Source organism: Ralstonia sp. UNC404CL21Col (genome assembly GCF_000620465.1).
GTDB classification, from domain to species: domain Bacteria; phylum Pseudomonadota; class Gammaproteobacteria; order Burkholderiales; family Burkholderiaceae; genus Ralstonia; species Ralstonia flatus.
In genome coordinates this window covers 1,531,369-1,645,825 of sequence record NZ_JIBE01000003.1, presented here as the reverse complement: position 1 = coordinate 1,645,825, position 114,457 = coordinate 1,531,369, and the positions used below count along the sequence as shown (strand labels likewise).

At 65.8% G+C, this 114,457-nt stretch carries 99 protein-coding genes, 1 tRNA gene, 1 pseudogene and 2 riboswitches (1 of these 103 cut by a window edge); of the genes and pseudogenes, 46 read left to right on the top strand and 55 right to left on the bottom strand.

What is annotated here, in order from left to right; genetic code table 11:
• Positions 1-123 precede the first annotated feature (123 nt).
• From N511_RS0107740 to N511_RS0107725, 4 genes are all read left to right on the top strand, one after another.
• Positions 124-2,940: a sensor histidine kinase gene (locus N511_RS0107740; protein ID WP_027678774.1), complete on the top strand. Its 2,817-nt coding sequence runs from the start codon at positions 124-126 to the stop codon at positions 2,938-2,940.
• Between the two features lie 137 nt (positions 2,941-3,077).
• Positions 3,078-3,884 carry a MetQ/NlpA family ABC transporter substrate-binding protein gene (locus tag N511_RS0107735; protein WP_027678773.1) on the top strand — a complete coding sequence of 269 codons (807 nt, stop codon included), beginning with the start codon at positions 3,078-3,080 and terminating at the stop codon, positions 3,882-3,884.
• Positions 3,885-4,826: 942 nt separating this feature from the next.
• Positions 4,827-6,041: an EAL domain-containing response regulator gene (locus N511_RS0107730; protein WP_027678772.1), complete on the top strand. Its 1,215-nt coding sequence runs from the start codon at positions 4,827-4,829 to the stop codon at positions 6,039-6,041.
• A 242-nt stretch (positions 6,042-6,283) separates the two neighbouring features.
• On the top strand, positions 6,284-6,931 hold the full coding sequence (locus N511_RS0107725) for a response regulator transcription factor (RefSeq protein WP_027678771.1): 648 nt from the start codon (positions 6,284-6,286) through the stop codon (positions 6,929-6,931).
• A gap of 9 nt (positions 6,932-6,940) precedes the next feature.
• Here N511_RS0107725 and N511_RS0107720 read toward each other — a convergent pair whose 3' ends face one another.
• Positions 6,941-7,720 carry an aquaporin gene (locus N511_RS0107720; RefSeq protein ID WP_051530838.1) on the bottom strand — a complete coding sequence of 260 codons (780 nt, stop codon included), beginning with the start codon at positions 7,718-7,720 and terminating at the stop codon, positions 6,941-6,943.
• Between the two features lie 122 nt (positions 7,721-7,842).
• Positions 7,843-9,309, bottom strand: coding sequence for an MFS transporter (locus N511_RS0107715; RefSeq protein WP_027678769.1), 1,467 nt, complete (start codon positions 9,307-9,309; stop codon positions 7,843-7,845).
• A 76-nt stretch (positions 9,310-9,385) separates the two neighbouring features.
• On the opposite strand from N511_RS0107715, the gene N511_RS0107710 reads away from it, so the two are divergent.
• Positions 9,386-10,279 (top strand): helix-turn-helix transcriptional regulator, encoded by an 894-nt coding sequence (locus N511_RS0107710; RefSeq protein ID WP_231479588.1) that lies wholly within the window; start codon positions 9,386-9,388, stop codon positions 10,277-10,279.
• A 19-nt stretch (positions 10,280-10,298) separates the two neighbouring features.
• Here the strand turns inward: N511_RS0107710 and N511_RS0107705 are convergent, their stop codons facing one another.
• Both N511_RS0107705 and N511_RS0107700 read right to left on the bottom strand, forming a co-directional pair.
• Positions 10,299-10,898, bottom strand: coding sequence for a hydrolase (locus tag N511_RS0107705; RefSeq protein WP_027678767.1), 600 nt, complete (start codon positions 10,896-10,898; stop codon positions 10,299-10,301).
• A gap of 23 nt (positions 10,899-10,921) precedes the next feature.
• Complete coding sequence (locus N511_RS0107700) at positions 10,922-11,356, bottom strand: PaaI family thioesterase (RefSeq protein WP_027678766.1); 435 nt, start codon at positions 11,354-11,356, stop codon at positions 10,922-10,924.
• Positions 11,357-11,644: 288 nt separating this feature from the next.
• Here N511_RS0107700 and N511_RS0107695 point away from each other — a divergent pair, with 288 nt between their 5' ends.
• Positions 11,645-12,772, top strand: a complete 1,128-nt coding sequence (locus N511_RS0107695; protein WP_027678765.1) for a porin — start codon at positions 11,645-11,647, stop codon at positions 12,770-12,772.
• Positions 12,773-12,789: 17 nt separating this feature from the next.
• On the opposite strand, the gene N511_RS0107690 is transcribed toward N511_RS0107695, so the two are convergent.
• Positions 12,790-13,839 (bottom strand): ABC transporter substrate-binding protein, encoded by a 1,050-nt coding sequence (locus N511_RS0107690; protein ID WP_027678764.1) that lies wholly within the window; start codon positions 13,837-13,839, stop codon positions 12,790-12,792.
• 147 nt (positions 13,840-13,986) lie between these two features.
• On the opposite strand from N511_RS0107690, the gene N511_RS0107685 reads away from it, so the two are divergent.
• Together N511_RS0107685 and N511_RS0107680 are read left to right on the top strand one after the other, a co-directional pair.
• The gene (locus N511_RS0107685; RefSeq protein WP_027678763.1) at positions 13,987-14,667 is read left to right on the top strand and encodes a response regulator; all 681 of its coding nucleotides are present in this window, start codon (positions 13,987-13,989) and stop codon (positions 14,665-14,667) included.
• Positions 14,645-16,120 (top strand): sensor histidine kinase, encoded by a 1,476-nt coding sequence (locus tag N511_RS0107680; RefSeq protein WP_027678762.1) that lies wholly within the window; start codon positions 14,645-14,647, stop codon positions 16,118-16,120. Before N511_RS0107685 ends, N511_RS0107680 begins: the two co-directional genes overlap by 23 nt.
• Positions 16,121-16,132: 12 nt before the next feature.
• Here N511_RS0107680 and N511_RS0107675 read toward each other — a convergent pair whose 3' ends face one another.
• The 6 genes from N511_RS0107675 to N511_RS0107650 all read right to left on the bottom strand — a co-directional run bounded on the left by N511_RS0107675 (position 16,133) and on the right by N511_RS0107650 (position 21,137).
• Positions 16,133-17,791, bottom strand: a complete 1,659-nt coding sequence (locus N511_RS0107675) for an S-layer protein (protein WP_027678761.1) — start codon at positions 17,789-17,791, stop codon at positions 16,133-16,135.
• Between the two features lie 248 nt (positions 17,792-18,039).
• Positions 18,040-18,246: a hypothetical protein gene (locus N511_RS23805; RefSeq protein ID WP_037026360.1), complete on the bottom strand. Its 207-nt coding sequence runs from the start codon at positions 18,244-18,246 to the stop codon at positions 18,040-18,042.
• Between the two features lie 35 nt (positions 18,247-18,281).
• Positions 18,282-18,821 (bottom strand): DUF4142 domain-containing protein, encoded by a 540-nt coding sequence (locus N511_RS0107665; RefSeq protein WP_027678760.1) that lies wholly within the window; start codon positions 18,819-18,821, stop codon positions 18,282-18,284.
• 26 nt (positions 18,822-18,847) lie between these two features.
• Complete coding sequence (locus N511_RS0107660) at positions 18,848-19,234, bottom strand: DUF2795 domain-containing protein (protein ID WP_027678759.1); 387 nt, start codon at positions 19,232-19,234, stop codon at positions 18,848-18,850.
• 234 nt (positions 19,235-19,468) lie between these two features.
• On the bottom strand, positions 19,469-20,338 hold the full coding sequence (gene dinD / locus N511_RS0107655) for a DNA damage-inducible protein D (RefSeq protein ID WP_027678758.1): 870 nt from the start codon (positions 20,336-20,338) through the stop codon (positions 19,469-19,471).
• 325 nt (positions 20,339-20,663) lie between these two features.
• Entirely contained in the window at positions 20,664-21,137 is a 474-nt protein-coding gene (locus N511_RS0107650; protein WP_027678757.1) for an RrF2 family transcriptional regulator, read from the bottom strand.
• 225 nt (positions 21,138-21,362) lie between these two features.
• On the opposite strand from N511_RS0107650, the gene N511_RS0107645 reads away from it, so the two are divergent.
• The 5 genes from N511_RS0107645 to N511_RS0107625 all read left to right on the top strand — a co-directional run bounded on the left by N511_RS0107645 (position 21,363) and on the right by N511_RS0107625 (position 26,343).
• A complete protein-coding gene (locus N511_RS0107645) occupies positions 21,363-22,568 on the top strand; it encodes a globin domain-containing protein (protein ID WP_027678756.1) in 1,206 nt (401 codons plus the stop codon).
• Positions 22,569-22,588: 20 nt separating this feature from the next.
• Entirely contained in the window at positions 22,589-23,803 is a 1,215-nt protein-coding gene (locus N511_RS0107640) for an NnrS family protein (protein ID WP_027678755.1), read from the top strand.
• Between the two features lie 78 nt (positions 23,804-23,881).
• A complete protein-coding gene (pdxR, locus tag N511_RS0107635) occupies positions 23,882-25,339 on the top strand; it encodes a MocR-like pyridoxine biosynthesis transcription factor PdxR (protein WP_027678754.1) in 1,458 nt (485 codons plus the stop codon).
• An 86-nt stretch (positions 25,340-25,425) separates the two neighbouring features.
• Entirely contained in the window at positions 25,426-25,863 is a 438-nt protein-coding gene (locus N511_RS0107630; protein WP_027678753.1) for a carboxymuconolactone decarboxylase family protein, read from the top strand.
• Between the two features lie 48 nt (positions 25,864-25,911).
• Positions 25,912-26,343: a hypothetical protein gene (locus N511_RS0107625; protein WP_027678752.1), complete on the top strand. Its 432-nt coding sequence runs from the start codon at positions 25,912-25,914 to the stop codon at positions 26,341-26,343.
• Between the two features lie 4 nt (positions 26,344-26,347).
• On the opposite strand, the gene N511_RS0107620 is transcribed toward N511_RS0107625, so the two are convergent.
• Positions 26,348-27,667, bottom strand: a complete 1,320-nt coding sequence (locus N511_RS0107620; RefSeq protein ID WP_027678751.1) for an MFS transporter — start codon at positions 27,665-27,667, stop codon at positions 26,348-26,350.
• Between the two features lie 168 nt (positions 27,668-27,835).
• Positions 27,836-28,720 carry a LysR family transcriptional regulator gene (locus tag N511_RS0107615; protein WP_027678750.1) on the bottom strand — a complete coding sequence of 295 codons (885 nt, stop codon included), beginning with the start codon at positions 28,718-28,720 and terminating at the stop codon, positions 27,836-27,838.
• A 114-nt stretch (positions 28,721-28,834) separates the two neighbouring features.
• Between N511_RS0107615 and argC the strand changes: the two genes are divergently transcribed.
• Both argC and N511_RS0107605 read left to right on the top strand, forming a co-directional pair.
• Positions 28,835-29,767, top strand: a complete 933-nt coding sequence (argC, locus tag N511_RS0107610; protein ID WP_027678749.1) for an N-acetyl-gamma-glutamyl-phosphate reductase — start codon at positions 28,835-28,837, stop codon at positions 29,765-29,767.
• A 138-nt stretch (positions 29,768-29,905) separates the two neighbouring features.
• Positions 29,906-30,742 (top strand): bifunctional allantoicase/(S)-ureidoglycine aminohydrolase, encoded by an 837-nt coding sequence (locus N511_RS0107605; protein ID WP_027678748.1) that lies wholly within the window; start codon positions 29,906-29,908, stop codon positions 30,740-30,742.
• A gap of 84 nt (positions 30,743-30,826) precedes the next feature.
• On the opposite strand, the gene tam is transcribed toward N511_RS0107605, so the two are convergent.
• A complete protein-coding gene (gene tam, locus N511_RS0107600; RefSeq protein ID WP_027678747.1) occupies positions 30,827-31,606 on the bottom strand; it encodes a trans-aconitate 2-methyltransferase in 780 nt (259 codons plus the stop codon).
• Between the two features lie 102 nt (positions 31,607-31,708).
• On the opposite strand from tam, the gene N511_RS0107595 reads away from it, so the two are divergent.
• Positions 31,709-32,605, top strand: a complete 897-nt coding sequence (locus N511_RS0107595; RefSeq protein ID WP_027678746.1) for a LysR family transcriptional regulator — start codon at positions 31,709-31,711, stop codon at positions 32,603-32,605.
• Positions 32,606-32,659: 54 nt separating this feature from the next.
• Here N511_RS0107595 and N511_RS0107590 read toward each other — a convergent pair whose 3' ends face one another.
• Both N511_RS0107590 and N511_RS0107585 read right to left on the bottom strand, forming a co-directional pair.
• Positions 32,660-32,968 carry a hypothetical protein gene (locus tag N511_RS0107590; protein WP_027678745.1) on the bottom strand — a complete coding sequence of 103 codons (309 nt, stop codon included), beginning with the start codon at positions 32,966-32,968 and terminating at the stop codon, positions 32,660-32,662.
• 219 nt (positions 32,969-33,187) lie between these two features.
• The gene (locus N511_RS0107585; protein WP_027678744.1) at positions 33,188-34,315 is read right to left on the bottom strand and encodes a nickel/cobalt efflux protein RcnA; all 1,128 of its coding nucleotides are present in this window, start codon (positions 34,313-34,315) and stop codon (positions 33,188-33,190) included.
• A 96-nt stretch (positions 34,316-34,411) separates the two neighbouring features.
• Between N511_RS0107585 and N511_RS0107580 the strand changes: the two genes are divergently transcribed.
• Positions 34,412-34,684: a metal/formaldehyde-sensitive transcriptional repressor gene (locus tag N511_RS0107580; RefSeq protein WP_027678743.1), complete on the top strand. Its 273-nt coding sequence runs from the start codon at positions 34,412-34,414 to the stop codon at positions 34,682-34,684.
• 373 nt (positions 34,685-35,057) lie between these two features.
• Complete coding sequence (locus N511_RS0107575; RefSeq protein ID WP_027678742.1) at positions 35,058-35,921, top strand: DMT family transporter; 864 nt, start codon at positions 35,058-35,060, stop codon at positions 35,919-35,921.
• A 71-nt stretch (positions 35,922-35,992) separates the two neighbouring features.
• Here N511_RS0107575 and N511_RS0107570 read toward each other — a convergent pair whose 3' ends face one another.
• The 5 genes from N511_RS0107570 to N511_RS0107550 all read right to left on the bottom strand — a co-directional run bounded on the left by N511_RS0107570 (position 35,993) and on the right by N511_RS0107550 (position 39,992).
• Positions 35,993-36,382, bottom strand: coding sequence for a hypothetical protein (locus N511_RS0107570; protein WP_027678741.1), 390 nt, complete (start codon positions 36,380-36,382; stop codon positions 35,993-35,995).
• Between the two features lie 73 nt (positions 36,383-36,455).
• Complete coding sequence (locus N511_RS0107565) at positions 36,456-37,775, bottom strand: NAD(P)/FAD-dependent oxidoreductase (protein ID WP_027678740.1); 1,320 nt, start codon at positions 37,773-37,775, stop codon at positions 36,456-36,458.
• The gene (locus tag N511_RS0107560) at positions 37,772-38,533 is read right to left on the bottom strand and encodes an amino acid ABC transporter ATP-binding protein (RefSeq protein WP_027678739.1); all 762 of its coding nucleotides are present in this window, start codon (positions 38,531-38,533) and stop codon (positions 37,772-37,774) included. Before N511_RS0107560 ends, N511_RS0107565 begins: the two co-directional genes overlap by 4 nt.
• Positions 38,534-38,535: 2 nt before the next feature.
• Positions 38,536-39,207 carry an ectoine/hydroxyectoine ABC transporter permease subunit EhuD gene (ehuD, locus tag N511_RS0107555; RefSeq protein WP_027678738.1) on the bottom strand — a complete coding sequence of 224 codons (672 nt, stop codon included), beginning with the start codon at positions 39,205-39,207 and terminating at the stop codon, positions 38,536-38,538.
• A gap of 20 nt (positions 39,208-39,227) precedes the next feature.
• The gene (locus tag N511_RS0107550; RefSeq protein ID WP_027678737.1) at positions 39,228-39,992 is read right to left on the bottom strand and encodes an ABC transporter substrate-binding protein; all 765 of its coding nucleotides are present in this window, start codon (positions 39,990-39,992) and stop codon (positions 39,228-39,230) included.
• A gap of 195 nt (positions 39,993-40,187) precedes the next feature.
• Between N511_RS0107550 and N511_RS0107545 the strand changes: the two genes are divergently transcribed.
• Positions 40,188-40,985, top strand: coding sequence for an IclR family transcriptional regulator (locus tag N511_RS0107545; protein ID WP_027678736.1), 798 nt, complete (start codon positions 40,188-40,190; stop codon positions 40,983-40,985).
• Between the two features lie 42 nt (positions 40,986-41,027).
• On the opposite strand, the gene N511_RS0107540 is transcribed toward N511_RS0107545, so the two are convergent.
• The gene (locus N511_RS0107540) at positions 41,028-41,462 is read right to left on the bottom strand and encodes a universal stress protein (protein ID WP_027678735.1); all 435 of its coding nucleotides are present in this window, start codon (positions 41,460-41,462) and stop codon (positions 41,028-41,030) included.
• Between the two features lie 184 nt (positions 41,463-41,646).
• On the opposite strand from N511_RS0107540, the gene N511_RS0107535 reads away from it, so the two are divergent.
• The 4 genes from N511_RS0107535 (at position 41,647) to N511_RS0107520 (ending at position 43,934) form a co-directional block, all read left to right on the top strand.
• Positions 41,647-42,090, top strand: coding sequence for an acyl-CoA thioesterase (locus N511_RS0107535; protein ID WP_027678734.1), 444 nt, complete (start codon positions 41,647-41,649; stop codon positions 42,088-42,090).
• A gap of 109 nt (positions 42,091-42,199) precedes the next feature.
• Positions 42,200-42,421, top strand: coding sequence for a hypothetical protein (locus tag N511_RS0107530; RefSeq protein ID WP_027678733.1), 222 nt, complete (start codon positions 42,200-42,202; stop codon positions 42,419-42,421).
• 454 nt (positions 42,422-42,875) lie between these two features.
• Positions 42,876-43,160 (top strand): hypothetical protein, encoded by a 285-nt coding sequence (locus N511_RS0107525; RefSeq protein ID WP_015856032.1) that lies wholly within the window; start codon positions 42,876-42,878, stop codon positions 43,158-43,160.
• A gap of 117 nt (positions 43,161-43,277) precedes the next feature.
• Entirely contained in the window at positions 43,278-43,934 is a 657-nt protein-coding gene (locus tag N511_RS0107520) for a VOC family protein (RefSeq protein WP_027678732.1), read from the top strand.
• A gap of 14 nt (positions 43,935-43,948) precedes the next feature.
• On the opposite strand, the gene N511_RS0107515 is transcribed toward N511_RS0107520, so the two are convergent.
• Positions 43,949-44,833, bottom strand: coding sequence for a LysR family transcriptional regulator (locus N511_RS0107515; RefSeq protein WP_027678731.1), 885 nt, complete (start codon positions 44,831-44,833; stop codon positions 43,949-43,951).
• A gap of 58 nt (positions 44,834-44,891) precedes the next feature.
• Positions 44,892-46,316 (bottom strand): coniferyl aldehyde dehydrogenase, encoded by a 1,425-nt coding sequence (locus N511_RS0107510; RefSeq protein WP_231479587.1) that lies wholly within the window; start codon positions 46,314-46,316, stop codon positions 44,892-44,894.
• 352 nt (positions 46,317-46,668) lie between these two features.
• Between N511_RS0107510 and N511_RS0107505 the strand changes: the two genes are divergently transcribed.
• Positions 46,669-48,399, top strand: coding sequence for a GMC family oxidoreductase (locus tag N511_RS0107505; protein ID WP_027678729.1), 1,731 nt, complete (start codon positions 46,669-46,671; stop codon positions 48,397-48,399).
• A 291-nt stretch (positions 48,400-48,690) separates the two neighbouring features.
• Here the strand turns inward: N511_RS0107505 and N511_RS0107500 are convergent, their stop codons facing one another.
• On the bottom strand, positions 48,691-49,599 hold the full coding sequence (locus N511_RS0107500) for an amino acid ABC transporter substrate-binding protein (RefSeq protein ID WP_027678728.1): 909 nt from the start codon (positions 49,597-49,599) through the stop codon (positions 48,691-48,693).
• A 277-nt stretch (positions 49,600-49,876) separates the two neighbouring features.
• The gene (locus N511_RS0107495) at positions 49,877-51,538 is read right to left on the bottom strand and encodes an acyl-CoA dehydrogenase family protein (RefSeq protein WP_027678727.1); all 1,662 of its coding nucleotides are present in this window, start codon (positions 51,536-51,538) and stop codon (positions 49,877-49,879) included.
• Positions 51,539-52,183: 645 nt separating this feature from the next.
• On the opposite strand from N511_RS0107495, the gene N511_RS0107490 reads away from it, so the two are divergent.
• Positions 52,184-57,193: a putative Ig domain-containing protein gene (locus tag N511_RS0107490; RefSeq protein WP_027678726.1), complete on the top strand. Its 5,010-nt coding sequence runs from the start codon at positions 52,184-52,186 to the stop codon at positions 57,191-57,193.
• Between the two features lie 74 nt (positions 57,194-57,267).
• On the opposite strand, the gene N511_RS0107485 is transcribed toward N511_RS0107490, so the two are convergent.
• A complete protein-coding gene (locus tag N511_RS0107485) occupies positions 57,268-58,428 on the bottom strand; it encodes an NAD(P)H-dependent flavin oxidoreductase (RefSeq protein ID WP_027678725.1) in 1,161 nt (386 codons plus the stop codon).
• Positions 58,429-58,643: 215 nt separating this feature from the next.
• Positions 58,644-58,745, top strand: a riboswitch (TPP riboswitch).
• 99 nt (positions 58,746-58,844) lie between these two features.
• Here N511_RS0107485 and thiC point away from each other — a divergent pair.
• The 8 genes and pseudogenes from thiC (at position 58,845) to N511_RS0107445 (ending at position 68,929) form a co-directional block, all read left to right on the top strand.
• Positions 58,845-60,740 carry a phosphomethylpyrimidine synthase ThiC gene (gene thiC / locus N511_RS0107480; protein WP_027678724.1) on the top strand — a complete coding sequence of 632 codons (1,896 nt, stop codon included), beginning with the start codon at positions 58,845-58,847 and terminating at the stop codon, positions 60,738-60,740.
• Between the two features lie 13 nt (positions 60,741-60,753).
• Positions 60,754-61,899 carry an FAD-dependent oxidoreductase gene (locus N511_RS0107475; RefSeq protein ID WP_027678723.1) on the top strand — a complete coding sequence of 382 codons (1,146 nt, stop codon included), beginning with the start codon at positions 60,754-60,756 and terminating at the stop codon, positions 61,897-61,899.
• Positions 61,896-62,111, top strand: a complete 216-nt coding sequence (gene thiS, locus N511_RS0107470; protein WP_027678722.1) for a sulfur carrier protein ThiS — start codon at positions 61,896-61,898, stop codon at positions 62,109-62,111. Before N511_RS0107475 ends, thiS begins: the two co-directional genes overlap by 4 nt.
• A 9-nt stretch (positions 62,112-62,120) precedes the next feature.
• Positions 62,121-62,948, top strand: a complete 828-nt coding sequence (locus tag N511_RS0107465) for a thiazole synthase (RefSeq protein ID WP_027678721.1) — start codon at positions 62,121-62,123, stop codon at positions 62,946-62,948.
• Positions 62,945-64,099: a thiamine phosphate synthase gene (locus N511_RS0107460; RefSeq protein WP_027678720.1), complete on the top strand. Its 1,155-nt coding sequence runs from the start codon at positions 62,945-62,947 to the stop codon at positions 64,097-64,099. Before N511_RS0107465 ends, N511_RS0107460 begins: the two co-directional genes overlap by 4 nt.
• Positions 64,100-64,224: 125 nt before the next feature.
• Positions 64,225-64,704, top strand: a complete 480-nt coding sequence (locus N511_RS0107455) for a VOC family protein (protein ID WP_027678719.1) — start codon at positions 64,225-64,227, stop codon at positions 64,702-64,704.
• 223 nt (positions 64,705-64,927) lie between these two features.
• A pseudogene (locus tag N511_RS23795) lies at positions 64,928-67,321 on the top strand (T6SS effector phospholipase Tle3 domain-containing protein).
• A 9-nt stretch (positions 67,322-67,330) separates the two neighbouring features.
• Positions 67,331-68,929: a hypothetical protein gene (locus N511_RS0107445; RefSeq protein ID WP_027678718.1), complete on the top strand. Its 1,599-nt coding sequence runs from the start codon at positions 67,331-67,333 to the stop codon at positions 68,927-68,929.
• 18 nt (positions 68,930-68,947) lie between these two features.
• Here N511_RS0107445 and N511_RS0107440 read toward each other — a convergent pair whose 3' ends face one another.
• From N511_RS0107440 to N511_RS0107415, 6 genes are all read right to left on the bottom strand, one after another.
• Positions 68,948-69,307: a DUF4369 domain-containing protein gene (locus N511_RS0107440; protein WP_027678717.1), complete on the bottom strand. Its 360-nt coding sequence runs from the start codon at positions 69,305-69,307 to the stop codon at positions 68,948-68,950.
• Positions 69,308-69,319: 12 nt separating this feature from the next.
• Positions 69,320-70,231, bottom strand: a complete 912-nt coding sequence (thiD, locus tag N511_RS0107435; RefSeq protein WP_027678716.1) for a bifunctional hydroxymethylpyrimidine kinase/phosphomethylpyrimidine kinase — start codon at positions 70,229-70,231, stop codon at positions 69,320-69,322.
• Between the two features lie 59 nt (positions 70,232-70,290).
• Positions 70,291-70,986, bottom strand: a complete 696-nt coding sequence (locus N511_RS0107430) for a hypothetical protein (RefSeq protein WP_027678715.1) — start codon at positions 70,984-70,986, stop codon at positions 70,291-70,293.
• 75 nt (positions 70,987-71,061) lie between these two features.
• Entirely contained in the window at positions 71,062-72,456 is a 1,395-nt protein-coding gene (locus tag N511_RS0107425) for an alkaline phosphatase (protein WP_027678714.1), read from the bottom strand.
• Between the two features lie 17 nt (positions 72,457-72,473).
• Positions 72,474-73,931 carry an alkaline phosphatase gene (locus N511_RS0107420; RefSeq protein ID WP_027678713.1) on the bottom strand — a complete coding sequence of 486 codons (1,458 nt, stop codon included), beginning with the start codon at positions 73,929-73,931 and terminating at the stop codon, positions 72,474-72,476.
• Between the two features lie 211 nt (positions 73,932-74,142).
• On the bottom strand, positions 74,143-74,427 hold the full coding sequence (locus N511_RS0107415; protein WP_027678712.1) for a hypothetical protein: 285 nt from the start codon (positions 74,425-74,427) through the stop codon (positions 74,143-74,145).
• Positions 74,428-74,986: 559 nt separating this feature from the next.
• Positions 74,987-75,061, top strand: a riboswitch (S-adenosyl-L-homocysteine riboswitch).
• A 108-nt stretch (positions 75,062-75,169) separates the two neighbouring features.
• Between N511_RS0107415 and ahcY the strand changes: the two genes are divergently transcribed.
• The 4 genes from ahcY to N511_RS0107395 are packed head-to-tail and all read left to right on the top strand — an operon-like array spanning position 75,170 to position 78,323.
• Positions 75,170-76,594 carry an adenosylhomocysteinase gene (gene ahcY / locus N511_RS0107410; RefSeq protein ID WP_027678711.1) on the top strand — a complete coding sequence of 475 codons (1,425 nt, stop codon included), beginning with the start codon at positions 75,170-75,172 and terminating at the stop codon, positions 76,592-76,594.
• Positions 76,595-76,649: 55 nt separating this feature from the next.
• A complete protein-coding gene (locus tag N511_RS0107405) occupies positions 76,650-76,994 on the top strand; it encodes a phage holin family protein (RefSeq protein WP_004628357.1) in 345 nt (114 codons plus the stop codon).
• 10 nt (positions 76,995-77,004) lie between these two features.
• Positions 77,005-77,835: a methylenetetrahydrofolate reductase [NAD(P)H] gene (metF, locus tag N511_RS0107400; RefSeq protein ID WP_027678710.1), complete on the top strand. Its 831-nt coding sequence runs from the start codon at positions 77,005-77,007 to the stop codon at positions 77,833-77,835.
• Between the two features lie 29 nt (positions 77,836-77,864).
• Complete coding sequence (locus N511_RS0107395; RefSeq protein WP_027678709.1) at positions 77,865-78,323, top strand: TfoX/Sxy family protein; 459 nt, start codon at positions 77,865-77,867, stop codon at positions 78,321-78,323.
• A gap of 4 nt (positions 78,324-78,327) precedes the next feature.
• Here N511_RS0107395 and N511_RS0107390 read toward each other — a convergent pair whose 3' ends face one another.
• Together N511_RS0107390 and N511_RS0107385 are read right to left on the bottom strand one after the other, a co-directional pair.
• Complete coding sequence (locus N511_RS0107390) at positions 78,328-78,942, bottom strand: pyridoxamine 5'-phosphate oxidase family protein (protein ID WP_027678708.1); 615 nt, start codon at positions 78,940-78,942, stop codon at positions 78,328-78,330.
• Positions 78,943-78,959: 17 nt separating this feature from the next.
• Positions 78,960-79,565 (bottom strand): 5-formyltetrahydrofolate cyclo-ligase, encoded by a 606-nt coding sequence (locus tag N511_RS0107385; RefSeq protein ID WP_027678707.1) that lies wholly within the window; start codon positions 79,563-79,565, stop codon positions 78,960-78,962.
• A 43-nt stretch (positions 79,566-79,608) separates the two neighbouring features.
• Between N511_RS0107385 and N511_RS0107380 the strand changes: the two genes are divergently transcribed.
• From N511_RS0107380 to N511_RS0107365, 4 genes are all read left to right on the top strand, one after another.
• On the top strand, positions 79,609-81,561 hold the full coding sequence (locus N511_RS0107380; RefSeq protein WP_027678706.1) for a lytic transglycosylase domain-containing protein: 1,953 nt from the start codon (positions 79,609-79,611) through the stop codon (positions 81,559-81,561).
• A gap of 182 nt (positions 81,562-81,743) precedes the next feature.
• Complete coding sequence (locus tag N511_RS0107375; RefSeq protein ID WP_027678705.1) at positions 81,744-82,748, top strand: complex I NDUFA9 subunit family protein; 1,005 nt, start codon at positions 81,744-81,746, stop codon at positions 82,746-82,748.
• Between the two features lie 224 nt (positions 82,749-82,972).
• Entirely contained in the window at positions 82,973-83,674 is a 702-nt protein-coding gene (locus N511_RS0107370; RefSeq protein ID WP_027678704.1) for a glutathione S-transferase family protein, read from the top strand.
• The gene (locus tag N511_RS0107365; protein ID WP_027678703.1) at positions 83,671-84,957 is read left to right on the top strand and encodes a multifunctional CCA addition/repair protein; all 1,287 of its coding nucleotides are present in this window, start codon (positions 83,671-83,673) and stop codon (positions 84,955-84,957) included. The genes N511_RS0107370 and N511_RS0107365 overlap by 4 nt, the downstream gene beginning before the upstream one ends.
• A 30-nt stretch (positions 84,958-84,987) precedes the next feature.
• On the opposite strand, the gene N511_RS0107360 is transcribed toward N511_RS0107365, so the two are convergent.
• The 15 genes from N511_RS0107360 to def form a co-directional block, all read right to left on the bottom strand.
• A complete protein-coding gene (locus N511_RS0107360) occupies positions 84,988-85,893 on the bottom strand; it encodes a glutamate/aspartate ABC transporter substrate-binding protein (RefSeq protein WP_027678702.1) in 906 nt (301 codons plus the stop codon).
• 83 nt (positions 85,894-85,976) lie between these two features.
• Positions 85,977-86,813 carry a 3-keto-5-aminohexanoate cleavage protein gene (locus N511_RS0107355; RefSeq protein ID WP_027678701.1) on the bottom strand — a complete coding sequence of 279 codons (837 nt, stop codon included), beginning with the start codon at positions 86,811-86,813 and terminating at the stop codon, positions 85,977-85,979.
• The gene (locus tag N511_RS0107350; RefSeq protein ID WP_027678700.1) at positions 86,807-88,162 is read right to left on the bottom strand and encodes an aspartate aminotransferase family protein; all 1,356 of its coding nucleotides are present in this window, start codon (positions 88,160-88,162) and stop codon (positions 86,807-86,809) included. Before N511_RS0107350 ends, N511_RS0107355 begins: the two co-directional genes overlap by 7 nt.
• 16 nt (positions 88,163-88,178) lie before the next feature.
• A complete protein-coding gene (locus tag N511_RS0107345; RefSeq protein ID WP_027678699.1) occupies positions 88,179-89,087 on the bottom strand; it encodes a MurR/RpiR family transcriptional regulator in 909 nt (302 codons plus the stop codon).
• Between the two features lie 178 nt (positions 89,088-89,265).
• The gene (locus N511_RS0107340; protein WP_027678698.1) at positions 89,266-89,571 is read right to left on the bottom strand and encodes a hypothetical protein; all 306 of its coding nucleotides are present in this window, start codon (positions 89,569-89,571) and stop codon (positions 89,266-89,268) included.
• A gap of 287 nt (positions 89,572-89,858) precedes the next feature.
• Positions 89,859-89,934: transfer RNA gene (locus tag N511_RS0107335), tRNA-Phe, on the bottom strand.
• Between the two features lie 67 nt (positions 89,935-90,001).
• Positions 90,002-90,715: a response regulator gene (locus N511_RS0107330; protein ID WP_027678697.1), complete on the bottom strand. Its 714-nt coding sequence runs from the start codon at positions 90,713-90,715 to the stop codon at positions 90,002-90,004.
• A gap of 36 nt (positions 90,716-90,751) precedes the next feature.
• Positions 90,752-93,253, bottom strand: coding sequence for a sensor histidine kinase (locus tag N511_RS0107325; RefSeq protein WP_027678696.1), 2,502 nt, complete (start codon positions 93,251-93,253; stop codon positions 90,752-90,754).
• Positions 93,250-94,020, bottom strand: coding sequence for a DUF4390 domain-containing protein (locus tag N511_RS0107320; RefSeq protein WP_027678695.1), 771 nt, complete (start codon positions 94,018-94,020; stop codon positions 93,250-93,252). The genes N511_RS0107325 and N511_RS0107320 overlap by 4 nt, the downstream gene beginning before the upstream one ends.
• Positions 94,021-94,033: 13 nt before the next feature.
• A complete protein-coding gene (gene rsmB / locus N511_RS0107315; RefSeq protein WP_027678694.1) occupies positions 94,034-95,365 on the bottom strand; it encodes a 16S rRNA (cytosine(967)-C(5))-methyltransferase RsmB in 1,332 nt (443 codons plus the stop codon).
• 103 nt (positions 95,366-95,468) lie between these two features.
• Positions 95,469-96,329 carry a zinc metalloprotease HtpX gene (gene htpX / locus N511_RS0107310; RefSeq protein WP_027678693.1) on the bottom strand — a complete coding sequence of 287 codons (861 nt, stop codon included), beginning with the start codon at positions 96,327-96,329 and terminating at the stop codon, positions 95,469-95,471.
• Between the two features lie 120 nt (positions 96,330-96,449).
• Positions 96,450-97,106, bottom strand: a complete 657-nt coding sequence (locus N511_RS0107305) for a LysE family translocator (protein WP_027678692.1) — start codon at positions 97,104-97,106, stop codon at positions 96,450-96,452.
• A 31-nt stretch (positions 97,107-97,137) separates the two neighbouring features.
• Positions 97,138-98,121, bottom strand: coding sequence for a methionyl-tRNA formyltransferase (gene fmt, locus N511_RS0107300; protein WP_027678691.1), 984 nt, complete (start codon positions 98,119-98,121; stop codon positions 97,138-97,140).
• A 57-nt stretch (positions 98,122-98,178) separates the two neighbouring features.
• Positions 98,179-100,203: an ArnT family glycosyltransferase gene (locus tag N511_RS0107295; RefSeq protein WP_027678690.1), complete on the bottom strand. Its 2,025-nt coding sequence runs from the start codon at positions 100,201-100,203 to the stop codon at positions 98,179-98,181.
• 10 nt (positions 100,204-100,213) lie between these two features.
• A complete protein-coding gene (gene def, locus N511_RS0107290; RefSeq protein ID WP_027678689.1) occupies positions 100,214-100,729 on the bottom strand; it encodes a peptide deformylase in 516 nt (171 codons plus the stop codon).
• A 252-nt stretch (positions 100,730-100,981) separates the two neighbouring features.
• Between def and N511_RS0107285 the strand changes: the two genes are divergently transcribed.
• The 4 genes from N511_RS0107285 to N511_RS0107270 all read left to right on the top strand — a co-directional run bounded on the left by N511_RS0107285 (position 100,982) and on the right by N511_RS0107270 (position 106,727).
• Entirely contained in the window at positions 100,982-102,169 is a 1,188-nt protein-coding gene (locus tag N511_RS0107285; protein ID WP_027678688.1) for a LysM peptidoglycan-binding domain-containing protein, read from the top strand.
• Positions 102,170-102,194: 25 nt separating this feature from the next.
• Positions 102,195-103,400, top strand: coding sequence for a DNA-processing protein DprA (dprA, locus tag N511_RS0107280; protein WP_027678687.1), 1,206 nt, complete (start codon positions 102,195-102,197; stop codon positions 103,398-103,400).
• A 62-nt stretch (positions 103,401-103,462) separates the two neighbouring features.
• On the top strand, positions 103,463-103,843 hold the full coding sequence (locus tag N511_RS0107275; protein ID WP_027678686.1) for a thioredoxin family protein: 381 nt from the start codon (positions 103,463-103,465) through the stop codon (positions 103,841-103,843).
• 253 nt (positions 103,844-104,096) lie between these two features.
• Positions 104,097-106,727 carry a DNA topoisomerase III gene (locus tag N511_RS0107270; protein ID WP_027678685.1) on the top strand — a complete coding sequence of 877 codons (2,631 nt, stop codon included), beginning with the start codon at positions 104,097-104,099 and terminating at the stop codon, positions 106,725-106,727.
• Positions 106,728-106,800: 73 nt separating this feature from the next.
• Here the strand turns inward: N511_RS0107270 and N511_RS0107265 are convergent, their stop codons facing one another.
• Positions 106,801-107,739: a LysR family transcriptional regulator gene (locus N511_RS0107265; protein WP_009239399.1), complete on the bottom strand. Its 939-nt coding sequence runs from the start codon at positions 107,737-107,739 to the stop codon at positions 106,801-106,803.
• 452 nt (positions 107,740-108,191) lie between these two features.
• Between N511_RS0107265 and N511_RS0107255 the strand changes: the two genes are divergently transcribed.
• Positions 108,192-109,880, top strand: a complete 1,689-nt coding sequence (locus N511_RS0107255) for an AMP-binding protein (protein WP_027678684.1) — start codon at positions 108,192-108,194, stop codon at positions 109,878-109,880.
• Positions 109,881-109,928: 48 nt separating this feature from the next.
• Here N511_RS0107255 and rodA read toward each other — a convergent pair whose 3' ends face one another.
• The 4 genes in view from rodA to mreC are tightly spaced (at most 42 nt apart) and all read right to left on the bottom strand, a layout consistent with a single transcriptional unit that may run on beyond the window.
• Positions 109,929-111,080, bottom strand: coding sequence for a rod shape-determining protein RodA (gene rodA / locus N511_RS0107250; protein ID WP_037026347.1), 1,152 nt, complete (start codon positions 111,078-111,080; stop codon positions 109,929-109,931).
• 23 nt (positions 111,081-111,103) lie between these two features.
• Positions 111,104-113,506: a penicillin-binding protein 2 gene (mrdA, locus tag N511_RS0107245; RefSeq protein ID WP_027678682.1), complete on the bottom strand. Its 2,403-nt coding sequence runs from the start codon at positions 113,504-113,506 to the stop codon at positions 111,104-111,106.
• 42 nt (positions 113,507-113,548) lie between these two features.
• On the bottom strand, positions 113,549-114,061 hold the full coding sequence (gene mreD, locus N511_RS0107240; protein WP_015856079.1) for a rod shape-determining protein MreD: 513 nt from the start codon (positions 114,059-114,061) through the stop codon (positions 113,549-113,551).
• Positions 114,062-114,077: 16 nt separating this feature from the next.
• Positions 114,078-114,457: the 3' end of a rod shape-determining protein MreC gene (gene mreC / locus N511_RS0107235; RefSeq protein WP_027678681.1), read on the bottom strand. 667 nt of this gene lie beyond the right edge of the window; the window shows 380 of its 1,047 coding nt (coding positions 668-1,047); the start codon falls outside the window, past its right edge; the stop codon is at positions 114,078-114,080.

Below are 114,457 nucleotides of genomic sequence, written 5' to 3'. Positions count from 1 at the left end.
CCATCTCGGGCGCGCCTTTCTTTGCTTACTTTCTTTGGGCAAGACCAAAGAAAGTGAGTCAGCCCCGGCAGGGGATGAAACAGGGGATGCACCCACAACAAAAAAACACCCAAAATACGCAACATGCAAGAAGCCGCGCGCCCGAACCCCGACCAACTCCTAGCCGAACTCCAATCCGACCAAGAGCAGTCCGCCCGCGGCAAACTCCGCATCTATTTCGGCGCCTCGGCCGGTGTAGGCAAAACCTACGCGATGCTGGCCGCAGCAAAGGCCGCCCGCGCCGCCGGCATCGACGCCATCATCGGCCTGGTCGAAACCCACGGCCGCGCCGAAACCGCCGCGCTGGTCGCAGACCTTGAGCACCTTCCCACCCGCCAAGTCGAATACAAGGGCCGCACGTTGCCCGAATTCGATCTGGATGCCGCACTGGCGCGCCGGCCGGCGCTGATCCTCGTCGACGAGCTTGCCCACTCCAACGTGGCAGGCTCGCGCCACCCCAAGCGCTGGCAGGACATTGAAGACCTGCTTGCCGCCGGCATCGACGTCTGGACCACCGTCAACGTCCAGCATCTCGACAGCCTGAACGAGGCGGTCGGCAGCATCACCGGCATCCGCGTGTGGGAAACCGTGCCGGATGCGGTGTTCGATGCGGCCAACGAAGTCATCCTCGTCGACCTGCCCGCCGATGAACTGCTGCGCCGACTGGCCGAGGGCAAGGTCTACATGCCCGAGCAGGCGCAACACGCGGCGCGCAATTTTTTCCGCAAGGGCAACCTCATCGCGCTGCGCGAACTCGCCCTGCGCCGCACCGCCGATCGCGTCGACGATGACGTGCAGGCCTATCGCCGCGCGCGTCGCATTGAAAACGTCTGGCGCACGCGCGAAACCGTCGTCGCGTGCCTGGACCCACAGGGCGATGGCGAGCAGGTCATCCGCAGCGCCGCGCGGCTGGCCGCGCAGCTGGAATGCGACTGGCATGCCGTGGCCGTGGTGATGCCGCATCTGCGCGCCGCCGATGCGCGCACCGAGCGCTTGCATGCCCTGCTCAAGCTGGCCGAAGACGCCGGTGCCAAGGTGGAGACGCTGGCTGGCACCAACGCCGTCGAGGCGATCACCGGTTATATCCGCCGCCACAACATCACCAAGGCGGTGATCGGGCGGCCGCCGGAGAAGCGCTGGCGATCGGCGCGGGCCATCGTGGTTGCGCTGCGGCTGGCGATCGGGCTGGAGCGCCGGCTGCCGAGCGGCGACTTTGCCGAAGCGTTGGCACGGCACTGCCCCGAGGTCGACGTGATCCGCGCGGCGGCGGACCCAGCGCATATCCAGCTGCCGCCGCGCGCAGCAGACATTGGCCGTGCCGACGTGCGCAGCGAGGCGCAGCGTGCGGCCGATGCACAGGCCGGTTGGCTCAAGCCGGCGTACGTGGCCGCGTGCGTGTATGTGGGCGTGGCGACGGCGCTGTCCAGCCTCGTGCGGCCGGTGTTCGATCTGGCCAACATCGTCATGCTGTTCCTGGCGGCCGTGGTGGCGGTGGCGATGCGCCATGGGCGCGGGCCCGCAGCGCTGGCGTCGGTGCTGTCGGTGGCGCTGTTCGATTTCTTCTTCGTGCCGCCACGCTTTTCCTTTGCCGTGAGCGACGTGCAGTACCTGCTGACCTTTGGGGTGATGCTGGCCGTGGGCATGCTGGTGGGCCAGTTGACGGCCGGCCTGCGTGAACAGGCCGAGGTGGCGGTGCAGCGCGAGGCGTCGGCGCATGCGCTGTATGAGGCCGCGCGGGAGTTGTCCGCCGCGCTCACGCTGGACCAGATCGTCAGCATCGGCGGGCGCTTCGTCAACGCAACGTTTGGCGGGCGCTGTGCGTTCTTCTTCGTCGGGCTCGATGGGCGGCTGGGCGCACCGCAGATTGCCAAGCCGGAAGGCAGCACCGATGCGCCGTCCGGCATGCCCAACCTCGACCGCGTGCTGGCCGATTGGACGTATCAGCATGGCCAGCCTGCCGGTACGGGCACGCATACGCTGCCGTCGGGCTCGGTGCTGTATCTGCCCTTGAAGGCGCCGATGGCGATTCGCGGTGTGCTCGCCGTGGAGCCCGAAACCTTCCAGGTGCTCGCCCAGCCCGACAACCGCCGCCAGATCGACGCCTGCGCCACGCTCATCGCCATCGCCATCGAGCGTGTGCATTACGTGGAAGTGGCCCGCGATGCGCTGGTGCGGATTGAATCGGAGCGGTTGCGCAATTCGCTGCTGGCCGCCGTGTCGCACGACTTGCGCACGCCGCTCACGGGCCTGGTGGGGATGGCCGAGACGCTGCTGCGCGCGCAGCCGCCCTTGCCCGCGCTGCAGGCCGAAGCTGCAGCCGCCATCGGCCAGCAGGCGCAGCGCATGCGCACCATGGTCACCAACCTGCTCGACATGGCGCGCCTGCAGAACCAGGACGTCAAGCTGCGGCTCGAGTGGCAATCGATCGAGGAGCTGGTGGGCGCCGCGCTGCAGGCGAACCCGCTGCCCGATCATCGTGTGGTGGTGGATCACCTTTCGGCGCTGCCGCTCATCCGCTGCGATGGGCCGTTGATGGAGCGCGTGCTGTCGAACCTGCTGGAGAACGCGGGCAAGTTTGCGCCGGCCGGCACCGAAGTCCGCGTCTCGGGCGAACTCGTCCGCGACGAAGCGCACGGCAACGAACTGCGCCTGCGTGTGCGCGACCACGGGCCGGGTGTGCCCGCCGGTTCGGTGCGCACCATCTTCGAGAAGTTCACGCGCGGCGAAAAGGAATCGGCCACCACCGGCGTCGGCCTGGGCCTGGCGGTGTGCGAGGCGATCGTCAGTGCGCATCACGGCCGCATCTGGGTGGAGGCGCCGGCCGATGGCGGTGCATGCTTCGTCGTCGCCCTGCCCGCCGCCGAGCCGCCGCCTGTGGAAGACGCCGAGCCCATCGCCTAGCCCGGCTGCACCGTTGCAGGGCATATGGACATGCCGAAAAAGTCGTTCGGTTACGTGGGCCGCTATGACAGGATCTCGTCACACGCCCGCTACCCGCGGGCGGATTTCATTCACGACAAGATCCACGAGGTTTCTCCATGTCTCTGTTCTCCCGCCTTGCGCGCGTGGCCGTACCGGCCATTGCCTTTGCCGTCGCCACCGCCGCCAACGCCGACACCAAGCAGATCAAGCTCGGCACCATGAGCGGCCCCGATGCGCAAATCTGGGAAGTCGTTCAGAAGGTCGCCAAGAAGGACGGCCTGGACGTCAAGATCATCGAGTTCAACGACTACGCCCAGCCCAACCCCGCGCTCGATTCGGGCGACCTGGACGCCAACGGCTTCCAGCATCAGCCCTTCCTCGACAGCCAGATCCAGGCGCGCCATTACAAGATCGTCAACGTGGGCCTGACCTACGTGGCGCCGATGGGCTTCTACTCGAAGAAGGTCAAGTCGCTGGCGCAGCTCAAGGAAGGCGCCAAGGTCGGCATCCAGAACGATCCGTCCAACGGCAACCGCGCGCTGCTGCTGCTGCAGAAGGCCGGCGTGATCAAGCTGAAGGCGGGTGCCGGCACGAACGGCAACAACGCCACCCCGCGCGACGTGGTCGAGAACCCGAAGAAGATCAAGCTGATCGAGCTGGATTCGGCGCAGCTGCCGCGCTCGCTGGATGACCTGGACGCCGCTTCGATCAACACCGACTACGCGGTCAAGAACGGCCTGACGCCGACCAAGGACGCCATCGCACTGGAAGATCGCCAGGGGCCGTACGCCAACCTGATCGCCGTGCGTGAAAAAGACAAGAACCAGCCGTGGGTGAAGACGCTGGTGCGCGCCTACCAATCGGAAGATGTGCGCAAGTTCATCGACACGCAGTTCAAGGGTGCGATCCTGCCGGCGTTTTAAGTTGAGCTGCTAAGTCAGCAGTTACTTTCGCCGATCAGCCCGAAATTGAACCGTGGCGCACCGCGAGCTTGACGTGAGCTTTCGGTGCGCCACGTGCTTTGTTGCGTTGCATCATCGTTTGACGCTTGCAATCGTTTTCGTCACACGTGGCGCGCCGGCAACGCTTGTAGCTTCTCGTTACATTAAGTAGTTCTACCTTATTGCAACGCAGCAAACGATTCGCTATAGTAGGAACTGTCTCCTCCACCCTCCTTGGTGGATTGTGGCCCGAGCACCTGGTGCTCGGGCTTTTTTCTTTGGCGCGCGGCTTTCGTTGTTCTTTTGGCCGCCTTGCATCTCAGCCGGTTCTGGCTACTCTGAATTCTCATCTTTTCGGCGTCTTGCTCCGGGGTGCGTTGCCCGATAGCAACGAGCGCAGATTTTTCAGGCGGGCGCTTCGAGCCACGCTTCGATCGCTAAAGCGCGTCAGAGCGGTGTCCGCCTAAAGCGTTGCCTGCATCACGTTGTCGCGGCGAATGTGCGCGCAACGGTGTGCTTTGTGCAGCTAACATCGCGAAATTGCGTCAGTTTTTGTCCTACAAGGGTTTCGGCGAACCCCGGACAGTCTGACTGCACCCCCTCCACTAAACTTCACCTTGCTCTCTCTTTAGAGAGCACTCCCCCCCTTTTGAGCCCGCCCCTGTTGCGGGCTTCATTTTTTTCGGGCACGATTTCTTCCATCCCGACGCCGCCGACACCGGCGTCGGAAGCTCAAAAGGTTGGGGGAATCGCTCAAGGCCCGCGCAGTTGAAAAGCTGCGCGGGCTTTGTTTTTTCCGGCTCCGTGCATCGACTGCGCCTGACAAGGCCTCCGCGCGGTGCTTCAATGGCGGCTGACGGTGGCGTCACACCGCGCAGACACAATGCGCTTCGCCCCGATACCCACAACAACAAGGACTGGCCGATGGAAGGTTTCGCGCAACTCGCCGTGCTGGTGGTGGACGACCACCCCGTGCAACGGGCTGCCGCCCGGCAACTGCTCCATACGCTGGGCGTGCAGCAGATCCTGACCGCTTGCGACGGCCGCGAGGCGCTCTACCTCCTCCAGCTCTGCCACGTCGATCTCGTGCTGTGCGACATCGACATGCCTGGCATGAACGGCCCCGAACTGATGGAGCAGATGCACCTGCGCGGCGGCCGCGTTTTTCCGCGACAGGCGCCCGTGTGGGCGTGGGTCAGCGCGATGGATGCGCCGATCGTGGAGTCGCACGTCAGCCTGGCCGATGCGATCGGGCTGACGCGCACGCACGGCGTGCAAAAGCCGCTGCGCCCGGCGCACGTGCTGCCGTTGCTCGAAGAAGCCGCCGCGCGCGAGCTGGACCGGGCGCCCGCTGCAACCGTGGGCCTGCCGCAGTTTTCCGATGATGAACTGGCCGCGCTGATCCACGAAACGCCCGAGCAGATCGAAGTCGTCTTTCAACCGCAGCACGATCTGGCCAGCAATCAGATTGCGGGCGCCGAGGCGCTCTGCCGCTGGATGCACCCCGTGCACGGGCGTGTGTCGCCCGCCGCGTTCGTGCCGCGCCTGGAAGCGCTCGGGCTAGCCGATGGCCTGTTCTTCCACGTGCTGGAGCATTGCGTACGCGTGCAGCACGCGCTGGCTGCGCATGCGCATCCGGTTTCGATCGGGGTGAATGCGTCTGCGCAGACGCTGAGCCGGGCCGGCACCATCGACCGCATCGAAGCCATCGTGCGCGAGGCACGCATTGCGCCCGCGGCCATCGCGATCGAGCTGACGGAGGATTCGCCCGTGCCGGATGCCGCGCAGCTCACCATCGCGCTGAACCGCTTGCGCCTGCTGGGCCATCCGCTCGCCATCGACGATTTTGGGGTGGGCATTGCCACGCTCAAGCTGCTGGCCGACCTGCCCTTTACCATTCTCAAGATCGATCGTTCGTTTACGGCGGCGGTGGATCAGACCAGTCAGCGCGGCGTGATCTGCCGCACGATGATCGAACTGGCGCGCACGCTGCAGCTCGAGTGCATTGCCGAAGGCGTGGAGACCGATGCGCAGCGCCAGACCCTGCGCGCGCTCGGCTGCGCCACGGGCCAGGGGTATCTGTGGGCCGCGCCGCTCTCCGTTACGGCGTTTCTGGCGCACGTGCAGGCGGCGGCTTGAGGGCGAATGCCGCAGGGCCATTCAGTTTTTCGCAGCCCTGATAGAAACAGCTTCTGCCCCGAAAGGTTACATCCTGCAAAAGTAAGAAAAGTCTGACCCCGCCGGGCATATCAGGTGAGTAAGGTACCCGCTCCTCTCTGCGGCCTTCCCTCCTTCCATGACGGCTCCGATTTCTCCCACCCTGCTGTTTGCCGAGCACGACACGCCATGGCCGGCGATGCGCTTGAGCTGACGGCGCGCGCATGTCCTCTGTCCTCTCGATCGTGACGGCAGACGATCATCCGTTGATTCTGCGGGGGCTGGCGGTGGCCCTTGGGCAATTTCCGCAGCTGCGTGTCGTCGCACAGGCACACGACGGACGCGAGCTGCTGGAGATGCTTCTGCGCGCCGACTGCAATGTCATCGTGACCGACTACAACCTGGGCGGCGACCCCGCTTTCGATGGCATGCAACTGCTGGGGCGCCTGCGCAAGAAGCATCCCAAGCGCGCCATCGTCGTCTGCACGATGGTTCACAACCCGGCCCTGCTGCGCGCCATGCGGCAAATCGGCGTGTCGGGCATTGTGAGCAAGAACGACGACCTCGTTCATGTCGGCCACGCTGTCATGGCCGGCGCGCGCGGCGTGCGCTATGACAGCCCGCGCATCCTGGAGGACACGGGCCTTGGTTCCAACGAACGGAGTGTGTCCGAGCGACTGAGCGTGCGGGAGCGCGAAGTGCTTCGCATGTATGCCCGCGGCATGGCCGTGTCGGACATTGCGCTGAGGCTCGGTTCGAGCATCAAGACCGTCAGCACACAAAAGACCGTGGCGCTGCGCAAGCTGGGGCTGGTGCGCGAGACGGATCTCTTTCAGTACGTTCGCGACAGCGGGTTGACGGCGCTGCGCTAAGCGCCCGGTTCAGCCTGCCCGACGGGGCATCGGCACGGCTTGCGTTGGGGCGATGCCCGTGTCGGATGCCTGCGCGGGCCATGCTTGCGCGCCCATCAGCCAATTGAACACCGGCGTTGCCAGCATGGCGCCGAGCAGTTGCGCGAGCATGTAGCCCGGGACATCCCCCGGGCGGATGCCGGAGGGGCCGTCAGTCAGCGCGCAGGCAAAGGCCAACGCCGGGTTGGCCAGCGATGACGACGCCGTGAACCAATATCCGGCCGCGATATAGGCGGCCACCACCAGCGGCAATTGCTTCGGCGCGTGACGGCCGCAGGCGATGCCCACGCCAATCAATCCGAACGTTGCCAGAGCCTCGCTCCACCACAGGGCGGGTCCGGTTGCGGCATGCGTGCCCGGCGCCCACGCCGGCATGCCGAACATGGCATGCGCAGCGGCCACACCCAGCGCGGCGCCCACGACTTGTGCGGCCAGATAGGCCAGCGCCGCATGCCCACGCAGACCGCCCCGCAGCCACGCCGACAGGGTGACCGCCGGGTTCAGATGTGCACCCGACACCGGCGTGAACACCGTCAGCAGCGCCAGCAGACCGGCGCCACCGGCCAGCGATTGCGCTAGCAGCGTCCACGTGGCATCGCCGCCGGAGAGCCGGCTTGCGTGGATGCCGGTGCCGATCACCACCGCAATCAGCAGGGCTGTGCCGAGCCCCTCCGCGACGATGCGACGAGCCAGCGACGGTGCGGCGGACGGGGCCGAAGCCGCGGTGCGAAGGTGGGAAACAGTGGCCATGCGGAAGGAAGGCGAGCGATGCCAAGCGCATCGCGCGGGAGTGTGGAATGTCCGCTGCGGCCGATCAATGCACGCGGGCGCGCTTGTGTCGCGCGCCCGAGTATCGAATCGTGTGGTGTAACTCAGGCCGGGCTTGCCGCGCCGGCCGCGGCCAGTTGCCGTTGCTGCGCCCCGAGCCTCGCAAAACCCACCGCAGCCGCGCCGAGCGCCGCCAACATGGCGATGCATCCCGCCATCGTGCCGTGCGCCATGCCGATGGCACCGCCGCCTGCGGCAAACGTGAAATACAGCCCGCCGATGCAGGCGACGCCCAGGGCGCCCGCCAATTGCTGCGCCGTAATCAGCAGCCCAGCCGCTGCGCCGGCCTGCGTACGTGCCACGCCGGTCAGCACCAGGCCGATGAGCGGGACGACGACCAAGCCTTGCCCTGCGCCGTACAGCGCCACCGCAATGCCGATGCGCGCCATGCTCGGCGTGGCGGGGTGCGCCCACGCCGTGCCGAAACCCGACAGCAGCGTCAGCAGCCCCAGCGCCATCAGGCCGAGGCCTGCTAGCAGCGCGCGAATGCCATGGCGCCGCACCAACGCATTCGCCACCCGCGACGTGATGAGAAAGGTGATGGCCAGCGGCAGGATGGCAACGCCCATGCGCACCGCAGACAGCTGCCGCCCGTTTTGCAGATACAGCGTCAGCACCAGGAAGAAGGCCATCATCCCGATGTAGTGCAGCGCCGATGCCGTCAGGCCGGTCATGAACGCGCGATGCTGCAGCAAGGTGGGCGGCAGCAGCGGCGTACCGCCAGCGCGGTCGACACGGGCCTCAAGCTGCTGGAACGTCGCCATGCCCAGCACGCCTACGGCAAGCAGTGCCAGCGTCCACACCGGCCAGTGCAGCTCGCGACCGAACAGCAGCGGTACCAGCACGGCGGCCACGCTGACGGCCATCCAGGCCACGCCAGCGGTATCGAGATGCACCTTTGCCGCGTCGGCGCTCGGGTGCGGAATCCAGCGCCAGCCGAGCAGCGCGGCGGTCAGCCCGACCGGCACGTTGATCAGGAAGGCCGAGCGCCAGCCCAACCCGGCGATGTCTGCGCTGGTGAGTGCGCCGCCTACGAGCAACCCGGCCGCGCCGCCCGTGCCCATCACCAGGCCGAAGATCGACAGCGCCCGGTCACGCTCGGCGCCGGCAAAGAGCGCCTGCACGCTCGCCAGCACTTGCGGCACCATCATCGCGGCGGAGAGGCCCTGCGTGAAACGCCATGCAATGAGCGCCGCCGCGCTGCCCGCCAGCCCGCAACCGGCAGAGGTGGCGGTAAAGGCCACGAGGCCCAGCAGGAAGACGCGCCTGCGACCGAACAGATCGCCCAGACGGCCGCCGGTAATGAGCAGAATCGCATAGCCAAGCTGGTACACCGCCAGCACGGCCTCGAGTTGCGCGGGCGTGGCATGCAGGCTCGTGCGGATGCTCGGGATCGCCACATTGGCGATGAACGCATCGACGATGAACATGAACTGCGCTGTCACCATCACACCAAAGGCGAGCCAGCGGCGGGGTTCCGATACGGAGGAAGCAGAAGAAAGGTGGGTCACGATCGGCTCCGGAAAGAGAGGTGAACGCAGCGTAGGTGCGCGCGCCGATTCGATGCAGAGCTAGGATTAACCTAGGATGAGCTTGTCCCTCCCACCCACACGCACCGCCGTGTGTAATACCGCCATGGACGATTTCACCGCCGACCTCGCGCCCTTGCCCGCCGCGCCCCGCAACGAGCTGGGCGAGTTCCTGCGCAGCCGCCGCAGCCATCTGCGTCCGCAGGATGTGGGGCTGCCCGAGGGCAGCGGGCGCCGCCGCACCGCCGGGCTGCGCCGGGAAGAGGTTGCGCAGCTCGCCAATATCAGCATCGATTGGTATGTGCGTATCGAGCAGGGGCGCGACGTGCGGCCGTCGGTGGCGACCATCGAGGCGATCGGGCGCGCGCTGAAGCTGTCTTCGGATGAACGCGCGCACATGCGCGGCCTGGCGCGCGCGGAGTCGGTCTTGACGGGCGCAGCGGCTGCGGCGTCGGGGCGTCCGGCCGCCGAAGCGGTCCCCGATGTCTTGCGCCGCGCTGTTGCCGGCATGGTCTTGCCGGCCCACGTGCGCAGCTACCGCACCGAGTTGCTGTGCTGGAACGAGGCGACCTCGCAGCTCTTCATGGATTTCGGCACGATGCCGCCGGAAGACCGCAACTCCCTGGTCTACATGTTCCTGTATGCCAATGCGCGCGAGCGTTTTGTCGAGTGGGAAAACGAGGCGCGGCGCATGCTGGCGAAGTTTCGTGCCGTGTACGACCCGCACGCAGACGACCCGGTGCTCGTGGCGCTGGTCGACCGGCTGCGCACCAGCAGCCGCGAGTTCGATACCTGGTGGCGCCAGCACGAAGTGCGCGCCCAGCGCGCCGAGCACAAGCTGATCCGCACGCCTGACGGCAAGGTTGTCCGCTACGACTACATCGGCCTGCCGGTGATGGAAGACCCGCGCCTGCGCATGGTGCTGTACGTGCCGGTCGAGGACGGCGCCTGAACGTTCAGGCCGTCAGCGTTCAGGCCGTCAGCGCCGCCAGGATGGTGTCGGTGTCGCGCACGCGGCCCAGTCGCGGGAATACGTTTTCCACCGACGAACGATGCATCGCCGCATCGTTCGAACTCATCGCATCTTCGGCCAGCACCAGCGCGTAGCCGTGCTCCCACGCGGCGCGCGCGGTCGACTCCACACCCACATGCGTCGAGATCCCGCCCAGCACGATGGTGGTGACGCCGCGGCGGCGCAGTTGCAGATCCAGCTCGGTGCCGTAGAACGCGCCCCACTGGCGCTTGGTGATCTGGATGTCGGTGGCCGCGACTTCCAGCTCGGCGGGCTGTTCCCACCATTGCGGCGGCAGGCCGCCGGGCTGTGTGGGCGTGGGACGGTCGACGGGATGGCGCGGCGCATCGGCATAGTCCGACGCCCAGCCCACGCGCACGAGCACCACGGGCGCACCCAGCTCGCGAAAGCGCTTGGCCAACTTGGCGGACGCGCCCAATACCTGCTCGGCCGTATGCGGCCCTTGCGCGAACGGCAGGATGCCGCGTTGCAGGTCGATCAGCACCAGCGCGGTGGTCTTCGCAGACAGGGCAGACAGGGTTTGCAGCGGTTCAGACATCAGGTGCTCCAGGTCAATCGGATTTACGGACGGCGGATGACACAGGTGGCCGTGGCATGTGCCAGCAATGTGCCGTCCTGCGTCTTGAGCGTGCCCTCCGACACGCCGATCGTGCGCGAGACATGCAGCACGCGCCCAACGGCCACCAGCGGTGTGTCTACCGGCACGGCCTTCACCATCTTCACGTTCAGGTCGACCGTGCCGTAGCCGATGCCGGCTTCCAGCATCGAATGCACGGCGCAGCCCGTTACGGAATCGAGCACCGTCGCCGCAAAGCCGCCGTGCACACCGCCCAGCGGATTGAGGTGGCGTTTGTCGGCCTGGGCGGTGAAGTGCACGGTGCCTGCTTCGATGACATCCATCGTCATCGGGATGGTTTCGCTGATGGACGCGCGCGGCAGTTCGCCGTGCGACATGGCCTGCAGCAATTGCAGGCCGGTCATTTGGGACGGGTGCATGGGGAAGGTCTGGTGGAGTTGGGGTGAGGTGACTCGACACTCTACCGCGAGCCCGATTGCCGGGGCTGCAATGCGTTGCATTGGACGACGCAACAACGCGCGTCTGCCCATGCCCCAATGCGGGTAGACCCTAGCGTTGTGCGCACGCCGACGCGAAAGGCTCCAGAAAGGTGGTCCCTTCTACGCTCGCCCAGCGATTGCATCGGCGGCCTGACCCACCGCCGTCGCGCGTTTTCCGAAGCCGGCACCACGACCGGACACCATCACCCACAAAGGAAGGAGACTTCAATGTCCCGCATCAAGTTTGCCCTTGCGGCAACAGCGGCTGCGGCGGCCACGCTGGCCACCGGCGCCCACGCCCAGTCGTCGAACGTGACGCTCTACGGGCTGATCGACACCACCATCAGCACCGTCAACAACGCCAATGCCTCGGGCGCGCGCCTGACGGGCTTCCAAGTGCCCTGGTTCTCCGGCAGCCGCTGGGGCCTGACCGGCAAGGAAGACCTGGGCAACGGTCTGTCGGCCATCTTCAAGCTGGAATCGGAATTCGAAACGCCCACCGGCAACATGGACACCCCGGGGGTGCTGTTCAACCGTGATGCGTGGGTGGGCTTGTCGAGCGAATCGCTCGGTAAGCTGACCTTTGGCCGTCAGAACGCGATTGCGCGCGATGTGTCGGGCATCTACGGCGACCCGTACACCAGCGCCACCGTCACGCTGGACGAAGGCGGCTACACCAACGTCAACAACTTCAAGCAACTGATCTTCTACGCAGGTAGCGCCACGGGCACGCGTCTGAACAACGGCGTGGTGTGGAAGAAGCTGTGGGACGGCCGCTTCTTCACTGGCCTGGCCTATCAGTTTGGCGAAGTGCCGGGTCAGTTCACGCAAGGGACCACCGAGTCGCTGGCCCTGGGCTACAACGGCGGCAACTTCAACCTGGCCGGCTTTGCGCAACAGGCCAAAGTGGGCGGCTTCATGGACCGTTCGTATTCGGTGGGCGGCAACGTGATCTTCGGCATGTTCCGCGTCAATGCCGGCTACTTCCACTACACCGGCGAGCAGCCGGCCGCGATCGGCAACCGCAGCGACAACGCGTACACCGTGTCGCTGAAGGTCGCGCCGCCGGGCGCGTTCGACTACGAAATCGGCTACCAGATCATGAAGGCCAACAACGCCGCCTTCAGCGCCGATGGCAACACCCTCAATGCGTATGCCAGCGTCGTGGGCGCCACCGCAGCGGGCAGCGGCCGCAAGAGCACGCTGTACGGCTCGGTGTTCTACCACGTGTCCAAGCGCACGGAGTTCTACGTTGCGGCCGACTACATGAAGCTGAAGGACCAGTACATCGTGGGCGGCACCAACGGCCACAACAGCCAGACGGAGTTCGGCGTCGGTATGCGCACGCGCTTCTAAGCGAGGGTTTGGCTGAGCTAGCGGCGCTCGCGCACCTGATCGACAAACTTGTTGGTATAGGTGCGCGAGAGGTCGATGTGCTTGTCGCGCGCGTTGGCATTGCTGGCGGCGAGGACGCGCAGGACGGTGGGTGGGCCGTCGTCCGGCATGCGTCCGTCGGTGCTGAAGGTGGGCAACGTGGCGGCAAGCGCTTTTGCGTACAGCTCGGGATGATCGCGCCGGAATTCAGCCGGCATGCGGGCGGCAATGTCTTCCGCGTCATGCGTGTGCATGTAACGCAGGGTGCGCACGAAGGCGCGAGCCAGTTTGACCGCGATGTCCGGATGTGCTTCGAGCCATTCGGTCTGCAGGTACAGGCACGCGGCCGGATACGGGCCGCCCAGCGCGGCGCGGGTGCTTTCCAGCGTGCGCAAGTCGAGCAGCACGCGGGCTTCGCCGCTGTGCACGAGCCGCGTGACCGTCGGGTCGGTGGTCATGCCGGCGTCGATGCGGCCGTTGCGCAGTGCGGTGACGAAGCTGCGGTCGGCGCCGACGGGCAGCATGGTGTAATCGCCGGCCGACAGCCCCTGCTGCGCCATCAGGTAGCGCGTGAGAAAGCTCGTCGATGCGCCCAGCCCCGTCACGCCCAGCGTGCGGCCGCGCAGGTCGCGCATCGATTGCACGGCTGCCGGCAACCGTGTCGAGACGACTTCCGCTTCGCCCGGTACCTGGCTGAATACGACGATGGCACGCACTTCCTTGCCCTTGGCCTGCAGGTCGATGGTGTGGTCATAAAAGCCGACTACGCCTTGCGCAAAGCCGGTGAGCAGTTCGCTTTCGGCATCGACGCCGGCGGGTTGCGAGAGCAGTTCCACTTCGAGCCCCTCGTCGCGGAAATGGCCCAGGCGCTGCGCCAGCGTCGCGGGCAGGTAGATCATCTTGGCGGTGCCGCTGACCATGAGCGTCAGTCGAGTCGGGTCTTGGGCGAGGGCGTGTGAGGCTGCCACTGCCAGCAGGGCAGCGAGCCACGGCGTGATCCAGCCCCGGAGGCCGCGTGCGCGAGCGCTCCTGCAGGTAAAAACACCCATTGAGTTGTCTCCGGCTCTTTTGTAGATATCGGTATCGCGCGGTCCGGATCTGGTGAGTGATGCCTCCGGCGCGCGTAGGCAGCCGCCACCATTCTAGGAAGCGGCAACCCACAAATCGCTTTCATTTTTCGGACGCGCTGTTTTCGCATGAAGCTGCTCCTGATCGAAGACAACGCCCCGCTGGCGCACTGGCTGTCTGAAGCCCTGCGGCGCGCCCATTTCACCGTGGATCACGCCACCGATGGCGAATCCGCCGACACGTTGTTGCTCACGCAACACTACGACGTGGTCCTGCTCGATCTGCAATTGCCCACGTTGCCGGGGCAAGGGGTATTGCAACGTTTGCGCGGACGGCGCAACGCCGTGCCGGTGCTGATCCTCACGGCCAGCGGCGGCATCGACGACAAGGTCGCATGCCTGGGTGCCGGCGCGGATGACTACCTCGTCAAGCCGTTCGAGATTCGCGAGTTGATTGCGCGGATCCAGGTGCTGGTGCGGCGCAGCGCGCCCGACCAATCCGTCGAGCTGCAATGCGGCGACCTGACGTACCACACCGGCAGCCGCACCTTCAACTTGGCCGGCCAGCCTCTGGTGCTGCCTGCGCGCGAGCACACCGTGCTGGAAATCCTCATGCTCAAGCTCGGGCGCACGGTCTCCAAACCGGCGCTGGTGAACGGCGTGTTCGGGATGGACGACGAAGCCAGCCCCGAGGCCATCGAAATCTACATCCACCGCCTGCGCAAGAAGCTGGAGCATTCCGCTGCCACCATCGTCACGCTGCGCGGCCTTGGTTACTTGCTGCGCGATGCCTCCGCTGCGCAGTCCTGATCCAGCGCCAGCGCCGTCCGGCCCCGCCCCCGCGCGGGCGCACAGCCTGCGTGCGCGGCTGGTGTTGTGGCTGGCACTGCCGCTTGTCGTCTATGTGGCGGCGGACGGCTGGCTGGACCTGGCCGCCGCACGCCACAACGCCGATCTCGTGCACTTTCACGCGCTCGACACGGCCGCGCAGATGATCAGCGGCCAGGTCGAATGGGACGAAGGCCGCTTGCGCGTCTCGGTGCCGCCGGCCGCGCTGGCGGTGTTTGCTGCGCCGGAAAGCCCCGTGCGCGACCAGGTCACGTACCAGGTCAGCACCGAGCATGGCCGGCTGCTGGCCGGGCGGCTCGACTTCGGCACGCGCCCCGCGTTTGATGCGGCGGGCCTGGCGGACGCCGGCACCTACACCGATACGGTAGAGGGCCGGCCTGTGCACGTGGCCGCCGTGGTGCGCACCATGTACGACGCCGGCCGCACCGAGCGCGTCGTCACGCGCGTCGCGCAAACCACGAACGGGCGCGACGCGATGATCCGCCAGTTGTGGTGGCCCGCCACGGTGCGCCAACTCGCGCTGGTGGGCCTGGCGCTGGCGATGATCCTCATCGGCCTGACGCTGGAACTGCGACCGATCTTGCGATTGGCCGGCAATGTGTCGGCACGCGCGCCCACCGACCTTGCGCCGCTCGACCCCGACGGCCTGCAGCACGAACTGCAGCCGATTGCCGGCGCGTTCAACCAGTACCTGCAGCGTATTGCCGACAACGCGCTCACGCAGAAGCGCTTCATTGCCGATGCTGCGCACCAGATGCGCACGCCGCTGGCGATTCTCGATACGCAGATGCAGGTGGCAGCGCAAACCAACGCCGATGCCGCGCTCCACGAAGTCCTGAAAGCCGCGCGCACCAGCACGCGCAATCTGGCGGATCTCATCAACGACTTGCTGCTCTTGTCTCAGGCCGAAGCCTCGGCCGCGACGAGCGAGGTGGTGGACCTCTCACAGGTGACGCGCACGGTGCTGGAAGACCTCGCGCTGCTGGCCGATGGCCGCCAGATCGATCTGGGCATCGAGCCCGCCGAGCAGCCTGTGTGGACGTCGGGCAACCGCACGCTGATCGCCGCCCTGCTGTTCAACCTCGTCGACAACGCCGTGCGCTACACGCAGGAAGGCGGCCACGTGACGGTGCAGGTGTCGGCGGACTACGGTTGGGCCATGCTGACCGTGATCGACAACGGCCCTGGCATTCCGCCCGAGGCGTACACACGGGTGTTCGAACGCTTCACGCGTCTGGAAGGCACGCAGACCCAAGGCAGCGGCCTGGGCCTGGCGATCGTGCGTCAGATCGTGGATCGCATGGGCGGCCAGATTGCGCTGGCGCCTGGGCCGGGCGGCGTCGGGCTGGCGGTGACGGTGTGGCTGCGGCGCACGAGCGCGCCCGCCGCAGCGTCAGTCACCGCGCCTGCCTGACGGCCGCGGCGCTTATTGCACCGACACGAACACCGGGTTCGAGTAGAACCACAGATCGTTGTAGTTGCGATCGTTGATGGCGTTGAAGCGCGCGGCGTTTTCCGTCACCACGGTCTTCTGGTCGGGCAGCGGATTGCCGTTGCTGGTCTCGCCCGACACGTTCATGCCGAGGTTCGTGCCGCGCAGGCGGAAGTACTGGTTCTTGGCGGCCGTGTAGGTGTACGTGACGGTGTTGTAGCCATCTGCGTCGACCTTCCAGTCCGCCTTGGTGAACGTGGCGATGACCTTGGTGGTGTCGTTGGTGTCCTTCGCATAGGCCGGCGTGCCCGATGCAGCCTTGCCCGTCACGTCGCCGGCAATCAGGTCGACGTGATCCACCACCGGCCGCATGTTGACCTTGAAGCCGCTGCCGAGCGGGTACTCATAGTTGTTGTGATCGGGGCTCTTGAAGCGGATGGTGATCGTCACCTTGTCGCCGGCCTTGGCCGTGAGCGTGCCACCCATGTCGGCTGACGCGGCCGCGGTGCCGGCGGTGAAATCCAGCGCGTTGATCAGGTCGCCAAACACGGCGAACGATTTGCCCGAGCGCATGGCCGCCAGCAGCGTCTTCAGGTCGGGGCTGGTGCCGGGCAGCCAGATATAGGTCTTGGCGTATTCGCCGGGGTAGTAGCCGCTGCTGAACTGCTGCGTGGCATCCACTTCAAAGTGGTGGTCGGAATCGGCAAAGTTCCAGATGCGGCGGCCCTCGCCGAGCAGCGCATCCCAGACGCCGCCGACTTGCGCGACCACGTAATCGACGCCGCCGTAGGTGCGGTTCTTCAGGTTGGCGTCGATGTAGGCGCTGGTATAGCCGCCGCGATCGGGTTCCATCTGGTTACCGACCATGCCCTCGATGCCGAACATGATGTCGGGCGCCGTGTCGTTGAACTCGCGGAAATCCGCCACCGTGTACTTGCCCGGGTTGCGCGACGGGTGGTTGATCAGGCCGTAGCTGGTGTTCGGGTAATTCGTCTTGAGCCACTTGAAGGCATTGACCACGTCGGTGTGTGTCGTGCCTGCGCGCGGGCCTTCCTGCTGCCATGCGGTCACATCGTTCGGATCGAACAGCGATGCAGATTGCTGGGTGAAGAAGTACTCGAACTTGTTCAGGCCCTTGGCCGACGTCTGCAGCTTGTCGGTGCCATCGAAGATGCCGACGTTCAGGTGGTCGTGCGTTGGCATGTCCCACTCGGCGGCGGAGAAGATCAGCTTGCCGGCGTACTTGCCTGCCGCCTGCGCTTGCGCAATGGCGGGCATTTCGTACTTGGCGATGCCGGCCGACGCGGCAATGGAGCCGCCGGCAAGCGTGGCACCCGTGGCATCGCGCGGCGACGGCCGCAGGTGGTTCGACACGGCCATCCAGTCGAGGCCGCTCAGGTCGAACGCGTGATCGAGCACCGTCGCCAGCGGCGTGACGGCATCGACGGACTCCGCCGTGTGCACGTGCAGGTCGCCCGTGGTCCACATGCCCTGTGGCTTGGCCGGCTGCGTGGGCGTCGTCGGAGCAGGTGCGGGCGAGGTGCCCGCGGTGTTCGTGGGCGCAGCGTCGTCACTGCCGCCGCACGCGTACAGGCCGAGGGTCATGCACGCCGGCACCGCAATCGCGAGCAGCGTCTTCTTGGTCGAAAGCATTGTGGTTTCCTGTCGATTCGATGAGGTCGGGCAAACGCCTCCGGCCACCCATGCGTGTGGGCGGCTCATGCACGACTGAAACGTTTGCGTGGCGGAATCTTCGCGTCTCACCATGACGGTTTGGTGAAGACGCCTTGTGAAAACCGCAAGCGGTGCGGAATGCAGCGAATCGGTGGGATACGCAAACAACGCGCAAAGAAAAACGGCCCCATCGAAGGGGCCGTGTTCATCGCAAGGTTGGTGCAGCGTCAGGGTGCGTCTTTGGCAGACGTATCGCGTTCCTCCTCGCCGGATGGTTGGCGGTGCGATTTCCGCCCGTCCACTTCGGACATGTCACGTTCGCGGACTTCGGCTTCGCGCACGGTCGTGCCCTCTGCATCGGTCTCGGACACGTCGGTCAGGAAGGTGTCGTCGCCGGCTTGGTGTCCGGCGCCCTTCTGGTGTCGGCTATTCATGATCACCTCAGTCAGTCATGGGTGGGGCCACGAGATCATTTCACCGCGGGCTTCAATTGCTCGGCCATCTGCAGATGCTCCCGCAGCGCAGGCAGGTTGTGCGAGAAGAACGCCTTGATGTCGGGGTCCTTGGCGTCCTTCGAAGCCTTGTCGAACAACGAGACCGCCTCCTTGTGCGCCTTCACGCCCACTTCGTCGGCGTAGGCCTTGTCGAACTTCGCGCCTTCAAGCGCACTGAGCTTGTCGACCTTGGCGCGCTCGTCCGCGGGCAGGCTGTCGGGCACTGTGATGCCTTTCTTGCCAGCCAGCGTCTTCAGTTCGTCGCCGACGGTAGTGTGATCCTTCACCATCCGCTGTGCGAAGGCGCGCACGTCAGGATTGCTCGCGCGCGTAATCGCAACCTGGCTGGCCTGCACTTCGAGCATGCCGGCCGCTGCGGCCTTGGTGACGAACGTCGTGTCGGATTTATCGGCGGCAGCCCGCGCCACACTCAACGCGCCGCCAAAGCCAAGCGCACCTGCCACCAGCAACGCGGCCACCCGCCGCGCGCTCAAATGCTGTGTCGATGTGTTCATGAATCGTCCTCCTGCGCTGAGGCGCATCACTTTTCGTTGCTGACAGCCTTGGAAACCGCGGCCGGCGTGTCGTACTCGTCGTCGGGCATATCGCGCAGCGTCTTCAGCGTGCTGTCGTCCGCGCCGTTCGCCTGCGCAGTCTTCAGCAGCTCCTGCTTCTTCGCCGGGTAAGACGCGCCCTTCAAGGCCTTTTGGATGCCGATCGGCGAGTGCGTTGCGTGTTCGCTTCCGCCCCCGCCCCCGCCGTGTGCGCCGCGCTCGTGCGACTTGGCACCGGCACGTTCAGACGACTTGCCGCCGCTGCCCTGGCTGGCGTGTCCGCCGCGCTCCTTGGCCGATGCGCTGCTGCGATTGCTCTGCGACGTCGATTTCGAATGCGACGCGTGCTTGCTCTTGTCGCGAGTGGGTTTCATGACACCTCCGCTGGTCGGTTGATTTGGCCGTCACCGGAAATGGCGCGGCCAACGACCGGTTTGCAGCAGTGAACATGCCTGAGCGATGATGCGGTGAGAGCCGAAGAGACGCTCAAGATAGAAGCGGCGCGCGGGCTACGTCAGCATGCGATGTTGACGCGCGCGGTGTTGGGCATGGAGCGTCTCCCGACGCGCTTTGGTAAGGGTGTTGTTCTAAGCCGCGATTGCGCGGGCTCAGGTGCTCTCTTCCCCCGATGGTTTGGCGCTGCGCTGCAGCCGCTTCTGTTCCTTCGCGATCTGCTGGATGCTCTTTGCCGGCGTTGGCAGTTGTTCTGGCATGGTGCCGCCGATCTCCTTGATGGTCTGACGCACCTTGGCACCCACTTCGAAGTGCGTCTGGTTGGCCTCGCGCTTGCCGCGGACGCCTTCACGCCGCAGCTTGTCTTCGGTTTGTGTGGCCCGGAACAGGTTGGCGGCCAGTTCGGTGCTTCCCATGTGGTCGAGAATCTGCTGCTTGTTGGAGAGCCCTTTAGCGGCGTGGATGTCCTTGGCGCCCAGGCCGCCGTAAAGGCCCTTGTAGCCGTGGTTCTGGAAGATGGCGTAGTCCAGTCCGGATTCCACCCCCGCGCGCTTGGCGGCGGTCGTCAGAGCCTTGTTGTGCTCCGTCAGCTCACCACGCAGCATGAGACGGCGAGTGTCTTCAGACATCGCGCCAAAGCGCGCTTGATCGGCCAGTTCCTGGCGCCGCGTCTGTACGGCAAAGTAGGTTTGCCCGTTGGCGACGACAGGTTTCGACGGGTCGCCGTTCTGAACGATGAGGTAGCAGGCGTAGCGAGTGAGCCGGAAGTCCACAATCTTGCGAACCGCACCGGAGCCGAGTTCGACCATTTTGTTGAACTCACCGAAATGGTCTTCGATGGCCTGGCCTGACCGCTGGCAGGCCATTTTTGCTTTTTCGACCACCTGCACAAAGTTGCGCCAATCCTGGTATTCCAATACCGGCGCCAAATCGCGTGCAAACCAGAATTCGGAATCGTCTTCGTTCAGCTGTTTGATGCTTTCAAACGTGTGTACGTGCTTGGTGTTGATGCGCCTTTCGCTCATGCCTGCTCCCAGATAGCCGGCACCTGGGCTGCCAACTGACAGCATGTCGCGAGCGTGAAGCGTGGGTGCCGAGTGTTTTCGGAGCGGACAATTTAGGCAGCGTCAGGCACGTTTGCTGTCAAACGTTGTCAACTTGTGCCCGGCGGGGAGCGGGACTGCAGTGAGGCGAATAGCGCTTCGAGTTGGGCCAGAGCGGCGCAGTGGGCGGCTTTGAGGCGCGCAATGCGGCTTAGACAGCGCAGGGCGGACGGATTGGAAGGGCTGCGGGGCAATACATCGAAGAGACTGTAGGAAGCCCTCGGACGAACGTTCCTGCGCGCATGGATCAACCCACCTTGCGCCGAGCCGCACGCGGCATCGGCAGCGGTGCCTCTCCCAGCGCCCGGTTGACCGCGTTCGGCTTGTCGACCAGATCCTGCAGCGTATAGCCGTCGAGCACGTCGAAGTACGCCTGCAGCGCCGCGTGCAGCACGCCGCGCAGGCCGCACACACGGGTGATGACGCAGTGGTTGTCGTCGCCCTGGAAGCATTCGACCATGCGGAAGTCGGGCTCGGTGGCGCGCACCACGTCGCCGAGATTGATTTCGGCGGCGGCCCGGCCGAGCGTGATGCCGCCCGCGCGCCCTCGCACGGTATGCAGGAAGCCGTCCTGCCCAAGCTGCTGCACGATCTTGATGAGGTGGTTCTTGGGAATGCCGAAGGCATCCGCAATGCGCTGGATCGTGACGAGTTCGTCCGGATGCACGGCCACGTAGATCAGCGTGCGCAGGGCGTAGTCGGTGTAGTCGGTCAGTCGCATGGCGGGCGGGCTCTGCAGGTAAAACATTCATGAGAGGCGCATCTTATCCGGAAGTTGCCGCTGGAGATGCGCCGGTTTGACGCATGTCTATTTGTTGCATCAGAAATATACGTTTAATAGAATCCAACGCAAGCGGTTGCCTGAGCACCAGGCCATCCAGAACAAAAAGCGTGACGGCGCCCCCGTCTTATTTGTTGCATATTTCACGCATATTTGGAGTCCAGCATGCTGTCCGACCAGTCCAAGCCCTACATCGATGCCAGCGTTCCGGTGCTGCGCGAGCACGGCTTGACCATCACCCAGACCTTCTATCGCAACATGTTCGCCAGCCATCCCCAGTTGACGAACCTGTTCAACATGGGCAACCAGGCCAATGGGTCGCAGCAGCAGTCGCTGGCTTCGGCGGTGTTTGCGTATGCCGCCAACCATGGCGACAACGGCGCGCTGGCGCCCGTGGTCAACCGCATCGTGCACAAGCACGCCGCTGTGGGCATCAAGCCGAGCCACTATCCGATTGTTGCGCGCCACCTGCTGGGTGCGATTGCCGAAGTGTTGGGCGACGCCGCCACGCCCGACCTGCTCGCGGCCTGGGACGAAGCCTACTGGCTGCTCGCCGCCGAGTTGATCGCGGCTGAAGCGCGCCTGTACCAGTACACCGGCAGCGGCCCCGACCATCGTCAGCCGGTGCGCATTGTCAGCCGCCGTCAGCAGGCCGAAGACGTGGTGTCCCTCACGCTGGAAGCCGTGGGTGATGCGCCGCTGGCCGCTTTCCTGCCGGGCCAATACATCTCGGTGCAAGTGGAACTGGCGCCGGGTGTGCTCCAGCAGCGGCAGTACAGCCTATCGGACGCGCCGAATGGCCGCACGTGGCGCATCTCGGTCAAGCGCGATGCGGGTGACGCCGATCGCCCGGCGGGCACCGTTTCGAGTTGGCTGCATGCCAATGCGCGCGAAGGCGACGTCCTGCTCGTCAGCCAGCCCTACGGCGACTTCGTGCCGCAACTGGCGACCCACAACCCCATCGTCCTCATGTCGGCGGGTGTTGGTATTACGCCCATGATCTCGGCGCTCAACGCGCTCGCGCAGGAGAACAGCGCACGCAAGATCGTGTTCAGCCACGCCGCGCGCGCCGCCTCGCATGTTGCCCACACCGATGATCTGGAACGCGCGGCGCAAGCGCTGCCGGCGTTCGAGGCGCACGTCTTCCTGGAGTCCGGCGAAGACGTGGAGTTCGCATCGCGCCCCGCACGGCCCGGCCGCATGACGGTCGACACATTCGTGCGCGATAACGCGGCGGACGCGGATTTCTATCTCTGCGGCCCGCTGCCGTTCATGCAGGCGCAGCGTGCGGCGCTGCTCGCCAGCGGCGTGCCGTCGGAGCGCATCCATCGCGAAGTGTTCGGCCCCGACCTGCTGGACGACATCCTCTGATCTCAAACACGGAAATCACCATGCCCCGCCAAGCCCCGTTGCTCACCATCGGCAAGCCCGACCCGGCAAGCCGCGTGCCCTACACGGGGTGGCCCGTCTTCGCGCTCGGCTTCCGGCCGTTCTATCTGCTCGCGGCGGCGTTTGCCGTGTTCGGTATGGCGTTGTGGGCGGCGTTGCTGCTGGGTGTACTGCCTTCGGCGCGAGGCCCGGCTACGATGGCGCCGCTGTTCTGGCATGCGCACGAAATGGTGTTCGGCTTTGCGGCAGCGGTGGTGGTCGGTTTTCTGTTCACCGCGGGCAAGAACTGGACGGGCCTGCAGACCCCGCAAGGCCCGCAGCTCGCCGCGCTCGCTGCGCTGTGGCTGGCGGCGCGTGTGCTGATGTGGATGGGCCCCGTGCCGCTGGCCGTGGCAGCCGATGTGGCGTTCCTGCCGGCGTGCGGCGTGGCGTTTCTGCGCGTTTTGTGGGGCGCGAAGAGCGCACGTAACTACGGGTTGGCCATCGCCCTGCTGGTGCTCGGTGCCGTCAACGCAGCGTTTCATGGCGCGTTGGCGCTTGAGGCGCCCCTTGCTGCATTGCGTTGCCTGGATGCCGCCGCCGGGCTGGTCTGCCTGTTCGTCACGGTCATTGGCGGACGCGTCATCCCGATGTTTACGTCCAACGCGATTCCGGGCGTGCAGGTGCGCCGTGTGGTTTGGGCCGAGCGCGCAATCGTGCCGGCCACGACGCTCGCGGTTGTCATGTTGGCGACGCCGCTTCAAGGCATCGTTCCGGCCATCGTATTTGCGGTGGCAGCCGTCGTGCAGGCTGTCCGCTGGGCAGGCTGGGATACACGCCGCACGCTGCGCACGCCCATCGTTTCCATCCTGCATGTGGCGTATGTCTTCCTGCCGATCGGCTTTGCCATGTTGGCCGCGGCGGCGCTCGGCTGGGGCGACCGTTCCACCGCGCTGCATGCGGTCACGGCGGGAGCCATCGGCGGCGCCGTCATCGCGATGATCACCCGCACTGCGCGTGGCCACACCGGCCGGATGTTGCGCACGGGCCGGGCAGAGCATTTCGCCTATGCCGCCATCGCACTGGCCGCACTCCTGCGCGTGGCAGGCCCCGCATTGCTGCCGCGCGAGGTGTGGATCGGCGGGGCGAGTGTGCTGTGGGTGGCGGCGTTCGCGGCCTACCTGTGGCGCTACACGCCGTGGCTGATCGCGCCGCGTGCGGACGACCGGGAGGGCTGAGCTTCAGCGTCGGCCGCTCTGCCCCGCCTCCGGCACCTTCCGTAGAATGGCGCAGCCCCTCCGCACACTGCGCCCACGATGGATGTCCATTTGACGATCCACGGCCGGCATGACCTTGCCGGCCAGCTCTATCGACAACTCCGCACCGCCATCCTCGACGGCCGGCTCGTGCCGGGCGAGCGTCTGCCTTCCACGCGCGACCTGGCGCTGCAGATTGGGGTGTCGCGCAAGACCACGCTGGACGTATTCGAACGCCTCATCGCCGAGGGCTATCTGCGCACGCGCGCTGGGTCCGGCACCTTCGTCGCCGAGGCCACCGAAGGATTGCGCGCACGCACGCCGACGGCCTCACCCGCGGCGCAACTGGCGTCGCCTGCACCGGTGGCTCGCACCTTCGACACGCCGTGGAACAACATGCCCGCGGTGCTGCCTCAGCCGCGCGCGAACATCGTCCACGATTTTGTTGGCGGGGTGACCGAGAAGCGCCTGTTTCCCTTCGACGCGTGGCGCCGCTGTGTTGCACACGCGTTGCGCCAGCAGGCGCGGGGGCGCGGCGGCTATCACGACCCGGCGGGTGACCAGGCGCTGCGGCTGGCCATCTCGCGCTATCTCGCATTCAGTCGCGCGGTGGTGTGTGCCTGGGCCGATATCGTCGTCACGCATGGCGCGCAGCAGGCCATCGACCTGATTGCGCGCGTGCTGGTGCGCCCGGGCGACACCGTCGCCATCGAAGATCCTGGCTATCCGCCCGCGCGCATTGCGCTGCAGGCCCTGGGCGCCAACGTCGTGCCGGTGCCGGTCGATGCCGAAGGCCTCGTCGTTGATGGGCTGCCCAAGCACGCCAAGCTCGTCTACGTGACGCCGTCGCACCAGTTTCCGCTCGGCATGCCGATGAGCCTCGCGCGTCGCGCGCAACTGCTCGACTGGGCGCAGCGTCATGACGCGCTCATCATCGAAGACGATTACGACAGCGAATTCCGCTTCGACGGCCGCCCGATGGAATCGCTCAAAAGCCTGGACACCGCCGGTTGCGTGGCTTACGTGGGGACATTTTCGAAGACGATCTTTCCGGAACTGCGGATCGGCTATGTGGTGCCGCCGGCCTCGCTGGTGGCGCCGTTGCGGCACGCCAAGCAGGTGGCCGACTGGCACAGTGAATCGCTCATGCAGGCGGCGCTGGGCAAGTTCATGCTCGACGGCGATTTCGCCAAGTACTTACGCCGCATGCACAAGGAATACGCAGCGCGCCGGGATGCGCTGCTGCGGCATCTGCGTGGCCCGCTGGCGCCGTGGTTGGCGCCCGTGCCGTCGGCGGCGGGCATTCATATGGCAGCGCAGGTGCACGCGCCGTTGCCCGAAGCCGAGCTGGTGAAGCTGGCGGAAAGCGTGGGCGTCGGGCTGTACGGCACCGCCAGGATGTATGTGGCGCGGCCGCCGCAGCCCGGGCTGCTGATCGGCTACGGCCACGTGAACGTTGCCGAGATCGACGCGGGCCTCGGCAAGCTGGCGGAGGCGCTGGCCAAGGTGGCTACCTGATATTCGCGGGGATTGGCAATTTCAAGGTGCCACCTGCGCGCCTAGACTGGCTCCAGTTCTCAATACAGCGAATACAGGAGCCTCTCATGGAACCCCGCCTCGACTTCTATCAAAGCAATCCCGCCGCCATCCAGGCGGTCATGGGCCTCGAAAAAGCGCTGGGCAAAAGCACGCTGGAAAAACCGCTGACTGAACTCGTGCGTCTGCGCGCCTCGCAAATCAACGGCTGCGCCTATTGCGTCGACCTGCACACCGCCGATGCCCGCAAGGGCGGCGAAGACGACCGCCGCCTCGCCACCGTCTCGGTCTGGCATGAAACGCCCTTCTTCACCGACCGAGAACGCGCCGCGCTGGCCTGGACGGAAGCCGTCACCCTCGTCGCAGAAACGCGCGTGCCCGACGACGTCTGGCAGGCCGTGCGTGCGCAGTTCTCCGATGCCGAGCTGGTCGACCTGACGCTGCTGGTGAGCACCATCAACACGTGGAACCGCCTGGCCATCAGCTTTCGCAAGCTGCCCGCCTGAGCGCCGCATATACTGCCTCGCACGGCGAACGCCGCACTCGGAGGCCCCATGCTGCACAACGTCCGCACCCTGAGCATCAACGTCGAGCGTCACTTCGATGACGTGGCCATGTTCCTGGCCGAGCCGCTGAACTTTCCGATCTGGGCGACCGGCCTGTCGGAAGGGCTCGCGCCCGGTACGCAGGGTTCGGGCGCCGCACCCGACGAGTGGATCGCCAAGGCCGCGCCCAACAGCGACGAAGGCACCGTGTTCATCCGCTTCAGCCCGCCCAATGAATTTGGCATCGCCGATCACTGGGTGCGTCTGCCGGATGGATCGATCGTCTACGTGCCGCTGCGCGTGGTGCGCAACGGCGCCGGCACCACCGTCTCGCTCACGCTGTTTCAGCAGCCGAACATGGACGACGCGCAGTTCAACGCCGATGCCGAATGGGTGCAGCGCGACCTAGTGAAGCTGAAGACGGTGCTGGAAGCCGAATAACCGCTCAGGCCTTTTCCGCCTGCGGTGCTTGCGGCACCGTTTGCGGACCGGCCGCGCCGGCAGGTGACCCAGATGCCGGTGCTGCAGGCGATGCCGCCAGCGACGGATCGCCTTGCGCATCCGAGCCCTTCACCTGGCTCACCCAGAACACGCAGAAGAGCCCGGCCGCCACGGCCAGCCAGCCGTTAAGGCCATAGCCCTCGATGCGGCCGCCGGCACCGCCGGACAGCAGCAGCCCGCCCACCCACGCACCCACGCCGGTGCCCACCGACATCACCGCGCTGTTGGCCGACAGGAACGCGCCGCGCACCTGCGGGGCGGGCACCGTCGTCATCAATGCCTGCATCGGGACCATGCGGCTGGAGAGGATGACCATGAAGAACGGGAAGAACAGCAGCATGCCGATGAACGGCCAGTCAGGCAGATGCGTCATGAGCAGCACCGGGATGAACGCCAGCAGTGCCGCGCCCACGAACACGCGCCGGCGGCCGTAGCGGTCGGCCAACTTGCCGACGGCGCGCGAGCTGAAGAACGACGCCGCGCCGCCCGCCACATACAGCCACGACAGGTTTTCAGGCGCCACGCCGTGGTTGGCCACCAGCACCGGCGAGATGAACGGAATCACCAGCATGTGCGAACCCATCATCACGAAGGTCAGCACGAAGGCACGCAGATGGCGCGGGTTGGTGAGCAACCGCCACAAGCCGGAGAGCACCTCGCCCAGCGTCTGGCTGCGATTGCCTGCCAGATGTTCGGCCAGCGGCGGAACCGTTTGCCGCGCGCCCAGCCAGATCAGCACCGTGAGTGCCGTCAGCAGGAAGAACGGCGCCGACCAGCCGAAGTGCGCGCCAATCGCAATGCCCACGGGCACGCCCGCCATGGCCGCCAGCGCAAACGACGACATCACCACGCCGGTGGCCGCGCCGCGCCGCGCGGGCGGAATCACGTCGGACAGCACGGCCATGATGATCGACCCGAGCACGCCGCCCGTGACGCCCGCAAACGCGCGTGCAAACAGCAGCATGCTGTAGCTGCCCGACAGCGCGCAGGCCAGGTTGGCGAGCGTGAAGAGGCCGTAGACGGCCAGCAGCAGCCGGCGCCGGTCAAAGCGGTCGATATAGGTGGCGGCCAGCAGGCCGGAGGCACCCGAGCACAACGAATACACCGACACGGCCGTGGCGAACGCCGCCGGGCCGATGCCAAACGTATGCATGATCTGCGGACCAAGCGGCATCATCACCATGAAATCCATGATGACGGTGAACTGCGTGAGCGCGAGCAGCCAGAGCAACCGGCGCTCGCGCGAGGGATCAAGTAGAGGCATGAGGGCGAAGAAAGAAAGGGAGGAGGCGGCGTGCGCAGCTCGGAATGGGCGGCCGGGCGCGCCGGGTTGTGTCGAAAAACATATCTTACGATAGTTGTCACGACACAAGAAGTCAAACTTTATTCAACGGATTCTCCGCCTCGTCACGGTGCCAAGGCGCGCAATGCGCTATTTCGCGCGCAGCATCCAAAGCACGTCGAGCACATGCTGGGTCGATCGCTCGACGTGGCCGGCCCGGTGGGCGATGCCAAGTTCGCGCCACAACGCAGGCCGCAGCGGCCGCATGGTGATGCGCACATCCGACGGTGCGGCGGACGCCTCGTGTGGGAGCAGCGTAGCGCCATAACCGGCGGCGACCAGGCTCTTGATGGCGTCGTTGTAGTTGAGCTGGATGCGCGGCACGGGGTGATAACCGTCCGTGGCGAACCACTCGGTCGTCTGGCGCGACAGACGCGTGGTGGCGTCGTTGAGGATCAACGGCTGCGCGGCGAGCCAAGCCGGCGTAATGCGCGCGGGGCTCGTCCAGTGCGCCGGCAGGAACGCCATCACCGGATCGCGCCGCCATGGCTTGATGGCGAGCCCCGCCACCTGCGATTGCGGCAGTGCCACGAGGCCAATGTCGAGCGCGCCATCGGCGAGCCTCGCCAGCGTTTCCTGCGACGTGAGCACCGCCACCTGCACGTCGATGCCGGGGTGGTCTTGCCGCAGCACCTCCAGCGCCTGCGGCAGCAAGTGGGCGATGGCGCCGGTGGACGCGCCCAGCCGTACGCGCCCGCTCAGTCCCTGCACCTGGCGTTGGATGTCATCCAGCGCCTGCTCGGCATCGGCCAGCAGCTTGCGGGCGCGCTCCACCATCACCTCGCCGATGGCGGTGGGCTGCACCTGCCCGCGCTTGCGAGAGAGCAACTGCGCGCCCACGCGATCTTCCAGTTCGGCAATGTGCAGGCTGACGGTGGGCGCCGCCAGATGCAGCGCCCGCGCCGCGTCGGCAAACGAGCTGCGCTGGGCAACTTCGACGAGCGTGCGCAGGCGGTCCAGGCTGATCTCTCGCATGATTCAGGAAAGCTGAATGTGACGGTTGTGAAATTCAACTTTTCATATTCTAGGTCGCGCTTAAAGATGGAGGCTCGCATTCATCACCAACTTCTTTCCCTGGGAGCGCCCGCCATGTCCACGCCCCTCGTCTTTATCGACGGCGACCAAGGCACCACCGGCCTGCAAATCCACGAGCGTCTGCGCGGCCGCGTCGAGCGGCAAGACCTGAAACTGCTGACGCTTCCCGACGACGCCCGCAAAGACGCGCAACGCCGTGCCGAAGCCATCAACGCCTGCGATATCGCCATCCTGTGCCTGCCCGATGCGGCCGCGCGCGAGGCGGTCGCGGCCATCGTCAACCCGCGCGTGCGCGTGATCGACGCCAGCTCCGCGCATCGCACCACGCCGGGCTGGGTCTACGGCTTTCCGGAGATGAGCGACGAGCAAGCTGAACGTGTTGCGGGCGCGTCGCGCGTGACCAACCCGGGCTGCTACCCGACCGGCGCGATCGGGCTGCTGCGCCCGCTCGTGCAGGCGGGCCTTGTGCGGGCGGATTACCCGATCAGCATTCATGCCGTGTCCGGCTATTCGGGCGGCGGCCGCGCCGCGGTGGAAACGTACGAGGGGCCCGAGGCAGCAAGCGCCCTGCCGTTCCAGGTGTACGGGCTGGGTTTGGCGCACAAGCACACGCCGGAGATCCAACTGCACGCCGGGCTTACGCAGCGGCCGATGTTCGTCCCGGCCTACGGCGCGTATCGCCAGGGCATTGTGCTGACGGTGCCGCTGGAGCTGCGTCTGCTCAACGCCGGCGTTGATGCGACCGCGCTGCACGCATGTCTGGCTGACCACTACGCCAGCGCGCAGCATGTGGACGTGATGCCGCTGCAGGCGCCGTCCGCCTTGCCGCATCTCGACCCGCAGGCGCTCAACGGCACCAACGACATGCGGCTGGGCGTGTTCGCCAACGACCACGGTCAGGTCCTGCTCACGGCGGTGTTCGACAACCTCGGCAAGGGCGCCTCGGGCGCGGCGGTCCAGAACCTTGATCTGATGCTGGCGCGGTAGTGGCAAATCGAATGGAAGTCATCGCAACATTTAATTGGTCGATTGTGGGCGACTTCGCTATCGTCAACGCCGCCCGCGTACGAACCGCCTGTTGCTGTTTGCGCTCGGGGCCGGACCAACCCATTGCCTGAATGCAACATGTCTAAGACCACGTATTACGCGCCGCATGGCGGCCATCCGCCGCAGACGGATCTGCTGACCGATCGCGCGATGTTCACCGAGGCGTACGCGGTGATCCCCAAGGGGGTGATGCGCGACATTGTCACGAGCTGGCTGCCGTTCTGGACCCAGACGCGCCTGTGGGTGATCGCCCGCCCGCTGTCGGGTTTTGCCGAGACCTTCTCGCAGTACATCGTTGAAGTGAACCCGGGCGGCGGCAGCGACAAGCCCGAGCAGGACAAGAACGCCGAAGCCGTGCTGTTCGTCGTTGAAGGCGAAGCCGAGCTGACGCTGCAGGGCAAGAAGCACACGCTCACGCCGGGCGGCTACGCGTTCATTCCGCCGGGCGCCGACTGGACGCTGCACAACGTGAGTGACGCCGCTGTGCGCTTCCACTGGATCCGCAAGCACTATCAGGTCGTCGATGGCATTCCCCTGCCGGAAGCCTTCGTGACGAACGAGCAGGATGTCGAGCCGATCCCGATGCCGGGCACCAATGGCGCGTGGGTGACGACGCGCTTTGTCGACATGAGCGACATGCGCCACGACATGCACGTCAACATCGTCACGTTCGAGCCGGGCGGCGTGATTCCGTTTGCCGAAACCCACGTGATGGAACACGGCCTGTACGTGCTTGAAGGCAAGGCCGTCTATCGCCTCAATCAGGACTGGGTTGAAGTGGAGGCCGGCGACTTCATGTGGCTGCGCGCGTTCTGCCCGCAGGCCTGCTATTCGGGTGGCCCTGGCCGCTTCCGTTACCTGCTGTACAAGGATGTGAACCGTCACATGAACCTGACCCTGAACCCGTCGCGTTGAGCGCCGCAGATGTCAGATAAAAGCCCGCCGGGGTCTACCGTCGGGCTTTTTTCATGGCCGGCGTTTCCGCTTCTGCGATTGCGCCTACTTGCGCGTCGCCACGATGAACAGGCGAGGAAACGGCAGCAGCACCGTGCCATCGTCGAGTGCCGGATAGGCCTGCGCAATCATGTCGCGATAGCGCGTGAGGAATACGGGGCGCTCGTCCTCGCTCAGCGCGGCGAGGAACGGCCGCAGCGCGCTACCCTTGAACCATTCGACGACCGCATCTGCGCCGCCCTGGAGCGGATGCATGTACGTGGTGCGCCACACGTCGACGCGCGCGCACAGCGGCGAGAGCAGCGCGTAATAACGGCGCGCATCGAAGCGCTCCGTGCGCTCCACACCCTTGAGCTTGCCGGCCCACGGCCCCGCAGCGGACACTTCGCGCATCAGGCGGTGCGCCGGTTCGTCAAGGTTGTCCGGCATCTGCACGGCCAAGTGGCCTCCCACCGCCAGCTTGCCGACCAGCTTCGGAAACAGCGTTTCATGCGCCGGCAGCCATTGCAGCACCGCATTGGCGAGGATCAGGTCATACGCGCCCGGCTCAGCCCACGCAGCAATGTCGGCGACATCGAAGCGCACCTCGGGCAGGCGCTTGCGCGCAGCTTGAATCATGTCGGCCGAGGCGTCGGTGCCGCGAACAGCTGCCCCGGGCGCACGCGCTATCAGCGCTTCCGTCGAATTGCCCGGTCCGCAGCCGATATCGATGGCGATATGGATGGGCGTGGGCGGCACCGCGGCGAGCAGGTCTCGAACGGGTCGCGTACGCTCATCCTCGAATTGCACGTACTGCTTTGCATACCAATCGTGGGGGTTCGTCACGATGCGCTCCTTGTCGTGGTTTGCGTGCGGGATGCGCAGAGTGTCCGGTTTCCTAATCGATCAGTAAAATGAATTCAATTTTCAAATTCATTCATAACGTTGATGAAAATCGATACGCTCGGCGTGCAGGCATTCGTGGCGATTGCGGAGAGCGGCAGCTTTACGCAAGCCGCCGACACGCTGCACGTGACGCAGACCGCCATCACGCAGCGCCTGCGCAAGCTGGAGGCGTTTCTTGGTGTGGCGCTGGTGGAGCGCACCACGCGCCGGACCGAGCTGACGGAAATCGGTCAGCGCTTTCTGCCGCAGGCGCGTCGGCTGCTCAATGAGTTGTCCGATGCGCTCACGGAGATTCGCGAGACCGGCCTGAGCCAGCGCGGCGACGTCACGATCGCTTGCGTGCCGACGGTGGGCGTGCACTACCTGCCGCGCATCCTGCGCGCGTTCTCCGAGCACCGCCCGCACGATCGCGTGAAGATTCTCGACCATGCCTCGGCGTCCGTGCTGCAAGCCGTGCTGCGACGTGAAGCCGAGTTCGGCATCAGCATTGCGGGCGACCAGCATCCGGAACTCGTGAGCGTGCCGCTGACGAGCGATCCGTACGTCCTCGTCTGCCGCGACGATCATCCGCTCGCCAAGCGCCGCCGCATCCGGTGGCAGGCCCTGCAGCCCCACCCGCTCATCTTCGCCGGCGAGGTGAGCGGCAACCGCAGCCTGCTCGACGGTGCACTCAAGGCGAGCGGCGTGACGCTGCATTCGTTCTATGAAGTGCAGCGCAGTTCAACGGCGCTCGGGCTGGTGGCCGAAGGCCTGGGCGCGGCGGTGGTGCCGCGGCTGGCGATGCAGAAGAACGCGTATCCGATGATTCGTACGGTGGAGCTGGTCGAGCCGGAAGTGTCGCGCACGCTGGTGCTCGTCACGCGCAAGGCGGCGCAACTATCGCCTGCAGCGCGTGCCCTGTATGACCGGATCGTCGACGGGGCAACACCGACGACGTGAGGCTCGCGCGGAGGGGCCGCGCTTACGCGGTCCCTCCCGTGCCAACCCGGCCCTTCACGCGCGTGCGCCGTCGGTGCTGCCCGGGTAGCTCGTATCGCCACGCCACGCGAGCACGTCGTGTGCGCTGGTTTGCCGATCGGCGCCTTGCGCATACGGATCGAAACGATCGTACTTCCACGACAGATAGCCATAGGTGTCGGCCTGGCGGTCGGCGCCCTGCGTGAACGGGTCCGTCTTGTCGACGGCGCCTTGCGTGTACGGATCGTACTTGGCCTGCGCGGCCGAAGCCGGTTGGGCGATGAACAGCGCGGCGGAAGCGGAAAGCGTGGCAAGCAAGGCCAGGGTAAGGCGGCGGGTGTGCATGATGAACTCCTCGTGCGGTGAACGTGCCGCCGGAGGCGGCATCCATTGGATCGCTAGCGGCGCGTGGCCGCCCGGATCCCACAGGTTGGTCGCGGTGCGCATGCAAACCTGACACTGCATCGACGAAAAACATGCCGCACCAGCCTCAGCCTGTACCTGCAGATACGCAGGCCATGCGGCAATGGATGCAGCCTTGTCACACCAAACACGCAGACGTTGCTACGGCAGTTGCATCACCCCATGCACGCCCTGCCACCCCACGTACAACCCCACGAGGGCAATCAGCACGCCTGAGAGGTACGGCGCCTGGCGTGCAAATTCACCAAAGCCGCCCCAGCGCCGGGAGACGTGCTTCACGCTCAGCGCCGCCAGCGCGCCCGAGGCCACCAGCGTGAGCGCCAGCCCGATGCTGAAGCACAGCACCAGCGCCGCGCCCAAAGTGATCTTCTTGAGCTGCAGGCACAACAGCAGCACGGTGATCGACGCCGGGCAAGGAATCAGCCCGCCCGTGAGCCCGAACACGATGATCTGGCCGGTGGTGACTTCACGGTTGGTGAAGCGGCGGCGGATGTCGTTGGCGTGCGCGCGTTCGTGGGCGTCCTGGTATTCGGCAGATGAAACATCGAGGCCGCCATGGCTGTGATCACGGTCGTGGTCGTGATCATGCTCGGAGAACGTGACGTCGTAGTCATGCCGATGGTGTTCGTGCCCGAGCGACAGGCGCGCTACGAAAGCATGCGGCTCGGGGATGACCTGCTCCGATTCCAGAAAGCCGTCGCGCTGGACGAAGCGGAAGGTTTGCCGGCTGCCGTCGGGCCGCTCGGTGACGACCTGCACCTGCTCGGCTGACCATGCGGTGCCACGCGTGCCCTCGCGTGTCAGCCGGAAGCGCGGCGGCACGCCATCTTCGAAGATGGCGAGTTGCACGACGCCATGGCCGGTGTCGATGCGTTGGACGTCGTCATGGCCGTGATCGTGGTGATGATGATCGTGGTCGTGCGCCGCGTGCGTGCTGCGCCAGGTGCGCCACATCATCCATGCTGCCACGGCCACGATCAGCACGGCCGACACCATCTGAAAATACGGCTCGGTCGTTTCTGCGTTCCAGTTGCGGCCGAAGTACAGGCCCGCCATGGCCACCGCCCACACCACCGCCGTATGCGACACCGTGGCCGACAACCCCAGCAACACCGCCTGCGTGAGCGTGCCGCGGATCGCGACGATGAACGCCGCCATCATCGTCTTTGAATGCCCGGGCTCCAGGCCATGCAGCGCACCGAGCAGGATCGCACTGGGAACGAACAGCCAGGCGTTGCCTTGCTGCAGCAGGGTGGTGAACGCGGTCATGGGGAAGGCAGTGAAATCGGGTAGGCGAAATATACTCCCCCCGAGTATAGTGATGCTACCCTCGCGCGTCGTTCACCTCACCTCGATACCCGACCCATGGCTCATACCATCCGCGATAAAGCCAAGCTGCTGGCGCGCGTGCGGCGCATCCAGGGGCAGGCCGCTGCGCTGGAAAAACAACTCGCCGACGAGGGCGATTGCACCGCCGTCTTGCAGCAGATCGCGGCGATTCGCGGCGCGGTCAACGGACTGATGGCAGCGGTCATCGAGGGCCACCTGACCGATCACGTCGTGAAGGAACCTGCCGAGGCGCAACGCCAGGAAGACCTCGATGCGGTGATGCAGGTGATCAAGTCGTACCTGAAGTAACCGTAACGCGCCGCCCTTGCGCCCAGCGCGCGATCCCGATAGTCTGCTCAGACGCCATCGGCCAATTCCGATTCATCGCCTCTTTGATTCTCTGAATCTTCGTCTTCATGTCCCGACTTCACGCCCCCCTCCTCCTCGCCGCCGGCCATCGCGCCCGCGTGGATGACGTGTGCGTGCAGCCCGGGCCCTTCCCGCCTCCTGTCGTCTCCTGGGGCTACGACGCGGTCGCTGCACAGCCGCCGCCTCCGCCCGCTCTCGGCTGATTCCCAGCCGCTTCGTTTCCGGTTGACCTGAACCAGGCTCGGGCACACGCCCGAGGCAGGCGCTTGCCTGCGCGCCGGAACCCGACATCTCTTTTCGACAGGTGAGTGGAATGCGTTCCATGCAAGCCGCGCTGGCAGGGTCCGGCGCGACGGTTCTATTCGTGCTGCTGTGGAGCAGCGGTGCAATCTTTGCGGAGATCGGGGTGCAGCATGTCCCGGCATTCGCGTTTCTGGTCGGGCGCTTTACGCTCGCGTCTTTGGTGCTGGCGGGCCTCGGCTTGCGGCACGGGCGGTGGTGGCCGGCGCCGGGCTCACGGCTGAAGGTGGCCGCCACCGGTGCCTTGCTGACCGGCGGCTATTCGATCTGCTATCTGCTCGCGCTGGACCGCGGCCTCACGCCCGGGCTGTTGGCCACGGTGCTCGGCGTGCAGCCGCTGCTGACGCTGCTCGTGACTGAACGTACCTGGTCCGCACCGCGGATGGCCGGCCTCCTCCTCGCGCTGGGCGGCCTTTCGCTGGTGGTGGGCGGCGCCGATGCGCACCAGGTGCCGATGGCCGGTCTCGGCTATGCGCTGGCCGCGCTGTTGTGCATGACGGTCGGCGCCATCGGGCAGAAGCGGCTGAACCAGTCGCCCATCGACACGCTGCCGCTGCAGAACGCGGTGAGCCTCGTGCTGTGTGCGGCGTTTGCTTTCGCGCTGCCTGCGCAATCGCTGCCGCTCGCGCCAAGCTTGCCCGGTATCGCAGCCTTGCTGTGGATGGGCGTCGTGATGTCAGTGGGAGCGCAGCTGCTGTTCTACCGGCTCATGCAGCGCGGCAATCTCGTGAACGTGACGAGCCTGTTCTACCTCGTGCCGGTGGTGACGGCGCTGCTGGATGACCTCGTGCTCGGCCATCGCCTGGCGCTCCTCGCGATGGCGGGGATGGCGATGATTCTGCTGGGGTTGGCGGTGGCGTTTCGGGCGGCCCGCTGAGTGCCGCCGGTGGGCGAGCCGCCGGATCGGGGCGGCTCGCCCGCGCTACAGACTGCCCGGTAGCCGATGCCTTACTGCGCCAGCCGCCGCAACTTCCATTCGCCGCTCGGCTGTTTACACAGCCACGCCGTCCACTGCTCCTTGCTGCTGCCGCGCGTCAGCTCGCTCTGCAGACGGCGGCACGGCTGGCCGGCATCGGTCTTGGTTTCCAGCGGTGTGATGGTCGCGTCGACGGCAGGCTGCTTGCCTGTGGCGGGCGAGGTCCATTGCGTGGGCGCGTTGTCGGCGGTGCTCTTCAGCACATCGCCGATGGCCTTGGTGAACGACTTCAACTCCGTCGGGCTCATCGAGCCGATGATGGTGCTGGCCAGCACGTTGCGGAAATAGGCAAACGAAGGCGTGGCTGCAGCAAACAGTGCGGCGCCCGCGAAGGCGAGCGCAAGACGGCGGCGATGCGACATGGGTCCCCCAGGATGTGACGAAAAGGAGCCTTCATCCTAGACCATGCCGCCCCGGCCTGGGGTGTCGCTGTGCTCAGCCGCCCAGCTTGTCGAGCAGGCTGTACCACGCCACGCCCGCCGCAATGTAGAAGCGCTGCAGGCCATGCAGCGGGATCGGCGTGATGGGCGATACGGGATACGGAAACGCCTCTCCACTGCCCGCAAGCCGCGCGGCGATGTGCTGGCCGAGGCTGGTGCACAGCGCGATGCCGCGCCCGTTGCAGCCCAACGCCATCGTGATGCCAGGCGCGGGCTCGTGGATGTGCGGCATGAAATCGCGCGTGATGGCGATGCGGCCGGCCCAGCGGTATTCGTATTCCAGCGGGCCGAGTTGCGGAAAGAGCAGCTCCAGTGAGCGTTCAAGGTGTGCAAAATCCTGCGCGTCGCGCGGCTCGGAAAAGAAGCCGCGTCCACCCATCAGCAGGCGCCCGGCTGCGTCTTTGCGGAAATACAGCAGCAGCCGTTGCGATGTGGAAGCCGTCTCACCGCGCGCCAGGATGGCTTGTGCATCCGCCGTCTTGAGCGGCTTGGTCGCAACGATAAAGCTGTTGGCAGAAAGCACCGTCTGCGCCAGGCCCGGCCACAGCGGGCCGGTGTAGCCATTGGTGGCGATCACCACGCGCTGGGCTCGCACCACGGCACCGGTGCTGGAGGCAGCGATCCACTGCGCGCCCTGCCGCTCCAGCGCCGTTACGGCGGTCTGCCCGTGCACGGCGGCGCCCGCTTGCTGTGCGGCGCGCACCAAACCGCGCGCGTACGCCATCGGCTGAATGCCGCCCGCGCGGCCGTCGAGCCACGCGCCCGCAAACGCCTCAGTGCCGACCCGGCGCGTGACGGCGGCGCGGTCCAGCATTTCCACCGGCACGCCGCGCTTTTCCCACTGCCTTGCGCGCGCATGCAGCGCCGGCACGGCCTTGTCCGAATAGGAAAGCTGCAGCCACCCGGCACGCACGGGCTGGCAGTCGATGTGGTGCCGGTCGATCAGATCGAACACTAAATCGGCGGAGCGCGAGACGGCGTCGATCAACGGTTCGGCACGCGCGGCACCGAACAGGCTCACCAGTTCATCGGGGTCATGCTTGAGTGTCGGATTGACCTGCCCGCCGTTGCGCCCGGAGGCGCCCCAGCCCGGATCGTTGGCCTCCAGCACCGTGACCTGCGTGCCGCGCTCGGCCAGATGCAGCGCGGTAGAAAGCCCCGTGTATCCACCGCCGACGACGAGCACATCGGTGGTGATCGATTCCATCAACGCAGGCGTGGGCGGCGCGGCCGGCGCCGTGGCGGCCCACAGCGACGGCGGCAGCGGCTCGCCGCCCAAAGCGCCCGGGGCGATATCGAGGTGCGGCTGCGTCATGGCACGAGGTCTCCGGCGCGAGCATCGGCGGGTTTGTGCAGCACGCGGCGCAGAAAGTCCTGCGTGCGCGGCTGACGCGGGGCGCCGAGCACTTGCGCGGCTGGGCCTTCTTCGACGATGGCGCCGCTGTGCAAAAAGCACACGCGGTCGGCCACCTCGCGGGCAAAACCCATCTCGTGCGTGACGACGATCATCGTCATGCCCTCGCGAGCGAGTGCGCGCATCACCTCCAGCACATCGCCGACAAGTTCGGGGTCGAGCGCAGACGTGGGTTCGTCGAACAGCATCGCCTCGGGCTCCATCGCCAGCGCGCGGGCAATCGCCACGCGCTGCTGCTGGCCACCGGAGAGCTGCGCCGGATAAGCCTGCGCCTTGGCGGCGAGGCCCACCTTCTCCAGCAGCGCCATCGCCTTGGCACGTGCCGCTTCAGGGCGTTCGCCCTTCACGTAGACGGGGCCTTCCATCACGTTTTCGAGCACGCTGCGATGCGGGAACAGGTTGAAACGCTGGAACACCATGCCCATGCGGCTGCGCAGCGTGTGGATGGTTTTGCTGTGTTGATCGACGCGTTCGCCAAAAGCGCGGATCTCGCCGCCGTCATACGACTCCAGCCCGTTGATGCAGCGCAGGACGGTCGACTTGCCCGAGCCGGATGGGCCGATCAGGCAGACGACTTCGCCCTTGTCCACATGCAGGCTCACGCCGCGCAGCACGTGGTGCTCGCCAAAGTGCTTTTGCAGATCACGGATCTCGATCATGCTCATCGTTTGGCCCTCCCTGCGCCCAAGCGGTGTTCAAGCTTGCGCAGGCCGAACACCAGCGGCAGGCTCATCACCAGATACAGCAGCGCCACCAGCGTGTAGACCGTCATGTTCTGGAACGTGGACGAAGCGATGAGCTGCCCCGCACGCGTCATTTCCGCCACCGTGATGGTGGACACCAGAGACGAATCCTTGAGCATCATCACCAGCGTGTTGCCGTATGGCGGCAGCGCAATGCGAAACGCCTGCGGCAGGATCACGCGCCGCATGATCAGCGTGCCGCGCATGCCCATGGCCTGCGCGGCTTCACGCTGGCCGGGGTCCACGGCTTCGATGCCGGCGCGGAAGTTCTCGGCCTGATACGCCGAATACGCAATGCCCAGCCCGATCACGCCCGCCTGAAACGCGGTGAGCTGAATGCCGATGTCCGGCAGCACGAAGTAGATGTAGAAGAGCTGCACGATGATCGGCAGCCCGCGAATGATGTTGACGATGGTCGCCCCGGCCGCAGATACGGCCTTGATGGGCGACAACCGCATCAGCGCGAGCCCCAGCCCGATCACGCTGCTGAGCAGGAACGACAGCACGGTCACCTCCACCGTGACCACCGCCCCTTTCAGCAGGATCGGCAGGAAGTCCTGCGCGTTCTCAAGAAACGTTGCAACACTCATGGCGCATCACCGGTCTGAAATCAGATGCCCCACTTCTTCACGATGGCTTCCAGCGTGCCGTCCGCCTTGATCTTGGCGATGGCCTTGTTGAGGCGGTTGAGCGTTTCGGTATCGCCCTTGCGCACCACCAGGCACACATCGCCCACGTTGGCGGGTTTGTAGCCGGCAGCAAGCTTCACGCCCTGGAAGGCGTTCTGGCGGATCTGGTACGCGATGATCGGCTGGTCGCCCAGGCCGGCCTTGATGCGGCCCAGCGCCAGGTCACGCGTCATGTCGGCCACCGAGTCGTAGCTACGCACTTCCTTGAAGATGCCCTTCTTGTTGAGCATGTCGAGGAACACCGTGCCGACCTGCGCGCCCACCACCTCGCCTTTCAGATCATCGAGCGTGGCGTAGTTCTTGGCGTCGTCAGCCTTGACGATCAGGCCCTCGCCGTACGAGTAGACCGGGTCGGAAAAATCCACCACCTGCGCGCGCGCCGGCGTCTTGAGCATCGCCGCCGAGATGATGTCGATCTTGTTCGACGTGAGCGACGGAATGAGCGCCGAGAACACCGTCTGCTGCACGTTCACGTTGAAGCCGCCCGCCTTGCCCACGGCCGTGACGGTGTCGACCATCATCCCCTGGATGGAATTCGTCTTCACGTCCAGAAACGTGAACGGCACGCCCGTGGCCGTGGCACCGACGTTGTAGGTGGCCGGCGCACCCTGCGCCCAGGCAAACGATGCAGTGGCGAGCATGCACAACGCCAGTGCAGCGCGACGGAAGGTGGTGACAACAGACATGGCAATCCTCCAGGCAACGGAAAAAAGACGCACCCCGAACGCGCATGCACGGGGAATGGCTCAACGTAATGCAATGGTTGTGCCAATATTCGAACGTATCGAATCGATTAATAACTATGGAAAACCACTAATCGACGTATATGAATCGATATGCGATTCTTTGTCCGTTGATTTGCCAATGAGCCGCCACTTGCCATGACCGACGCTGCTGAATCTGCCGATGCGCCCGACCTGCTGTTCAACCAGTCGCTGGAAAAAGGGCTGGCCGTGCTTGGGGCCTTCAACGCGCAGCGCCGCACCATGACGATTGCCGACGTGGCCACCGCTGCCGGCATCAACAAAAGCTCGGCGCAGCGGATGATCTACACGCTCGAGCAGCTCGGCTACCTGCGCAAGCATCCGCAAACGCGTCGCTACCAGCTCACCCCCGCAGTGATGAAGATCGGCTTCAACTACCTGGCCGCCGACACGCTCATCGACGTGGCCAATCCGTTCCTGGCCGAACTCACCAAGATGACCACCGAAACCTCGTGCCTGACCGAGCCCGATCAGGACGAGATGGTGTACGTCGCCCGCTTTGTGAGTGCGCACTTTGTGCCGGTGCACATGCCCATTGGCAGCCGCATCCCGATGTATTGCACCGCGTCGGGCCGTGCTTACCTGAGCGCCCTGCCGATGCCGGAAGCGCAAGCCATCGTCGAGGCGTCGCAGCGCGTGGCGCACACCATGCACACGCGCACCGACGTGGCCGACATCATGGAAACGCTGCGCCTGGCGCGCCAGCGCGGCTACGCCACCAACTGCGAAGAACTGTTCCTCGGGGACATGACCATCGCCGCGCCCATCGTCAGTAGCAACGGGCGGCCGCTGGGGGCAATCCACCTTGTTGCGCCCACCGGGCGGTGGACGGCGGAAGAGATGGAAACGAAGCTGGGCCCGGCGCTGCTGCAATGCGCGCGGGCGATCAGCACGTCGGTGCGGGCGCTGGGATAGCGCGGCGCGCGGCGGAGTTGAGCAGCGCGCCGCCCGCCACCTTCAAGCCTTGGGCGCCTTCACCAGCAGCACCGGGCATTCGGCATGCGCGAGCACCCGCCCTGCCACCGAGCCCATCAGCGCCTCGACGAACACGCCGCGCCCGTGCGAGCCCATGACGATGGCCGCGGCCCCCGCACTTTGCGCGTGGTGCACGATGCGCTCTGGTGGAAAACCGACCAGTGCGTGCTGCTCGAACGGCACGCCGGCCGCACCCAGGATCGCGCAGACTGAAGCCATCGCGCCGGTGCTTTCCTCCGCGTACCACGCGTCAACTTCTGCCTTACCGACGAGCGATTTGATGTCGCCAGACAGGTCCGGCATGCAATGCACCACGTGCACCGTCACATCGCTGCCGAAGAGGGTCTTGTCGGCAATGCACCGCGCTGCCGCATCGGAATAGGCCGATCCGTCCGTTGCCAGTACCAGGGTTTTCATGTGGCCTCCTTGCCATGTCTGCGGTCGCGCAGCGTGCGCGGCCGGCGTCTGCTTCCAACGTAAGCGCTGCTGAAAGCCACGCGTTGATACGAGTCAACGTAAGCGCTGTGGTGCGGTCACCCGGTCAGCGTTTGCACAGGAAGGCAGGCAGAATGCGCAGGTTGACCCAGATTTCGCGCCCCACATGACGACCACACCATCCCTTTCCGATTTCCCGCTGCACTCGACCGACAAGCTCCGCTACGGCGACACCGACCGCCAGGGCCACATCAACAACGCCGTCTTCGCCACGTACCTGGAGACAGGCCGCGTGGAAATGCTCTTCACGCCCGACAACCCGCTGGCCGCGCCCGGTTGCGAGTTCGTCATCGCGCAACTCGTGCTCGACTTCCGCAGCGAGATTCTCTGGCCCGGCTCCGTGCAGATCGGTACGCGTGTGGCGAGCGTCGGGCGCAGCTCGGTCAAGTTGGAGCAGGCCATCTTCCAGAACGGCCGCTGCGCCGCCACATCGCAATCGGTAATCGTGCAGATCGACGTTGCCACGCGCCAATCGAGCCCGATTACTGATAGCGCCCGTCAGCGCCTTGCCGCGCTCACCGCCACCCCTGCCGGCGCAGAAGCAGAGTGATGCGCGCTGTACGCAAACGTCCGTCCGCGGAAAATTTTTAACTTTGCTTGCACTTGCGCCCCTTGCCGGTGGGAAGATGGCTCTCCCGTTCAATCACGCGGAGGTGACCATGGGACTGTTGGATGAAGTGGGCAAGATCGCCGGCGCCGTCGCCGCCGTTGAAGCCGCCGAGAAAGTCGATCCGGATGCCGGCCTGCTGACCAAGGCGGTTGCCGCCGTCGCCGGTTTCAAGGGCGCTGGCGCGCTGGAAGAGATGCTGGAAAAGAAGGACGAAGCCAAGGCTGAAGGCGCCGAGGCAGCTCCTGAAGATGGGGCCGCGCCGCAGGCTTGAATTGCTTGCAGGCTCAAAAGGATTTGGGGGACCCCGCCGGTTGGCGGGGTTTTTGTTTTTTGGTGCCGTGCGTTCGAGGCGAGTCCTTGCCGCCATATGGGCACATATAATCCCCACCGTCACTGCCTTCGCGGTGACCGGGTTTCGCAGCCCATTTTCCCTCCAGACGGACAGCCGCTTCCGAGCGGCGTTTTCATGTCCGGTGCTTGCGCACGCCTATGCTTTCTGCGGCGGGCCGGGCAGGGAGACCTTCGGGTCTGCCGGCGAGCTGGAGTGGGCCGGTCTGCGAACCCTGTCGTCAGGCCCGCCACCCTCGTTCGCAGCGAGGGCCGGGTCTCCTTCAATCCACTCCAGGAGGCCACATGGCTACCGCACTCAGCGGGCATCGCCCCGCGTCTTACCCTTCCCCACCGCCTTGGCGCTGCAGGCTTCCCGCACAACCGGGAGGTGCCGCATGTCGCTGACCAAAAACCGCCTCTACCTGGATGGCGCCGTCTCGGCACGCGCATTTCTGTGCCGCACGCACAGCGTCATGCGCGACCCTGGGCATTGCCGGCCCGGCAGGCTGCGCGAGCAGCTCACGTACTTTTCGGAACACGCGTATCCGCCGGCATTCGTGAAAGGCTTTATCGATGCCATCGACGCGTATCTGTCGATGTCGCTCGGGGGGAGCGACGTGGATCCGCACACGTGGGAGGTGTTGGCCGCCATTGAGCGCCGGCGGGTTTCCGCCGCATAAGAACAGTTGGACCCATCCCCGAGACGGGCGGGGATGCCGACACCACGCCGCAACATCGTGGAATGCGCTGTGGCATGCTGGGCCCTCACATTTGAGGCGGATACAGCGGGAGCCATCTTGAAGCTCGATCACATTGCCTTCGTCGCGCAATCACTTGAACAGGCGCAGGCCTATGCCGCGCAGCGGTTTGGCGTGGCGCTGCCCGCAGGCGGCAAGCATCCCTTGATGGGCACGCACAACCTCGTCACGCAGATTGCGCCCGGCGTCTTTCTGGAGTTCATCGCCATCGACCCGGAGGCGGCGGCGCCCAACAGGACGCGCTGGTTTGCGCTCGACCGCCTGACGCGGGAAGGCACATTGGAAGAGGCGCCCCGGTTGTTCGGCTGGGTCGCGAGCGTTCCGGATCTGGCGCGCAACGCGAGCGAATCACCGCAGCACGAATTGCTGGAAGTGACGCGTGGCGATTTGCGATGGCACTTCTTTCACCGCAGCGACGGTGAAGCGGAAGCGGGCGGTTGCTGGCCCGCACTCATCGACTGGGCAGGCGGCCAAAGCCCGGTCGACCGGATGCAGGAGGTTGGGCTGCGCCTGAACCAATTCCAACTCGCGCATCCGGGGATGCCGGCCATCCGCGCAAAGCTTCATGGGCTGGGGTGGAATGCTTCCGAGCCGGAGAACCAACACGTCGAACTGACCGACTCGGCACGGCCGGCATTGACGCTCGTGCTCGATACGCCGAAAGGGCGGGTGCAGATCGAAGGCGGCGGCCTGTAACCGCCGGCCACGGGTCAGGCGGCGCGCCGCTCCGCTACACGCTGCCGCGTCGAGAACCCGTCGCGCACGCACTGCGCCAACGCCAGCGCCGCCGCACTCGCGCCTTGCGCAGGCAACAGCAGGCTGATCGCAAACATCGGCAGTTCCGGGAGGCCGGCTTCGGGCCCGAGAATGTCCAAGTCCGCCGGCACCGTCGGCGTCAGCCATGCCGTGACGGCCAGCCCGGTGCGCACCGTGGCGGTGGTCGCTTCAATGTTGCCGCTCTCGAACACCGTGCGCCATTCGATGCCGTGCTCGCCCAGCGCCTTGAGCACGCGGGTGCGGAAGGCGCAGCTTTCATCCACCATCGACAGCGGCAGCGGGCGCTTCGCATGCACGTTGCCGCCGCGCGGGCCGACCCACACCAGCCGCTCCACGCACAGGCATTCGCCCGTGGCTTCATCCACCGGCGCTTCGACCACGGCGACGTCCAGCTCGCCGCGCGCAATGCTCTGTGCCAGCTCGGGCGACGTCCCGCACACGATGGTCAATTCCACCGATGGCCACGCTTCGGTAAACGCCTTGAAGATTGGCGGGAAAACGGTGCCGACCAGGTCGTAAGGCACGCCCAGGCGCACCGGGCCCTGCAGCGGACGCGCGGCCATGTCGGCCCAGATCTCGTCGTTGAGGGCGAGCAGGCGCTTGGCACGGCCGAGGAAGCGTTCACCCGCGTGGGTGAGTTCCAGCCGCCGGCCGTCGCGCTCGAACAGGCGGCATTCGAAGGCGTCTTCGAGCCGCTTGATCTGCTGGCTGATGGCGCCCTGCGTGAGGTGCAGCGCGTTGGCCGCCACCGTCATGCTGGCGTTTTCCGCCACAGCAATGAAGGTGCGGACGAGGGTGATGTCGAGGTTCTTGGCCATCGCTGCATTCTAGAAGCTAATGCTTGGCTGCTAAAACCTCATTGCTGCTAATGACTTGTCAGCGCACGAGCAGCTTCATCATCGTCTCGAACGTCTTGCCGTACGGCGCGCGGAACAGGCCCAGCCCGTTCAGGCGGGCCTGCTTGAACACCGGCTTCATCTTCGAGAACCGCTCGAACCCGTGGATGCCGTGGTACGCGCCCATGCCGCTGGCGCCCACGCCGCCAAAGGGCAGGTCGTCTTGCGCCACGTGCAGCAGGGTTTCGTTGATGCAGACGCCGCCGACGATGGTGCTGCTCATTACGCGGTCGATGGTGCTGTTGCTGCGCTCGAACACATACAGCGCCAGCGGGCGCGGGCGCGCGTTGATGTAGTCGATCGCCTCGTCCAGCGTGCGATAGGGCACCAGCGGCAGCAGCGGGCCGAAGATCTCTTCCTGCATGACGCGCATGTCATCGGTGCCGCCGGTGATGAGCGCGGGCGGGAACAGGCGCGTGGCGTCGTTGGGCGCAACGTTGGTGAGCGCCAGCACCTGCGCGCCCTGCTCGCGGGCCTCGTCGGCCAGGCTGGCCATGCGCTGGAAGTGGCGCGGGCTGATGAGCGTCGTGTAATCGCGGTTGCGCGCCATGTCGGGGTACATCTTGCCGACCAGCTTGCGTGCGGCATCGATGAAGCGCTGTTCGGTGCCGGCCGGCAGTAGCACGTAATCAGGTGCCACGCAGGTCTGCCCGGCGTTGAGCAGCTTGCCCACCAGCGTGCGCTCCACCGCGCGGTCAAAGTCCGCATCCGGCCCGATCAGCGTGGGCGATTTGCCGCCCAGCTCCAGCGTCACGGGCGTGAGGTTGTCGGCGGCGGCGCGCATGACGTGATGGCCGACGTTGGTGGAGCCGGTGAACAGCAGGTGGTCGAACGGCAGCCGCGAGAAGGCCTCGGCCACCGCCGCATCGCCATTGATGACGCGTACTTCATCGGCGGCAAAGCTGCGCTCGACCAGGTCGGCAAACAGGGCGGAAAAGCGCGGCGTGTATTCCGAGAGCTTGACCATCGCCCGGTTGCCCGCGGCCAGTGCGGAGACCAGCGGCCCGATGGTCAGATAGATCGGGTAGTTCCACGGCACGACGATGCCCGCCACGCCCAGCGGCTGCGGAATCAGCCGCGTGCTGGCCGGCCGGAACCACAGACTCACGCCGCGTCGCTGCACGCGCATCCAGCGCTTGCCGTGCGACAGCGCGTGCTTGATGCCGTCCACGCTCGGGAAGATCTCCAGCAACTCGGTTTCCTGCCGCGAGCGGTTGCCGAAGTCTGCGCTGACCGCCTGGGCGATGGCCTCGCGGTTATCCATGACAAGGCGCTTGAGGCGCATCAGCCGATCGCGGCGCACGGGCCAGGTGGGCAGCATGTCGGCCTGGTGGGCGGCGCGCATGGCCTCGAAGGTCTGCTGCATGCGCAGCATGTGCGGGGCGGGCAGGTCGGCAGGCTGCATCGGGGGCTCCTGGCAAGGTGGGCGGATCGGTGCAATTGCAAAGCAGTATGGCCGCCACGCGCGCGTGCGACGGGCTGATACGCCCCTGCCGTGTGCCGCATGCCCGGCTTGCCTGGGCCCGCGCAACCGTGTGCCAGCACGAAATTGCTGCATTGCGACATCCTGCCATCGCCACCCAGGCAAGGGTTTGGGCGCGACGGCACGCCAGTTTGCTGCGTGACATCGAACGATGCCTCTAATGCGGGTAAGCCCGGCCGTTTGAAACAACCCATGGCGCCTAGGATGTGAGTTCGTGACCGGCAAACAGCCGGCGGCGTCGCTCGCCCAATAAAAAACCCATCCGGAGACATCCATGGCCACCGATTTGCCCACCTCGGCCCTCACCTTCGATTACGTCATCGTCGGCGCCGGTTCCGCCGGTTGCGCGCTCGCCAGCCGGTTGACCGAAGACCCGGACGTGACCGTCGCGCTGCTCGAAGCCGGCCCGCACGATCATCACCTGTCAGTCTGGGTGCCGGCCGGGTGCGCGGCGTCGCTGCCGTTCAAGAACAAGCGCAACTATGGATTTCAGACCGTGCCGCAAGCCGGGCTGGGCGGCCGCCAGGGCTATCAGCCGCGCGGGCGGGGGTTGGGCGGCAGTTCGTCGCTCAACGCGATGATCTACATCCGCGGCACGCCGAGCGACTACAACCACTGGGCCGCGCTCGGCTGCACCGGCTGGAGCTGGAACGACGTGCTGCCCTACTTCAAGCGCTCCGAAGGCAACGAGCGCTTTGCCGGCCGCGACGACGACGCGCTGCACGGCGGCACCGGCCCGCTGCACGTGAGCGACCTGCGCACCGGCAACCCCATCGCACAACGCTTTGTCGAGGCCGGCGTGGCCGCAGGCTACCGGCGCAACAACGATTTCAACGGCCCCGAGCAGGAGGGCGTCGGCCCGTACCAGGTCACGCAATACAACGGCGAGCGCTGGAACGCCGCGCGCGCCTACCTGCATGGCGGCAACAAGGCTGACGCCACGTTCAGCCGCAATCGCCGCCAGCTGACGGTGATGCCCGACACGCAGGCCCTGCGCATCGTCTTTGAAGGCAAGCGCGCGGCAGGCGTGGTGGTGGAGCGTGCGGGCCGCACAGAAACGCTGCGCGCGCGCCGCGAGGTGATCGTCTCATCGGGCGCCTTCGGCTCGCCGCAATTGCTGATGGCTTCAGGCGTAGGCCCGGCGGAGCATCTGCGCTCGCTAGGCATTCCGGTCGTGCACGACCTGCCCGGCGTCGGCCAGAACCTGCAGGATCACCTCGACATCATTCTGCACAAGAAAGTCTTCAACCTCGATCTGATCGGCTATTCCGCACGCGGCAGCGCGCATATGCTGGGCCAGATCCTGCGCTACCGGCGCGAGCGTCGCGGCATGCTGGCGACCAACTTTGCCGAAGCCGGCGGCTTCATCAAGAGCCGGCCCGATCTGGCCGATCCCGATCTGCAACTGCACTTCGTGGTCGCCATGGCCGACAACCACAACCGCACGTTCAACTACGGCCACGGCTATTCGTGCCACGTCTGCGTGCTGCGCCCGAAGAGCCGCGGCGAAGTGCGCCTGGCCTCCGCCGACACGCGCGACGCCCCACTGATCGATCCAAAGTTCCTGTCTGATCCCGAGGACATGGCCGGCATGCTCGCCGGCTTCCGCGCCGTGAAGAGCATCTTCGCGCAGCGTCCGCTGGCCGACCTGGGCGGCCGTGAGCTGTATTCCGGAAACATCCGCGGCGACGGCTCCGACGACGAAGCCGTCCGCGCCCTCATCCGCCAGCACGCCGACACCATCTACCACCCCGTCGGCACCTGCAAGATGGGCAGCGCCGACGACGCAATGGCGGTGGTGGATCCGGAACTGCGCGTGCGCGGCCTGACAGGCCTGCGCGTGATCGACGGCTCGGTCATGCCGACGCTCATCGGCGGCAACACCAACGCCCCGATCATCATGATTGCCGAGCGCGCCGCAGACCTAATGCGTCAAGGCGGACGCCCGACGCTGAATGTGGTGAGCAGCATCGCGGCGCAGGCAGCGCCGGCGGAGGTGCACTAAAAATAGCCGGGCGGCGAACCGTGTCGCCGCCCTTCGCACACCAACGGTGTGGCCGTTGGAGCCCTAGATGGCGCCTTGAATTTCTGTGAGCGGGCGGAAAAAGGAAGGAGGCCTGTCTGAGCGCAGCGAGTTTGCCTCCTTCCCCGCACGGTCACATAAATTCAAGGGGAAGTCGCCATCTCGGGCGCGCCTTTCTTTTGCTTACTTTTCTTTGGCAAGACAAAGAAAAGTGAGTCAGCCCCGGCAGGGGATGAAACAAGGGATGCACCACAAACGCACAAACACCCCGCCTCAGTTCCCCGCACTATCCGTAGGCGTATTAAACGAATCCCGCAACAAATAACTCATCGGCACGTCCAGATTCACCCCATTCGGCGGAATCGGCTGCTGGAACCACTTCTTGTAGAGCTTCGGCACCTCGCCGTCGACAATCAGCCGCGTCATCGACTGGTCGATCAGCTTCTTGAACTCCGGGTCCTGCTTGCTGAGCATGATCGCGTACGACGACACGAGCTGCGTCTTGCCCGCCAGGCGGTAGTCAGCCGGGTTCTTGGCCGTGGCGCGCATGCCCGAGAGCAGGATGTCGTCGCCCGCAAACGCATTGGCGCGGCCATCGGCCAGCATCGCAAACGCGCTGCGCAGGTCGTTGGCATCCACCACCTGCATCGTCATGCCCGTTTCGTTGAGCTTGCGTGCGAGGTCGGCATTGGTCGAGCCGCGCGCGGCCACCACCGTCTTGCCGTTCAGGTCTTCCCATTGCTGGATCGGCGAGTTGGCCTTCACCAGCATGCGGCCCTTGGTGATGTAGTGCGGAATGGTGAAGGCCACCTTCTGCCGGCGCTCCGGCGAGTTGTTCGTCGAGCCGCACTCGAGATCGGCCTTGCCCGTGGCGATCACGTCCAGACGGTTGGCGGCCGTGACGGGCACGTACTGCACCTTCAGGTCGGGGCGCTTGAGCGACGTGCGCAGCGAGTCGATCAGCCGCGAGCAGATGTCGATGGCGTAGCCGACCGGCTTGGTGCCATCGAGATACGAAAAGGGAATGGAGTCTTCCCGATACCCCACATGCACCGTGCCGGAGTCGCGGATGCGATCGAGCGTCGGGGTGGCGGCAGCAACGTCGGGTGAGAAGAATGTGGCGGAAACAGCGGCGGGAACGGCAAGCGCGGCCAGCAGCCACGTGCGCGCGGGGAACGACATCGTCAAAGGTCCTGGGAGAGGGTTAGGGCTCTAGTGGCACGACTGGCTGCGCTGTTGCCCTGTCGGCGCAGCTTTGGCTTGCGCGCCGTCACTCCCCCCGGGAATGCCAAAACGTGAAGCAATGTCACGCGCCGCCATGGGCGCGCATTATGCGCTGATTGCGGGTATACCCTCAAGCACCTCTTCGGTGCGTGGATAAGCGGCCGGACGTCGGTCCGTGGTGAAGAGCGTTCGGCGAAAGCGTGTGCTCACATGCGGCCGCATTCCCGGGGTGGTGTTACACGGGCCACGCGCGCTGCAGCACCGCGCCAAGTTCTTGCGCATGCCCATCGAGCGTGCCGAACACGCGGCCATGCTGATGATGGAAGCGGCTGGCGATAAAGCGCTCGGCGTCGTCCGGGTGGGCGTGGGCCAGCATCAGCGCCGCCTGCGCCGTGAGCGCCAGCCCCTGCGCGATGCGGCGCGCGGAGGTTTCCTGGATGTCGCCCGGCTGATGCAGCATCGCCTGCAGCGCGGCCAGCTCCGCCCGCACGGCACGGTGGCCCTGGGCGCGCTCGCCAATGTCGTGCACCAGGCGCAGTGCATCGTCCGGCGTGCGGCCGATGGCGCGCAGCACGTCCAGGCACATCACGTTGCCCGAGCCTTCCCAGATGGAATTGACCGGCGCCTCGCGGTACAGGCGCGCCATCGGGCCTTCTTCCACATAGCCGTTGCCGCCCCAGACTTCCATCGCCTCGCCGGTCGCTTCGATGGTGCGCTTGCAGACCCAGAACTTGGCGGCGGGCGTGACAATGCGTTTCCACGCCGCGGCCAGCGGATCGACATCGGCGCGCTCGAATGCGTTGCCCAGTTCCATCATCAGCAAGGTCGCGGCTTGCGATTCCAGGGCCAGATCGGCCAGCACGTTGCGCATCAGCGGTTGGTCGGCCAGCAGGCGGCCGAATGCCATGCGGTGGCGCGCGTGGTGCAGCGCCTGCATCAGCGCGTGGCGCAGGATGGCCGCGCTGCCGATCACGCAATCGAGCCGCGTGTGCGTCGCCATCTCGATGATGGTCGGAATGCCGCGCCCTTCCTCGCCGATGAGGATGCCCTCGGCGCCGCGAAACTCCACTTCGCTGCTCGCGTTCGAGCGGTTGCCGAGCTTGTCTTTCAGGCGCTGGATCTGGATCGGGTTCTTGCTGCCGTCATCGCGAAAGCGCGGCACGAAGAAGCACGACAGCGGGCCGTCTTCTGCACCCATGCGCGCGACCACCAGGTGCGCATCGCACATCGGCGCAGAGAAGAACCACTTGTGGCCGGTGATGGCGTACGTTGCGCCACGGCCCTCGCCGCGCAAGGGCGTTGCCACCGTGGTGTTGCTGCGCACATCGGAGCCGCCCTGCTTTTCGGTCATGCCCATGCCGACGAGGATGGCGGTTTTCTGGCGCCACGGCAGATCGCGTGCGTCGTGTTCGCGGGCGTAGAGACGCGGCCCCAGGTCGGCAAACAGCGCGGTTTCTTTCTGCAGCACGGGAATGCTGGCGAACGTCATCGTCGCCGGGCACAGCGTGCCGGATTCGATCTGTGCCTGCATGAAATAACCGGCGGTGCGGGCGGCCCAGGCGCCCGGGCGCGGGTCGGCAAACGGCAGCGCCTGCAGCCCCTGGCTGCGCATCAGGCCGAGCAACGCGTGCCAGGCCGGGTCGAAGCGGATGGCGTCGATGCGCTCTCCCGTGCGGCTGTGGGTGTGGAGTTCGGGGTGATAGGTGTTGGCCTCGGCCGCCCACTGCAGCGTCTCGGGTGCGCCGAGCTGGTCCCCGAAGGCTTGCAGCGCGCTGGCGTTCCAGCCGCCGCCCAGACGTTCGAGTGCGTTTTGCAATGTGGTGTCGGACGTGAAGGGGTTGAAGCCGGTCAGGTCCGGGACCTGGTTGAAGACGCGGTGGGTGGCCTCTGTGGGCATTGGGAGTCTCCTGGCGTGGCGCTTTTGGTGTGTGGGCCATGGTAGACCACCGGGGGGCGGGCTGGGTGGAGGGGGATTTCCATACAGCGTCTGTTTGTACGGCAGTGCCATCCCGCTGCTCATCAAGCGAAATTCCGCAAGGTATTGCGGTGCAACGCTCCTCCTAATGTCACATCGCCACGATATTGAATGCTTCAGCGCAGCAATTCTTCTATTAATGGTTTCTGCGTCTCAATTTGATTGGCGTTCTGGTCAAGGTGTATCAACAAAAAAATAATGGGCGGAATGTTTGCGCGCTTTCATGAAAACGCCGTATCAACGCGGAACGTGCCAAAAGTGCGACATCAAGCGAAGGCGTCCGAAAGGTGGTATTGACGTGGTGGTAGCGTTTTTTTAGCATCGCGCTGGATCGTTGCGTCTATTCCGATAAAAGACAAGAAAGTCGCATTGGTCTATCGGGGGGATATTTCCAAGGATTAACACTGTGCCCTTGCGCGGCTACGCCCGTTGCAATGGATTGCGTGTGCAAATCCGCATGCTATTTCCCTCATCATCGGGAAGTGCCTGATGGGGATCCGGCACGGCGTATTCCCAATACACCACAAAGCAAAAAGCCCGCGCGAGAGCGGGCGGGACGAGGGAGAAATGCGCGTGCTGACACAAGGCAGCCCGTATGGTCGGCGTGGGGTCGCCGGATGGTCGATGTTCCGATGCCTGAAGGCGCTGGGGCGGGAGTGGGTGCGCCGGGTTCTGCTGGCCATACTGGCGATCTGGCTGACGGTGTTGTCCCAAGGGGCGCTCGCGTTTTCGTGTTCCGTCGCGTTTTCCATGCCGCAGAACACCACCCAGACCTATAACCTCACGGGCGCGGATAACGTCAACTGTGATCCGCTCAGCGTCGGTATCGCAAACGATGTGGTGGGAGATGACTACGCCAACGATAGCCTCACAACGCCAACCGCCCAAGGCGGTACGCTAAAGGTCTACGGTTTCTGGAGTCCCCCCAACCGGTTCGTTTATACGCCCCCAAGCCCCTCTTTCGTCGGCACCGATACGGCAACCTTCTATATCTCGAGCGACGGTGCCACCTGGACGCCCACCGGCTCATTGACGATTACCGTGATCCCGACTGCGCCGACGGTGACGAGCCTTGCGCCGAACAACGGGGCGATCGCGGGGGGCACATCGGTCCTAATCAGCGGCACCAGTTTCACCGGCGCGACTGCGGTCAAGTTTGGGGCGGCCAACGCAGCCAGCTATGTCGTCAACAGCGCTACGCAGATCGTTGCCACCTCTCCGGCCAGTTCTGCAGGTACCGTTGACGTGACGGTGACCACGCCTTACGGCACCAGCACCACCACCCTTGCCGATCGGTTCACGTTTGTTGCGCCTCCTGTTGCGAATGCGGTCGGCGCCACCGTTGCACACGGCAGCAGCAGCAATCCCATCACCCTGAACATCACGGGCGGCGCGCCACTCAGCGTGGCCGTCTCGACCCCCGCGAGCCACGGCACGGCCACCGCCTCCGGCACGTCGATCACCTATACCCCCAACGCGTCGTACTCCGGCTCCGACACCTTTGCGTACACGGCGACCAATGCGGGGGGGACGTCCGCCCCAGCCACGGTGACGGTTACCGTATCGGATGCGACGATCAGCTATGCGCCCGCCTCGCCGGCGGGTGGCACGGTCGGTACGGCCTACAGCCAGTCGCTGGCGTCGGCTGCGGGAGGCACGGCACCTTACAGCTACGCGCTGGCCTCGGGTGCGCTGCCGCCGGGCCTGACGCTGGCCGCCAACGGCACGCTGTCGGGCACGCCCACCGCCTCAGGAACGTTCAACTTCACGGTTACAGCGACCGACAGCAGCACCGGCACCGGTCCGTTCACGGCCACCAGCGGCGCCCTGTCGCTCACCATCGCCGCGCCGACCATCACGGTGTCGCCCTCCACGCTGGCCAATGCGACTGTCGCTACCGCCTACAGCCAGACACTGACTGCCGGCGGTGGCACGGCGCCGTACACCTATGCCGTGACCGCAGGCTCGCTGCCTGCCGGCCTGACGCTGGCGAGCAACGGAACGCTGTCAGGCACGCCCACGGCGGCCGGCACATTCAACTTCAGCGTGACGGCGGCAGACAGCTCCGGCGGCAGCGGCCCTTACACCGGCAGCCGGGCTTACACCCTGAGCGTGAATACGCCCACGCTTTCGATCACGCCGGCGTCTGGCAGCCTGAGCGCCACCGCCGGCGTGGCATACAGCCAGACCTTCAGCCCCGGCGGCGGCACTGCGCCTTACACCTACGGCATCGTCGTCAATAGCGGCGCGCTACCCACCGGGATGTCGTTCAACACTGGAACGGGCGTGCTGTCGGGTACGCCGATCACCACGGGCGTGGCCAACTTCACCGTGACGGCAACCGACAGCTCCACCGGAAGCGGCCCGTTCCACGTCTCGGGCACCTACACGCTGACTACGTCGACGCCGACGATCACCCTGTCGCCGAGCACCCTGCCAAACGCAGGGGTGGGCTCGGCGTACAGCCAGACGCTGACAGCCAGTGGAGGCGCCGCACCGTACACGTATGCAATAACGGCGGGTACGTTACCCACGGGCGTAAGCCTGAACCCGAGCACGGGCGTTATCTCCGGCACCCCGACGGCTGGCGGCGTGGCGAATTTCACCGTCACCGCGACGGATGCCAACGGCTATGCCGGTGCACGCGCATACGGCGTGGCGATCAGCGCCCCCACCATCAGTGTGAGTCCGGCCACGTTGCCGGGAGGCACCATCGGCACCGCCTACAGCCAAGCGATCACGGCGAGCGGTGGCACCGCGCCGTACACGTATGCCGTCACCGCAGGCGCGCTGCCGGCGGGCATGACGATGACGTCGAGCGGCACGCTTTCCGGCACGCCGACGGCCGGCGGCACGTTCAACTTCACTGTCACCAGTACCGACCACAGCACCGGCACCGGGGCTCCTTACAGCGGCAGCCGTGCCTACACGCTCACCGTGTCGTCACCGACCTTGGCGATCGCGCCGGCCTCCGGCGCGCTGAGCGGCGTGGCGGGCACGGCCTATAGCCGCACCTTTGCCGCCAGCGGCGGCACCAGCCCCTACACGTATGCGATGACCGTCACCGCAGGGTCGCTGCCGACGGGTCTGGTATGGAACGCTGGCACGGCCACCCTGTCGGGCACACCCACCGCGGCCGGTGCGGCCAGCTTCAACGTCGTGGCCACCGACAGCAGTTCGGGTAGCGGCCCGTACTCTGTGACGGGGTCGTACACGCTCACCATTTCGGCGCCGACCATTTCGCTGGCGCCGGCCACGCTGCCCAACCCGGCAGTGGCGACTGCGTACACGCAGACCGTTACTGCAACCAACGGTACTGCGCCGTACGCCTACGCGATCTCGGCCGGTGCATTGCCGGCCGGCATGGCGCTGTCTTCGGCCGGTGTGCTGTCGGGCACGCCCACGGCGGTTGGCGCGTTCAACTTCACCATCACCGCGACGGATGCCAACAGCTTCACGGCCAGCCGCGCTTACAGCCTGATCGTGGGCGCGCCCACGCTTGCGCTGAACCCCGCCACGGTGCCGGGTGCCACGCTCAACACGCCGTACAGTCAGACGCTGGTCGCCAGCGGCGGCACTGCACCCTACACGTACGCGCTTGCCTCCGGTGCGCTGCCGGCCGGCATCAGCCTGAACCCCAGCACCGGCGTGTTGTCGGGCACGGCCACGGCGCTCGGCAGCAGCACGTTCACGGTGCAGGCGTCCGACAGCAGCACAGGGACGGGCGCGCCGTATAGCACCACGCGCAGCTACACCATCGTGGTCGGGCAGGTGATCGGCACAGCGCCGCCCATCACCGCCACCACCGCATCAACCGCGCCCGTCACGCTGCACGCGGCCGCCAATGCGACGGGCGGCCCGTTCTCGTCCATTGCGATCGTCAGTCCGCCTGCGAGCGGTACCGCCGTCGTCAACGGCCTGGACATCGTCTACACGCCCACGCCGACCACCTCGGGTGCCGTCACCTTTACCTATGCGCTGATCAACACCGCAGGCACCTCCGCGCCGATTCCCGCGACGGTCACCGTCAATGCCATGCCGATTGCCGTGGCGCAGAAGCAGGCCATCACGTCGGCGGGGCAGGGGATTAGCGTGGATTTGACGGAGGGCGCCACGGGCGGGCCGTTCACGGGGGCGACGCTGGTGTCGGTCGTGCCGTCCAACGCCGGCTCCGCCACGATCGTGCAAAAGGCGGTGCAGACACCCGCCGGCGTGAAGACGCTCGCCGCGGCTGCGTCAACCTACGTGCTCAACTTCACACCGTCCAGCACGTATAGCGGTCAGGCGGTGTTGACGTACACGCTGTCCAATGCCTTCGCCACCTCGACACCGGCCACCGTGCAGGTGAGCGTGACGGCACGCAAGGACCCGTCAGCCGACCCCGACGTGGCAGGCCTGATCAACGCGCAGATCCAGGCAGCACGCCGCTTCGCCACAACGCAGATCGACAACTACAACCGCCGCCTTGAAGCGCTGCACGGTACCGGTCGTGCGCCGTCGGACAACGGCCTGACCGTCGCCATGCCGGGCCAGCGCGCCGACATGCGGGCGCGTTGCCAGGACGTTGCGGGCATCGCCGCATATGACGCGTGCATGCGTGGTGAAGGTGCGGGCGGCCGACCTGTTGGCCGCAGCAAGCGGAATCCGGACGTCACCAAGGACACCAGCGCAGACAAAACCAATGGCGATGCCGGCCCCGACCTGCCGGGCGCCGATGCGGCTGCCGGCGGCGCCGACAGCATCGATACCAACCTCGCGTTCTGGAGCGCTGGCACGCTGGACTTCGGTTTCGCCAACACGGGGGCGCAGCGCTCGGGGTTCCGCTTCACCACGGGCGGTGTGACGGCGGGTGCGGACTACCGCGTGTCCGACCAGTTCTCCGTGGGCGCCGGCTTTGGCTATGGGCGAGACTCCACCGACATCGGCAACGCTGGCACCAAGAGCACGGGCGACAGCTACAGCCTCGCGTTATACGGCAGCTACCGTCCGCTGCCCACGCTGTTCGTCGATGGCGTGGCGGGCTTCGGCACGCTCAGCTTCGACTCGCGCCGCTGGGTGACCGACTCCAACGACTTCGCCACCGGCAAGCGCAACGGCAAGCAAGTGTTTGCCTCCGTGTCGGCCGGCTATGAGCATCGGGATCGCACGTGGCTGGTTTCACCGTACGGCCGCCTGTCGGTCTCGCAATCGACGCTGGATCAGTTCACCGAATCGGGCGCCGGCCTCAACGCGCTGACGTATTTCGACCAGACGGTGACGACGGTATCCGGCACGCTCGGCCTGCGTGCGGAATACACGCAGAAGACCAAGTGGGGCACCTTCCTGCCGTTCGCGCGCGTGGAGTACCAGCACGACTTCAATGGGCAGAACAATGCAGGGTTGGCGTATGCCGACTTGGCATCGGCGGGCCCCGCTTACTACGTGCCGGGTACGCCGTTTGGGCGCGATCGCATGCAGATCGGGTTGGGAACGAAGTTCCGCACCGGGCCGCTCACGTTTGGGTTGGACTACAGCGTGATGGCCGGGATGGGCGGTTTGCAGCAGGGGATTCGGTTGACGTTTGCTGCACCGTTCTGAGGCAATAAGCGGTCAGCGCCCAACAAAAAGCCAGCCTTCGGGCTGGCTTTTCTTTCCGGCGAGATGTCAGCGCATCAGGTTGCCGTCGAGGATTCCACCGGCTTCTCCCCCGTCAACAAGTAATGCATCAACTCCCGCACCGGCCGGATCGCCTCCCCGAACGGCAGTTTCCCCGCCCCACGGAAAAACAGTCCGCGCTCCACGTCCCCCCGCAGCGCCTGTGCCAGCTTCAGGTCAATGCAGAACTGCCCCACCTTGCCGATGCCATCCCGCAGCCCGCACGTCTGCAGGCAATCGAACCCCTGCAGGCAATCCCGCACCTTGGCTTTCGCCTGCAGCGCGCTTTCGCGTGACAGATAACGCGACAGCCAAGGCGTCATCACGGCCCGCGCCGGCAGCCCGGCCACGCTGACAAACTCGCTGATATCGCCTTGCTCCGCACCCGTCAGCACCCGCTTGAAGCGCACGTGCGCATCGCCCTCTTCCGTCACCGCAAACGCCGTACCGAGCTGCACCGCAGCGGCGCCCTTGTCGAGCCAGTGCTTCACCTTGGCATGCGAATCGATGCCGCCCGCCAGGATGATCGGAATCTGCTCCGCCGCCAGCCCCAGCTTGATGAACAACTCCCGGCATTCATCCAGCACGCGCGCAAACGAGAACCGCTCGTCGCGCAAATCCTCGATGCGCGCCGCGCCCAGATGGCCGCCCGCATGCGTCGGATGCTCGATCACCACCGCGTCCGGCAGCCGCGCCTTTTTCATCCACCGTTTGAGCACGACGCCCACGCCGCGCGAGTCGGAAAGAATCGGGATGAGCGCCACCTTCGGATGCTCCGCCGTCATCTCCGGCAGATCGAGCGGCAGGCCCGCGCCCATGACGATCGCATCGGCGCCGCTCTCGCACGCCTGCCGCACCAGCGCCGCGTGCGATTCCACCGCCTTCATCACGTTCACGGCGATCATGCCGTTGCCCTGGCTGCCTTCGCGCGCGGCGCGAATCTCGCGGTCCAGCGCGACGAGGTTGGCGGCGTTGATGGCGTCCTTGTCGCGCGATTTCTCGGTGGCGGCGACGAGGTCTGCGTGGTGATGCCGCAAGTCGATGCTGGCGATGGTGCCCACGCCGCCTTCGCGCGCCACGGCGCCGGCCAGCCGGTGCGCCGAAATACCCACGCCCATCCCGCCCTGCACGATGGGTACGAGGCTGCGCCCCGCGAGTGTGAACCGACGCTCCAGCATGACAACTCCCAGCGGCCGTGCCGCAATGCAATAGAAAAGGGATTGAGCGTCGCATAGGTGAAACGCGGCGGGGTTGCGCAAGATCAAGGCGAGCCCCGCCGGTGCGTGCCGCCGCACATTGCGCGGTGGTTTGGACTGAAATGACCCGCCGACCGTCACCTCACTGGTTTTCGTGCTGGCAACGCCGGCGGCCCTGTGCTTAAATTCAGCCTCGTTGGATGAAACAGGGGTGCCGTACGGATGGGCCGTGCGGCTGAGAGAGTCCCTTCGCACCCGATCCGGTTCGTACCGGCGTGGGAAGTTTCAGAACACCGCGTAGTCTCTGGCAGCCCACCCCTCAGTTCTTCGGGTCACGCCATCTCTCCCGGTTTCGTCCACTGCCTGCACCACCAGGCCACAGAATCAAGGACGAGACCATGCCCCAAGCCAAAAACGCCCCCGCCGCATCGTTCGACTCGCTGCAGTCCGAGCTCGACCAGAAGTTCGCCTATCCGGCCTCCAGCAAGACCTACATCGTCGGCAGCCGCCCGGACATCCGCGTGCCGATGCGCACCATCAAGCAGACCGCCACGCGCACCGACAAGGGCGAGATGCTGAACCCGCCGGTGCCGGTGTACGACACCTCGGGCCCGTACTCCGACCCCGATGTGCACATCGACCTGAAGGCCGGTCTGGCCCCGCTGCGCGCCAAGTGGATCGACGAGCGCGGCGATACGGAAATCCTCTCGGGCCTGTCGTCCGAATACGGCCAGACGCGCGCCAACGACCCGGCCACGGCGCACCTGCGCTTCTCGCACATCTCCAAGCCGCGCCGCGCCAAGGCCGGCGCCAACGTGAGCCAGATGCACTACGCGCGCCGCGGCATCATCACGCCGGAAATGGAGTACGTCGCGCTGCGCGAATCGCTGAACCTGCAGGCGCTGCAAGACAAGCCCGAGTACCGCCAGCTGCTCAAGCAGCATCCGGGCTTCTCGTACGGCGCGAACCTGCCGCAGCGCCCGGAAGACATCACGCCGGAATTCGTGCGTGCCGAAGTGGCCGCTGGTCGCGCAATCATCCCCGCCAACATCAACCACACCGAGCTGGAGCCGATGGCCATCGGCCGCAACTTCCGCGTGAAGATCAACGGCAACCTCGGCAACTCGGCGGTGACGTCGTCGCTGGCAGAGGAAGTGGAAAAGATGGTGTGGGCGATCCGCTGGGGCGCCGACACGATCATGGACTTGTCCACCGGCAAGCACATTCACGAAACGCGTGAATGGATCCTGCGCAACTCGCCGGTGCCCATCGGCACGGTGCCCATCTACCAGGCGCTGGACAAGACGGGCGGCGTGGCTGAAGACCTGACGTGGGAGATGTTCCGCGACACGCTGATCGAGCAAGCCGAGCAGGGCGTGGACTACTTCACCATCCACGCCGGCGTGCTGCTGCGCTATGTGCCGCTCACGGCTGACCGCATCACCGGCATCGTCTCGCGCGGCGGCTCGATCATGGCCAAGTGGTGCCTGGCGCATCACAAGGAAAACTTCCTGTACACGCACTTCGACGAGATCTGCGAAATCATGAAGGCGTACGACGTGTCGTTCAGCCTGGGCGATGGCTTGCGCCCGGGTTGCATTGCCGACTCGAACGACGCCGCGCAATTCGGCGAGCTGCACACGCTGGGCGAACTGACCAAGAAGGCGTGGGAGCACGACGTGCAGGTCATGATCGAAGGCCCGGGCCACGTGCCGCTGCAGCGCGTGCAGGCCAACATGGACGAAGAGCTGAAGCACTGCTTCGAAGCCCCGTTCTACACGCTTGGGCCCCTGGTGACCGACATCGCCCCGGGCTACGACCACATCACCAGCGGCATCGGCGCAGCCAACATCGGCTGGTACGGCACCGCCATGCTGTGCTACGTCACGCCCAAGGAACACTTGGGCCTGCCCGACAAGGAAGACGTGCGCGAAGGCATCATCACCTACAAGATCGCCGCGCATGCGGCCGACCTTGCCAAGGGCTGGCCGGGCGCGCAGCTGCGCGACAACGCGCTGTCGAAGGCGCGCTTCGAGTTCCGCTGGGAAGACCAGTTCAACCTCGGCCTCGATCCGGAGAAGGCGCGCGCCTTCCACGATGAAACGCTGCCGGCCGAGGGCGCCAAGATCGCGCACTTCTGTTCGATGTGCGGTCCGAAGTTCTGCTCGATGAAGATCACGCAGGAAGTGCGCGACTACGCGGCCACGCTCGACTCCAACGCTACTGCCGCCGTGAGCGGCATGGAAGAAAAGTCGATCGAGTTCCGCAAGAGCGGCAGCAAGATCTACAGCTAAGCCAAGCGGTGCAATGCCAACCTCGACTTCATTTGACGTAACGATCCTCGGCGGCGGCCTCGCTGGCCGCCTGTGTGCGTGGCAACTCGCGCAAACGGGGGTGCCGCCTGCGCGCATTGCCGTGGTGGAGCGTGGCCCACGCGATGGCAGCGGTGCCGCGGCGTATGTGGCCGCGGCCATGCTGGCGCCGCTGGCTGAAGCGGCCGTGGCCGATCGTTTCGTCGTGGATTTGGGGTTGGCCAGCCTCGCGCTGTGGCGTACCTGGTTGCCCAAGCTGCGCACGCCGGTCTTCTTCCAGGAGGCCGGCACGCTCGTCGTGTGGCATGCGGCGGATCGTGGAGAGGCATCGCTGTTTGCCAGCCACGTCCGCAATGCCGCGCCGCCCGAGCGTGTGGCCGCCGATCTGCGCGCCGTGGATGCAGCGGGCATTGCGCAGTTGGAGCCGCTGCTCGCGCAACGCTTCACGCAGGGCCTGTATCTGGCGGGCGAAGGCCAGCTTGACCCGCGCGGCGTGCTGGATGCGCTGGCGACCGAGCTGGAAGCGCTTGGCGTGCAATTGCGCTGGAACACGGAGGTTGTCGATCCGAGCCCCGACGCGCTCGCCGCTGCGGGGCTGGGCGCGCGCCTCGTGCTCGATTGCCGTGGCCTCGGTGCCAAGCCGCAGTGGCCGCGCTTGCGTGGTCTGCGCGGCGAAGTGGCGCGCATCCATGCGCCGGACGTGTCGCTTACGCGGCCGGTGCGCATGCTGCATCCGCGCTACCCGCTCTATATCGCGCCCAAGCCCGGCAACGTGTACGTGATTGGCGCGACTGAGCTGGAATCCGACGACATGTCGCCGGCAAGCGTGCGCTCCACGCTGGAATTGCTGTCTGCGGCCTACGCCGTGCACCCCGCGTTTGGCGAGGCCCGCGTGCTGGAGCTGAATACGCAGTGCCGGCCGACGCTGCCCGACCATCGCCCCGCGCTGCGCTGGGATGGCGCGGGCACGCTGTCGGTCAACGGCCTGTACCGGCACGGTTACATGATTGCGCCCGCCGTCACCCAAGCCGCTGTGGCGACTGCACGCGCGTTGCTGGACGGCCGCACCATCGATGCGGACGACTGCGAATGGCCCGGGCTGTTCGCTGAAGCCGCATCCCCCGAACCTGTTTTGTCATGACGCTGAACGTCACCCTCAACGACCTGTCGCTGGCGCTGCCTGCGGGCAGCACGCTGGCCGACGCCATTGGTGCTGCCACGCCGCAACTGCAGATCGCGCCGCCGTTTGCCGCATCCGTGAATGGCGATTTCGTGCCCAAGGCGCGCCATGCGCAGCACGCGCTCAAGACAGGCGACCGCATTGCACTCGTGCAGCCCGTCGTGGGCGGCTAGGAGTCTTCGATGACCACTACGAATCTGTCCGCCGTGGCTGACCCGCTGCGCCTCTACGACGAAACCTTCGCCTCGCGCCTGCTGCTCGGAACCGCGCGCTACCCATCGCCGCAATCGCTGGAAGACGCCGTGCGCGTGTCCAACCCGGCCATGCTGACGGTGGCGCTGCGCCGCCAGAGCGCGGGCTCGCCCGAAGGCGGCGCGGGCTTCTGGAAGATGCTGCGCGAACTCGGCGTGCCCGTGCTGCCGAACACCGCCGGCTGCTATTCCGCCGACGAGGCCTACACGCTCGCGCAGATGTCGCGTGAGGTGTTCGAGACCGACTGGATCAAGCTCGAAGTCATCGGCGACGACTACACGCTGCAGCCCGACACGCTCGCGCTGCCGGCTGCGGCCGAACGCCTCATCCGCGACGGCTTCAAGGTGCTGCCGTATTGCACCGAAGACCTCGTGCTGTGCCGCCGCCTGCTCGACGTCGGCTGCCAGGCGCTGATGCCGTGGGCCGCACCCATCGGCACCGGCCGCGGGCCCACCAACCCGTACGGCCTGCGCCTGCTGCGCGAGCGCCTGCCCAACGTACCGCTGATCGTCGATGCGGGCCTGGGTGTGCCGTCGCACGCGACGCAGGTGATGGAATGGGGCTACGACGCCGTGCTGCTCAACACCGCCGTCGCCCAAGCCGGCGATCCGGTGGCGATGGCGCAGGCGTTTGCGATGGCCACGCAGGCCGGTCGCCTTGCGCGGCTGTCGGGCCCGATGCCTGAGCGTGATGTCGCGCAGGCCAGCACGCCGGTTGTTGGGTTGCCGTTCTGGCATGCGGAAGAGAAGCAGGCATGAGTGCGTCCGCCTTGCGTTTTTCCGCCGCGTGGCCGGAGGCGGCAGCCCTTGCTGCGCAGATCGTCGATCGCCATACCGAAGCCTTCGGTCGCGCGCCGCACGCCTGGAGCGTGACCGACCGCGCTGACGAAGCCACCAGCCCCGCCACCGTTCTGCTGACGACGGATGCGGCGCAAGCCGAACGTGCTCGCTCTGCTGGCGCCGCTGTTGTGTTGACTGCAGTGGAAGGCGATCAACGCATCGACACCGTGTACGACCGCCTCGGTATGTACCGCTTCACGTCTGCGGCGCAAGGCGATGCATTCGATGCGCGCTTCGTCGCCATCTTCGGTGCGGCACTCGCGTTGGCATTCGAACCGCGCGATGCGCTGTGCGTGGCGCGCGCGTGGATTGCCGAAGGCAATGCCGATGCCCTCGCTTGGCCCACGCAATTCGATGCCTTGCCTCGCGTGCTCGAACCGGCGTTGCCGTGCCCCACCGCAGCCGACCTTGCCTTTGCGCTGTGCCCGACGCAGCTCGGTATCTACGCCGTCGTGCCGGATTCGGACTGGGTGGCACGCCTCGTCGCGCTCAAGGTGCCGACGGTGCAGCTGCGCTTCAAGTCGGACGACGCGCAAGCTGTGGTCGACCAAGTGCGCCGCGCAGAAGCCGCCGCACGCGGCAGCGCCACGCGCCTGTTCATCAACGACCACTGGCAAGTTGCGATGAGCGTGCATGCGCAGGTGCCCGGCAGCGGCATCTACGGCATTCACCTCGGCCAGGAAGACATCGACGATGCCGACCTAGTGGCGATCCGCTCGGCCGGTTTGCGCCTTGGCATCAGCACGCACGGCTTTGCCGAAATGCTGCGCGTCGCACCGTTGAACCCGAGCTACCTTGCACTGGGCGCCGTGTTCGCCACGCCCACCAAGACCATGCCGACCGTGCCGCAAGGCCTCGGCCGCCTGTTCGCCTATGCGGCCGCCATGCGCACGCGCGTGCCGGCGCCGCCGCTGGTCGCCATCGGTGGCATCGATCTGGCAGCGATGCCGCGCGTGCTGGAATCCGGCGTGGGCTCCGTGGCGGTGGTGCGCGCCATCACCCAGGCGGCCGATGTGCCGGCTGCGGTAGACGCACTGCAAGCGACGTTCGCGGCGCACGTGCGCGCGTAAGCATCGTCCGCCGCACGTCTGCGCGCTTGCGCCGCGCACCCGCGTTTTCGCTGACCTATCCTGTTCGTGCGCCGCTGCGGTTGTTGCCGCAGCGGCTTTCCAACACACGCTGCAGGAGACAAGACATGGCGGTCCAGCCCATCCCCGAGGGTTACCACAGCGTCACCCCGTACCTGAGCATCAAAGGCGCCGCGCGCGCCATCGACTTCTATAAGCAGGCCTTCGGCGCCACTGAAATCATGCGCATGAACGGCCCCAACGGCACCATCGCGCACGCAGAAATCCGCATCGGCAATTCGCCCATCATGCTGGCCGATGAATTCCCCAACATGGCCTGCGCCAGCCCCGACACGCTGCAGAGCACGTCGGTCGGCATGATGATCTACGTACCCAACGTCGACACCGTGTTTGCCAATGCGCTGAAGGCCGGCGGCACGGAAGTCCGCCCCGTGGTGGACCAGTTCTACGGCGACCGCTCCGGCACGCTGAAAGACCCGTTCGGCCACGTGTGGACCGTGTCCACGCATGTCGAAGACGTGGCGCCCGACGAGATGGCAAAACGCATGGAGAAGTGGACGAAGGAGCAGGCGGCGGCATCGGCTTGACATCGGCGGTGGAAAGAAAAAAGCGCGGACGAGAGCCGCGCTTTTTTTTGTTCCTGCGTTCTCGACTAACTGCCGCGTCGAACATATCCCATCGTTGTTCATTACGTGCCGGCCTCAGGGGCGATGAAGTCAAAGAGTGTTGAGTCTCGTCGATTTCGTGCGCGCCGCTCCGACACTGGTGGATCTGTGTGCATTCGCATCTTCCACCCTGAGGTCCTGCACGATGACTATCCCTGAACAGGCTCTGCCCGAAACTACCGTCACCGCCCGCCGTCGCTCGTTCTACGGCATCAAGGTGACGGACATCACCCTGCCCGGCGGCCTATGCCGCAAGGTCGTCTATCCCGCACCACTGCCCGGCGTCATCATCTTCGTGCATGGCGTCAACTCCACCGGCGAATGGTTCGATGCCGCAGAGGAAGGCCTTTGCAAGGGGCTCAATGCCCGCCTGCAACGCAATGACGAACAAATGGCCTACCCCAAGGAGAGCGGCAAGCTGCGTCCCATGCGCTATACAGCCGAGCTGACGGAAGACGGCTATATACGCCGCGACCTCAAAGCCAACACCTTCATTGAACCGGGCAGCGGCACCAGCCCCGTCATCCGTTTCCGCTGGGGCTACAAAGCCAGCAGCGAAGACGTCGTCCAGGAAGATGGCACCGTTCGAAACGAGCTTGCCAGTGTGGGCGGCAATATTCTGCTCGACGAGAAAAACGCCTGGGGCGGCGGTCCGTTCGTGAATGGCGCCTCCGCTCTGCCGGATCTGTTCGGCAAGGGCACCGACAGCGAAGTCTTGGGTGGTCTGTTTGAACTTCAGCACCTGCAAACCAGCGACCGCCAGATCTACAGCGCGCCCACGCGCCACTACCAGGCCTTTGCCGCGTGGCGGTTAGCCAAGCTGGTCGCTCGCATCCGCGAGCTGCACCGCGACATCTTCGAACGCGATTGCCCCGTCACCGTCGTCTGCCATAGCCAGGGCAACATGGTGGGCCTGGCTTCTGCCTACTTCGGAGCTAACCATCCCGAGTTCCAATGATTGGGCGTGGCCGACACCTACGTCCTCGCCAACCCGCCTTACAGCCTGCGCGGAAGCCGCCTGGATAACTTCAGCCAATTTGACGGCGCAGGCCGCGTCACCTACGACGCGCGCGTTGCCGGCCTCAAGGGCTTCTTCGACATCGTGCGCCACTTCCAGGCCCGGGCCCAACACTACAGCCACCACGCCGTGGATCAGCTCGGATTCAACGCGTGCCCCCAGAATGGCGACACCCCGCGCACTGCCGCCCAGGACAGCGCTGACCACCAGACCCGGGGGCGCGTCTTCCTCTATTGCTGCCCGCACGACCGCGTCATCTCCGTTTCACCAGTCCAAGGCATGGGCTGGCTTGGCTTGAACGACAAGGATGTGCAAGCCACCGGGGCTCAGGGCATTCTGTTCCAACGCGTCTGGGCGCAAACCAAGCCGGGAACCCCGTACAAGGTTGGGGCAGAACCCGGCTACCGTTACCGCTATTGGCACGACACCATCGGTGCCACGCCTGCCGATGTGGGCAGCGGTTGGGATGACACCGCCGGCACCTTCAAACCGCGGAACACCAATCCCACCTTCTGGACGCCGTCCCCCGACACCGCGGGGGTTTCCTTCGCCAGGATCTGGGGCGATTCGCGCAAGAGTATTTGGGGCAAGCTTGTCGCCAGCGCTGCCGGCGTTCCGATCCAAGCCATCATGTGGGGCGGCCAAGCCGTCAAGGGCGCCACCAACGTCAATGCCGACCCAGCGGATGACTGGGCCGTGCTCGTCAATGCCCCCAAGGTGCCCGGCGGCGGCATCGTGCCCCAAGCCGTCTACCTGCCGCACGGCGAGCCTCGACCCGGCGAGACCTCACATCCGGATGGCGTGCGCACCATCGGCCCCTTCAACGCGCACAAGGAATCCGCCAGCGATGCGCTGAACCGCAAGCGGAGCATTCCAGAGGGCCAGTTCGATCCCTACGCCGAGCAACGCAAGACCGGCCACGGCAATGCCGCCAGCGAAGCCGCCATGCGCTACGACCAGAACGCCGGGGTGCGCCAGCGCGCGCGGCGCGAACTCTACAACGACGACGGCTCCCTCAGAAAGGGCGTGCTCTTTGCGGAAGACGACGTTGAGAAGATGAACGCCGCACAACACCACACCTTGCGCGGCACCACGTTTGGCGCTTTCGAACAGCAAGAGCGCACGGCGCTGATGAAGGACGGCGAAGACGCGCAAGCCACCAACCACTCCACCATCCTCACCAACGCCATGCATGCCGAACATGTGCTCGCGTATGACGTGGACGTGGGCTTGTGCCACTTCGATGAGTTGTTGATGAACCAGTTGCGGCGGATGGCGGATTGGCGGTGGTGTGAGCCAGTAGACAAGGACGAATACCCGCCGGGGCGCGATCCCAAGAACGACAGCGAGTTCACGTACTACGGCACGAAGGCAGCGCTCTACGACAACGGCCCGTTGGAGCAACACAAAAACCTAGCGGCTATCAAGGGCGCTGTCAGGGCTATTGGCATTGACGACGCGCGAAATCCCGGGCGCTTAGATGCGTACCACATGCCGCCAGACGGACCACGCTACGCCTGAGGAACCCACATGCGCGATTCATTTCATCTCATCGCTTATCGGCGTGCCGCCACCCACGTGCTCGCAGCCGCCTGCCTGTTGCTTTCTGCCTGTCAATCCGGAGTCCAGATGCCGACCAATAAAACCTACTACCGCCAACCCATCGCCTGGCCGCGCATGCAAACGCAAGCAGAACAAGGTCATCAGGGCCAGGCCCCCGCCGCAGTCCTGCTGGGGGTGCAATGGCTTAACCCGCTGATGTGGCGGGACTACCCAACCCAATGGAATCTGCTGTGGGCACAAGGGCTCGCACAGCCCAATGACGACGACCTGCAGGCGAAACGCTTCAAGCTGGGCGATGCGGTGGGGCAGGTGACGCTTGGCTTGTCGCGCCATGAACGATTGGAGGACTTTCCACATGTAAAGCGCGACAGATTCGAGTCGGCATTGAGCAAATTGATTACCGCCCCACTGCTCACCTTCAACGACTACCTGGAGGACGCGAATTATTTCTATTCCCTCAAGCGGGGTACCAGCCGCCCTAACTACTTCGACCCGAACGTGTTCTTTGGCTTGCCGCGCGAGTGGTTGAACACGCCAACCTACCTTGACGACACTCACCCCAGTACGGGACAGAAAGACCTTCTTGAAGAGCAAAAGGCCATGGGCATGCCCGCGCCCAGCATTCTCGCCTACGACGCCGCCCATGCCGAAGAACGCATGCGCGACTACTGGGTCACGCTGCACAAAGATGACAGGGGTAGGACCGTACGCGGTACGCGCGTCTTTCCGGAAATGATTATTGGCGAGCGCACCCTGTCACTGCAGGCAGTGCGGCGGCTGGTGTTTCACGAGATCGCAAGCGACGCCCAAGCCAAAAGCATGCTGCTCAACCCTGAGGGCAGGTTGCCCAACGTCACGGTGTCGGCAGGCGACACCAACGTCGGTTTCTACAACCTCCAAGACGCCCTCAAGTTCCTGGCGCAACACCCCGACAAGCTGACGTGGGTATGGAATGTAGACGCGCCCAACTACCCCATGGGCGAGCAGACCAACGAAAACACCGCCCTGCTGATCCTCGGCCACCCGAGCGCCGACTGGGGCTACACAGCACTGGCCTCGTTCTACACCCCGCATCAACACCAAGGCGCCATCGGCAACAAGGCCGCCAATCCCGGCGGCGCGTGGGCCGGGCTCATGCAAGCCGTGCAAGCACAGGCCTCAGAACAGCATCCGGTCGAGCGCGTCTACTACGACGTGCCAAAGCATGCCGACAATGTCACTTCCTTGATGCGGCCGTTGCGCGCCGCTATTTACCAGCAGTGGCCGGACCTCGACCAGATCGCCAACGTGTATAGCGTGGCGGAGCACATGGAGGGGCCGGCGCGGGCAGCCAGCTTTGCTGTCAATGCCGCGTTTGCGGCGGCGTATGCCGACCAGAGCGGCAAGAGTGCCGTCGTCACCAGCGTGGCGGATTCCGCCGACAGCTGGGCAGTGCTGATCGGGCCGCCGCCGGGCTGGCAACCCAAGCCGCCGGTGACGTACTGGCCGCGCGCACGAGGCGAGAACCGGGCGTATTGGGCGTGGTTTGGGGAACGGACCGACGGCAATAAGGCCAACGTTCAATGAGCCCGTTACGAGACAGGTTCAACGCGCCTGACACGTCACCTGCACATTGTTCACATCGCCATTGACCGTGCCGCTGCCATTCGTCACCACGCAGTTGGCCGACGCGGGCTGCGTGCTGATCGTCACCACATAGCTGCCGTCGAACGGCACCAGCCCGCCAAACACGAACGGGCCGTTGGCGGCCAGCGTGAGCGAATCGCGGCCGTTGTTGAGCAATACGATCGACTGGCCGCCGGGCAGCCCGGACAACGTCCCGCCAATCGAGAAGGCGCTGCCGATGGGCGAGCCCAGGCTGATGTAGCCATTGCAGGCACCAAGCAGCGCGCAAAGCGCAGCGAGCGGAAGGCAGCGAACCAGCATGAGCGGCAGGCGTTTCATGGCAGCTCCTGATCAGTCTTCCTCGACATCCACTTCGAGCGAACGCGGTGCGGCGAGCGGCCGCGGTGCGAATCCGTGGTTCAACGGACCGGCGCCACGACCGAGCGCCAGGTGGCGGCCCGCGCCGATGGCATGCAGCAGGTAATCGAGCGAGGCTTCGATGGCGACTTCCAGCGCATCGCCGCGCGCCAGGTGGGCGGCAATGGCGGCGGACAGCGTGCAGCCCGTGCCGTGCGTGTGGGGCGTGTCGATGTAGGTATGCGCGTAGACGCGCTCGGTGCCTTCAGCGGTGACGAGCACGTCTTGCAGCACGCCGTCTTCACCGGCGGTGGACGTGGCGCTCAGGTGCCCGCCCTTGAGCAGCACGGCGCGCGGCCCAAGCGCCAGCAGGTCGCGCGCGGCGGGCAGCATGTCGTCGGCGGTGCGCACCTCGCGGCCGAGCAGCGCGCTGGCTTCCGGCAGGTTCGGCGTGACGACCAACGCGCGCGGGAAGAGCCACTTCGCCATCGCCCGCACCGTGGCGTCGCTGCCGAGCTGCGCGCCGCTGGTGCTGACCATGACCGGATCGACGACGAGGTTGGCGATCGGGTGGCGGTCCAGCGCCGAGAGAATGGCTTCCACCACCTGCGGCGTGCCGAGCATGCCGGTCTTGGCCGCATCGACGCCAATGTCGCTTGCCACGGCGTCGATCTGCGCGGCAACGATGTCCGGGGTGAGCGATTCCACCGCCGTCACGCCCAGCGTGTTCTGCGCGGTGATGGCCGTGATGGCCGACATGCCGTAGCAGCCGAGCGCGGCAAACGTCTTCAGGTCAGCCTGGATGCCCGCACCGCCGCCGCTGTCCGAACCGGCGATGGTGAGCACGCGCGGCACGTGCGAGGCGGGAGCGGCAAACGCAGCGAGGGTCGGGTCGGTGATCGTCATGTCGGTGCGAACGTATGGGGGTGTTCGCACTATAGCGCTATCCCGCACCGACCGAAGCGTCAGTCCATCAGGTCGGTGTAATCGGCGGCGGCGTAGCGCTGGGCGCGTTCCCACGGCGCGGCGGCGGGGGCCGGCAACGCCGTCACGCGCGTGAGCTTGCGTTGCGTGCCGGTGGCGTTGCGCGATTCCACGCGACGCGGGTATTGGCCGGCCACGTCCCAATCGACGGTGACAGTGCGCTCGCCCTGCGTCGATCGGTAGGTCTGCACGCCATTGCGCACCGGGCCTTCGGCGCGCATGCCCTTGAGTGCGGCTGGGTCGAGCAAGTGATACGCCGTCGCCCACGAGCCGTCGAAGCCGATGTTGGAATATTCGGCCGGTTCCACGGCGTAGTTTTTCTGCTGGGATTCGCTGACCACGCGCACGGTCAGCGCGCCCTTGGCGTCGCGTTCGATCCAGCGCGGGGCGGTGTCGGTATCGGCGTGCTTGTGGCCGGCATGGGCGTTGGCGTGGTCGTGCTCGGCGTGCGCCGAAGCGGGCGGCAGTTCGCGGGCGATCCAGACGCGGTCGCCCTGGCGGTAGACGCGCTCGGCAAAGCGGACGTCGCGCTGGATGCCATCGGTGCCGAGCGACGACAGTTGGTGTTCGACGCGCAAGGCGGTCAGCGCGTTGGACGAAGCCGGGCCGGCGGCCTGTGCCGTAGCAGCGAGGGCGGCGAAGGCGAACGAAAACAGAATGCGGGCAGATCGGGTCATACGAAGTCGGTCAGGCTGAAACGAAAAAAGCGCATGCCGATTGCCTCGGCATGCGCGTCAATGGAAACGCAGGAATCAGAGGCCCATGGCCGTCTTGACCACGCCGAACACTTTCGTGTTGTCCAGCGTGCCCTTCAGCGGTGCGCTGCCCGGACCAGAGGAGAACAGCATCACATCCCCGCCGCCGTGCGTTTCCGAACCAGGCGTGCCGAGCTGCACCCCCACTTCCTGCAGGTAATCGTCTGCAGCCGTATCGACCGAGGCCAGGTTGTCGCGCGTGGCCTTGCGCGGCGTGCCGCCGTTGCCGAACACCAGCGTGGTGTAAGGCTGGCCGTCGGCGGCCAGTTGCGGCTGCTTGGTCTTGATGTCGGTCGACAGGCCCAGGATCGGATTGCCCTTGTGCGGGTAGCCGTTGATCGTCATCGTGTGGTCGTGGTCGGCCGTGACGACGATCAGCGTGTTCGACAGGTCCACCGTGCCCAGCGCGCGCTTGATGGCTTCGTCGAATGCGCCGGCATCTTCCAGTGCGCGCTTGGCGTTGGTGCCGTGCAGCGCGTGGTCGATGCGGCCGCCTTCCACCATCAGGAAATAGCCCTTGCCGTTCTTCTGCAGCACGCGGATGGCCTTCTCGGTCATGTCGGCCAGGCTGGGCTCGTCCACGTTGTTCTTCTTGCGGTCCAGCTCGTAGTTCATGTGGTCCAGGTTGAACAGGCCGAGCAGCTTGTTCGTCGTGGCCGGATTGATGGCGGTGAGCTGCGTGCCGGTGGTGACGTAGCTGTAGCCGGCGGTCTGGAACTGCGCGGTCAGGTCGGTCGTGTCGGTGCGCTTGCTGCCCGTCGTGCCTTGCGGCAGGTAGTGACGGCGGCCGCCGCCGAGCAGCACGTCGAGGCCGTCCTTGAGCGCGGCGTTGTACAGCGCGTTGCCCGGTGTGCCCTGCGCGGCGATCTGGTTTTCACCGTCGCGGTGGCAGATGTGCGAGTACGTGGCGGCCGGCGTGGCGTGCGTGACGCGCGTGGTCGTCACCGCGCCCACCGACTTGCCGGCAGCCTTGGCCAGCTCCAGCAGCGTCACGGCAGGCGTGCCGTTGTTGGCGGGGCACGTGCTGTCTGCACCGCTCACGTAGCCCTTGCCGGTGGCATCGCTGGCCTTGGTGTCGGCCGACATGGAGATGACCTCATTGTTCATCTTCACGCCGGTCATGTACGCCGACATCGACGGCGCGCTGTCGGTGGTCTGCGCATCGTTGGAGTACGTCTTGATGCGTGCCGTGCGCTTGAGCGATTCCATCGTCAGGCGGCCGGCCTCTCCCACCTTGTAGATGCGCGTGGCGGTGACGGTGGTCGGGCCCATGCCGTCGCCCAGGAAGAAGATCACGTTCTTGGCTTCACCGGCGGCGTGCGCTTGGGCGCAGGCACCGGCTGCCAGCGCCAGCAGCGTGGCGCGCAGGATACGGTTCGATTGCGTGTTCATGATGTGCCCTCTCCCTCTTACAGACCCACGGCCTGCTTGATGAGGCCGAAGACCTCGGTGTTGTCCATCGTGCCGGTAAAGCGCTCGGCGCCCAGGCCGCGTGCGCCGATGAAGACATCGGTGCCGCCGTGCGTTTCGCCGCCCGGTGCAACCGGGATCACGGCTTCCTGGTGGTAGCTCTTGTCGTACACGGCGACATCCGTCAGTGCGCCGCGCGTGGCCGGGCGGTTCTCGCCGGTGCCGAAGCCGATGATCGTGAACGGGTTGCCGCCCGTGTCGGTGGCGTTGGCGCCGGTCACGTAGTTCTTCAGCAGGCCCAGCACGCCGGGGTTGCTGTCGCTGGTCGGGCCCGTGCGCTTGGCGTAGCCGTTGAGCACCAGCGTGTGGTCGTGGTCAGCCGTCACGACGATCAGCGTGTTCTTCAGGCCCGGGTCGATCGTGTTGAGCTTGTCGATCGCGCCACGGATGGCGGAGTCGAACGCCACCGTGTCCTGCAGCGCCTTGCGGGCGGTGGTTTCGTGCAGCGCGTGGTCGATGCGGCCGCCTTCCACCATCAGGAAGAAGCCCTTCTTCTTGGCGGCCAGCACGTCGATGGCCTTGTTGGTCATCTCGCCCAGGCTCGGCTCCTTGCTCGGGTCACGATCCAGGTCGTACGACATGTGGCTGCTGGTGAACAGGCCGACGACCTTGCCGTCGGTGGCTTGCAGCGTGTCGAATTCGGCCTTGTTGCTGGCATAGCGGTAGCCGCCGGCCTTGAGTTCGGCGATCAGGTCGCGGCCGTCGGTGCGCGCGCCGCCTGCCGTGGTCGGCTGGAAGTGCTTGCGGCCACCGCCGAAGACGACATCCACGCCATCGCCCAGCGCGGCGTTGAAGCCCTTGCCGGCCGGCGTGAGCTGCGCGGCGATGGTGTTCTCGCCGTCGCGGTGGCAGATGTGCGAATACGTAGCGGCCGGCGTGGCGTGCGTGATGCGCGTGGTGGTGACCACGCCCGTGCCGTAGCCTGCGGCCTTCATCAGTTCGAGCAGCGTCGTGACGGGCTTGCCGTTGCCGCTGGGGCAGGTGCTGTCGGCGCCCGAGATGTAGTCCTTGCCGCCCGCGTCATAGGCCATCGTGTCCGGCGACATCGAGATGACCTCGTTGTTCATCTTCACGCCGGTCATGTAGGCCGACATCGACGGCGCGGAGTCGGTCACCTGCGCGTTGTTCGAGAAGGTGCGCACGAAGCCGGTTTCCGGCAGCGTGTCCATGGTCAGTTCGCCGTCTTCGCCCACCTTGTAGATGCGCGCGGCGGTCATGGTGGTCAGGCCCATGCCGTCGCCCAGGAAGAACACGACGTTCTTGGCAGGCATGGTGCTGGGCGGGGTGGTGTCCGGCGTGGCGCTGCCGGTGGCGGACGTGCCGTCGCTGCCGCACGCGGCCATGGCCAGTGCAGCGGCCGCGGCGGCGGCGTACTTCGTGAGTTTATGGTTGTGCATCGTTGGCTCCCTGAACGATGCCCGGACTTTGGTGGCCGCGTGTTGCAGGTCCGTGATGCTGCTTCGCCACTTGCTAACCGGATCGCAAGGTTGGAATGTGACAGCGCCTTGACACTGCCGCGTGTGCGCCGGTACGCGCGAGAGACGATGGGCGTCTCGTTGATTGCGTTGCCGATCCCCGGCCCGCCCCGGGGATAGGTCTTGCTGTTGGTTATGCGGCGGAGACCTGCCGCCGCTCGATGGCGGCCAAAACCTCCCACGTGCGCGGGTCCACGTCGCTCCCCCCGAGCGACATCGACAGGTACGCATCGATGGCATCGACAAAGCCCTTCACGAATGCCGGCGGATACGCGTGTTCCGAGAAGTACGTGAGCTGCTCGCGCAGCATGCCCAGTCGCCGGTGGCGATGGGTCTGCATGTCGGACCGCGTGCGGCACAGAAACGCGCGCGCCGAGACTGCACCGTCGAGGTAGAGGCGGTTTTTGGTCAAAGACATGCGGCACCTCCCGGTTGTGTGGGAAGCATGCGGCGCCATGGGGGCGGGGAAGGGTAAGACGCGGGGCGATGCTCGCTGAGTGCGGTAGCCAATGTGGCCTCCTGAGGTATTGAAGGAAGCCCGAACTCTCGCTGCTAAACGAGGGTGGCGGGCCTGACGACGGCGTTAGCAGACCGGTACCTCAGGAAACCGGCAGACCCGAAGGTCTCACCGCCCGGCCCGCCGCAAAAAAGCATAGGCGTGCGCAAGCACCGGACATGAAAACGCCGCGCGGAGGCGGCTGTCCGTCTGAGGTATCTGGATGGGCTGCTAAACCCGGTCACCGCGAAGGCGGTAACGGTCGGAATTATAGCGATGGGATCGACGTGCCCCGCTGTCATGTTTTGCCAAATGCCGCATCACGCCTTGGATTCTGCCGACGGCCTCGGGCTCCCGTCCGCTCACCCCCGACGCCGCTTGAGTGATCGATGCTTCACGGCTGAAGGCGGCGTTCATGACGCTGATGCCCGCTTGTTCTTTTCCTCGGTGCTCTGTCGCAAGAATCCGCTACAATCCAGCCCATTCCGAGGAGCGTTGCAACGGGTGGGCACTGCCCAACCGCCAGGCTCGGAAGTTCAAACGGCGCTCGCAGTATCGTGGCTGACACGATGGCGAGAACGCATCTATCCGGGGCCCCAGCATGGGCCCCGTCTCAGTGGTCATCTCCCCGCGTGCGGTCACCCATCTTTTCCGGAGTGATCCAATGAACGCTGTCACCGAACTGAAACACGATTACCTCGTCGCCGACATCAAGCTGGCCGACTGGGGCCGCAAGGAAATCGCCATTGCCGAGACCGAAATGCCCGGCCTGATGGCGATTCGCGAGGAATTTGCCGCCAGCCAGCCGCTCAAGGGCGCGCGCATTGCCGGCTCGCTGCACATGACGATCCAGACCGCCGTGCTGATCGAGACGCTCAAGGCACTCGGCGCCGACGTGCGCTGGGCCTCGTGCAACATCTTCTCGACGCAGGACCACGCTGCCGCCGCGATTGCCGCCTCGGGCACGCCGGTGTTCGCCTTCAAGGGCGAATCGCTCAAGGAATACTGGGACTTCACCCACCGCATCTTCGAATGGGCCGACGGCGGCACGCCGAACATGATCCTGGACGACGGCGGCGACGCAACGCTGCTGCTGCACCTGGGCGCCAAGGCTGAGAAGGACGCCTCCGTCATCGCCAAGCCGACCAGCGAAGAAGAAACCTTCCTGTTCGCGGCCATCAAGGAAAAGCTGGCCAAGGACGCGACCTTCTACAGCCGCAACCTGGACGCCATCAAGGGCGTGACCGAAGAAACCACCACGGGCGTGCATCGCCTGTACCAGATGGCCCAGCGCGGCGAGCTGCGCTTCCCGGCCATCAACGTGAACGACTCGGTCACCAAGAGCAAGTTCGACAACCTGTACGGCTGCCGTGAATCGCTGGTCGACGGCATCAAGCGCGCGACCGATGTGATGATCGCGGGCAAGGTGGCGGTCGTGGCCGGCTACGGCGACGTGGGCAAGGGTTCGGCACAGGCACTGCGCGCACTGTCGGCGCAAGTGTGGGTAACCGAAATCGACCCGATCTGCGCGCTGCAGGCCGCCATGGAAGGCTACCGCGTGGTGACGATGGATTACGCCGCCGAGCACGGCGACATCTTCGTGACCTGCACGGGCAACTACCACGTCATCACGCACGACCACATGGCCAAGATGAAGGACCAGGCCATCGTCTGCAACATCGGCCACTTCGACAACGAGATCGACATCGCGTCCGTCGAGAAGTACCAGTGGGAAGAGATCAAGCCGCAGGTCGATCACGTGATCTTCCCCGACGGCAAGAAGATCATCATCCTGGCCAAGGGCCGCCTGGTGAACCTGGGTTGCGCCACGGGTCACCCGTCGTACGTGATGAGCAGCTCGTTCGCCAACCAGACCATCGCGCAGATCGAACTGTGGACCGAAGCGGTGAAGGGCTCGAACAAGTACCCGGTGGGCGTCTACACGCTGCCCAAGCACCTGGACGAGAAGGTCGCGCGCCTGCAGCTGAAGAAGCTGAATGCGCAACTGACCGAGCTGACGGACCAGCAAGCCGCGTACATCGGCGTGAGCAAGGAAGGCCCGTACAAGGCTGACCACTACCGCTACTAAGCCGTACCTGCCGGCGGCATTCCCCGCCGCCGGCTCTCCAACCGAGGACTCCTCCATGAGACTGCTCGCTGTCTGGGTCATCAACGCGCTGGCGTTGCTTCTTGTCGCCTATCTGCTCAAAGGCATCCACGTCAACGGCTTCGGCTCCGCGCTGATCGCGGCGCTCGTGCTGGGTCTGGTCAACACGCTGATCCGCCCGATCCTGGTGATCCTCACCCTGCCGGTGACGCTGCTCACGCTCGGGCTGTTCATCTTCATCATCAACGCGCTGCTGTTCCTGTTTGTCGGCAACCTGCTGGCGGGCTTTCAGGTGGCCAGCTTTGGCGCCGCGCTGCTGGGCTCCATCCTGTACAGCGTGATCTCGTGGCTGCTCTCGAGCCTGTTGCTGCGCGAGGCTTAAGGTTTCTGTCATGCAAGACCGTCAATTCAGTTTCGAATTCTTCCCGCCCAAGACGGCGGAAGGCGCCGAGAAGCTGCGCAACACGCGCGCGCAACTCTCGCCGCTCAAGCCGCGCTTCATCTCCGTGACGTTCGGCGCGGGCGGCACCACGCAACAGGGCACGCTCGACGCTGTGGTGGAAATCCAGCGCGAAGGCATCGAAGCGGCGCCGCACCTGTCGTGTGTGGGCTCGTCGCGCGAGAGCATCCGCGGCATTCTCAATACGTATCGCGAACACGGCATCCGCCGCATCGTCGCGCTGCGCGGCGACATGCCGTCGGGCATGGGCGAGATCGGTGAATTCCGCTTCGCCAACGAGCTGGTCGAGTTCATCCGCCAGGAAACCGGCGAGGCGTTCCACATCGAAGTGGCGGCGTATCCGGAATACCACCCGCAGTCGCGCTCCGCCCGGCACGATCTGGAGAACTTCGCCCGCAAGGTCAAGGCGGGTGCGGACTCCGCCATCACGCAATACTTCTTCAACGCCGACGCGTATTTCCAGTTCGTCGACGACGCACGCAAGCTCGGCGTGGAAGTGCCCATCGTGCCCGGCATCATGCCGATCACGAATTCGTCGCAGCTGATGCGCTTTTCCGAGATGTGCGGTGCGGAAGTGCCGCGCTGGATCGCCAAGCGCCTCGAAGGCTTTGGCGACGATCGTGAATCGATCCGCGCGTTCGGCCTGGACGTGGTGACGGCCATGTGCGACCGCCTGCTGCAAGGCGGCGCGCCGGGCCTGCACTTCTACACGCTGAACGCCGCCGGCTCCACGCGGGCGATCTGGCAGCGACTGGGCCTGTAAAGAGAACGCGCACAGCAAAGGAGATCGTCATGGCCGCCGCACCCGATCCGCTGATCGCCTGGTTGCTTGACGAACTCCGGCCGCTGGCGGCGCAGATCGGCGAGATCCGCGCGCGCCGGATGTTCAGCGGCGCGGCGCTGTATTACGACGACATCGTGTTTGCGCTGGTGCTGCGCGGCACGTCTTACCTGCGCGTGGACGACCTCACGCGCGAACGTTTTCTCGCTGAAAAATGCACGTCGTTCAGTTACGAGCGCAACGGCCGCACCATCAGCATGACGGGCTACCTGAGCACGCCGGCAGAGGCGCTCGACGGTGGGCAGCCATTGCGCGACTGGGTGCGGCTGGCCATTGAAGCCGCGCTGCGTGACGCCAATGCCAAGGCCGCCAAGCCGAAGCGCGCCACGGCAAAGACGGCGAAAGCTACCAAGGCAACAAAGACAACGGCGACCAAGACGGTCGCCGCAAAAAAGACAGCCAAGCGCTGAACGCTCAGTACAGCGTGGTCTTCAGCCGCTCCGGCAACTCGCGATCGTAGGCCTCTCCATCAAACGTACCACCGCTGATGTGCTGCAGGATCTTGCCCGCGGTGGGCACGGCCGGCTTGGTTTCCTGCGCGCCGCGTTCCCACAGCTTTGAGCGCACCAGCGCCTTCGAGCAATGGAAGTACACCGTCTGCACCTGTACGAGGATCACGCTGCGCGGCAGCTTCCCCTGCACCGCAAATGACGCGAGCAATTCCGGATCGGCCGAGATGGTCGCCGTGCCATTCACGCGCAAGGTCTCGCCCACGCCCGGCACGATGAAGAGCACCGACACGCGCCCGTCTTCGACGATATTGCGCAGGTTGTCGATGCGGTTGTTGCCGGGCCGGTCGGGAATCGCCAGCAGCCGTTCGTTCAGGATGCGGACGAAGCCCGGCGCATCGCCCTTGGGCGAGGCATCGGTGCCGCCGACACCCACGGACGACAGCACGATAAACGGCGAAGCCTCCACGAAGGCGCGGTAGTCGGCGTTCAGGTGGTCGATCTCTTTGAGCAGCGAACGCGGGTTCGGCGCGCCATACACGGCTTCGAGGTCGGCAACGGTTTTCAGCGTGTGGGACATGGGTTTCCTGTGGCGGATTAAAACGCGCCGCGCTCGGTGACGATGCAGTCGAGCGCGATGTCGTGCGATTGCGGTGCGATGGATTCCACGCGGTTCACTTCATATGCCACGCCAATCGTGCACGGGCGGTGTCCGGCGGCATGCAGCGCGGCGAGCGTGCGGTCGTAGAAGCCGCCGCCGTAGCCGATGCGGTAGCGCTGCGCGTCAAAGCCCACGCACGGGATCAGCAAGGCATCGGGCGTTTCCATCTCACCCGAGCGGGGGATGGGGATGTTGTACGCGCCGGGCGTCATTTCACAATCGGGCGTCCATCGCCGAAACTGCAAGGGCGAGAATTTGTCAGTCACTACAGGCAGCAGTGCATGGCGCGTGGCGTCGGCCGCCAACCAGTGGCCCAGCACGGTCAACGCATCGAACTCTCCCTGCGTTGGCCAGTAGGCGGCCAGGCGTTTGACGGGCAGTGTGTTCAGCAACTCGGCCAGGTGATGCGCCAGCGCGGCATCGTGGGCAATGCGGTCCGGCAGCGCGGCGCGTGCATCGAGCAACATGGTGCGCAGCGTGCGGCGCGATTCGATGGGCGTGGTGGGATGGGCCGGATCGTGCGGGTTCCCTAAGGCTGACATGGGATAATTCGGCAGACCTAACAGTGATTGGATGGGGCAGGAGATGACATTGAAGGCCAAGGCAGTATATCGCGCGGTCGCGCTGGCTTTTGCGGGTGTGGTGGGCATGAGCGTGGTCGGCCCGACGCCGCTGGCGGTGGCTGCAAAGCGCCAGGCGCCGCAGGGCATTCCGGCCAATCCGGACGATGCGTTTGTCGAGCTGCGCAACGCTTCGCGCCGCAACGATGTGTCGCGCAGCTGGGAGCTGGCCGACAGCCTCTCCGACTACCCCATCCAGTCTTACGTGCAGTATTTCCGCATCAAGCCACAGCTGTTCGATGCCAGCGGCTATGCGCGTACCGATGCACCGGAAGATGAGATCCGCTCGTTCCTGCAGCGCTATAAAGGTGAGGCGATTGCCGACCGGTTGCGCAACGACTGGCTGCTCGTTCTCGGCAAGAAGCGCGATTGGGCGACCTTCGACGCCGAGTACCCGAACTTCGTGCTGAAGGACGACACGCAGGTCGAGTGCTATGCCCTGCTCTCGCGCGCGATGAAGGGCCAGAACGTGGCCGCCGAAGCACGCAACACGCTGTCGGACCCCAAGGGCTATGGCGAAGGCTGCGTTGATCTGATCGGCTATCTCGCGCAGTCCAAGCAGTTCACCCGTGCGGATGTGGCTTTTGCGGCGCGGCTGTCGCTGGAGCAGAACCTGGTCACGCAGGCCTCGCGCATTGCCGCGGTGCTGCCCGACGGTGATCGCGTGGACAACGACACGCTGGCCAACGTGACGCGCATGGCGCGCAACGATCCCTCGCAGGCGACGGCGTATCTGCTGGCGCAAACCGGCAGCCTGTCGCGCGAAGAGCAAGGCGCGGGCTGGGGCGTCATCGGCCAGTACGCCGCCAAGAAGCAGACGCCCGATGCGCTGGACGCCTACCGTCGCCAGCTGACGCTCGGCGGCGACGCCTACCTTTCCGACGAGTCGCAGGAGTGGCGCGTGCGCGCGGCTCTGCGCGCCGGGGATTGGAAGATGGTGCGTCAGGCCGTTGAGAAAATGCGCCCCTCCCTGCGCGATCGTGATCCGGCCTGGACGTACTGGTACGGCCGCGCGCTCAAGGCCGACAATCGCAACGACGAAGCCCGCCAGCAGTTCCAGTCGATTGCCGGCCAGTTCAACTTCTATGGCCAGTTGGCGCAGGAAGAACTCGGCCAGCGCATCACCGTGCCGCCGCGCACGACCGTGACCGATGCCGAGATCGACGTGATGGGCCGCAACCACCCGGGCTTTGGGCGTGCCAAGAAGCTGTACGACCTGAATCTGCGCTTCGAAGGCAACCGCGAGTGGAACTGGGAATTGCGCAACATGAGCGACCGCGAGTTGCTGGCCGCGGCCGAATATGGCCGCAAGCTCGGCTTGCTCGATCGCACCGTCAATTCGGCGGACAAGACCAAGGCGGAGCACGACTTCGCGCTGCGCTTCCCGACGCCGTATCTCAATGTGGTCCAGCGCAACGCCGATGCCGTGGGGTTGGACATTGCCTGGGCCTACGGCCTGATCCGCCAGGAATCGCGCTTCATCATGGATGCGCGTTCGTCGGTGGGCGCTTCTGGCCTGATGCAGGTGATGCCGGAAACCGCCAAGCACATCGCCAAGAAGATCGGCCTGCCGGGGTTCCGCGTTTCGCAGATGAGCGACATCGATACCAACGTGCTGCTGGGTACGGCCTACCTGTCGATGATCCTGACGAATCTGGACAGCTCCGTCACGCTGGCGACCGCCGGCTACAACGCCGGCCCCGGTCGCCCGAAACGCTGGCGCTCGACGCTCACGCGGCCGGTGGAAGGTGCGATCTTCGCCGAGACGATCCCGTTCAACGAGACGCGCACCTATGTGAAAAACGTGCTGTCGAACGCGACGTACTACAGCGCATTGCTGACCGGTCGGCCGCAGTCGCTGAAGGATCGCCTCGGCAAGGTGGTGCCCGAATCGGTCACGCCGGACGACCTGCCCTGAGCGCCTGATCGTCCTCCCGTTGTCCTCCGACGCCCGCCGCAACGCGGGCGTTTTTCATGGGCGCGTGCGCTGGCTGACGCACAGTTGTGCCGCACGCAGCACGCCGCGTCGACATACCTTGGGGGCAATCCCGTTCGGGATGTATTGTGGTGTTGCCCCCCACCCGTCTTGGAGATGCCTCCATGCAGCCCTCCAATCTGCTCATCTTTGGCGGTACCGGTTTTATTGGCTCGCAGTTGCTGTCGCGGCTCGTGACGGAGACATTTTCTGCGCCGGGCCTGCCCGAAGGCCGCATGATCGTGCCCACGCGCGATCCTGAGTCGTCCCGCGCGCACAACCTCACGCTGCTGCCGCGTGTGGACGTGATGGATGCCGACATCTACGCCGACGACGCGCTCGACGCACTGTTCCTGGCGCTGACCGAGCGCGGCGGCGAGCACTGCGCCGTCATCAATCTCGTCGGCGTACTGCAGGACGCGCGCGACACCCCGTACGGCCCGAACTTCCAGCGCGTGCATGTCGACCTGCCGCGCCGCATCGTCGCCGCATGCCGACGCCATGGCGTGAACCGGCTGCTGCACATGAGCGCGCTGGGCGCCGATCCGGCCGGCCCGTCGATGTACCTGCGCAGCAAGGGCGATGGCGAACGCGTGGTCATGAACAGCGAGCTTGACTGGACGGTGTTCCGCCCCTCGGTGGTGTTCGGCCCGCAGGACCACTTCCTGAATCTGTTTGCGAGCATGCAGCGCATGGCGCCGTTTGTGCCGCTGGCCTGTGCCGATGCGCGCTTCCAGCCCGTGTACGTGGATGACGTGGCAGCCGCGTTCATCAACGCGCTCAAAAAGCCGGCGACGATCCGGCACGCGTATCCGCTGGTGGGGCCGCGCATCTACACGTTGGCGGAACTGATGCGCTTTGCGGGGCGTGCGAGCGGCCACCCGCGCTGGATCGTGCCGCTTCCCGAAGGGCTGGGCCGCATGCAGGCCGCGCTGCTGGAACACCTGCCAGGCGCGCCGATCTCGCGGGACAACCTCGACTCCATGCGCGTGGACAACGTCAGCATGGAACCGGTCGCGCCGGAACTCGGCATCCACCCGCTCGGCATGGAGGCCGTGATGCTGCCCGCCCTGGCCGGCTTTGGGCCGGACCGCGGATTGCGTGCTGCACGTACGCGGGCCCATCGCTAGCCGCTACGGAAACGCGGAGGATTTGCGTCGTTTGTGAATCGGCTTCACAACCGTGGCCAATCCGTTTCATTTTGTGGCGGTGCAGCGCAAGGCTAGAATGGTTCGTTCGCCTTCGCGCTGCCGCTCGCCGCTTCCGATACAACAAAACTAGAGCGCCCGGCATTCCCGCGCGATGCTGGCGGGCTCCCACAACAATTGCAGTGCACTCTCCAAGGACGGGAATCATGAAACTGGTCATCGGCAACAAGAACTATTCGTCGTGGTCGCTACGCCCGTGGCTGCTCGCCAAGCAGGCCGGCATTCCGTTCGAAGAGATTCGCGTGCGTCTTTTTGTCGAAGGGTTTTCCACCGAGATTCGTCGCTATTCGCCGGCGGGCCGTGTGCCGGTGCTGGTGGACGGCGACATGACGGTGTGGGATTCGCTCGCCATCTGCGAGACGCTGGCCGAGCGCTTCCCGCGCGCGCAACTGTGGCCGGCGGACCCAAAGGCCCGTGCGCACGCCCGCTCGGTCTGCGCTGAAATGCACAGCGGCTTCACCCACCTGCGCAACAACATGCCGATGAACGTGACGGCCGTGCTGCCCGGTATGGGCTGGAACGTGGCCGTGCAGCGCGACATCGACCGCATTGCCACGATCTGGACCGAGCTGCGCCAGAAGCACGCAGCCGAAGGCCCGTTCCTGTTCGGCCACTTCACGGTGGCCGATGCGTTCTACGCGCCGGTGGTCAGCCGCTTCGCCACGTACGGCGTGCGTCTGCCCGAAGCCGCCAAGGCCTATGCCGACTACATCCTCAATCTGCCCGCCATGCAGGAGTGGATCGACGGTGCGCGCGCCGAGCATGACTTCCTCGCCGACGACGAGCCGTATCGCACCGCGCCGGACGAAGACACGCTGGTTGTTGCCGACCACGCCGCCAATCAATGACGGAACGCGCAGCGCAGACTGAAGCCATCGTTGATCCAGCCACACACGGGCTGGATGTGTATGCCGTGGGCGGCGCCATTCGTGACGCGCTGCTCGGGCTGCCGGTGCAGGACCGGGATTACGTTGTGGTCGGCGCCACGCCGGAAGCCATGGAGGCACGTGGCTTTCGCGCGGTCGGCAAGGATTTCCCGGTCTTCCTGCATCCCGCGACGCATGCCGAATACGCGCTCGCCCGCACCGAGCGCAAGACGGCTGCCGGCTACAAGGGTTTCTCCGTCTACTACGCGCCGGACGTCACGCTCGAAGACGACCTCATCCGCCGCGACCTGACCATCAATGCGATGGCGCAGCGCGTGGCGGAAGACGGCGCGCTCGTCGGCCCGGTGGTCGATCCGTACGGGGGGCAGGCCGATTTGGCGTCGCGCACGTTTCGGCATGTGTCAGATGCGTTCATGGAAGACCCGGTGCGCATCCTGCGGCTGGCGCGGTTTGCTGCGCGCTTTGCCGACTTCCATGTCGCGCCCGAAACCAACGCGCTGATGCAGCGCATGGTGCAGGACGGCGAAGTCGATGCGTTGGTGCCTGAGCGCGTATGGCAGGAGATTGCGCGCGGCCTGATGGAAGCCCATCCGCAGCGCATGTTTGCCGTGCTGCGCGACTGCGGGGCACTGGTGCGCCTGCTGCCGGAACTCGATCGGCTGTGGGGCGTGCCGCAGCGCGCCGACTATCACCCCGAAGTCGATACCGGCGTGCATACCATGATGGTGATCGAAACCGCAGCAGCGATGGCGACGTCGTTGCCGGTACGCTTTGCTGCGCTGGTCCACGACCTCGGCAAGGGCACCACGCCCGACGACATCCTGCCCCGCCACATCGGCCACGAAGAGCGCAGCTTGCCGCTGATCGAAGCGGTGTGCCAGCGCCTGCGCGTGCCGACCGAGTGCCGCGAACTGGCGCTCGTGGTGGCGCGCGAGCACGGCAACATCCATCGTTGCGATGGTTTCGATGCCGCAGCGCTGGTGCGCCTGCTCGAGCGTTGCGATGCGCTGCGCAAGCCGGACCGTTTCCGTCAGGCCCTGCAGGCGTGCGAGGCCGACGCACGCGGCCGGCTCGGGTTTGAAGATCGCAGCTATCCGCAGACGGAACGCCTGCTGCGCGCGCTGGCGGCTGCATCGTCCATCGATGCCGGTGCCGTTGCCAAGCGCTACGCCGACAACCCGGCGCACATCAAACAAGCCGTGCATCAGGCGCGCATCGAGGCCGTCGCGCAGGCCGGCGTCTAGGTTGGTACCCAGCGCCGGCCGTGCGGCCGCTTACTCGAACGGCGTGTCGTTCGGGTTCGCGTACAGCGCCTTCAACTGATCGTTCATCGGGAAGTTGAAGTTCAGGTTCTTGGGCGGCACCGGCTTTTCGAACCACTTCGCGTAGAGCGTCTTGATCTCGCCGCTCTTCATCACGCCGGTCATGGTGTCGTCCACCAGCTTCTTGAACTGGGGATCGTCCTTGCGCAGCATGAAGCCGTAGGCTTCGAACGACTGCGGCGTGCCGGTCACGACCCAATCGTCGGGCTTCTGCGCCAGCGTGCGTGCGCCGGCCAGCAGCACGTCATCCATCATGAACGCCGCCACGCGGCCGCTCTGCAGCGTGAGGAACGATTCACCGTAATCCTTCCCGCTGATCACGTTCATGTTCATCTTTTTCTCGTCGTTCATCTTGCGCAGGATGCGTTCCGACGTGGTGCCCGCGTTGGTGATGACCGACTTGCCCGCCAAGTCGGGGAAATCCTTCACGCCGGATTTCACGTTGGTCAGCAGGCGCGTGCCGGCAATGAAAAAGGTCGTCGAAAAAGCAGTCTGCTGCTCGCGCGACTTCAGGTGCGTGGTCACGCCGCACTCCAGATCGACCGAGCCGTTCTGCACCAGAGACGTCCGGTTCTGCGAGGTCACGGGAATCTGCTTGATGTCCAGGTTGGGCTTGCCCGTCTTCTTCTTGACGGCGTCGATCACGCGGGAGCAGAGATCGGCCGAGAAACCGACGATCTCGTTCTTGCTGTCGCGGTAAGAAAACGGAATCGACGATTCGCGCACGCCGATCAGCATCGTGTTGCTGTCCTGGATCTTCTTGAGCGTGCCGTCGAGTGCCTGCGCTTGCGCGCCGATCGTGAGCAGGCTCGTCAGCGCGAGTGGGATGATCCGGATACAGCGGGTGGTCAAACGCATACTTCCTCCAATGGTTGTGGTGCGCGGCCTGTTGTGTTGCGGCCGTCTGTGCTTTGGCTTCGTGGCGATGAATGCGGAACGTCTTAACGGCCGAACCAGCTACGCAGATCGGCGGCGCTGGCCAGCGGCCGGTGCAGCGCGTCGAGATGCCGTCGCAGGTTGGTGACGAGCGCTGCGTTGTCGGGCGCTGTGCTGCCGTCGGGCAGGGCCATGTTGTTTTCGAATCCCAGGCGCGCATGGCCGCCGAGCAGCGCTGCGGTGAGCGCGCATTCAGCCTCACGCGGGCCGAACGCGCACATCGCCCAGGGCACGTTGGCGGTGAGGTTGCCGCCGTCAGCCCACGCCTGCAGGAACGGCAGCAGGTCGGTGGGGTCGGAGCGCTGCCCCGCGCTGTAGCGGCCGAGCACGAACAGCACCCAGTGCGGCGTATCGGGCAACACACCGCGTGTGCGCAGGTCGCGGTAGCGCACCACGTCGTCGGCGGAATACAGGATGTACTGGATGGCCGTGCGCGCCGCGGCCAGCTCACCAAAGAAGCGCGCGGCTTCCGCCTCGTGCGCGGCATCGGGCGCCAGCTCGCGCAGCGCGGCGGAAATCGCTTCCGGCTGCAGCGCGCGCACCGATGCCATCTGCTGTTCGGGCGTGTAAATGCCGACGGCTTCCGTGGTGATCTGGATCACCAGGGCGTCGCCCACGGCACGTTGCACGGCGGCGATGGCCGGGCGGTAGTCGCCAGGCTCCAGGCTGTGCGTGCCGTCGGGGCGGCGCACGTGCAGATGCAGCATCGCGGCGCCGGCATCCACGCATTGGCGCGCGCAGGCGGCCAGTTCGTCGGGCGTGATCGGCAATGCGGGGTGATCGGCGTGCGTCTTGCGCGCCCCGTTGGGTGCAACGGCGATGGCGATGGGCAGAGTTACCACGCGGCCTCCAGCGTGGTGGCGGTGGCGGCGTCAACGGCATCGCCCAGGCGTTCGACGATGGCGTCGATGTCCTGCGCGGTGGCGATGAACGGCGGTGCGAGCAAGATGTGGTCGCCGCGCTGGCCGTCAATCGTGCCGCCCATCGGATAGACCATCAGGCCGCGCTGCATCGCTTCGGCCTTTACGCGTGCGTGCGTCTTGCGGGCAGGCGGCAGCGGCGCCTTGGTCGCGCGATCCGCCACCAGTTCCACGCCGACAAACAGCCCACGGCCGCGCACGTCGCCCACATGTGCGTGGTCGGCAAAGCGCGCGCGCAGCGCTGCACGCAGTTGTTCGCCACGCGCCTGCACATTGGCGAGCAGGTTCTCTTCTGCGATGACCTTCTGCACTTCCAGCGCCGCCGCGCATGCCGTGGCGTGGCCGATGTAGGTGTGGCCATGCTGGAAGAAGCCGCTGCCGTTCGTGATCGCGTCGACAATGCGGCGATTCACCAGCGTTGCGCCGATCGGCTGATACCCGCCCCCGAGGCCCTTGGCAATGGCGATCATGTCAGGCACCACGCCGTCTTCCTCGCATGCGAAGAGGTAGCCGGTGCGTCCCATGCCGGACATCACCTCATCGAGCAGCAGCAGCACGCCGTGGCGATCGCACACGGCCCGCATCTTGCGGAAGTAATCGCCCACCGGTGGCACCGCGCCGGCCGTGGCGCCCACCACGGTTTCGGCGACGAAGGCCGCGACATTTTCGGCGCCGAGTTCGGCGATCTTCGCGTCCAGCTCGTCGGCCAGGCGCTGCACGTATTGCGCGTCGCTCTCGCCATCCAGGCGCTCGCGATACGCATAACACGGCGAAACATGGTGCGCCGGCACCAGCAGCGGCAGGAACGGCTCGCGGCGCCATGCGTTACCGCCAATCGCTAGCGCGCCCAGCGTGTTGCCGTGATAGCTCTGACGCCGCGCGATGAAGTACCGGCGCTGCGGCTGGCCGATTTCAACGAAGTATTGGCGTGCGAGTTTCAGCGCCGCTTCGATTGCCTCCGAACCGCCGGAGACGAAATATACGTGGTCCAGATCGCCCGGCGCCGCAGCGGCCAGGCGCGCGGCCAGTTCCTCCGCCACGTCCGTGGTGAAGAAAGACGTGTGCGCATACGCCAGTGCGCGCACCTGCTTGCAGATGGCGTCGACCACGCGCGGGTGGCCGTGGCCGAGACACGAAACGGCGGCGCCGCCGCACGCGTCGAGGTAACGCTTGCCGTCGGAGTCGATGAGGGTCATGCCCTCGCCGCCGACTGCGGTGGGCAGCGTCTTGCGCGGGTCGCGGTGGAAGACGGATGTGGTGGACGGTGTCATGGGCGATCTCGGGAGGTCAACGTTGGGTGGGCGGCACGGCGACAGCCGCTTCACTGCGGCGGGCGCTGCGCACGTAGGCGGCTTGTTGCTTGAGTTGGGCGTCGCTGTCGGCCAAGTGGGCGAGCGCGGTGGGCCCGGCGTGGCGGAACCAGGTCATCAGCAGCGCGTCGAGCAGCGCCATCGGCGCGGCCAGCGAATGGAAGAACGACGGAATGGCGACGGGCGCGACGAGGTGCTGCCACGCCAGTTCAGCGCCGGGGGCGATGGCGCTGTCGGTCACGTATACGAGGCGCGCCCCGCGCGCATGCGCGTACTGCATCGCTTCGACGACCTCGCGCGTGTACGGATCAAACGTGACGGCCACGACGATGTCGCCCTCGCCGCAAAAGCGCAGCGGGTCGGCCAGCGTGTTGCCGCTGCCGGCGCACAGCGTGACCTTGTCGTCGAACAGCTGCGCGGCATAGCCGAATGCATGCGTCAGCGCCAGGCAACTGCGTGCGCCCAGCAGGAAGACACGGCGCGCCTTGCAGAGGGCGCTGGCCACGGTCTCCAACGCTGCGACGTTGGCCGGCGAAAACGCCGACTGCACATGCGCGCCGATTGCCATGCCGATGCGCTCGGCCTCCGACGCGCCTGCTGCGTCGTCGCCTTGCAACGCATTGGCCCGGCCGGTAAAGCCATCGGCTTGCTGGCGCAGGTGGTTCACGCAGATGTCGCGCAGCGCCGCAAAGTCGTCAAAGCCCAGCGCGCGTGCCAGGCGCGAAAACGTGGCCGGCGGCAGGTCGCAGCGGCGCGCAAAATCCCGCATCGAGAGCAGGGCGATGTCGTGCTGGTGCGTTTCCAGCAACATGGCGGCGCGCTGCAGTTGCGGAGACAAATCGCCGGCGCGGTCGCGCAGCGTTTGCATGAGCCCATCGAACGTCATGAGGTGACCGAGTTGATTCAACTGTTTCGTAAACTACGTAATTGAAACAAATGAGTCAAGATCGGATTGAGCTCAGTGCGTTGGGCAAACGCAAAAACGGCCGCATCCCAGGAATGCGGCCGTCTAGGCAAACAAAAACGGAGGCCGAAGCCTCCGTCGTGCGTGTGATGCGTGCGTCTCAGGTTGCCGGCGCGTCGAGCTGTTCCATGCGAAGTTGGAAGAAGCCGGCGCCGATCAGCCCCAGCAGGCTCAGCGCCATGCACGTGCAGGCCAGAATCATCACCGCGCCTATCGACGACACCCCGCTCATGAGTGGCGTGTGCGTGAGGGCCGACAGATTGCCGCCCACCCACATCGCCGCGACAAGCGCCATCAGGCACGTCAGCGCCGCGGCATTGCGCAACCACGTCAACCGCGTCTTGCGGCTGATGCCGTCGAAAGCGTGGAAATGAAAGTGGTGGTGACCGGTGCCAACGAGTGCCATGGAGAATCTCCTTGTGCTTGCCGCTTGATAGCGTTGAGTCACTATACCGAGACCTGCGACAGTTTGGCGCAGTTTGCGCCGCTAGGTATACCCTAAGCTGCGCTGCGTCAAGAGGCTCGGGTACATTTTTTGTGCGTGCGACACTGCGCCGCAGATCGGCGGCGGGCGCGGCAAATGAGGAGATGACGGGGACGCGCGAACGGCGTCGCAGAAATGAAAAAAGACCTCGCGAGGAGGTCTTTTTTGTTGCCCTGCAAAATCGATTGATCTTGAAGGGCGAAGAATTTTGGTGGCCTGGGGCGGAATCGAACCACCGACACGCGGATTTTCAATCCGCTGCTCTACCAACTGAGCTACCGGGCCAAGCAAAGAAAGGCAAGTATGACAGGGTGTGCGCCCAGTCGTCAAGTACCTCCAAGCACTTTGATGATCAGGCCGCCGGCTCGCCCTTGTTGCGCGAGAGTTCGACGCCCAGTTGCTTGAGCTTGCGGTACAGGTGAGTCCGTTCCAGGCCGGTCTTTTCGGCCACGCGCGTCATGCTGCCGCCTTCGCGCTGCAGGTGGTATTCGAAGTAGGCGCGCTCGAACAGGTCACGCGCTTCGCGCAGCGGCATGTCGAACGAGAACTGCATGCCGCCGCCTTCGGCTGCGCGGGTCGGTACGCCATTGATATCGGTGCGATCGGGCCCAGCGGGCGCACCCGCTGCTGCGGCGTTGGGTGCGGCCCCTGCCTGCCCCGCCACCGGTGCGGCAGCCGGTGCTGCGGAGCGCGGCTTTTCCTTGCTGCGCGACAGGCCCTGCTCCACCGCGGTCAGCAGTTTCTGCAGCGCGATGGGCTTCTCCAGGAAATTCAGCGCCCCGATCTTGGTCGCTTCGACAGCAGTGTCGATGGTGGCGTGGCCCGACATCATGATGACGGGCATGGTGAGCAGACCTTGCGACGCCCATTCCTTGAGCAGCGTCACGCCGTCGGTATCCGGCATCCAGATATCGAGCAGGACGAGGTCGGGCGTTGCGTTCGCGCGGTATTCGCGCGCGCGCTGCGCGTTCTCGGCGACTTCAACAACGTGCCCTTCGTCTCCGAGGATTTCGGAGAGCAACTCCCGGATACCCATTTCGTCGTCGACAACGAGGATGGTGGCCATGCTTTTCCTCTATGTGCGGCGGGATTGCCGTCCGCGCTACGCGAGTTTTACGAACAGTATGGAAACCTGGGCGCCGACGGTGTCGGTACCCGATGTGCCCGATGTTGTGCTGGACTGGCGGTTGCGCAATTCGATGCGCGCCCCGTGCTCGTCCATGATTTTCTTCACCATGGCCAAGCCCAATCCTGTGCCCTTGGCTTTGGTCGTGACGTACGGCTCGAAGGCGCGGTTGAGGATGCGGGAAGAGAACCCGCCGCCGTTGTCCGCGATCGCAAGCCGCACGGCCTGCCGCCGCGCGCCCGAGGCGTCGTCGTATTCTACCGTGTCAGTTTGCAACATGACATGCGGAGCAGGTCGCCCGGCCGCTTCGTTCTCCGCCACGGCGTCCTGCGCGTTCTGCAGGAGGTTGTGGATGACCTGGCGCAGTTGCGTCGGGTCGCCCTTGATGAGCGGCAGATTGGCGCCCAGCTTGGCTTCGATGACGGGATGGTCGCGGCGGTCAGGGTGATCGATGCCGTACAGGTGCAGCACCTCGGCGGCCAGCGCGTTCAGGTCCAGCTCCTGCAGCATGGCCGGCGGCGTGCGGGCGTAGTCGCGGAAGTCATCGACCATGCGCTTCATCGCGGCCACCTGATTGACGATGGTGGTGGCGCCGCGCCGCAGCACATCGGCGTCCGCCTCGGACAACTTGGGCGAAAGCTTCATCTCCAGGCGCTCGGCCGAGAGCTGGATGGGCGTGAGCGGATTCTTGATCTCGTGCGCAAGGCGCCGCGCAACCTCGCCCCACGCCACAGAGCGCTGCGCCGAGATCACGTCGGAAATATCGTCGAACACGACCACGTAGCCGCGCTCGGTGCCGTGCGCGCCGACGGACGGGCCGGGCAGGCGCGTGCCGCGCACCAGCAGCGTGAGGGGCTCGTCTTCGTCTTCGAGCGGAATTTCGACCTGCTTCTGCCAGTGGGCCACCGCGCCGCCGGCGGCCGTGCTTGCGTCTTGCTCGGCAAAGGCCTGTTCGACCACCGGCGCGAAGGCCGCCACCGGCGTGATGCTGGTCAGCCCCTGACCGACCCACGCGCCAAAGGGCTGTTTGAAGATGCGCTCGGCACCCGGGTTGGCGGTCAGCAGCACGAAGCGATGGTCGAACACGAAGACGCCCGCGGTCAGGTTGGTCAGCACGCTCTCAAGATAGGCCTTCGATTGCTCGAGTGCCGCGCGATTCTGCTCCACGGCGCGGCGCGCGTCGGCCAGCTGCCGCGTCATCTGGTTGAACTGCTGGGTGAGCACACCGAGTTCGTCGCGCGTATGCAATTCGCGCTTGGGCGAGAGATCGCCCTCGGCCACTTCGCGCGTGCCCTGGAGCAGCATTAGCAGCGGCCGTGCCAGCTGCGCGCCGAGCAGCAGCGCGAGCATCACCGCGATGAACACCGCCAGGAACAGCGTGAGCGTGAGCGTGCCGATATACATCTTGCGCAGGCCGGTGCGGCCGAGCGCTTTCTCCTGGTATTCCTGGTAGGCGCGCTGGACGGCGTCGGCGTTGCGCGCGAGCGCCTGCGGCACCGGCTGCACGAGCTGCAGGAAGCGTTCGTCGCGGCCGCTCTCGCCGATCAGGCCGAAGCCGCGCGAGGTGCCACCGCCATCTTCCGGCCGGCGGTCTGCCAGCAAACCGGTGCCGGCCCATTTGCGTGCCGGCGTGCTCAGTCCGAGGCTCGGTTCGTCGCGGGACGCTGTTCCCAGCGCCACCACCACATGGAGTTGGTACAGATCGCTTCGGCGGCCGTTGGCGCGTGGTGCCGCAGGTGCCGCAGGTGCCGAAGGTGCCGAAGGTGCCGAAGCGGCGGGCGCGGAGGCGCTATCGGTTTCCGCATCGCTGCCGCCTTCCAGGCTCGCATAGCCGCCGGGAGCGCGGGCCTGCTCTAGCACAGCCTGATCGGGCAGGTTCGGCACGAGCGTGTCGTAGGTGTTTGACGCCGTGGCGATCACCCGGCCGCTGGCCGTGAAGATCGTCGCTTCCTGCACGCCGAACTGCTCACGCAATCGATTGAGCGTGATGGCCGTGGCCGAGGCTGACCCATCGCCCACCTGCTCGGCAATCAGGCGGCCTTTGTTCTGCAGATCGGCCAGCGCGGTATCCATGGTCGAGCGGCCAAGGTTCAGGCCGGCCTCCAGCGCGGATTCGACCTTCACGTCGAACCACGACTCGATGCTGCGCGATACGAACTGCAGCGACACCAGGTAGATCAGCACCCCTGGCAGCACGCCGACCACGCCGAAGAACACCGCCAGCTTGGTCATCAGCCGCGTGCCGAACTTGCCGCGCCGCGCGCGCAGCGCCAGCGCCAGCATCAGCCCACCGATGATGACCACCAGCAGCACCCCGATGACGAGGTTGACCTTGTAGAGCAGCGTGAAATACCGGTCGAAGAATTCGGTGTTGGCCGATGCGGCAGCCAGCAGCCCGACCAGCACGATCGCCAGAAAGACGATGGTGCCTGCCACCACCTGATAGAGCAGCCGCTTGTAGCTGCGATCGAAGATCATTTGGCGGGGGCCAGCAACGTGCCTGCGCTGGACGGGCCGGCGCTCATCCCCCAGCCCGGATTGGGCGACAGCCCCGACGACCCGGAAGCAGGCGGCGAGGATGCCGGTGGGCTGGCCGGTGGCGCAACAGGCGCGGGCGCCGGGGCGGGCGGCGGCTCATTCGGCACCAGCACGCTGAAGCGCTTCCACTCGGAGCTGAGATTCCAGTCGCGCGTGTTGACGGCGTTGATCTGGAATGGCTTGGGCAGTTGCGTCACGTCCAGGCGCATGCGCACTTCGGCCTGCACGGTTTCGCCGGCCTTGACGGCGCGCTGCTCGAACACACGCCAGCCGCGCACGTGCTGCATGAAATCGACGGCGTCTTTCAGCCGCGAGAACGGCACCTGCAGGCCGCCGGTCGATACCCGGTATTGGCGTGTGAGGGGGTGATACGACAGCCGCACCACGCGCGTGGCGCTGATGGCGTGGTCGTCAAACCAATACCAGCGCGGGCGGATCAGTTCGAATTCGACGAGGAAGTAGAGCGCGATGCCCTTGTTCACTGCGTCTTCGAGGTTGCTGGGCAGATCGAAATCGAAATCGGCGGAGAGGTTCCAGCCGCCGTCGGCGTATTCCAGCTGCGCCCGGTTGATTTCGATGGACTGTGCGGGCGCCGCGACCGGCCACCAAAGCAGCATGCCCAATGCGACCAGCGCGACCAGCCGTTGCAGAATCTGCCGGAACCGGGTTTGCAGCAGCCGGATCGATGGGCGAAGGATGACAGTCACAACGGTCGGTGCATCAAGGCCGTTTCTGGAAAACCGCGTAAAAGAAGCCGTCGTGATCGAGCGGCAAGGGCGACGCGCCGGCGTCGAATCCGCTGGTCTGCGCCGCGTCGGGCGAGACCGGCAGCAACTGGCCGGGCGCGTGCAATCGTATCGCATCTTCCAGATGGCGTTCAAACCATCGGGCCTGGTCCTCGCCTTCCGTCGGAAAAATCGAACACGTGACATAAACCAACTTGCCACCCGGCTTCAGGCATGCCCAGAGGGCGCGCACGATGTCGCGCTGCAGCCGGACCAGCGCCTTGAGGTCGGCGGGGCGGCGCAGCCAGCGGATGTCCGGATGGCGCCGCACGATGCCGGCGGCCGAACACGGCACATCGGCCAGGATGCGGTCGAACGGTCGGCCGTCCCACCAGGTGTCGGGTTGGGCCGCGTCGCCAACGCAGAGCATGGCGGTCTGGCTCAGGCGTGCGAGATTTTCGGTGATACGCACGGCGCGCGCGGCATCCGACTCAAGCGCCGTGACGTCCAGGCCGTCAGCCAGCTCCAGCAGATGGCCGGTCTTGCCGCCCGGCGCGGCGCACGCATCGAGCACGCGCTGCCCGGGCGCGACGTCGAGCAACGTTGCAGCCAGTTGCGCCCCGGCGTCCTGCACGGAGACATCGCCGTCGGCAAAACCCGGCAGTTCGGCAACGGGCACGGCGCGCGCAAGGCGGACGGCCTGCTCGCCGATGCGCTCGGCGTCGATGCCGGCTTCGGCCAGGCGCGCGAGATACGCGTCGACGGCAATGCGGCGCGGGTTCACGCGCAGCACCATCGGCGGGCGGCGGTTGCCGGCGGCCAGGATGGTTTGCCATGTGTCGGGATACGCGCTGCGTACGGTGTCGATCCACCACGTCGGGTAGTTGGTGGCGGCCGACGGATCCGCCTGCATGTCTGCGACCAGCGCCTGTTGCTCGCGCAGGAAGCGGCGCAGCACGCCGTTGATCATGCCCTTGCCGTGCGACAGCTTGGGATCGGCCGAGGCGGCCGTCACGGTCTGGTCGACGACGGTGAACGGTGCGTACGGCAGCGGGTCGTCCAGCAATTGTGCGAGCGCTACACGCAGCAGATTGGCGGCGCCTTCGGCGGGCGGGCGCGGGATCAGCGTGCGGATCAGCCAGTCGGTGCTGCCCAGCCAGCGCGTGGCGCGGTAGGCGAGATCCTGCACGGCGCCGCGCACCGGTGCGGGCTGGCTCTGGCAAACGGCATCGATGGCCTGCGGCAATGCCGTGCCCTGCCGCAGCTTGCCCAGGGCGGCGGCGGCAAGCGACAAGGCGTGGGCGAGGGAATCGGGCGGCAGGCGCATCGGGCGGCAGGAAATCAGGCGGACAAAATGCAACGAGCCCGCGATGGGCGGGCTCGTGCGGACTGCGGAAGTATAAAGGAAGCGCCCCGTCGGGCTGCCGCTTTTACGCGGGATATTGCCCAGTCTGCGCCATCTGCATCAGTCGCGCGATGCGCTCTTCCGTGGCCGGGTGCGTGCTGAACAGGTTGGCCAGGCCGCCGCCATGCAGCGGGTTCATGATCATCATTTGCGCGGTGGCGGGGTGGGCTTCAGCGGCGGCAAACGGAATGCCGGCCGCATAGCGATGGATCTTGTCCAGCGCTGAGGCGAGCGCCTGCGGGTCGCCGCTGATGGTCGCGCCGCCGCGGTCGGCTTCGAACTCGCGTGCGCGGGAAATCGCCATTTGGATGAGCGACGCCGCCAGCGGCGCGAGGATCGCTACCGCAATCCCGGCGATCGGGTTGGCGGGGCGGCCTTCGCTGTCGCGGCCGCCGAAGAACACGGCAAAGTTCGCCAGCGCCGAGATCGCACCGGCCATGGTCGCCGAGATGGTCGAGATCAGGATGTCGCGGTGCTGCACATGCGCCAGTTCGTGCGCCATCACGCCGCGCAGTTCGCGCTCCGACAGGATATTGAGGATGCCCGTCGTGGCGGCCACGGCGGCATGCTCGGGGTCGCGGCCGGTAGCGAAGGCGTTCGGCTGCGCTTCGTCGATGAGATAGACGCGCGGCATCGGCAGGCCGGCGCGGCCGGCAAGCTCCTGCACCATCCGATAAAACTGCGGCGCGCTGGTCTCGTTGACTTCCTGCGCGTTGTACATGCGCAGGACCATCTTGTCGGAGAACCAGTACGAGAAGAAATTCATGCCCAGCGCGAACAGCAGCGCCAGCATCATCCCGCTGCGTCCGCCGATCATGCCGCCGATGACGATGAACAGCGCGGTGATCGCTGCCATCAACATGAAGGTCTTGATCCAGTTGAACATAGGGGCGTGGCTCCTGTGGGTGTTGGGGGCTGTGAAGTCGTTAGATCGCGATAATCGCTGAAAATTCAAGGGTTTGCGCCGCACTTGCGCGATATTTCGCCGCAGATGACGCTTGACGCATCAACGGGTGGTGAACGCCAGCCGCGCGCCCAGGCCGATAAACGCCGTGCCCACGACGCGATCGAGCCACCGCTTGATGCCGGGCTTGCCCGCCACCCGGCGCGTGACGCTGGCGGCCACCCACGCCACCAAGCTGTTCCAGATCGTCGACATGACGATGAACACGGCGCCCAGCGCCAGGAAGGCCAGCGCCTTGTGGGCGGCGTGCGGATCGACGAACTGCGGGAAGAACGACAGGAAGAACAGCACGACCTTCGGGTTCAGCACATTGGTGAGAAAACCCTGCATGAACAGCGACTTGAGCGGACGCGGGCGCCGGGCGGCGGGCGTTTCCGTTTTTTCGGCCGGGGCGTCGTCGCGTTCAGGCGGCGCCAGCAGCATGCGGCCGCCCAGATAAATCAAGTACGCCGCGCCGACCACCTTGATGACTGTGAACGCCACGGTAGACGCCGCGAGCAGCGCCGTCAGCCCGAACGCGACCGCCAGCACGTGCACGCAACAGCCCGCCGACACCCCCAGAGACGACAGCAGCCCCGCCGCGCGTCCTTGCGAGACGCTGCGCCCGACGATATAGGCCGTGTCGGGCCCTGGCGTCACATTCAGCAGAAACACGGCCAGCATGAAGAGCGGCAGATTGACGATGCCCAGCGCGGTCATGGCGAAATCCTCTTCTATATAGATAGAGCGGTTAGCTGCGCGAGGCGAAGCGCTGGCCGGGCTGGATCGCCAGGCCTTGCAGGAATTCCCGCGCGGGCAGGCGTTTGCCGCCCGGCTTCTGCAACTGCGTCACACGCAGCGCACCGGCGCCGCACGCGATGGTGACGCCCTCGGCGTTGGCGGCGAGTACCGTGCCGGGTTCTGCGTCAGCCGGGCGATCGGCCAGCGCCTCCGCCCGCCAGAACTTGATCGCCACGCCATCCAGCGCGGCCGATGCGCCGGGAAACGGGTTGAACGCATGCACCTGGCGCAGCAACGCGGCGGCGTGGCGCGACCAGTCGAGCGCGGCTTCGTCCTTGGCGATCTTCTCGGCATACGTGATGCCTTCGGCCGGCTGCGGCGTGGCGTCGAGCTTGCCGTCCTGCGCCAGCTTGGCGAGTGCCTCCACCACCATGCGCCCGCCGAGCGCAGCCAGCGTGTCGTGCAGCGTGCCGGTCGTGTCGGTCAGGCCGATGGGCACGCGCTCCATGGCGATCATGTCGCCGGTATCCAGGCCCGCATCCATCTGCATGAGCGTGATGCCCGATTCGGCATCGCCCGCTTCGATTGCACGGTGGATGGGCGCGGCGCCACGCCAGCGCGGCAGCAGCGACGCGTGGATGTTGATGCAGCCAAAGCGCGGCAGATCGAGCACTTCCTGCGGCAGGATCAGGCCGTAAGCGGCAACGACCATCACGTCGGGGCGTTGGGCGGCCAGGGCGTCGATGGCTTCGGCGGCTTCCTGCGGATATTTGCCCGTGCGGCGCAGCGACGTCGGCTGCAGGATCGGCGCGAACCCGTGCGTGACGGCGTACTGCTTGACGGGGCTCGCCTGCAATTGCATGCCGCGGCCGGCCGGGCGATCCGGCTGACTCAACACGGCTACGACGGGAAAGCCGGCCTGGTGGATCGCCGCCAGGGCAATCTGCGCAAATTCAGGCGTGCCGGCAAACGCTACGCGAAGGGTGGACGTCATGGATGGAAAACCGAAAACGAGGGGATGCGCGCTACACGACAGCGTAGCGCATTGGGCTTAGCGACGACCGCGATGCGGGGTGTCGGTCAGCGGCACGATGGGCTCGGGCGACGGCAGCGCCTCGGGCACGCCATTGCTACGCCGCTGGAACAGCGAGAAGGTTTCGTTGGTGTCGCCCGGACGGCTGCCGCGCCACACCATTTCCCAGTTGTTGCCGTGCGGGCGTCGTCGGGCGTGTTCCGGGCGTTTTTCGAGCACGAGTATCAGGTCGCAGGTGCGTGCGGTCGGGTTGGGGCGGTGATCGTCGCCGGCACCGCTGTGGCCGAGCAGCCATTTGACGGGGCGCACGCCGGTTTCGTAGTGCATCAGCGCACGCTCGCTTTCGCCCATGCCGCGCGTGGCCACACAGATCTGCGCCGATTCGAGCACCGGCTTGATCGCCTGGAACAGCGGGCGGTAGCTGCGGGCGTCGTCCACCCAGGGCATCAGCAGCGTGCCAAGCAGACCCCACACCATGCCCAGACCGGCCGCCCACGCGACCACGCCGGAGCGCGCGGGCCGCAGCCACACGCAGGCAGCCCACAGCGCCGTAATCGCCCCCGCTGCCAAGACGGCGAACGGGTGGATCAGCATGTCATACGGCAACGGCAGCACGCGGCCCAGCATCTTGGCCAGCCACCCCGGCAGCAATTGCCCACCGCTGGTCACGAGCGCGCCCCACACGGCCCACACCACCAGACCCAGCACGCCAAACAACGCCACCGCCGCGCCCCATGCGCGCGCGCGCCACGCTGGCGCGATCAGCAGCAGCATCGGCGCGCCGAGCAGGGCCAGCGCCGGTTGCAGCGGCATCAGGTAGACATCGCGCAGTACCGCCGAGCGCAGCACCACGGCAATCGTCGCCAACACGAAGAGCGCGATGACCAGGTGCCCCTGATACGGCAACAGCCACGCCGTACGCGCGCCATGCCCGCGCTGCCGCACGAGCTTGTACAGCGACACGGCCAGCACGGCCACCGCCGGCCACACAGCCGGCGTGCCGGTCAGGAAGATGGAACGGATGGTCGTCGTCAGCGCGCCTTTCTCGCCGCCCAGATGCGAGAAGCCGAAGAAGCGGCCCAGGTTGTTGACCCAGAACCATTCGATGAACAGGTCCGGCGATTCGTGCCAGAAGATGGCCGGCCAGATCGCCAGCCATGGCAGCGCCACCAGCAGCGAGAGGCCATAGAAGCGCCATGCCTGGCGGTTCCGGAAATCGGGCAACAGGGCGATCGCTGCCAGCAGGGTGATCGCGAACAGCCCCGGCACCAGCACGCCCTTGCCCAGGAAGGCCACGCCGATGCCCGTGCCGAACCACAGTGCGGGTCGCAGGACGTCGACGCCCTTTGCGCCGCCAGCTTCGCTCTCTTTGACGAAGCGCACCAAGCCATACAGGGCGATCGCGGTGCCGGCGAGTTGCGGGACATCGGCAATGAACTTGTGGACGTGCTCGACCAGTCCGACGCAGCCGGCAAACAGCAGCAGCGCGCCCAGCGCATAGTCGCGCAATGCAGCGCCACCGGCGTCGAGGCCGGCTTCACGGCGTGCGGCCAACGTCAGCCCGGGGCGCCCGCGGGCCAGGTCTGCGCCGACGCGCAAGCGCCAGTCGCGCGCTTCGCTGCGCAGCAGGCGCGCCGTGCGCCAGACGGCCCAGCACGTCAGCGCCATCCAGAACAGCACCGCCACGCGTACGGCTTCGTGCGGCGGCATGTCGGGCAGCGCGAGCGCGGCGAGCGCGCCCGTCCAGTACATCAGCGGGGGTTTTTCGACGAACGGTTCGAAGGCGACGTTGGGAACGACCCAGTCGCCGCGCTCGATGATGTTGATGACGATGCCGAAGGAATACGGCTCGTCCGCCTTCCATGGCGCGCGCCAGAACGTGCCCGCCACAAAATACGCGCACAGCATCAGCACGACCACGGCACGCCAGTGCCGCACCAGCAGCGCCGACAGGCGGCGCGGGCTTACGTTGGTGCCTGCGTCATCGGGAGCGATCGGCATCAGCGGGATGGGGCGAGGGCGCGCGTCGGCGTCGGCAGGCATGGGAACGCGTTCAACGCTGGGGCGCCGCGTCGCGTTGATGCTTCTTGAGCTTGGAGCGGATGCGCGTCTGCTTGAGCGGCGAGAGGTATTCGACGAAGACCTTGCCCATCAGGTGATCCATCTCGTGCTGGATGCACACGGCCAGCAGATCGTCGGCCTCCAGCTCGAAGGTTTCGCCCTTCTCGTTCAGTGCACGCACGCGCACGCGGGCCGGGCGGTCGACCTTGTCATAGATATCAGGCACCGACAGGCAGCCTTCGTCCCAGACCTTGTGCTCGTCACTGGCCCAGATGATTTCCGGGTTGATGAACACGCGCAGCTCGTCGCGCGATTCCGACACGTCGATGGTGATCACGCGCTCGTGCACGTCGACCTGCGTGGCGGCCAGGCCAACGCCCGGCGCCTCGTACATGGTCTCGGCCATGTCAGCCACCAGTTTGCGGATGCGGTCATCCACCACGGCGACCGGTTTGGCGACCTTGTGCAGCCGCGGATCAGGGTATTGCAGGATATTCAGTAGGGCCATGATGCTTGGCAACAACGGTTGCAGAAGGCCACGCTAACGAGGGGTTGCCTTCAATTGCGATCGCTTGGAATGTCATGCAGAATCGGGGGCGCTATCCGCCACATGGCTTAGGAAAAAGCCTGACGAATGTTGGATGCCATACCCCTCTTGCTGCAGCGCAGAACTGCGTACAGCTGCGGCGGTGAGGCGTCGAACAGGCCCGCGGACCACTCGCCGATTCTTCATAGAATAATGCGCCATCGTAACACACCGATGCACTCCCAGCCCGCCATGCAAACTGCCACGAAAGCGCGCCAGTCTTACGTTTGCGCCCTGTCGGCGGTTGCCGCGGCAGCGCTTTTCTGCATGGGCGCCGCCCACGCTGCCGAGCGCACTGTGACGCCGGCGCAACAGGCGCAGGCCGCGACCGCAGCCCAAGCGGGCATCCCCGAATCCGAACTGTCCCCCACCGCGCCTGCGCAGTACACCGTGCGCCGTGGCGACACGCTCTGGGCGATCTCCGGCAAGTACCTCAAGCGGCCCTATCGCTGGCCCGAACTCTGGGGCATGAACCGCGAGCAGATCCGCAACCCGCATCTGATCTATCCGGGCCAGATCCTGTACCTGCATCACGCCAATGGCCGCGCGTGGCTGTCGAGTTCGCCGGCGTCGGCGGATGGCAGCACGGTGCGCCTGTCGCCGCATACCCGCGTGTCGGGCCAAGACGGCGACGCCATCTCCAGCATTCCGGCCGCCGCCATCGAGCCGTTCCTGACCCAGCCGATCGTGGTGGATGAAGAAACGCTGGCCACGCCGGCGCGCATCTTCTCGCTGCCCGAAGGCCGCGTTTATCTGGGCAAGGGCGAAAACGCCTACGCCCGCGGGCTGCCGGAAGGCGAAGGCGGCCAGGCTGGCACCGAATGGCAGGCGTATCGCCCCGTCCGTCCGCTCAAGGACCCTGTGACGGGCAACGTGCTCGGCTACGAAGCGGACTTCCTCGGCACGCTGCGCGTGGTGCGTGCGGCGACCGGCCCGCAGGCGGTCACCAAGATGGAAGTGCTGTCGTCCAAGGAAGAAATGGGCGTCGGCTCGCAGCTGATGCCACTGCCGCCGCGCGTGCCGGTGCGTTATACGCCGCATGCGCCGGAAGGCGACGTGCATGGCGCGGTCGCCAAGGTGACTGGCGGCGTGCGTTTTGGCGGCACCGACCAGGTGGTTGTGCTCAACATCGGCAGCCAGCAGGGGCTGGAGCCGGGCCACGTGCTGTCGCTGGCGCGCGCTGGTGCGCTCGTGAAAGACGCCACCGCGGGCAACGAGGCCGTGCAACTGCCGGAAGAACGCTACGGCCTGGCCTTCGTGTTCCGCGTGTTCCCGCATGTCGCCTATGCACTGGTGACGGACGCCTCCAACACCGTGGAAGTGGGCGACAGCGTCAGCAACCCGATGTCGCCGCAACCCTGAACTACGCGCTACCGCAGTCCCTGATTTGACCGATGCATCCCAGGTCGCGGCACCCGCCGCGGCTGACTCCACGGCTTCCCTCTCCTGCACGCGCGACCCGGCTGAACTGGCCGCGTGGCTGCGTCTGACTGAAACCCCCGGCGTCGGGCCCGTTGCCGCGCGGCAGTTGCTGGCGGCCTTCGGGTTGCCGCAAGACATCTTCGCCCAGCCGTATGCCGCGCTCGCCAAGGTGCTGCCGGAGCGCCAGGCGCGGGCGGTGCTCGCCGAGCCCGACGACACGCTGTCAGCGCTGATCGAGCGCACTGTCGCCTGGGTGAACGAGCCGGGCAACGCCATCTTCACGCTGGCCGATCGCGGCTACCCGCCCCGCCTGCTCGAACTGCCGGACCCGCCGACCCTCCTGTACACCAAGGGCGACGCCTCCCTGCTGCGCGCGGCCGCGGTGGGCGTGGTGGGCGCGCGCAGCGCCACGGCCGCCGGCATTGAGAACGCCCGGGCGTTTTCCCAGGCGCTGTCGGCAGCGAGCGTGACGATCGTGTCGGGCCTGGCGCTCGGCATCGATGCCGCCGCGCATGAGGGCGCGCTGGCCGGTCCGGGAAGCACCATCGCAGTCGTAGGTACGGGGCTCGATATTGTTTACCCAGCCCGCAACCGGGCGCTGGCGCATCGCATTGCCGAGGCTGGCGTGATCATCTCCGAATACCCGCTCGGCATGGGCGCACGTGCCGAGAACTTCCCGCGCCGCAATCGACTGATCTCCGGCTTGGCGCGCGGGCTGCTGGTGGTGGAAGCGGCGGCGCAGTCCGGCTCGCTGATCACGGCGCGGCTGGCGGCCGAGCAGGGGCGCGATGTGTTTGCGATTCCCGGGTCGATCCATTCGCCGCTCGCCAAGGGCTGCCATCTGTTGATCAAGCAAGGCGCCAAGCTGGTGGAAACCGCTGCCGATATCCTCGACGAACTCGGCTGGGGGCGCGCTGCAACGCCGGCCAAACGTGCGACGCGCACGGCCACGGTCCAGGCACCCGAGGCCGCGCCGGCCCCAGCCCGCGCGGCGCCGAGTGCGGCTGAAACGACGTTGCTCGACGCGCTTGGGTTTGACCCCGTCGATCTGGATACCTTGTGCGAGCGCACCGGCCAAGCAGCGGCCCCGCTGTCCGCGCAGCTTCTGGCGCTGGAGCTGGATGGCCGCGTCGAGCGTCAGCCCGGCGGGCGCTTCCTGCGGCTTCCGTGAAAGCGTGCCTACAATAGGCGCGACCCCCTCGCCACTCTGCTGATCGTTCAGCCCCGTTTTTCATGCCACTGCTCTCGCCCGACACCGACGCCGCTGCGCTGCACGCGGGCATCCGCTCCGGGCAACTGCTGGTCGCGTGCCTGTGCGCGGAGTGGTGTGGCACGTGCCGCAGCTACCGCACCACCTTCATTGAACTGGCGCAGCGGCATCCAGAGTGCTGCTTCGTCTGGGTCGATGTGGAAGACCATGCCGACGCGCTGGGCGATTTCGACGTGGAAAACTTTCCGACCCTGCTGGTGCAGCGAGGGAGCGATGTGTTGTTTTTCGGCCCCGTCTTGCCCCATGCGGGCGTTGTTGAAGGCTTGCTTTCGCGTGATCTGAGCACGGCTTCGGCGGTGGCTGCGGCCCCCGACTTGCGAGGCTGGCTGCTGGAATCGGCGTGATTGCAGGCCTTGACAACGCCAAGCGCCGCATGCGCCACTCTATTGCGCCTGAAAAGGAACCGCGCTTATGATTGGCGGCCAAATTTGGGCCGGCCGAACATTGAGGACGCCCAGATAGGCGCGCTGACAGGCGTCGCCGGCACTTGAAGTCGGCGGGCGTTGCCATAAGACTCTAAAAAAACACGCGAACGGTCGTTATAGAAAAGCGACTTCTTCTTTACCCGATTACTTGCGATCGCCAGGATCCGCTCACATGTCCAAGGCTCTCATCATTGCCGAAAAACCGTCGGTCGCCGCTGATATCGCGCGCGCGCTGGGTGGCTTCACCAAGCACGACGAGTACTTTGAGAGCGACGACTACGTCCTCTCGTCGGCGGTTGGCCACCTGGTCGAGATTGCCGCGCCGGATGAATACGAAGTCAAACGCGGCAAATGGAGCTTCGCGCATCTGCCCGTGATCCCGCCGCACTTCGACCTTCGCCCGATCGCCAAGTCGGAGTCGCGCCTGAAGGTGCTGACGCGCCTGATCAAGCGCAAGGACGTCACCAGCCTGATCAACGCATGTGACGCGGGGCGCGAAGGTGAATTGATCTTCCGCCTGATCGCGCAACACGCAAACACCAAGTTGCCGGTGAAGCGTCTGTGGCTGCAGTCGATGACGCCGCAGTCGATTCGGGACGGCTTTGCCAAGCTGCGCAGCGACGAAGAAATGATCCCGCTGGCCGACGCTGCCCGCTGCCGGTCGGAGGCCGACTGGCTGGTCGGCATCAACGGTACGCGTGCGATGACCGCGTTCAACAGCAAGGGCGGCGGATTCTTCCTGACCACCGTGGGCCGCGTGCAAACGCCCACGCTGTCGATCGTGGTGGAGCGCGAAGAGAAGATCAAACGCTTCGTCCAGCGCGATTACTGGGAAGTGCGCGCCGAGTTCATCGCTGCGGCCGGCCTGTACGAAGGCCGCTGGTTCGACCCGAAATTCAAGAAGAACGAGTTCGATCCAGAGCAACGCGATTCGCGTCTGTGGAGCGAGGCCGAGGCCAAGAGCATCGTGGCCGCGTGCCGCGACAAGCCGGGTTCGGTGACGGAAGAATCGAAGCCGTCGACGCAGATGTCGCCGGCGCTGTTCGACCTGACCAGCCTGCAGCGCGAGGCCAACGGCCGCTTCGGCTTCTCGGCCAAGAACACGCTGGGCCTGGCGCAGGCGCTGTATGAAAAGCACAAGGTGCTGACCTACCCGCGTACCGATTCGCGCGCGCTGCCCGAAGACTACATGGGCACGGTCAAGCAGACGCTGGACATGCTGGGCGAAAGCTCGCCCAACTATCTGACGCATGCGAAGAAGATCCTGGCCAACCAGTGGGTCAAGCCGAACAAGCGGATCTTCGACAACAGCAAGATCAGCGATCACTTCGCCATCATCCCGACGCTGCAGGCACCAAAAAACCTCTCGGAGCCCGAGCAGAAACTGTACGACCTGGTGGTGCGCCGCTTCCTGGCAGTGTTCTTCCCGGCCGCCGAATACCAGGTCACCACGCGGATTACCGAGGTGGCCGGGCATCACTTCAAGACCGAAGGCAAGGTGCTGGTGAATCCGGGCTGGCTGGTCGTGTACGGCCGCGAGGCGCAGGGCGAAGACGCCAACCTCGTGCCGGTCGCCAAGGACGAGAAGGTCAAGACGGACAAGGTCGAGCCGGTCGGCCTGACCACCAAGCCGCCCGCACGCTACAACGAAGCGACGCTGCTGTCGGCCATGGAAGGTGCCGGCAAGCTGGTCGACGACGACGCGCTGCGCGAAGCCATGGCCGGCAAGGGCCTGGGCACGCCAGCGACGCGCGCGGCCATCATCGAAGGTCTGCTGACGGAAAAGTACCTCGTGCGCGAGGGCCGCGAGTTGATTCCGACTGCCAAGGCCTTCCAGCTGATGACGCTGCTGCGTGGGCTGGGCGTGGAAGAACTGACGCAGGCCGAGTTGACGGGCGGCTGGGAGCACAAGCTTTCGCTGATCGAACGCGGTCAGCTGGAGCGCGACGAATTCATGCGCGAGATCGCGCAGATGACGCAGCAGATCGTCAAGCGCGCCAAGGAATACGACAGCGACACCATCCCCGGCGACTACGCGACGCTTTCCACGCCGTGCCCGCAATGCGGCCACGTGGTCAAAGAGAACTACCGCCGCTTCGCCTGCAGCCACTGCGATTTCTCGATCAGCAAGATTCCGGGCGGACGCCAGTTCGAGCTGAACGAGGTGGAAGAGCTGCTGACTAACAAGACCATCGGCCCGCTGCAGGGCTTCCGCAGCAAGATGGGCCGGCCGTTTGCGGCCATCCTCAAGCTCGCGCAGGAAGACGGTCACTGGAAGATGGAGTTCGACTTCGGCCAGAACGACGAAGACGATGGCGAGCCGGTCGATTTCTCCGGCCAGGAAAGCGTCGGCCACTGCCCGAAGTGCAACGGCAACGTCTACGAGCACGGCTTGAAGTACGTGTGCGAGAACGCCGTGGCGCAGCCCAAGACCTGCGACTTCACCACCGGCAAGATCATCCTGCAGCAGGAGATCAGCCGCGAGCAGTTGGCCAAGCTGCTGACTGAGGGCAAGACGGACCTGCTGACCGGCTTCAAGTCGGCGCGCACGGGCCGCAACTTCAAGGCGTTCCTGGTCAAGCAGCCCGACGGCAAGATTGGCTTCGAATTCGAGCCGCGCGGCGAAGGCAAGGGCAAGCCCGGTGCCAAGACTGCGGCGAAGAAGACGACGGCCGCCGCCAAGACGCCCGCTGCAAAGAAGGCGCCCGCCAAGACCGCAAGCAGGACGGCCGCAAAGAAGGCCCCGGCGCGCAAGAAAGCCGCTGAAGCCGAGGCCGATGAGGAAAGCACCAGCGAAACCTGATCGCGGTTTCGCAGGCATCAATACAAACGGGAGGACACTGTCCTCCCGTTTTGTTTTGGCGATGCGGCTTGGCTTATGCGGCTTCGCTCAGGCCGCGGCCGGCGCGCGCCTCGCTGTGCTTGACCTCCATCGCCTGGGCCAGCATGTAGTCGATGAACGTGCGGACCTTCGTCGGCAGGAACTTGCGGCTCGGGTACACCAGCGACAGCGACCGGTGCGGCAGCTTGTATTGCGGCAGCACGCGCACCAGTCGTCCGGATTCCAGATCCGGCCGGGCCATGTACGACGACAGAATCGCGATGCCCATGTCGGCGAGCACCGCGCGGTGCATCAGTTCGGCATTGCTGGTGACGAGCGAGGGCTGCACCGGCACCGAGATCGACTGGCCGTCGGGCGTGCTCATCTCCCATTCGTGACGCAGTTGCGGATGCCACATGGCGATGACGCGGTGCTCGGCAATATCTTCGGCGCGCTGCGGCGTGGAATGCTGGCGGAGATAGGCCGGCGTGGCCGCCATGACCATCTCGGCGGAAATCATGCGGCGTGCGACGAGGTGCGAGCCGAGGCCGAGTTCTGAAACCATGATGCCGACGTCGCGGCCGTCCTCGACGATGTCGATCGGCCGATCAGACAGCGCCACGTCAAACGTCACCTCGGGATAAAGCTGCTGGAAGCGCGCGAGCAGCATGGGCAGCACATGCAACCCGAACATGACCGGGGCGACGATGCGCAGGCCACCGACGAGCGCCTGGCTGCGCGAGGTGGCGAGCGATTCGGCCTCGTCAATGTCGAGCAGGATCTGCGCACAGCGCTGCAGGTAGGTTTCGCCCACGTCGGTCAGCGACAGGCTGCGCGTGGTGCGGTTGAGCAGGCGCGTGCCGAGATGCGCCTCAAGGTCGGCCACGTAGCGTGTGACCACGGCATTGCTCATCGACAGATGCTGGGCTGCCCGGGCGAAGCTGCCAAGCTCCACCACCTTGGAAAACACCCGCATCGACTGCAAACGATCCATTCCAGCCTCTCACATAATTTGTTGTCAAAAATAGAACAAATCTGTCATGACAGCAAATATTTAATATTGTCACAAGCAATTCACTGCCTAGGGGCGATCCCGGAATGTGAGCGCACGCTCAGGTCAGAATGTCGGCGGGGTTTGTGTTTGCGCTGTTTCATTGCCGTGGCTGCGTATCCGACTTCTCACCGATTGACGCCGTAGCAGATTTGCGCCGAGACTCTATACCGAACGGTAGATTTTTGTGGGATTCGTCTTGCGCGACGTCATGTTCGGTTCAAATCGTGGGTGGAACAGGGTCTTGCGCAAATCGGTGCGGCGGTGGCCAAACGGCTTCGCCATACTCGAACGATGGATGCCGCGAACCCTGACCCGCATGAGCGCCCCGCAACGAGGGCTGCCATCACGGCCGATGTCTCGCTTTGCGAGGCCGCCGGCCGAGGAGACACCACATGACCATCCAGAACCGCGAACCGGTCAATTATCTGGCGGGCGAAATGCCGCTGCACCGGTATTGCGCCCACCATGCGCAGCAAACGCCCGAGCGCATCGCCCTGTTGTGGTATGGCCGCACGATCTGCTGGCGCGAGCTGGACCAAGCCTCGACGCGGCTGGCAGTGCAGTTGCGGCGGCTGGGCGTGACACGCGGCGATCGCGTTGCGCTGTTTCTGCACAACTGTCCGCAAGCCATCGTTGCGCATCTGGCCACGGCCAAGCTGGGCGGCATCGTCGTGCCGTGCGGGCCGCTGTCGCGTCAACACGAACTGCGCGACCAACTGGCCGATTCCGGCGCCAAGATCCTCGTGGCCGCGGCAGACTTGATGCCGATCGTCGAGGCCGCCCGGCCCGGCACGTCGGTCACGACCGTCATCACCACGCGCTATGCCGATCTGCAGCCCTCGCAGCCGGCGTGCCGCAAGGCGCTGGCCGTGCCGCCCGAGCTGATTGCCGCCGATGCCTCGTCTGCGCCGCCGCTCAAGAACAAGCCGGGCGCCGCGCAGCTTGACCTGATGCAGCTGATGGCCGAACCCGTGGATGTGGCCGAGCGCGATGCCGTGGCTGCCATCCAGGTTGGCTTGGATGAAGTGGCGCTGATGGTCTACACGTCTGGCACCACCGGCCGCCCGAAGGGGGCCATGCTGACGCACCGCAACGCGCTGTACAAAACGGCTGTCACGGTGCAGGTCGGTGGCATCCAGGCGGCCGACGTGCTGCTCGCCGTGGCGCCGCTGTCGCATATTGCCGGCATGCTGATGGGCATGAACGTGATGCTGTATTCCGGCGCGCCCACCATCCTGCTCTATCGTTTCGATCCGCTGGCCGTGCTGCAGGCCATCGACCGCTACCGCGTCACGTGGTGGTACAGCATGACGCCAATGAACCTGGCGGTGATGGCGCACCCGGATGCCGCGCAATACCGCATGGAATCGCTCGTGACCAACCCATGCACCAGCTTTGGCGTGACGTTGACGGAGGCGATCGCCGAGCAGTGGCGGACCTTTGCCGGACCGCAGTGCCGAACCTACGAAGCTGCATACGGCCTGTCGGAAACGCATACCTGTGACGCCATCACGCCGGCCGATGCCCCGCGCTGGGGATGGCACGGCAAGATCGTCCCGCAGACCGAGGTACGCATCGTCGACCCGCACACCGGCGCAGAATTGCCGCCCGGCCAGGCGGGCGAGATCACCATCCGCAGCCCCGGCGTGTTCCGCGGCTACTGGCAGCGCGACGAGGCCACGCGCGCCGTCCTGCACAACGGTTTCCTGCGCACCGGCGACATCGGCCAGGTCTCGCCCGACGGCTACCTTCAGTGGCAGGGCCGCATCAAGGAGATGATCAAGGTGTCGGGCTACAGCGTGTTTCCGGAGGAGGTCGAGGCGCTGCTGTCGCGCCACCCGGGTATCCGCCAGGTGGCCGTGACGCCCATTCCCGATCCCGACAAGGGCGAAGTCGTCTGCGCGCACGTGGTGCCGATGAGCGGCGTGACGCTCTCGGAAGCCGAGCTGATTGCCTGGTCGCGCGACAACATGGCGCCGTACAAGGTGCCGCGGCGCGTGAAATTCCACGACGCGCTGCCTGCCACCGCGACGGGCAAGGTGCTGCGAAGGTTGCTGCGCGAAGAGGCCATCGCCGCCTGAAAAGCAAAACGGCCGCCAGAATTTGGCGGCCGTTTCGTTTGTCAGGTGTCAGGTCTGCACGAAGCGTTTCTGTCGGGCGATGCTCATCAGGATGCCGATGCCCATGCCCAGCGTGACGAGCGCCGTTCCCCCGTAGCTGATGAGCGGCAGCGGCACGCCCACCACAGGCAGGATGCCGCTCACCATGCCCATGTTGACGAAGGCGTAGGTGAAGAAGATCAGCGTGATCGACCCTGCCAGCAAGCGCCCGAACAGCGTGCCTGCATTGGCGGCAATGAAGAGCCCGCGCAGGATCAGCAGCAGGTACAGGAACAGCAGCACACCGTTGCCCACCAGTCCGAATTCCTCGGAATACACCGCGAAAATGAAGTCGGTGTGCTTCTCGGGGATGAACTCCAGGTGGGTTTGCGTGCCCTTCAGCCATCCCTTGCCCGTCACGCCGCCCGAGCCGATGGCAATGATCGACTGGATGGTGTGGAAGCCCTTTCCGAGCGGGTCGGTGGTCGGATCGAGCAGCGTACAGACGCGGTGCTGCTGGTAGTCGTGCAGGATCGGCCAGTTCACGCCCGGTGCGCAGATGCGCGACTCGAACGACACCACCAGCGTGATCGCCGTCACCGCAACCACCAGCACCGGCACGATCAGCCGCCAAGACAGCCCGGCAAAGTAGATCACGTAGATGCCTGCCGCCAGCACCAGAAGCGCCGTGCCCAAGTCCGGCTGCTTGGCGATAAGCCCGACGGGAATCAGCAGCAGCAAGGCGGCCGCCAGATAGTCGTACCAGTGGATCACGCCCTCGCGCTTCTGGAAGTACCACGCCAGCATCAGCGGCATGGCGATCTTCATGATCTCGGAGGGCTGGACGACCACGCCGATATTGAGCCACCGCCGCGCGCCCTTGCGGATGAGCCCGAACGCCGCCACGCCAATCAACAACGCCACGCCGACGGTGTAGAGCGGCACCGCAAAGCGCATCAGCGTCTGCTGCGGCAGGTTGGCGATGATCCACATCAGCACGAACGACAGCAGGATGTTGCGGACTTGGTCTTCCACCCGGCCCGGCATGTCGATGGCGGCCGAGTACAGCGCGATCAATCCGGTGCCGAGCAGCAGGAAGACGATCAACGCCAGCGGGCCGTCAAAGCCCGTGAAGAGCGACTTGATGACGTTGAATATGCGGCGCTTGTCCAGTTTGTCCATGGCGAAATCCTCAAGCGCAAATATTAGGGCGCGGCCGGCTTGGAGGCCGGTTTCTGCGCGGGCTTCGGTGCCGGCTTGTTGCCGGGCTTGGCGTCCTTCGCCCCCTTGGGGGCGGTGGCCGGCGCCGAAGCCGGTGCGGCAGCGTTGCCTCGTCCGCGCGGCGGCAGTTCTGGTGCGGGTTGCGCGTGCGACAGCGCCTGCAGCACCTGGGCATCCAGCGTGGCCGGGGCGACGGCCTCGGCGCTGGTGCCGGCCTCGCGCAGGGCCGGCGCCACCAAGTCCGGCGACAGCGGCGGCACGCTGCGTGCGGCGCCCGCCGTGATCGACGACGCGGCCAGCGCCGAAGCGGCGGTCGCACCGGCAGCGGAAGCCGCCACGCCCGAAGCGGCAGCCACCCCGGATGCCGGCTCTGCAGCCACCGGCGGCGCAGCTGTTGCGCTCGCGATGGTGGCCGTCTTGCCGGTCGAGAACACGCTCGGCGTATCCACCGGCGGTTGCTGCTGAGGTTTCGGCGCGGTGGCAGCCAGCTCGGCGGGCCACTTGCCGGTCAGGTAATAGTCCATCACCGCACGTGCGATTGGCGCGGCCGATGCAGCGCCGAAGCCCGCGTTTTCCACGATCAGCGCGAGCGCGATCTTCGGATGGTCTGCCGGCGCAAACGCCTCGAACAACGCATGGTCGCGCTTGTTTTCGGGGATGGCGTGGTGGTTGTACTTTTCGTTCTTGCCCAGCGAATACACCTGCGCCGTACCGGTCTTGCCCGCCGACACATACTGCGCACCGATGAACGCCTTGGCCGCCGTGCCGGCCTGGTTCACGCCCACCATGGCGCGCTTGATCACGTCGATGTTGGCCTGCTTGAGCGGAATCCGGTAGCTCTCGGTCGGCACCGTCAGCGAGCGCGACTTGGACAGCGAATCTTCAACGGCCTTCACCAGGTGAGGCTTCATCACCACGCCATTGTTGGCCAGCGTCGATATCGCGTGCGCGAGCTGCAGGATGGTGAAGTTGTTGTAGCCCTGGCCGATGCCCAGCGAGATGGTTTCGCCGTCGTACCACTTCTGCTGCTCGGGCCGCTTGTAGGCTTTGCGCTTCCACTCGGTGGACGGCAGGATGCCCGTGCGCTCGCCCTCGATGTCGATGCCCGTGACCTGCCCGAAGCCGAACGGCTTCATGAAATCGTGGATGGCATTGACGCCCATGTCGTTGGCGAGCCGGTAGTAATACGTGTCGCACGACGCCACGATGGAGCGGTACATGTCGACCCAGCCGTGCCCGCCCGGCACGTCATCGCGGAAGGTGTGGTTGCCCAGCGTGAACGAGCCCGGATCGGCCATGCCCCACTGCGGCGTGCGCTTGCCCAGCTCCAGCGCGCCCAGCGCCATGAACGGCTTGTACGTCGAGCCCGGCGGATACGTGCCGCGCAGCGGGCGGTTCAGCAGCGGCTTGTCCGGCGAGTTGTTCAGCTCGTTCCAGGTCGCGCTGTCGATCCCTTCAATGAACAGGTTCGGATCGAACGTCGGCTTGGAGACGAAGGCGAGGATGTCGCCCGTCTCCGGCTCGATCGCCACGAGGGCGCCGCGCCGGTTGCCGAAGAGCTGTTCGGCCAGCCGCTGCAGGTTGATGTCGAGCGACAGGATCAGGTTGTTGCCCGGCGTTGCCTGCGAGGTCGACAGCGTGCGGATCGGGCGCCCGCCCGCGCTGACTTCCACCTCTTCGTAACCCGTCAGGCCGTGCAACTCGGTTTCGTAGCTCTGCTCGATGCCGACCTTGCCGATGTATTCCGTGCCGCTGTAGTTGTTCGAATCCTTGCGCGGGTCGTACGCCACGCCGGGCTGGCTGTTGGCATCGCTCATGTTGTCGATGCGGTCCAGATCGCGCTCGGAGATGCGGCCGATGTAGCCGATCACGTGCGACGCCGAGTCGCCCAGCGGGTATTGGCGGAACAGCCGCGCATGCACGTCCACACCCGGAAAGCGAAAGCGCTGCGCCGAGAACCGCGCGACTTCCTGGTCCGTCAGCTGACTGCGGATCGGCAGGCTTTCGAAGCTGCGCGCATCTTCCATCAGGCGCTTGAAGCGGCGGCGGTCGCGCGGCTGGATATCGACCACCTGGGCAAGCTGGTCGATCGTGTTGTCGAGCGTGTCCTGCAGCTTGGACGGCGTGATCTCCAGCGTGTACGCCGAATAGTTGCGCGCCAGCACCACGCCGTTGCGGTCCATGATGATGCCGCGGTTGGGCTCGATCGGCGCGACCGAGATGCGGTTGTCTTCCGCCTTGGCCGAGTACTGCTCGTGCTTGACCTGCTGCAGCCAGAAGAAACGCGCCAGCAGCAGCCCGAAGCAGACCAGCACGAACAGGGCGGCCGCCGCCAGCCGCAGGCGGAAGCGCGACAGCTCCTGTTCGACGTTGCGGATTTCGGTCATGCCAGGTGAAGGCGAATAGCGCGGTGCATCAGATCGGCCGCCTTAGATCGGCCGAGTTTCGTCGACGCTTTCCGGGCGACGCTGCGGCGCCAGCAGGAAGGCGTTGGCGAACGGCCAGAGGGCAGCTTCGATCAGCGGCGGCAGGATGACCTGCCAGTCCGGCAGGTGCGCGCCCATCAGCAGGCGGATGACGATCGGCACGGCGTGCGCCAGCACCAGCAGCGGCAGCACGTGCAGCGCCTGCGACAGCACCGAGAACCACAGCACGCGCCGGTGAATCGTGATCGCAAAATACGACAGCATCGTGTAGGCCATCGCGTGTTCGCCAAGCAGACGCGCTTCGTGCACGTCCATCAGGAGGCCCAGCAGGAAAGCCACCACCATGCCCACGCGGCGCGGCTGATGGATGTTCCAGAACACCAGCACCAGCGCCACCAGATCGGGAATCCACTGCATGTGGCCCCACGGCATCAGGTTGAACAGGAACGCCAGCACGAAGCTGAACGCGATGAAGCCAGGGTTGACCGGGCGCAGCAGGTATTGGGGCGAGTTCATGATCGATGGCCTCGCTTCAGCGTTTTTGCGCTGAATCGGTGTCCAGCGGATTGCCGTCGGCGTCGGTCGGGCGCGGCGGCGGGGCGTTTTCTTCGGCTGCCGGCGCGGGCGCCGGCACATTGGCTTCGGCGGCGGCGCGTGCGGCGCGGTCCTTTTCTTCGCGGGCGTCGCGGGCAGCGTTCTTGCCCTTGGCTGCGGGCGGCGGCGACAGATCCGTCGGCGGCGGGAAGCCCGATTCGTACTTCACGATCAGCAGGTGCCGGTTGCTGCGGATGCCGGCCACCGGCTCGCAGATCACGCGCGAGAACGCGGTATCAGCCTTGCGCTCGATCTGCGAAATACGCGCCACCGGCAGGCCCGCCGGATAGACGCCGTCCAGCCCAGACGTCACGAGCA

Bases quoted from the DNA above. Each gene is read 5' to 3' on its own strand.
- N511_RS0107740 (WP_027678774.1), top strand. From the start codon at position 124: ATGCAAGAAGCCGCGCGCCCGAACCCCGACCAACTCCTAGCCGAACTC.
- N511_RS0107735 (WP_027678773.1), top strand. From the start codon at position 3,078: ATGTCTCTGTTCTCCCGCCTTGCGCGCGTGGCCGTACCGGCCATTGCC.
- N511_RS0107730 (WP_027678772.1), top strand. From the start codon at position 4,827: ATGGAAGGTTTCGCGCAACTCGCCGTGCTGGTGGTGGACGACCACCCC.
- N511_RS0107725 (WP_027678771.1), top strand. From the start codon at position 6,284: ATGTCCTCTGTCCTCTCGATCGTGACGGCAGACGATCATCCGTTGATT.
- N511_RS0107720 (WP_051530838.1), bottom strand. From the start codon at position 7,720: ATGGCCACTGTTTCCCACCTTCGCACCGCGGCTTCGGCCCCGTCCGCC.
- N511_RS0107710 (WP_231479588.1), top strand. From the start codon at position 9,386: ATGAGCTTGTCCCTCCCACCCACACGCACCGCCGTGTGTAATACCGCC.
- N511_RS0107705 (WP_027678767.1), bottom strand. From the start codon at position 10,898: ATGTCTGAACCGCTGCAAACCCTGTCTGCCCTGTCTGCGAAGACCACC.
- N511_RS0107700 (WP_027678766.1), bottom strand. From the start codon at position 11,356: ATGCACCCGTCCCAAATGACCGGCCTGCAATTGCTGCAGGCCATGTCG.
- N511_RS0107695 (WP_027678765.1), top strand. From the start codon at position 11,645: ATGTCCCGCATCAAGTTTGCCCTTGCGGCAACAGCGGCTGCGGCGGCC.
- N511_RS0107690 (WP_027678764.1), bottom strand. From the start codon at position 13,839: ATGGGTGTTTTTACCTGCAGGAGCGCTCGCGCACGCGGCCTCCGGGGC.
- N511_RS0107685 (WP_027678763.1), top strand. From the start codon at position 13,987: ATGAAGCTGCTCCTGATCGAAGACAACGCCCCGCTGGCGCACTGGCTG.
- N511_RS0107680 (WP_027678762.1), top strand. From the start codon at position 14,645: ATGCCTCCGCTGCGCAGTCCTGATCCAGCGCCAGCGCCGTCCGGCCCC.
- N511_RS0107675 (WP_027678761.1), bottom strand. From the start codon at position 17,791: ATGCTTTCGACCAAGAAGACGCTGCTCGCGATTGCGGTGCCGGCGTGC.
- N511_RS23805 (WP_037026360.1), bottom strand. From the start codon at position 18,246: ATGAATAGCCGACACCAGAAGGGCGCCGGACACCAAGCCGGCGACGAC.
- N511_RS0107665 (WP_027678760.1), bottom strand. From the start codon at position 18,821: ATGAACACATCGACACAGCATTTGAGCGCGCGGCGGGTGGCCGCGTTG.
- N511_RS0107660 (WP_027678759.1), bottom strand. From the start codon at position 19,234: ATGAAACCCACTCGCGACAAGAGCAAGCACGCGTCGCATTCGAAATCG.
- dinD (WP_027678758.1), bottom strand. From the start codon at position 20,338: ATGAGCGAAAGGCGCATCAACACCAAGCACGTACACACGTTTGAAAGC.
- N511_RS0107650 (WP_027678757.1), bottom strand. From the start codon at position 21,137: ATGCGACTGACCGACTACACCGACTACGCCCTGCGCACGCTGATCTAC.
- N511_RS0107645 (WP_027678756.1), top strand. From the start codon at position 21,363: ATGCTGTCCGACCAGTCCAAGCCCTACATCGATGCCAGCGTTCCGGTG.
- N511_RS0107640 (WP_027678755.1), top strand. From the start codon at position 22,589: ATGCCCCGCCAAGCCCCGTTGCTCACCATCGGCAAGCCCGACCCGGCA.
- pdxR (WP_027678754.1), top strand. From the start codon at position 23,882: ATGGATGTCCATTTGACGATCCACGGCCGGCATGACCTTGCCGGCCAG.
- N511_RS0107630 (WP_027678753.1), top strand. From the start codon at position 25,426: ATGGAACCCCGCCTCGACTTCTATCAAAGCAATCCCGCCGCCATCCAG.
- N511_RS0107625 (WP_027678752.1), top strand. From the start codon at position 25,912: ATGCTGCACAACGTCCGCACCCTGAGCATCAACGTCGAGCGTCACTTC.
- N511_RS0107620 (WP_027678751.1), bottom strand. From the start codon at position 27,667: ATGCCTCTACTTGATCCCTCGCGCGAGCGCCGGTTGCTCTGGCTGCTC.
- N511_RS0107615 (WP_027678750.1), bottom strand. From the start codon at position 28,720: ATGCGAGAGATCAGCCTGGACCGCCTGCGCACGCTCGTCGAAGTTGCC.
- argC (WP_027678749.1), top strand. From the start codon at position 28,835: ATGTCCACGCCCCTCGTCTTTATCGACGGCGACCAAGGCACCACCGGC.
- N511_RS0107605 (WP_027678748.1), top strand. From the start codon at position 29,906: ATGTCTAAGACCACGTATTACGCGCCGCATGGCGGCCATCCGCCGCAG.
- N511_RS0107595 (WP_027678746.1), top strand. From the start codon at position 31,709: ATGAAAATCGATACGCTCGGCGTGCAGGCATTCGTGGCGATTGCGGAG.
- N511_RS0107590 (WP_027678745.1), bottom strand. From the start codon at position 32,968: ATGCACACCCGCCGCCTTACCCTGGCCTTGCTTGCCACGCTTTCCGCT.
- N511_RS0107585 (WP_027678744.1), bottom strand. From the start codon at position 34,315: ATGACCGCGTTCACCACCCTGCTGCAGCAAGGCAACGCCTGGCTGTTC.
- N511_RS0107580 (WP_027678743.1), top strand. From the start codon at position 34,412: ATGGCTCATACCATCCGCGATAAAGCCAAGCTGCTGGCGCGCGTGCGG.
- N511_RS0107575 (WP_027678742.1), top strand. From the start codon at position 35,058: ATGCGTTCCATGCAAGCCGCGCTGGCAGGGTCCGGCGCGACGGTTCTA.
- N511_RS0107570 (WP_027678741.1), bottom strand. From the start codon at position 36,382: ATGTCGCATCGCCGCCGTCTTGCGCTCGCCTTCGCGGGCGCCGCACTG.
- N511_RS0107565 (WP_027678740.1), bottom strand. From the start codon at position 37,775: ATGACGCAGCCGCACCTCGATATCGCCCCGGGCGCTTTGGGCGGCGAG.
- N511_RS0107560 (WP_027678739.1), bottom strand. From the start codon at position 38,533: ATGATCGAGATCCGTGATCTGCAAAAGCACTTTGGCGAGCACCACGTG.
- ehuD (WP_027678738.1), bottom strand. From the start codon at position 39,207: ATGAGTGTTGCAACGTTTCTTGAGAACGCGCAGGACTTCCTGCCGATC.
- N511_RS0107550 (WP_027678737.1), bottom strand. From the start codon at position 39,992: ATGTCTGTTGTCACCACCTTCCGTCGCGCTGCACTGGCGTTGTGCATG.
- N511_RS0107545 (WP_027678736.1), top strand. From the start codon at position 40,188: ATGACCGACGCTGCTGAATCTGCCGATGCGCCCGACCTGCTGTTCAAC.
- N511_RS0107540 (WP_027678735.1), bottom strand. From the start codon at position 41,462: ATGAAAACCCTGGTACTGGCAACGGACGGATCGGCCTATTCCGATGCG.
- N511_RS0107535 (WP_027678734.1), top strand. From the start codon at position 41,647: ATGACGACCACACCATCCCTTTCCGATTTCCCGCTGCACTCGACCGAC.
- N511_RS0107530 (WP_027678733.1), top strand. From the start codon at position 42,200: ATGGGACTGTTGGATGAAGTGGGCAAGATCGCCGGCGCCGTCGCCGCC.
- N511_RS0107525 (WP_015856032.1), top strand. From the start codon at position 42,876: ATGTCGCTGACCAAAAACCGCCTCTACCTGGATGGCGCCGTCTCGGCA.
- N511_RS0107515 (WP_027678731.1), bottom strand. From the start codon at position 44,833: ATGGCCAAGAACCTCGACATCACCCTCGTCCGCACCTTCATTGCTGTG.
- N511_RS0107510 (WP_231479587.1), bottom strand. From the start codon at position 46,316: ATGCAGCCTGCCGACCTGCCCGCCCCGCACATGCTGCGCATGCAGCAG.
- N511_RS0107505 (WP_027678729.1), top strand. From the start codon at position 46,669: ATGGCCACCGATTTGCCCACCTCGGCCCTCACCTTCGATTACGTCATC.
- N511_RS0107500 (WP_027678728.1), bottom strand. From the start codon at position 49,599: ATGTCGTTCCCCGCGCGCACGTGGCTGCTGGCCGCGCTTGCCGTTCCC.
- N511_RS0107495 (WP_027678727.1), bottom strand. From the start codon at position 51,538: ATGCCCACAGAGGCCACCCACCGCGTCTTCAACCAGGTCCCGGACCTG.
- N511_RS0107490 (WP_027678726.1), top strand. From the start codon at position 52,184: ATGCGCGTGCTGACACAAGGCAGCCCGTATGGTCGGCGTGGGGTCGCC.
- N511_RS0107485 (WP_027678725.1), bottom strand. From the start codon at position 58,428: ATGCTGGAGCGTCGGTTCACACTCGCGGGGCGCAGCCTCGTACCCATC.
- thiC (WP_027678724.1), top strand. From the start codon at position 58,845: ATGCCCCAAGCCAAAAACGCCCCCGCCGCATCGTTCGACTCGCTGCAG.
- N511_RS0107475 (WP_027678723.1), top strand. From the start codon at position 60,754: ATGCCAACCTCGACTTCATTTGACGTAACGATCCTCGGCGGCGGCCTC.
- thiS (WP_027678722.1), top strand. From the start codon at position 61,896: ATGACGCTGAACGTCACCCTCAACGACCTGTCGCTGGCGCTGCCTGCG.
- N511_RS0107465 (WP_027678721.1), top strand. From the start codon at position 62,121: ATGACCACTACGAATCTGTCCGCCGTGGCTGACCCGCTGCGCCTCTAC.
- N511_RS0107460 (WP_027678720.1), top strand. From the start codon at position 62,945: ATGAGTGCGTCCGCCTTGCGTTTTTCCGCCGCGTGGCCGGAGGCGGCA.
- N511_RS0107455 (WP_027678719.1), top strand. From the start codon at position 64,225: ATGGCGGTCCAGCCCATCCCCGAGGGTTACCACAGCGTCACCCCGTAC.
- N511_RS0107445 (WP_027678718.1), top strand. From the start codon at position 67,331: ATGCGCGATTCATTTCATCTCATCGCTTATCGGCGTGCCGCCACCCAC.
- N511_RS0107440 (WP_027678717.1), bottom strand. From the start codon at position 69,307: ATGAAACGCCTGCCGCTCATGCTGGTTCGCTGCCTTCCGCTCGCTGCG.
- thiD (WP_027678716.1), bottom strand. From the start codon at position 70,231: ATGACGATCACCGACCCGACCCTCGCTGCGTTTGCCGCTCCCGCCTCG.
- N511_RS0107430 (WP_027678715.1), bottom strand. From the start codon at position 70,986: ATGACCCGATCTGCCCGCATTCTGTTTTCGTTCGCCTTCGCCGCCCTC.
- N511_RS0107425 (WP_027678714.1), bottom strand. From the start codon at position 72,456: ATGAACACGCAATCGAACCGTATCCTGCGCGCCACGCTGCTGGCGCTG.
- N511_RS0107420 (WP_027678713.1), bottom strand. From the start codon at position 73,931: ATGCACAACCATAAACTCACGAAGTACGCCGCCGCCGCGGCCGCTGCA.
- N511_RS0107415 (WP_027678712.1), bottom strand. From the start codon at position 74,427: ATGTCTTTGACCAAAAACCGCCTCTACCTCGACGGTGCAGTCTCGGCG.
- ahcY (WP_027678711.1), top strand. From the start codon at position 75,170: ATGAACGCTGTCACCGAACTGAAACACGATTACCTCGTCGCCGACATC.
- N511_RS0107405 (WP_004628357.1), top strand. From the start codon at position 76,650: ATGAGACTGCTCGCTGTCTGGGTCATCAACGCGCTGGCGTTGCTTCTT.
- metF (WP_027678710.1), top strand. From the start codon at position 77,005: ATGCAAGACCGTCAATTCAGTTTCGAATTCTTCCCGCCCAAGACGGCG.
- N511_RS0107395 (WP_027678709.1), top strand. From the start codon at position 77,865: ATGGCCGCCGCACCCGATCCGCTGATCGCCTGGTTGCTTGACGAACTC.
- N511_RS0107390 (WP_027678708.1), bottom strand. From the start codon at position 78,942: ATGTCCCACACGCTGAAAACCGTTGCCGACCTCGAAGCCGTGTATGGC.
- N511_RS0107385 (WP_027678707.1), bottom strand. From the start codon at position 79,565: ATGTCAGCCTTAGGGAACCCGCACGATCCGGCCCATCCCACCACGCCC.
- N511_RS0107380 (WP_027678706.1), top strand. From the start codon at position 79,609: ATGACATTGAAGGCCAAGGCAGTATATCGCGCGGTCGCGCTGGCTTTT.
- N511_RS0107375 (WP_027678705.1), top strand. From the start codon at position 81,744: ATGCAGCCCTCCAATCTGCTCATCTTTGGCGGTACCGGTTTTATTGGC.
- N511_RS0107370 (WP_027678704.1), top strand. From the start codon at position 82,973: ATGAAACTGGTCATCGGCAACAAGAACTATTCGTCGTGGTCGCTACGC.
- N511_RS0107365 (WP_027678703.1), top strand. From the start codon at position 83,671: ATGACGGAACGCGCAGCGCAGACTGAAGCCATCGTTGATCCAGCCACA.
- N511_RS0107360 (WP_027678702.1), bottom strand. From the start codon at position 85,893: ATGCGTTTGACCACCCGCTGTATCCGGATCATCCCACTCGCGCTGACG.
- N511_RS0107350 (WP_027678700.1), bottom strand. From the start codon at position 88,162: ATGACACCGTCCACCACATCCGTCTTCCACCGCGACCCGCGCAAGACG.
- N511_RS0107345 (WP_027678699.1), bottom strand. From the start codon at position 89,087: ATGACGTTCGATGGGCTCATGCAAACGCTGCGCGACCGCGCCGGCGAT.
- N511_RS0107340 (WP_027678698.1), bottom strand. From the start codon at position 89,571: ATGGCACTCGTTGGCACCGGTCACCACCACTTTCATTTCCACGCTTTC.
- N511_RS0107330 (WP_027678697.1), bottom strand. From the start codon at position 90,715: ATGGCCACCATCCTCGTTGTCGACGACGAAATGGGTATCCGGGAGTTG.
- N511_RS0107325 (WP_027678696.1), bottom strand. From the start codon at position 93,253: ATGATCTTCGATCGCAGCTACAAGCGGCTGCTCTATCAGGTGGTGGCA.
- rsmB (WP_027678694.1), bottom strand. From the start codon at position 95,365: ATGCGCCTGCCGCCCGATTCCCTCGCCCACGCCTTGTCGCTTGCCGCC.
- htpX (WP_027678693.1), bottom strand. From the start codon at position 96,329: ATGTTCAACTGGATCAAGACCTTCATGTTGATGGCAGCGATCACCGCG.
- N511_RS0107305 (WP_027678692.1), bottom strand. From the start codon at position 97,106: ATGACCGCGCTGGGCATCGTCAATCTGCCGCTCTTCATGCTGGCCGTG.
- fmt (WP_027678691.1), bottom strand. From the start codon at position 98,121: ATGACGTCCACCCTTCGCGTAGCGTTTGCCGGCACGCCTGAATTTGCG.
- N511_RS0107295 (WP_027678690.1), bottom strand. From the start codon at position 100,203: ATGCCTGCCGACGCCGACGCGCGCCCTCGCCCCATCCCGCTGATGCCG.
- def (WP_027678689.1), bottom strand. From the start codon at position 100,729: ATGGCCCTACTGAATATCCTGCAATACCCTGATCCGCGGCTGCACAAG.
- N511_RS0107285 (WP_027678688.1), top strand. From the start codon at position 100,982: ATGCACTCCCAGCCCGCCATGCAAACTGCCACGAAAGCGCGCCAGTCT.
- N511_RS0107275 (WP_027678686.1), top strand. From the start codon at position 103,463: ATGCCACTGCTCTCGCCCGACACCGACGCCGCTGCGCTGCACGCGGGC.
- N511_RS0107270 (WP_027678685.1), top strand. From the start codon at position 104,097: ATGTCCAAGGCTCTCATCATTGCCGAAAAACCGTCGGTCGCCGCTGAT.
- N511_RS0107265 (WP_009239399.1), bottom strand. From the start codon at position 107,739: ATGGATCGTTTGCAGTCGATGCGGGTGTTTTCCAAGGTGGTGGAGCTT.
- N511_RS0107255 (WP_027678684.1), top strand. From the start codon at position 108,192: ATGACCATCCAGAACCGCGAACCGGTCAATTATCTGGCGGGCGAAATG.
- rodA (WP_037026347.1), bottom strand. From the start codon at position 111,080: ATGGACAAACTGGACAAGCGCCGCATATTCAACGTCATCAAGTCGCTC.
- mrdA (WP_027678682.1), bottom strand. From the start codon at position 113,506: ATGACCGAAATCCGCAACGTCGAACAGGAGCTGTCGCGCTTCCGCCTG.
- mreD (WP_015856079.1), bottom strand. From the start codon at position 114,061: ATGAACTCGCCCCAATACCTGCTGCGCCCGGTCAACCCTGGCTTCATC.